The organism is Bradyrhizobium sp. USDA 4504 (assembly GCF_054063995.1).
The window spans coordinates 4,502,909-4,615,108 of record NZ_JBSSGV010000001.1 but is presented as its reverse complement, the minus strand read 5'-3'; the positions used below and the strand labels follow the sequence as shown (position 1 = coordinate 4,615,108).

The window sequence follows — 112,200 nt, the reverse complement described above, 5'->3', positions numbered from 1 at the left end:
GCTTCGTGTTCGAGATCACGGGCAATTCGTCCAAGATCAGTCAGTTCATCGACCTGATGCGTCCGCTGGGCCTGGTCGAAGTGTCACGAACCGGGGTGGCCGCGATCACGCGCGGACCGGAAGGGATGTGAGTCATGTTGGCGCGCGACTGGTACTATACGCAACGGCGGCAGGTCGGTCTCGATACCGCGGTGGCCTCGATCTATGACGTCAGCGAGGACAGCGATGTCCGTGCCCGCCAGGCGCTGACCATGCTCGGCGTCAAGCCGGGCTGGCGGATCGCCGATATCGGCTGCGGCAACGGCGTGCTGGCCACCGAGGCGGCGTTGATGGGCGCCGAGGTCGACGCCATCGACATCTCGCCGGCGATGATCGGGCTTGCCGAAATCTATGCGCGCGACCGCAAGGCGAAGATCCGGACCCAGCCGGCCGGCCTGCTGTCGTTCGCCTACCAACCGAATTCCTACGACCTCATCGTCAGCGAGTTCACGCTGCACCATCTGCCGGACTTCTGGAAGGCGGTGGCGCTGTCGCGAATCTTCAACGCGTTGAAGCCCGGCGCGAACTTCTACCTGCGCGACATGGTGTTCGTCGGCATGCCCGACGGTGTCGATCGCGATGTCGAAGGATGGGCCGACTTCTCGATCAAGAATCACGGCTTCGAGCGCGAAAGCGTGATCACCCATATGCGCGACGAATACTCGACCTTCGGCTGGGTGATGGAGCGCATGCTGACCGAGACCGGTTTCACGCTGGTCTCCGTTGATTACCACGCGCCGCTGCACGGCACCTATCTGCTGCGTAAACCGAAGCCCGACGAACAGATCTAGATCCCGACCGAAACGGAAGCACAAGAAGAACAACAATGAAGCCGGCCGATGTTGGCATCGCCGTCATGGTCGCGGTGATCTGGGGGCTTGCGTTCGTCGCAAGCCGGATCGCGCTCGATGAGTTCTCGCCGGAGCTGATGACGACGCTGCGCTTCGCCATCGCCGCGCTGCCGTGCCTGTTCCTGCGCAAGCCCGGCGTTTCCTGGCCGCTTCTGATCGCGATCAGCTCAACGCTGTTCCTCGGCCAGTTCCTCGCACAGGCCTTTGCGATCGCGCATGGCGTTCCCGTCGGGCTTTCCAGCGTGATCGTGCAGAGCCAGGCGCTTTTCACCATCGCCTTCGCCGCCCTGGCCTTCGGGGAAATCCCGACACGGAGCCAGGCAATCGGCATCGCGATCGCCGCGCTCGGCCTGCTGATGATCTGCGGGACGGTCGGCTACGACTTCAGCGTCGCCGCGTTTGCGATCATCATGATCTGCCCGATCAGCTTCGCGATCGGCAATCTTCTCCTGCGGCAGGCGAACGGCGCGCCGATGTTCGATCTGTTCGCCTGGCTGTGCCTGTCAGCCGCGGTGCCGCTCGCGGTGCTGACCTTGATCACGAACGGCCCGCAGCCGACCTGGCATGCGCTGACCCACATGTCGCTGACCGGGCTCGTCTGCATGCTCTGCCTCGGCGGCATCTCGACCAGCATCGCCTACTGGCTGTGGGGCCGGCTGCTGCGGGATTATCCGGCGGCGCAGGTGGTGCCGTTCGCGCTGCTGGTGCCGTTCGTCGGCTCCGCCGCGTCGAGCATCGTGTTCGGCGAGACATTCGGGCCGCTGCGGCTGGCCGGCATGGTCACCGTGATCGCCGGCATCGCCGTGATGCTGCTGTCGAAGCGGCCAAAAGCTCTGCCGAAAGTCGCGTGAGGGCACCATGTCGAATTCGCTGCTGTTCGCCTTTGTCGTGTTCGCTGTCGTGATGTTCTTCACGCCGGGCCCCAACAACATCATGCTGCTGTCGTCGGGGCTGACCTACGGCTTCCGCCGTACAGTGCCCCACATCGCCGGCATCACGGTCGGCTTCGCCTTCATGGTCGGCGCGGTCGGCGTCGGGCTGGGGACCGTCTTCATCGCCTATCCGGTGCTGCAGACGATCCTGAAATATGGCGGCGTCGCCTACCTGATCTATCTCGCCGCCGTCATCGCCATGGCCGAGCCGCCCTCGGCGGACAAGGACGACAGGGGCGGCCGCGGCCCGATGACGTTCTGGGGCGCCGCCATGTTCCAGTGGATCAATGCCAAGGGCTGGGTGATGGTGATCGGCACCATCACGGCCTATGCGGCAATTGCCGCCTTTCCCTGGAACATCGCGATCCAGGTCGGCCTGAGCCTGATCCTGGGCACGGTGTCCTGCGTCGTCTGGGCGCTGTTCGGGACCGCCCTGCGGCCGATCCTGACCTCGCCCCGGGCGATCCGCGCCTTCAATGTGGTGATGGCCATCCTGCTGCTGGCCTCGCTCTACCCGGTCTTCATGGACGCATGATGCCGCACCGCGCCATGCGAGATGAGGGTTTCCCCTGAGGGGGAAAATGCTCTAGACAACGCCGGAAATTCGCGGGCGCCCGGCGGTTCTGACCTTCCGAATGCCTGATTCATCGGCCGATTTTGGCCCCCTTCAAACGAGGAAACCACGATGCGAGTTTACTACGATCGCGATGCCGACCTGAACCTGATCAAGGGCAAGAAGGTCGCCATCGTCGGCTACGGCAGCCAGGGCCACGCCCACGCGCTGAACCTGAAGGATTCAGGCGTCAAGGAAGTGGCGATTGCGCTGCGCAAGGGTTCGGCCTCGGCCAAGAAGGCCGAGAACGCCGGCTTCAAGGTGATGGAAGTCGCCGAAGCCGCCAAGTGGGCCGACCTCGTCATGATGCTGACCCCGGACGAGCTGCAGGGCGACATCTATCGCGAGCACCTGCACGACAACATGAAGAAGGGCGCGGCGCTCGTGTTCGCCCACGGCCTCAACGTGCACTTCAACCTGCTCGATCCGCGCGCCGACCTCGACGTGCTGATGATCGCGCCGAAGGGCCCCGGCCACACCGTGCGCTCGGAATACCAGCGCGGCGGCGGCGTGCCCTGCCTGATCGCGATCGCCAAGGATTCGTCGGGCAACGCCCATGACCTCGGGCTCAGCTATGCCTCGGCGATCGGCGGCGGCCGCGCCGGCATCATCGAGACCACCTTCAAGGAAGAGTGCGAGACCGACCTGTTCGGCGAGCAGGTGGTGCTCTGCGGCGGCCTGGTCGAGTTGATCAAGGGCGGCTACGAAACCCTGGTCGAGGCCGGCTACGCACCCGAGATGGCCTATTTCGAGTGCCTGCATGAAGTGAAGCTGATCGTCGACCTGATCTATGAAGGCGGCATCGCCAACATGAACTACTCGATCTCCAACACCGCCGAATACGGCGAGTACGTCACCGGTCCGCGCATCGTCACGGCCGAGACCAAGGCCGAAATGAAGCGCGTGCTGGCCGACATCCAGGGCGGCAAGTTCGCCCGCGACTGGATGCTGGAGAACAAGGTCAACCAGACCTCGTTCAAGGCGACCCGTGCCAAGCTCGCCGCACACCCGATCGAGGAAGTCGGTGCCAAGCTGCGCGACATGATGCCCTGGATCAAGAAGGGCGCGCTCGTCGACAAGAGCAAGAACTGACAGGCGAGGCCTGTCATTCCGGGGCGGTCCGCAGGACCGAGCCCGGAATCTCGAGATTCCGGGTCCGCCTCTTCGAGGCGCCCCGGAATGACGCTGTGATGAAAAAGGGTGGGCGCGTTGCCCACCCTTTGTCTTTGTCGCAGAGGCGCAGCGGCCGCTAGCCGGCCGCCATCGGCTGCTTCTCGATCCTGTTGTGCAGCTGCCAGAACCGCACCGTGCGCTGCGCGGTTTCCAGCGAGAGCCGGCGGTAATCGCGCTGCGCGATCTCGAGCGTCGCATTGTCGAGCGGCAGCGGCAGCGGCCGCTTGCGCAGGATGCTTTCGACCGTCGGCCAGTTGAGCCGTGCCGAGCGGCACGGGATCAGGATCAGGTCGGAGCGGAGGCCGAGCATCAGCCGTTCGATCATCGCGATCGGCATGTCGTTGAGCACGGCGAGCGCGACCGTGACCTCGTCGAGCTTGCCCTCTTCGGCGAATTTGTAGACGGCCGCATCGTCGAGTTCGTTCAGCTGCTTCATCAGCTTGACCAGCTCTTCGGCGATGCCGTAGTTGCGGCGCGGCGCCGCGGCCTCTTCCTGGGCGATGTCGTTCAGCACCTGGCTGATCTCCTCGCGCGCCCGGGGCGAGGCGATCGAGAGCAGGCGGGCGCGCACCGTATCCTTGGCGCGCTGCAGCAGGTCGCGCAGCAGCTTGGCCGGAATGTCGATGCGCAGCCCGAGGATCTCGACCAGCTCGTCGTCGCCTTCGGCGCGGGCGACGATGCTGGAATAGCCGTTGTCGGAGAACTGCGCGCCGGCGTTCTTGGCGAGACGCCGGATCACCTTGTCCTCGCCGCGGTCGATGATCACGTCGGTGACGGAAGGCGGCAGGTTTTCCCGCGCGGAGATCGCGAACAGGTGGTCCTGGCCCTTGCTGCTCGCGATCTCGCGCAGGGCGTCGTTCGAAAGGCGGCTGGAGTGGGTCAGCACGTCGCCGGCGACGCTGATGTCGTCGTCCCAGGCGAGGTGCTGGATCACCTCGAACGGCGCATAGTCGAGCGGGGCGAGCCGCTTGCTGAGCTCGGCCCGCGCACGGGTCTCGACGCGCGCGACCAAGAGGCAGAGCACGTCGTCGAACACCTTGACCTGTTCATCGTTGAGGCGGTCGCCGTCGTTCAGGAACAGATCGGTGACCTGCCGCAGCGTCTGCACACGCTTGGCCGATGTCCCGTCCCGGACCGCATCCTCGAGTTCGGCAATAATCGATTGTGACGCCTGTTGCGCCATCGATGGGCAACCTTGTTTTTGTTGAATGACACCTGTCTGCACACCATGCGGGGCGCGGTCTTACACCTGCGTTAAGGTGGAACCCGGTGCAAATACGGTGTGCGTCGCATCCTTAACAGGCTGCGACCGGACTCGATTCAATGCGCGCTTTCGGCTCGGCGGAAGCTGATGCCGGTGCATTTTAAGAGATCGTTTAGGACGATACGCGCCGCGCGACGGAAAAGATGTCGATCGAGGCGGCACGTCCGCGCAATTGCGTCGAGCCGAGCGGCTCGACGACCAAATCCCGGTCCGGCGGCAGCAGGCGCAGCAAGTCGCCCGATACCAGCAGCGGACGGCCGGCCTCCTTGCAATGCGCCTGCAGCCGCGCCGTGACGTTCACGGTGTCGCCGAAATAGGCGATCTGCCGCCGCGAGTCCCCGCATTCCGCGATGACGACCGGACCGGCATGCATCCCGGCTCGAAACGCGGGCACCACGCCGAACTCCTTGCGATATTGATCGGCCCGCTTGGCGAGGCGATCCTCGATCGCGAACACGCAATCGAGATACCGCCGCGATCGCTGTCGGCATTGGCCGGCCAGGTCACGATCACTTCGTCGCCGACATAGGCGTGGACTTCGCCGCCGTGCGACACGATCGGCTCGTCGATGTCGAAGAAGAAGCGCGTCAGCAATTCCTGCACGCGCAGCTCGCCCATCGATTCCGCTAGCGTCGTCGAGCCGACCAGGTCGAGGAACAGCAGCACGCGCTCCTCGCGCACCGGCTGCCGATAGCGTCCGAGCACGATGCTGAGCAGCGTGTGCCCGCCGATCATCCGGACCAGCTCGTAGATCGTCGTGATCGGGATCGACAGCAGCAGGCCGACGCCAATGATCTTCAGGAAGGTTTCGCGCATCCACTTGGCTTCGAGCCCATGCCCGTAAAGCACGATTTCCAGCACGATCGCGGCGGCCGCAACGGTGACGGCGAGGATCACAGAGCGGCCGATCAGCTCGACGATGAGTGATTGCCGTCGCAGCCAGCCACCACGTGCGGCCAGATAGAGATGCGTCGCCCAGACGATCACCGTGAGGGCTGCGCCGTCGAGGGCGCTGCGCACATAATTCGAGACGGAGGCCTCGTCGGACTCATCGAACGCATAGCGAAACAGCCCACCGACGAGCAGGCCGAACACCGCCAAGACGATCACAGGCGTCACGGCGCGCCGCATGGTCCCTCCATGCATATGAAATATCCTGCGCGGACCGGGAAGGCCAGCTGCGGCGCGACCGGCGGTGGACGGGATGCATCGCGGCGGCACTCATGTATGCTGCGACGACAGGATCGATCGAACAGGGAAAGTGGCATGACATCGGCTGTGACCACAGGCGCGTGCAGGCTCATGGCCGTTCTGACGGCCGTCTTCATCGCCTTCACCCCGCCGGTTGCCCGCGCCGGCGATCAGAGCGTTGGCGAGCCATCCTGAGACGGCGGCACCTACCAGATGGTCGAATGCCTCAAGGCCAAGACCGCGCAGTGGGACAAGCGGATGAACGTCGCCTACCAGAAGGCGTTGAAGGATGCCGCCGACGACAAGCAGCGCGAACAGCTGCGCACCGCGCAGCGGCTATGGATCCAGTATCGTGACGCCAACTGCCTGTATTACGACCTCGGCGAGGGCACTATCGCCCGGCTCGATGCCGGTGAATGCATGCGCAGCATGACCGAAGCCCGCGCTAAGGAACTGGAGAATCTTGGCCATCAGTGAGCCATCTTCCGGAGTCAGGACCGAGGTCATGACTGATGGAAAGAGCCAGGACGAATTGACCCGGCTTGCGGATGAGGCGTTGCGCGCCCAGCCCGGCTGTGAGACCGCGCGCGTGCCGGCGATCGCCGGGCTGCCCGATGCGCAGATCGGACGCAACTGGGAGATTCCGAACGTCGTGCTCGGCGACAGCCTGATCAGCGACGTCGACCGCGCGGTGCTATCGGTTCATCGCCAGCTCGGCCGCAAGTTTCACCTGGTGTAAGGTGGCCCGATCTTAGCTCGCCTGCGCCTGACGTGGCGCGGGCCGGCCGGCCATGCTGATCATCCTGAGCGCGAACACCGCAGCGAGCGGCACGAGGAATAGCGCGTAGAGCGGCATCTCGGGAATCCGCTTGCCGAACGAGACCATGAACTGCAGCAGCAGATAATAGCCGCCGATCAGATGCAGCCTGCGCCAGGCGCGCGGGCCGAGCAGTGCAGCCGTGCGATCGAACGAAGTCGCGGTCAGCGCGATGATGGCGAGATAGCCGATACCGCCGAAGACGTAGGAGACGATCGAGGTCGCGGCCGCAAAGCCGGGCGGATCGAGCATCGCGAAGGCGGCGATCGCGACCGCATGGATGGCGTGCGAGGCCGCGAAGGTGAAGCCCAAATAACGGCGGTTGCGGCGCTGCCAGTGCGTCCAGGCGTTCGGCCACAGCCGCGCCAGCGCCGCCGCCGAGAAGGCGAGGCAGAAGAACAAGAGCGAGGTCCGCGCCGTGAAGCGGATCACCATCCGCACGCCCTCGACCTCGAACTGCCGCATGGCGGCGATCCAGATCGAAAGCCCGATCAGGGTGAGCGTGAGCAGGCCAAACAGCCGCCAGCCCTCGAACCAGTTGCGATGCGTCGCCATATCCCGCCTCCCGTTTATGTAATCACCAGTTACATTTCGTGTCCGCGCGCGGTCAATCCGTGTAATCATCGCTTACATTCACAAGCGGGTGATGCTAGAGGATCGCCATGCGCCGCTCCGCCAAAAGCCCGCCCACCGGCCGCCGGCCCGCCAAGCCGCGTCCGGTCGCGACGCGGGCGCAGGCGGCCAGGCCGTATCACCACGGCGATCTCCGCCGGGTCCTGATCGATGCCGCCATGCAACTGGTCGGCGAGGGCGGCCCGGAGGCGGTCAGCGTCCGCGAGGCCGCGCGCCGCGCCGGGGTCTCGCCGGGCGCGCCGTTCCGGCATTTCCCGAGCCGGGACGCGCTGATGAATGCGGTGGCGGAGGAGGCGCAACGCCGCTTTCGCGCCGAGATCGAGGCGGCGTTGGCCGAGGCGCCGCCAGGCGATCCGCTCGGCCGCTTCCACCATCTCGGGATCGCCTATCTGCGCTGGGCGATGAAGAACCCGACCCATTTCGAGATCATCTCCAGCCGCCGCTTCTTCGACCACGACCGCTCGGCCGCCGTCTCCGGCGACAATGCCGAGTTGATCGGCATGACCGAGCGCACGCTGGCGGAGGCATTTTCAGCTGGCCAACTCGGGACGCGCGACCTCAGGCAGGTCCAGATCGCCGGCCGCGCGCTGGTCTATGGCTTCGCGCGGATGCACATCGACGGTCATTTGCCGCGCTGGGGTGTCGGCGATGCGGAGGTCGAGCAGATGGCTGCCGACATCGTCGATCTCTTCATCGCGGGTATCGCGAGCCACGCCGCGCCGGCCGCCAAAGTTTAAGGCACGCGCACTGCCTGCCGCGGCTAGGCTTGGGCAGGCAAATTCATTGCGCGTTCATGACGATTCAATTACGGTTTTGTGACGCGGCCCAGACACCGGCTGTGCCGCATGCCTCCTGGCCGTTGCCAGTCAAGGCGGTGGCATTGCGCCGGGTTGTATTGCGTCCCGCCCATGGCGCCCGCGCCTCAGCAGAACTCCTCCGTTGCCGCACTGGCCGGCGGTCTTGCCGCGCTTGGCATCTGGCGGTTGATGGCGGTCGCGGCACCGCATTTCGGCGCGCTGATTCTGATGCTGCGCACCGAGACCGATTTCGGCTCGCGGCTTTGCTTCCTGCTCACCTGGGGAATCCTGAACTTCCTGTTCATCGCGCTGCTGCGCCGGCCGGCGCTGTCGGGCGCGCTGTCGCTGACACTGGTCGTGGTCTTGGTGCTGCTGTCGCGCTTCAAGCACGACGTGGTGCAGATGACCGCGAACTTCGTCGACCTGATGGTGATCGACCGCGACACCGCGGCGTTCCTGCTGACGATCTTCCCGAGCCTGCGCTGGTCGATCATCGGCGCCGGCCTCGTCACGCTGCCCCTGATGTACGCGCTGTGGTGGCTCGATCCGTTCCGCATTCGCCGGCTGCCGGCTGCGGCGGCCTGCCTCGCCTGCACCGCGGCGCTCTCGGGTTATGCCTTCGCCTGGCCGGATGAAGCCTGGCGCGGCTATTACGACGACGGCTACCTCTCGAAGTTCGCGCGCTCCGGCGTCACGGCCGTGTCCGATTTCGTCGCCTACGGCTTTATGGAGTCGGATCCGACCGCGAGCGATCAGCTCAAGATGCCCCTGGTCGATGCCTGTCATCCCGCCGGGCGGCGGCCGAACATCATCATGATCCATGATGAATCGAGTTTCGACATCCGCGCCGCCTCCGGCGTCAAGGTGCCGCCGGGCTATGGCAGCCAGTTCAAGTCCTACGACGGCGTCGCGCGCAAATTCCTTGCCGAGAGCAATGGCGGGCCGAGCTGGTTCACCGAGTACAACGTGCTTGCGGGATTGTCCTCGCGCTCGTTCGGCCGGTTCTCCTATTTCGTCACCCGCATCGCATCGGGGCGCGTGGAGCGCGGCCTGCCGTTGGCGCTGCGCCGCTGCGGCTACGACACGCTCTCGCTCTATCCCGCATTCGGCGCCTTCATGAGCGCGCGCAACTTCCAGACCACGACCGGCATCCAGCGCTTCTACGACGCGCATGACCTGCATGCGAAGGATGTCGAGCCCGACAGCTTCTTCTACGACAAGGCGCTGAAGCTGATGGCCGAGCAGAAGACGTCAGGCACGCCGCTGTTCGCCTTCGTCTATCTCGCCGCCAATCATTTCCCCTGGGAAACCAAATTCCGTCCCGAGTTGCTGCCGTCGTGGAAGCGGCCGGGCAATACGCCCGCGGTCGACGAATATCTGCGCCGGCAGGCGATGAGCGCTGGCGACTATGCCGGCTTCGTCGCGGCGCTGAAGAAGAAGTTTCCGGCGCAGCCTTTCCTGATCGTGCGTTACGGCGATCATCAGCCGGAATTCTCGCCGCAGCTGCTCGATCCCGATCTCGACGAGGCCGGCATCGGCAAGAAGCTGATGGATTACGATCCGCGCTATTACGCGACCTACTATGCGATCGACGCCGTCAACTTCGAACCCGTGAAGAGCCCGGCGGTGATGGACACGATCGACGCCGCCTATCTGCCGCTGGTGATTCAGGAAGCCGCGGGCATTCCGCTCGACCCGTCGTTCGAGGAGCAGAAGGCGATCATGCTTCGCTGCAACGGCGCATTCTATTCCTGCAAGGACGGCGCAGAAGCACGCCGCTTCAATCGCCTGTTGATCGACGCGGGGATCATCAAGGGATTGTGAGACGTCGTCATTGCGAGGAGCGTAGCGACGAAGCAATCAATCTTTCCTCGCATGCGGAGAGGTGGATTGCTGCGCTTCGCTCGCAATGAAGGCGAGAGGCTATTTTCCGCCGACCTTCCCCCACAGCCAGCGCGCCACGGCGTCGGGCGACGATGATGCGTCGTTGCCCGACGCGCGCAAATTCGCCTCGCGCATCCCGGCGATATCGATCTTGCCGAGCAGCGGCCGCAGCGCCGCCTTGAGCGCCTCGTCGTCGCGCCGCTTTGGCGACAGCAGGACGATGGCGTCATAGGGCGGGATGGCGTGCCTGTTGTCCTCGAGCGTGACAAGATCGTATTTCGCGATCAATCCGTCGCTGGTGTAGCCCGCGATCACGTCGACCTCGCCGGAGGCAACAGCCGCATACATGAAATCCGGCTGCATCTGACGCTGGGCGCGGAACGTCAGCCCATAAGCCTTCTGGATGCCGGTCCATTCCGGCCGCGAGAAGAATTCATAGTCTCCGGCGATCGACATCGTCGCCGCGCGTGACGCGAGGTCGGCGATCGAATGGATGCCGAGCTCTTCGGCGCGCTTCCTCGGCATCACCAGCGTATAGGCATTCTCGAAGCCGAGCTCGCCGAACAGCGTGATGTCTTGCTTCGCCAGCGTTGTCTGCAATTCGCCCAACAGCTCGGCGCGGGGCTTGATGTCGGTGTGGTGGAACTGGTTGGCCCACAGCGTTCCGGAATAGTCGACATAGACATCGATATCGCCGGCCGCGAGCGCGTCGAAGATCACGTTGGAGCCGAGGCCGGCGCGGGTCGTGGCCGGAAGGCCCGCCGCCTGTAGCCGCTGCGCGATCAACGCCGACAGCACATATTGCTCGGTAAAAGTCTTGGCGCCGACCACGATGCCCGCATGCGGGCGCGCGATCGCGGGCACCACCGTCGCCGCGATCAAGGCGGCAATACCGAGCCCGCCGAGTGCCGTCCGGATGCGGCTGCGATTCCGCAGGCCGTTCTCGATCAGCGCCAGCAATTGGTCAACCACAAGCGCGAGCACGGCCGCAGCGAAACAGCCGAACAGCACGAACACCCAGTTCTGGGTCTGCAATCCCGCGAAGATGTAGTTGCCGAGGCTGGTCTGGCCGATCGGCGTCGACAAGGTGGCGGTGCCGATTACCCATACCGCCGCGGTGCGGATTCCGGCCATCATCACCGGCAGCGCCAGCGGCAGCTCGACCATGGTGAGCGATTGCCGCGGCGTCATGCCGACGCCCTGGGCGGCTTCCAGCACCGCCGGATCGACCCCGGACAGGCCGGTGATGGTGTTGCGCAACACCGGCAGCATCGAATAGAGCGCGAGCGCCAGCACGGCGGGCAGGAAGCCGAAGGCGGAGAAGCTGAAGCCGAGCCACGCTGCGGTCAACGCGGCGAGCGCCAGCAGCAGCGGATAGAACAATGCGAGCAGCGCGAGACCGGGCACGGTCTGCACGATGCTGGCAAGCCCGAGCAACGTCGTGCGCAGCACCGGCCGGTTACGAGCGATGATCGCAAGCGGCAGGCTGATCAGGAGCCCGAGCGCCAGCGCGGCGACGCTGACCCGCACATGATTGCCGAGATAGTCGGGCAGATGGGAAAGCGCCTCGCTCCAGCGCGGATCGGCCGATAGAGTCATGCCGTGTCGCCCCGCGGCAGCAAAGCGCCCAGGCGTTCCGCCTGCCGCCGCGGCGTGCGCATCAGTTCGCCGACATAGCCGTCGGTGCTGGCCGAGAGCTCCGCCGGCGTGCCCTGGGCCAGCAGCCTGCCGCCGCGCATCACCGCGACACGATCGGCCAGCAGCAACGCCTCGGTCATGTCGTGGGTGATCATGACCGTGGTCAGGCCGAGCTCGCGGTGCAGCGTTCGATAATCGTCGCCGAGCGCGTCGCGGGTGAGGGGATCAAGCGCGCCGAACGGCTCGTCCATCAGCACGATGCGCGGCTTCGCAGCCAGCGCACGCGCGACGCCTATGCGTTGACGCTGGCCGCCGGAGAGTTCGTGCGGCAAACGCTCGCGATATTGTGAGTTGTCGAGCCGCACAAGGTCGAGCAGTTCATCGACCCGCGCCGAGATCTCCGCCTGCGTCCAGCCGAGCAGATGTGGCGTGATGCCGATGTTGTCGGCGACGGACAGATGCGGAAACAGCCCACCGCTCTGGAAGACATAGCCGATGCGGCGCCGCAGCAGGATCGGGTCGATGCGGCTGACATCCTCACCCTCGACCGCGATCCGGCCGTGGTCGGCTTCGATCAGGCGATTGGCGAGCCTCAGCAGCGTCGTCTTGCCGGAGCCCGAGCCGCCGACGATCGCCAGGAATTCACCCTCGGCCACGTCAAGCGAGACGTCGTCGACCGCCACCACGCGACCACTGTCAAAACTCTTGCCGACATGCGCATAGGCAATCAGCGGCGTTGCGGGCATTCCAGGGCGACCTCATGTCTCACCGTCGTTAACGACAGTGATAGCCCATAAATTGGACTTTGACTCGAGGCGCGGGCGCCTGCGCGGTGGTTTCGCAGGCTGTTCCGGTCGAAGCGGGTCAGCCCCGTCCGAGGCTGTGAGCACACATCACACTTCGTTCTTGGGTACGTACTTGCCCATGATGCATTTATAGCTCTGCAGGTGCCATTCGTGATACGGCCCCTTGGCGAGCCAATCGGCGATGCCGATCTGCGCATTCACTGCGCAGGCGCCCATGGTGATGCCGGATTGGTCACTGGTGGTGACGACCTTTTCCATGCAGAGTTGAGCATTGCAGAGGATGGCGACGAGCGTAACGAGCATGACGGCCTTTATCAGTGGGGTTAACCCGGTCTGACCCGAATCATGCAGGGTTCATGCCACTATCGGCAGCTCTGGCGTCGCAGCCGACAAGACCGGGAAAGTACGGCCGGAGCGAATCGTCACGGCCGTCAGCGCGTAGCCGCACGCCCGTAGATACGCTATAGTCGCTGCCCAACTACGGCGTGAGATCGGGGCGAGCGAGGAACGTTGCGCGGTCGGGGGCTGCATCGATGATGACGTTACCTGAGTTGGCGGCAGGTGCTTTGGAGAAGTTTCTCGCCACGCATGTCAGCCGCACCTTCGGCGCTTCGCAGGCGCGCTTCGGCGAACTCCTGCCGGCCGCCGCGCGCATCGCGCTGGAATGCATCGGCAACAGCGACGCGCTCTACCACAATGTCGAGCACACCATGCTGGTCACGCTCGCCGGGCATGACATCATCCGCGGCCGCGCGCTGCACACCCACGTCACCGCCGAAGATTACACCCACACCATCATCGCCTGCCTGACTCACGACATCGGCTATGTGCGCGGTCTTTTGAAAGGCGATGGACCCGATGGCTACGTCATCGATGCCTCCGGCAACAAGGTGGTGCTGCCGCGTGGCTCGTCGGATGCCGGCCTGATGCCGTATCATGTCGACCGCTCGAAGCTGTATGTGCTCGACAGGCTCGAGGCCGTCCTTCCACTCGATCGCGAGCGCGTCGCGCGCAACATCGAGGGCACGCGGTTTCCGGCGCCCGAAGGCCAGCAATATGACGATGAGGCGTCGATCGTCCGGGCGGCCGATTTCATCGGTCAGCTCGGCGATCCCAACTATATCAGGAAGGCCAACGCGCTCTATCACGAGTTCGAGGAGGTCGGCATCAACCGCCAGCTCGGCTATGAGTCGCCGGCCGATATCGTCGACCGCTATCCGCAATTCTACTGGAACATGGTTGCGCCGCACATTCAGGGCGCCATCAACTGCCTGAACATGACGGCAAGCGGCCGCCAGTGGATCGCGAACCTCTATAGCAACGTGTTCCGCGCCGAGCGCGAGGTGACGCTGTCCGGCCCGCAAATCTGACGCCGCGGCCTTTCAGCACGGATTGTGCTGCGTTCCCCAGCCGTTCGCGTGGTGTCCACATTTAGGCCTGCTTCGTCGTTGCACAGTCCATGGAAATCAGCGACCTTGCGCCATGGATCCCTCCAGCGACCGTGTTTTCGACCGTTTCAGCATGATCTCCCGTTTCGCTCAATTGATTGCGGCTGCCGTCCTCTGCTGGCCGGCGCTCGCCGTTGCCGCCGGTCCGGTCTACGACGTCGATCTGTACGCGTTGATGTCCGGCACTTGCCGCAACGTCACCGTCGCCGGCCGCAGCTACACCTGCAAGGCGGTCGCCTATTTCCACACCCTGCGCGGCCGTTCCGAATTCACCGTGGTGCTCGACGATCCCGCCGACAAGAGCCACATCATCTCGTTCTCCGGCGAGAGCACCGAGCGCACCCAGGACAATCTGTTCGAGCTCGCGGTCGACCGCATGTTGCTGAAGTCGAGCGACCGCCCGCGGGTGGATGGTCTGCCGGTGCCGCTGGTCGAGATGTCGACGGGCTCATGCCGTCAGGTCGGAAGCTTCATCACGCGGCAGGTGTCCACCATCACCTGCGCCGCCACCGACCAGAACGGCAAGAAATACGAGCTGAGCTTCGAGTCGGACGGCTCGCCGATGACGTTGCGGCGGTTGCGGCAATCGACGCTGCCGTCCGAACGGCAGCGGGCGCGCCAGATCGCGCAGCTCGAATGCCGTCTCAAGGCGCGCGCCGCGCAAGTGCTGCCGCGGGACACGACGGCCTTCATGATCCGCTGCCTCGGTGAGGGCGACGGCAAGCCGGCCGACGAGCAACGATAGCCGGGCCCTGCGTTCCGGACGAGGCTTGAGGAGAATTCGATGCGTTTGAAACTCATCATCATCGCCGCCGTCGGCGTTTGCATCGCCGGGCCCGCCGCCGCACAGATGTACGATCCGAACTATCCAGTGTGCCTGGAAGTCTATGGCGGCAGGCTGACGCCCGAGTATATCGATTGCAGCTACACGTCGCTTCCGCAGTGTCAGGCGACGGCCTCGGGGCGCTCCGCGACGTGTTCGGTCAATCCGTTCTACAAAGGTCCGAAAAAGCCGCCAAAGCAACGGGGGCAGCGACAACGCCAGTCCGCCAACTAGCGCGCTCAGGCTTGCCGCCTGCCGTCGCTCAAGACTGTATGGCCGTCGTGTCCCCAGTGCGGTTGACTAACTCCGGCAGTTGTGAGGAAACGGTCCGAGCAATAAGGAGAATCCGATGCGCCTGAAACTTTTCGCGATCGCTGCGTTCGCGGTCGCGCTGGCCCGACCTGCCGCCGGACAGGCCTATGATCCGAACTATCCGGTCTGTTTGCATCTCTATAACGGGCCGATGGCCGGAGACCACATCGATTGCAGCTACACCTCGATCCCGCAGTGTCAGGCGACGGCATCGGGTCTCTCTGCGATGTGCATCGTCAATCCCTTTTTCGCTCCTCCGCCACCACCGCCGGAACGTCCGGTGCGCCGCGGACGCCATCCCGTTCAGTGAGGCGGGCCCGCGAAACTCGTCCCGTCAAAGTGGCACACGCAAGGCATTGTAGGTGAACAGCCAATCATAGCGCTCGCGCACCCGGTCCGGCTGCCATTCGCGCGAGACATATGCGTCGGCGCCTTCGGCGTCGGCAAGCGCGGGATTATGGAAGCGCCTGGCATTCTCGGCCGACTTCATCACGATCGCGTTCGTCCGCGTCAGCCGTGCGGTCTGGTAGCGCTGCAGTGCTTCGTCGGGCGGGAAGCCTTCAAGACAGCGCGCCAGCACCATGCCGTCCTCGATCGCCATGTTGGCGCCCTGGGCCAGGAATGGCAGTGTTGGATGCGCGGCGTCGCCGAGCAGGCAGGCGCGCCTGACGACGAAGCGATCGAGCGGGTCGCGGCCGAGCAGCGCCCATTTGTAGGGAATATCGAGGCTCGCGATAATGGTGTGGATCTGCGGATTCCATCCGGCAAAGGCTCCGCTGCAGGCCTCGCGCGTGCCGCGTTCGGTCCACGATTCGACCGACCAGCTCTCACCCTCGAAGATGCCGACGAAGTTCAACAGCTCGCCGCGGCGAACCGGATAGGTGATGACGTGGCCGCCCGGGCCGATCCAGTTGGTGCCGACGTCCCGTTGCAGGCTCGCCGGTAGCCGTTCCATCGGCACTAGGCCGCGCCAGGCGGCCACGCCCGAGAAGAACGGTTTGGTGTCGCCGCCGATCTGCCGGCGAATTTCGGAGTGCACGCCGTCGGCGCCGACCACGACGTCGCCGCGCCGACGCTCGCCATTGGCAAGGTGCAGCCAGATGCCGTCGTCGTCCTGGTCAAATCCGGTGCAGCGGCTGCCGAGATGCAGGCGCCCCGGCGCCCGAGCCGTGAATGCGTCGACCAGCACGCGGTGAAAGTCGCCGCGATGCACCATCCAGTAGGGCGCGCCATAGATCGCGCGCGAGGAGGCGCCGAGGTCGAATAGTTTCCAGGTCCTCCCGGTGCTGAACAGCCTGATCTCCTTGCCCGAGGGCTCGCAGGCGATCGCCTGCATCTCTTGCTCAAGCCCGAGCGCGATCAGGACGCGTGTGCCGTTGGCGCTGAGCTGGACACCGGCGCCGAGCTCGCGCAGCTCGGACGCCTGCTCGAAGATCTCGACCTCGATGCCACGCTGCAGCAGCGACAATCCGGCGACAAGGCCGCCGATCCCGGCGCCGGCAATCAGGACCTTTGGCCTGCGGTGTGTACTCACGCGAACTCCGCTATCTGCGCGTGATCAGGAAGTCGTCGGTGAATTCGCCGCGCGACAGCTTGACCGGGATCTCGCCGACGCTGCCGATCTCGACGATCTCCGAGCCGGACTTGTTATCCTGAGGGGTTAACAGCTCGATGCGCTCGGCGATCCGCTCCGCCTGCCAATCGGTCAGTTTCCAGGCAAAGCGGCCGCCGAGATCGCGCATGCCGAATTCGTCGTCGGCAGGCGCCAGCACCAGCGCGTCGCGCGAGACGGCGCCGGGAATCCGCTCCGCGACGGCAATGGTCTGCGGGTCCTCGGCAAAGCGCCGCAGCAGCATTGCCAGGGCGGCGAGATCGGCAGATTCGCCGAGGAACAGGAACAGCGGATGAAAATCGCTCGGCATGTATTCAAATCGCAGCATGATCGTCGGTCCGTTGACTGGGACTACTCGCTGAGCACCTTGATGACGTCCTGGGCGTGGCACAGCTCCACCGTGCCAACGTCGGCGGGCCGGGCAGGGCACTCCAGATAGCGCACCTGCAGACACTGGCCATCGTCCATGTTCTCCACCACTTCGGCGACGACGCCGGCCTCCAGTTTCAGCCGCGTCCCCACCTTGATCGCCATCACGTCAATCATCGCTACCCTTGCAATCCTTGGACGCGCTCAAAAGAACGTCGTGAGATTCTTGGCCAGCAGGATACTCTGTTCAAGCAATATCTCGCGCCGCGCGATCTTCCAGCCAGTGTCGGTCAAGCGCAGCGCGTCGTTGCGGCGGCCGACGAAGATGTAGGTCTCGTACTCGACGCGGTTCTGGTAGACGAGGAAGCGGCTGGTGACGTCGAGCTCGCGCGCCGCCTCGATATCCGGCCGCGCGCCCTTGATCTGCACATTGCTGACCATGTGCGTGATGCGCGACAGCGGCTCCTCGGCATAGTGCACCCCGGTCAGGATCTGCTCGACCCGTTTGGTCAATGTCCATTTGTCCTCGTCGAACCAGCTGATGCCTTCGCCGCGTTTGGTATTCTCGCGCGCAGCTTGCTGGCCGAACTTCACGTTGCGGCGGATCGGCATGAAATAGCTGATGTCGTCGGTGAGTAGCTCGAGCCAGTCGCGGAAGCGACGGTCGTCGAGCAAATCGGCCTCGTGGTAGTAGAAATCCTCGACATCGGCCTTCAGCCGGTAGTAGGCCGCCGATCGCTCGATCGCGGCGTTGCCGGCGTGTTGTTGTTGGTCCTGATCCTGAACGGTCGTCGTCATCGCTATCTCCTCATCAGGCATCGCAGGGGTTGTCAGAGCGCCGGCTTGGGCGGGATCGGTCCGCCCTGCTGGGCGAAGCAGCCGACATCGATCACGGTGCCGGACAGCGTTTCGGCTTCCGGCGACAGCAGGAAGGCGACCACATTGGCGATGTCGTCACCGGCGGCGACGCGGCCCGCGGCGGTGCCCGGCGCGCCCTTGCCGAAACGCGCCGCATCGCCGCCGACACGACCGAGGCTCATGCCGCTGACGATGCCGCCGCCGCCGGGAATCACGGTGTTGACGCGAATGCGCTGGTGGAAGAAGTCGTAGGCCATCGCTGCGCTCAGCGCGACAACGCCGCCCTTGCTCGCGCTGTAGACCGCCATGTTCGGCTTGCCCCAGCCGGCGCCGGATCCGATGTTGACGATCGAGCCGCCGCCTTGCGCGATCATGTGCGGGATCGCGGCGCGGCTAGTCAGATAGGGTCCTTTCAGATTGACGGCGATGATCCGGTCGAACAGCGCCTCGTCGGTGTCGAGCACTGTGCCGAGCGGGCCGATCGCGGCGTTGTTGACGACGCCGTCGATGCGCCCGAACCGCGCCATCGTGTGGGCGACCACCTTGGCGACATCGCCGGCCCGCGATACGTCGGCTTCCATCAGTTCGGCGGAGAGGCCTTCGCGATCAAGCTCGTCGCGCAGGGCCGGAATGGCGTTCTGCGCGGTACTCGAGACCTGCGCCGCCTCGAGACCGAAGGCGACCACCGCGTGGCCGCGCCGCGCGAGGCCGAGCGTGATCGCGCGGCCGATGCCGAAGGTGCCCCCGCTGACGAGGACGGTTTTTGCGGGCGCGCTCATTCTGCGGCCTGCCGGTTGCCGGCGGGTGATCCGAGCAGTTCGTGCCAGTCGCCGCCCTGCATGTAGGTGGTCCAGCGGCGATAGAAGCCGCGCGCGATCTGCTCAGTGACTTGCGTGGAGACATCGCCGCCGAGCGGATGATCGGTGACGTAGGCGCCCATCGACTGCTGATAGTTGAAGGGATAGCGCCGCGCCACCGTGCCGGTGCTCGCCGCGGTCGCATAGAGCCAGTTCTCCATGTCGTCCTGTTCGGTCATGCCGGCGGGGCCGGAGTAGCGCATGTAGTAGCGGCGCAGATATTCCTTGGCTTCGTTCGGCGCGTCCTTGTCGACCAGGAAGAAGCGCCAGCCTTCGGTCGAGGTCGGGCTGTGCGGATGCCAGGCGCAAAGTCCGCGCGGCTGGCGGCCGTGATAGGAGGTGTTGGGGAAGATCGTGCCGACGAACGGCAGCAGCCGCGCCCCTTCGCCGAGCCGCCGCTTGCGTTCCTCGAAACAGTGCCGGAAGTATTTTTCGAGGATCGGGTTGTCGAGGAAGGACTCGATGTATTCATTGGCCTCCGGCTGGATCGCGCTGTGCACGCCATGGCCTTCCGGAAAGCTGATCCAGACGTGCTGCGCCTTCTCCAGCTCGTCGTCGCGGCGGCCCTTCTTGCCGGCGGCAGCGCTCGGGCCTATGCCGATCAGGTCAACCGAGCGATGACTCGGGTTGTGATAGGTGTCGCCGAGGAAATTCTCGGCGGCGAATTTCCAATTAGCGGGGAACACCCATTTGTGGACGCCGATCACCTCGGAGCCGCCCTCGCGGCCGTCGCGGCAGTCGAGCGCCTGGTCGAGATGGATCTTGGCATCGCCGAGATAGGTGATGAAGTCGGGCGCGTCCTTGTCCCAGGTCGCCCAGATCGAGCCCTTGTAGTTGCAGAGCTTCGCCACCGAGACCAGCGAGTTGGCCTCGCGGTCGAGCACCCCGTCATACAGCGTCCGGTGCAGCGGAACGCCCTGCAGCTTGCCGTCGGTGGTGTAGGTCCAGCTGTGATAGGGGCAGGTGAACAACGACGTGTTGCCCTGCTCGTAGCGGCACACCTTCATGCCGCGGTGCCGGCACGAATTCAGAAAGACGTGGATATCGCCTTTCTTGTCGCGGCAGAGGATCACGGATTCCTCGCCCATCCGCGAGGTGTAGAAGTCGCCGGGATTGGGCACCAGGCTTTCGTGCCCGACCAGCAGCCAGGCGCGCGTGAAGACCTTGTCGAGCTCCTGCCGATAAATATCGGCGTCCACGAAGATCTCGCGGCTGATGAAGCCACCCTTGACGTCAACAAGCTGATCGAAATCGTTGCGAAGCGGCATCGGCTCCTCCTTGATCTTGCATGCGCGACCGCGCGTCGCGGCGATAATGGTGCGTCCTACTTGTCGAGCTTGCAGCCGCCCGTTCCCTCGGGGCGGAAGGCCTTGTCGCCGGGGATGGCCGCGATCTTCTGGTAGTAGTCCCAGGGATATTTGCTCTCATCCGGCTTCTTCACGCGGTAGAGCGAGAGGTCGTAGACGACGCGGCCGTCTTTGCGGATGTGCGCGGGGCGGCCGAAGAAATCGACCGGCAGCTTGCGCATCTCGCCGTTAACCACCTTCGCCTCGTCGCTGCCGCCGGCCTCGATCGCCTTCAGATAGTGGCGCACGGCGGCGTAGGTCGCGGCCTGCAATTTGGTCGGTTCACGCTTCTCGATCTCGATGAAGCGCTTGGCGAAGGCGCGGGTGCCGTCGTCATCATCCCAGTAGTATTGGGACGCGATGTACATGCCCTGCGCGTCGCGCAGGCCGATCGAATGGACGTCGGAGATGAAGGTCAGCATGCCGACGATGGTCTGCCCGCCCTGTTGCAGGCCGAATTCGTGGGTCTGCTTCACCGCGTTGACGGTGTCGGCGCCGGTGCCGGCCAGCGCCACCACCTTGGCGCCGGAGCTCTGCGCGGCCAGCAAAAAGGATGAGAAGTCGGTGGTGTTGAAGGGATAGCGCACCGCGCCGAGCACCTTGCCGCCCGTATCGGTCACCGCGCGCGAGGCGTCCTTCACCATCGCGGTGCCGAACGAGTAATCGACCGCGACGAAGAACCATTCCTTGCCGACGCGGCGGCTCAGCTCGCCGACCAGGCCGGCCGACAGTGCGTAGGTGTCGTCGGCCCAATGCGTGACGACGGGCGAGCATTTGTCGCCGGTCAAATCGGACGTCGCGGCGCCCGAGACCAGCGCGGTGCGGTTGCTCTGCGTTGCAAGGCCGGCGACGGCGAGTCCGACCGAGCTCACGGCGAGATCGGTCACCGCGTCGACATGCTCGACGTCGAACCATTGCCGCGCGATTCCGACCGCGACGTCCGGCTTGTTCTGGTGATCCGCCGAGATGATCTCGATCGGCTTGCCCAGCACCTTGTTGTGAAAATCCTCAGCGGCAAGCTTGGCGGCGGTCACCGAGCCCGGCCCGCCGAGATCGCGGCCGCTGCCGTAGTCACCCAGCACCGCAATCCGCACTACGCCGTCCGAGATGCCTGAGCCGTCGGGTGCGGCGTACGCCAGCGGCGCTGTGAGCATCAGCGTGGCGATCGCGGCCGCGGCCCATCTGCGCGAGGTGTTTGTCTCCAGCAATTCCAATCCTCCCGTCGATTTTTCGCATGTCCATCTAGTGGACATTATTCTCATAATTTGCGATACTATCCGCGCGGGCCGCTTGGTCAAGCGCGCTGGATGCAGCGCGCCCCTGCCGATTTTGCGGATGTGGACGGATGGCAAAGAAACCGAAGGCAGAGGTTCTGGACGCGGAGCAGGGGGCGTCAGGCGTGCGGGCCGTCGACCGCGCCATCGCGATCCTGCAATGCTTCACGCCGGATCAGCCGGCGATGAGCGTGATCGAGATCCAGAAGCGGGTCGGGCTGAGCCGGCCGACGCTCTATCGCCTGCTGCAGACGCTGGCGCAGCGCGACCTGATCCAGGCCGAAGGCGACCCGCAGCGTTTCCGGTTGTCGCACGGCGTGATGAAGCTGGCCCATGTCTGGCTGAAGGGTCTCGAGGTGGTCGCGATCGCGCGCCCGGTCGTCGAAGGCCTGCGCGAGGCGACCGGCGAGACCGCAGCGTTGTTCCGCGAGCAGGACGATCGCGGCATCTGCATCCTCGAATGCGAGAGCCGTCACGTGCTCTCGATCAGCCGCGGCGTCGGCCACAGTCTGAGCCTGATCCAGGGATCGACCGGCAAGGCGATGCTGGCCTTCATGGACCCGAAGCGGCAAGCCGCGCTTCTTGCCAGCATTGCAAAGAGCGCGGACCGTGCGCGGCTCGAGGACGCGCTGACCTTTGCGCGGCGCAACGGCTATGCGACCAGCCATGGCGAGATCTTCGCCGGCGCGGTTGCCGTCTCCGCGCCTTGTTTCGATCACCGCGGCGAGGTGGTCGGTTCGGTCGGCCTCTACGGACCGAGCGCGCGCATCGACGAGCGGAAGCTATTGGAATATTCAAAGCTGGTGCGCGAGGCCGGCCGGCAGATTTCGGTTCTGCTGGGCTATCAGGACGGCGCGCCCATCGCATAGGGCTTCAACACCGCATAGAGCATGTCGTGCGTCGGCGTCGGGACGCCGAGCTTGCGGCCGAACTCGACCACCTTGCCGTTCAGCCACGGCAGTTCGAGCCGGTTGCCACGCTCGAGATCGAGCGCCATCGAGGCCTTCATCGCCGGCGGCGCGTGTCCGATGAAGTCGAGCACTTTCGTCAGCGCATCCGGCGGCAGCCTGATGCCGTTGGCGTGCGCGATGGCGATGATCTCCTCGCAAGCCGATACGAAGAGCGGGCGCAAATCGGGATCGTCGCGCAGCTTGCCGATCGGCAGCCTTGTGACCGCGGTCATGCCGGCATTGGTGGCGAGGCCGACGAACTTCATCCAGAGCTCGGTGTTGATCTGCTCGCTCAAGGTCGCGTCGAAGCCGGCCTTCAGGCAGAGATCGAGCAGCGCCTTGCCGCGCGGCGTGATGCGGCCGTCGAGCTCACCGAAGATCATGCGCATGAAGGTGCCGACCTGGTTGATGACGCCAGGCTTGATGATCGAGGCCGAGATCTGTGCCACGCCGCCCATCACCGCGTTGCGTCCCAGAATCGGGACCAGCCTGTCGGGCGCGTCGATGCCGTTCTGCAGCGGGATCACCGCGGTGTCGGGGCCGACCATCGGCCTGATGTGTTGGCCGGCGCTCTCGACGTCCCACAGCTTGACGCAGAACAGCACGATATCGACCGGGCCGACGCTTGCCGGATCGTCGGTCGCCTGGGTCGGGACCAGATGGGTTTCGCCGCGGCCACCCTGAACCTTCAGCCCCTCGCTGCGCATGGCGGCCAAATGAGCGCCGCGCGCGATAAAGGTGACGTCGGCGCCGGCATGCGCGAGCGCCGCACCAAAGCCGCCCCCGACGCCTCCGGCGCCCACCACTGCGATCCGCATGATTGTCTCCTTGTTCGTCGCTTTGGGCTGCAGCCTCGACGATGTCGGCGCAATGCGCAACCCGGTTGCGCAATTGCGCAACCCCGGCCTGTCTGAAAATCGCGTGACCACAGCCTTGTTTGCTACGCCATCTTCCTGCGTTGAACTTGCCTGCCCGAACCGCTAAGCCATCTCGGAAAGTTCGGGAGGGATGCGTGGCGATGACGGAGCCGACGGCGGTCGCGCTTGACAGTGCGACGGTGGCGTTTCGGTTGGCGGATGGACGCGTCTATACCGCGGTCGAACGGGCCAATCTTTCGGTTGATCATGGCGAGTTCGTCGCCATTGTCGGTCCGACCGGATGCGGGAAGTCGACGCTGCTGAACGTCACGGCTGGGCTGCTCAAGCCCGCGGCCGGAACAGCAAGGATCTTCGACAAGCCGCTGAGCGGCCTCAACCGTGATGCCGGCTACCTGTTCCAGGCCGATGCGCTGTTCCCCTGGAAGACCGCGATCGACAATGTCGCGATCGGGCTCGAGATATCAGGCACGCCGCGCGCCGAGGCGCTCGCGCGCGCGCAGAAATGGCTGACCTCGGTCGGGCTCGACGCCTTCGCCAATCGCTATCCGCACATGCTGTCGGGCGGCCAGCGCAAGCGTGTTGCGCTGGCGCAGGTCCTGATCCGCGATCCGAAGATCCTCCTGATGGACGAGCCGTTCGGTCCGCTGGACGCCCAGACCCGGCAGATCATGGGCAATCTGCTCTTGGAATTGTGGAGCGCCGACCGCAAGGCGGTGCTGTTCGTCACCCACGATCTCGAGGAGGCGATCGCGCTGGCCGATCGCGTCGTGATCATGTCGGCCGGTCCTTCCGCGCGCATCATCGGCGACTGGCGCATCACGCTGCCGCGGCCGCGCGACATCGCCGAGATCCGGATGGAGAAGGATTTCCATGCCCTGCACCGCGAGATCTGGGGCGTGCTGAAGGACGAGGTTATGAAGGGTTATGTCCAGTCGACGCAGGCGGGAGCTGCCTGATGTCGCGCGTCACACTGTTGTCCCTGCAGGTTCTGGTCGCCGTCGTCACGCTGGCGCTGTGGCAGGTCTTCTCCACCGTGTCGGTGTTCGGCAAGGTGCTGTTGCCGCCGTTCTTCTTCTCCAATCCGCTCGACGTCTTCAGCCAAATCGTGAAATGGTTCTCGACCGGGGTGATCTGGAAGCATCTCGCGATTACGCTGTGGGAATCCATCCTCGCCTTCGTGATCGGCTCGGCCGGCGGCATTCTGGTCGGCTTCTGGTTCGCGCGGCAGCCGCGCGTCGCCGCGGTGTTCGATCCCTATGTGAAGATGGTCAACGCGCTGCCGCGCGTGGTGCTGGCGCCGATCTTCGCGCTGTGGTTCGGGCTCGGCGTCTGGTCCAAGGTCGCGCTCGGCGTGACCTTGGTGTTCTTCATCGTGTTCTTCAACGTCTACCAGGGCGTCAAGGAAGTGCCGACCACGGTGCTCGACAATGGCCGCATGCTCGGCATGAACGAGCGGCAGCTGATGCGCCACGTCTACTGGCCGTCGGCGCTGTCCTGGATGTTCTCCTCGCTGCACACCTCGGTCGGCTTTGCCGTGGTCGGCGCGGTGGTCGGCGAATATCTCGGCTCCGCCGCCGGCCTCGGCTACCTGATCCAGCAGGCCGAGGGCGTCTTCGACGTCGCCGGCGTGTTCGCGGGCATGTTCGTGCTGTCCGCCTTCGTCATCCTGATCGACATGGGCGTGACGATGGTCGAGAATCGGCTGCTGGTGTGGCGGCCGACGCCGGTGACGCATGATTAGGGTACTGCCTCGATCAACCCGCGGATATTCTCCGTCACCTCCGGGTCAATCGGATTGTAGACGATCATGCTGAGGTCGGGCCGGCCATCGACCGCGAACGCCGAATATTCGAACTTGACCTGACCCAGGATCGGGTGCCGCAGCTGCTTGACGCCCTCGCCATGGGCTCGCACGTCATTGTCGCGCCACAGCGCCGCGAATTCCGGGCTGAGCCGGCACAACTCGTCGACGAAGGGTTGCACCTCGGCAGCTGCGCCGGCGCGCGCAGCGTCCACCCTGAAGGCGCCGACCACGAAGCGCGCCACGCTGGCCCAGTCATGTTGTGCCGCGCGGACGCGCGGATCGAGGAACATGAAGCGCAGCACGTTGCGCTCGCGCGCCGGCAGCGATCCGTAGTCCGTCAGCATGACGGTCGCGGCCCGGTTCCAGGCGACGATATCCCAGGTTGCGGTGCGTATCACGGCGGGGCGCGGCTCCAGCGCGTCGAGCACGCGCTGCAGCCGGGGGGTGACGCCTTCGCTCTTCTGGTAGCGCACCTCGGGCGTGCGGCCGAGGGCGAGCAGGAACAGATGCTCGCGCTCGACATCGGTCAGCATCAGCGCACGCGCGATGCGGTCGAGCACATCGGCCGAGGGCGCGCCGCCGCGGCCCTGTTCGAGCCAGGTGTACCAGGTCGCGCTGATGTTGGCGCGCTGCGCCACCTCTTCGCGGCGCAGGCCCGGCGTGCGCCGCCGCTCCGGCGGAAAGCCGAACACGGCCGGATCGAGCTTGCTGCGGCGGTCCTTCAGGTAGGCGCCGAGCAGGTTCTCTTGCGCGAGCGGTTCGCTCATCCTGTTAGCTATTATACCATGATAAGGTCACTACTTTAACAGGATAGCGCGCAGGGCCAGATTTGTCTCCAACGAAACCTGGAGACTTCCTCATGCGTGTGTTCGTCACTGGTGCCACCGGATTCATCGGCACGCCCGTCGTCAAGGACCTGATCGCCGCCGGACATCAGGTTCTTGGTTGTGGCCCGTTCGGACGAGGGGGCGAACGCGATCTCTGCCATTGGCGCGGAGGTTCTTCGCGGCTCGCTCGAGGACCTTGATAGCTTACGCAAGGGGGCGAGCGCTTCGGATGCTGTCATTCACCTGGGCTTCGTTCACGACTGGTCTAATTTCGCGAAGAGTTGCGAGATCGACCGCCGCGCCATCGAAGCGCTGGGTTCTGTTCTGGCCGGATCGGACAGGCCGCTGATCGTGACCGGGGGCTTGGCGGGATTGGCCGCGCCCGGCCAGATCGCGACTGAGGACCAAACGATATCGCCGGATTTCCCATTTCCCCGTGTGTCGGAACAGACGGCCCTGTCGCTAAAGGGCGTCCGCGCGTCGGCCATGCGTCTTCCCCAGGTCCACGATCCCGTCAGGCAGGGTCTCATCACCCCCTTGATCGCGGTGTACCGCGAAAAGGGCGCGTGCGCCTATCTCGGCGATGGGCAAAATCGCTGGCCGGCGGCGCATGTTCTCGACGTGGCGCGTCTCTACCGGCTGGCCATCGAAAAGGCTGAGCCGAACGCAAGGTATCACGCCGTCGCGGAAGAGGGGGTCTCGATGCGCGATATTGCCGAAACGATCGGACGGCGGCTGAAGCTGCCGGTCAAATCCATCGCCCCGCAAGAGGCGCAGGCCTTCTTTGGCTGGCTCGGCACGTTCGCGGCATACGACATGGCGGCTTCCAGCGAGCAGACGCGCAGGAAACTTGGATGGCAGCCGACCGGGCCGGGGTTGATTGCCGATCTCGAACAGCTGATCGATTCCGCGCAGTAAGAAGCAGCGCAGTAGGATGCGTAGGGTGGGATAGCTGAAGGCGTAAGCCACCCTACGCATCTACGCTGCGGCTCAGAGCGGGAAGCACCGCATGTAGGCGGCGAACAATGCTTCGTCGCTGTAGCTCACCAGCTTCGCGGCAATCGCGTCGGCCAGTTCGAGGTCGCGGTTCTGCACGCGCAGCCAGGCCTGGGTATCGGCGGTGATGGTCAGAGCCGCCTCTCCGACATGCCGTCCCGGCACGACCTGGAGATCCTTGCCCTTGATCGCAACGGTCATGTCCAGCGCGCTCGTGCCGGTGAAGCGCAGATGCGTCACGAAATCCAGACCTCGGGCCCTGCCGCGCTGGAATCCGAGCGAGAGCGAAAAGATATAGGCCTGCAGGCTGCCGGTATGGCGGCCAGACGTGACATGCTGAAGTTTTTTGTGCGGAAAGCGCCGCGTCACCGTGTCCTCGGCGTCGGTATCCGGGATCACGTAGACGAACTCGTCCTTGTCGATCAGCGGCTGCACCACATCGGAGAAGTGGGCGTCGCGATCGTGGAGGAAGGGGCCGATCACGTCTTCGCCGGCCGGGCAAGCCGAAATGCAATAGGCCGCCTTGTAGCCAGGCTTGAACGACAGCGATTGCCAGATGTTTAGCGTCTCGGTGCGGGGAACGCGGGCGCGATAATCCCTTGCGTCCTTTGCATCCGCGACCTTCTCCACCCACTGCGAGAAGTTGCCGAGAAAGTCGTGATAGTTGTGGGTGTGGCAGGACAGGAAATCGAAGCCGCCGTCCGGCTTGATGGCGCCGACCGGGCAGGCCGCGACGCACAGTTTGCACTCCAGGCAGGGATTGTAGTCGATCGGGTGGTCATGCGCGTCGACCTCGCATCCGAGCAGGATGGTGCCGAGCAGGACGAAGCTGCCGAATTTCGGGTGGATGACGCTGCGATGGATTCCCATGCGGCCGAGACCGGCTTCCACCGCTATCGGCTTGTGCTGGACCATCATGATCCTGGGCAGGTCCATCTCCATCGGGAACGCGGCAACCGAGTTGCAGGCCGGGATGCCGTGCTCGTCGAGCGCGCGAACGATGGCACGCGCGGTTTCGTTGACGTGATCGTAGGTGCTGTGGAATTCCTCGTTGGCGACCGAGCGCGAGGGCGAGCGCACCGGCTCGCGGTTCATGTGGCAGACGATCGCGAGCAGGGAGCGCGTCCGGCCATAGACCTTGCGAATGAAGTCCCGCTGCGGCGCGATGGCGGCCCGTTCGAACTCGATGATGCCGACATCATCGGCTCCGCATCTGCGCGCGATGTCCTTGATCAGTTCCGATGAAACCGGGACGTCGCGGACCGGTTCGCTGCTGCGAGCGCGCACAGCCCTGACCGTGGGGTGATCGTCCAGGCTCATGGGTCTAGCTTTCTATTAAATGACGATCGTCATACTATGGAGCGAACGAACTTGGGGCAAGTGAATTATCTGTCAAGTGTCATGTCATGGAACCGGCGCCGGCGCGCGCGCGACTTTCGTCATTGCGAGGAACGAAGCGACGAAGCAATCCATGGGTCCGCCTATCCGGAGAGATGGATTGCCTTCGCTTCGCTCGCAATGACGTTGAGGATGGCCGTAATCAATCCAGCAGCTTGGTATCATCCGGCGCCTGCGGCGGCGTCTTGATCGCGATGGCCTTGATGGCGCGGCCGTTCGGCTTGGTGCCGCCATGCGGCGTGCCCTTCGGGATCACGATCAGGTCGCCCGGCTTCACCGTCACTTCCTTGTCGCCGAGCCAGACTGTGCCGGTGCCTTCGAGGACGAACTGCATCTCGTTGGTGTTGGGATGCATGTGCTTCGGCCCATTGCCGTCCTGGATAGAGACGGTGGCGCCGTCGGCGGAGACGAACATCTTGGAACGGAAGCCGACCTTGTTGGCGTCGCCGAGCTTGTCGCCCTCCATCTCGCCGGTGTGGATGACCCGCGCCGTGATGTTTTCGGCGGCGAGCGCCGGCCGCAGCAAATGGGTGATGCCACAGCCCGCGGCAAAGGCGGTAGCGATCGACAGCGCGGTTGCAATACGATTCATGAAGACCTCCCTTGATGTTTCCCTTGAAGTATTCTTGGTGCTTATGGTTTTGGCGCTTCTTCTGCGTTTTCTTGTATCCGCGATGCTATGCCGCCCCCCAGGCTTGACCAGCTGTCGGAAAGTCGCCTTCTCAAGGCCTGCCGGCTCCTCTATCTTGCCGGCCAGTCGAACGGAGGACGTCATGAACAAACTGCTTGGCAAGCTTGCCGGAATGCTGCTGGCGCTGACCCTGTCCACGGGCCTTGCCGCGGCGCAAAGCAAGATCACCATCGCGGTCGGGGGCGGCGCTTGCCTGTGCTATCTGCCCACCGTGCTGGCCAAGCAACTCGGCGAATACGACAAGGCCGGGCTCGCGGTCGAACTGGTCGACCTCAAGGGCGGCTCGGATGCGCTCAAGGCCGTGCTCGGCGGCAGCGCCGACGTCGTCTCCGGCTATTTCGACCACTGCGTCAATCTTGCGGCCAAGAAGCAGGAGCTGCAGGCCTTCGTGGTCTATGACCGCTATCCCGGCCTCGTGCTGGTGGTGTCGCCGAAGCACACCGGCGAGATCAACTCGATCAAGGATCTCGCCGGCAAGAAGGTCGGCGTCAGCGCGCCGGGCTCCTCGACCGATTTCTTCCTGAAATATCTCTTGAAGAAGAACGGCCTCGATCCTACGGGCACCGCCGTAATCGGCGTCGGCCTCGGCGCCACTGCGGTGGCCGCGATGGAGCAGGGCCAGATCGACGCCGCCGTGATGCTCGATCCTGCCGTCACCGTGCTGCAGGGCAGCTACAAGGACCTCAAGATCCTCAGCGACACCCGCACCCAGCACGACACGCTTGCGGTGTTCGGCGGCGAATATCCCGGCGGCGCGCTGTATTCGACCGCGGCCTGGGTCAACGGCCACGAGAAGGAGGTGCAGGCGCTGACCAATGCGATCATGGCGACGCTGGCCTGGATCCATTCGCACAGCGCCGAAGACATCATGGCCAAGATGCCCGACGAGCTCGTCGGCAAGGACAGGGCGCAGTATCTCGCGGCCCTGAAGAACACGATCCCGATGTATTCCGAGACCGGCAAGATGGACCCCAAGGGCGCGGAAGCCGTGCTCGCGGTGTTCAGCGAAGGGTCACCCGATGTCGCGAAGGCCGGCATCGACGTCACCAAGACCTACACCAACAAGTTCGTCGACCAGGTCAAGAAGACGACCGGAAACGCGAAGTAAACACGTTCGGATATGCAGTCTCCGCTCATTTGTCGTGTCACCGCGCTCGACCTTGCCTTGCAGCGGCGTCCCTGGCCGTTTGCGGACGAGCGGCGCGTCGAGATCGACGCGCATTTCGCCGAGCAGCAGCGGCTGAACCCGAACCTGTGGAACGGCCGTGTGCTGCTCGGGCGCGATCCGGTCTTCGCCGGCGAGCGGCTCAGCGCGAGCTATTTCGAGACCGATTTCGCGAGCTTCCTCGCTTGGCGCGACTGGGGCTTTCCGGACCACGAGGTGTTCAACGGTTTCGGCATGGGGGCGCTGCTCGCCAGCGACGGCGCCTTCGTGTGCGGGGTGATGGGCGAGCAGACCGCGAATGCCGGCCGCATCTATTTCCCGTCAGGGACGCCCGATCTCGACGATATCAGGGGCGACACGGTCGATATCGCCGGAAGCGTGATGCGCGAACTCGAGGAGGAGACGGGATTGTTGCCATCGGATTGCCGCGGCGACGCCGATTGGCACTGCATCTACACCGGGCCTGCGCTTGCGATGATGCGGATCCTGCGCGTCGATATGCCCGGTGACGCGCTGCGGGCGCGGATCGAGGCCAATCTCGCGCGCCAGGCAAATCCCGAGCTTGCGGGCATCCATCTGGTGCGCAGCCGCGCCGATCTCACTCCCGCAATGCCGCGCTTCGTCACCGCATTCATCGAGACGCAGCTGCCGGCCTAGGCAAAGGAATGCGCAATGACCGAGCAAGGCACCGCTGCCGCTGCGTCGACACCGGCAATCGCCGATGGCCCCAACACGATCAAGGTCATCATTTCGGGTGGTTTCGCCACGGTCTACCGCGACGTGCTGCCTGAATTCGAGCGAAGCACGGGCATCGGGGTGGAGACCGGATCGGGCGCGTCGGAGGGCACCGGTCCGAAGACGATCAGGCACCAGCTTGCGAACGGCACCAAAGCGGATGTGGTGATCCTTTCGCGCGAGGGGCTTCGAAGTCTGACCGAAGACGGCCGAATTCGTGCGGGATCGGAAGCCGGACTGGCGACGGCACCTTTGGCCGCGGCGGTTCGAGCAGGCTCTCGCAAGCCGGACATCGGCAATGATGTCGCGCTCAGGAAAGCCTTGATCGATGCCGGCGAGGTGGTGGCGCCGAGCAGCACGAGCGGACAGTACGTCCGCGACAAGGTTTTCCCCAGGCTGAACTTGCCGGACACGGTCAGGCTCACCCTCGAGGCGCGCGGAACCGAAGCGGCCGAAGCGCTGAGAGCAGGCAAGGCAAATCTCTCGATCGGCCCGACCAGCGAACTGGTTCAGGAGGGTGGCATCGAAGTTGTCGGTTTGTTGCCGCCAGATTTCCAGCTGGTCCAGACCTTCACGGCCGCGATCGTCAGCGACGCGCAAGCGCCGGAAGCCGCCAAGCGCCTGATCGATTTTCTTGTCTCGGACAGCGATATCTTGCTCGCGGCCATCAAACGGGCCGGCATGGAACGGCCCCGCGGATAAATTGCCGCTGCCACGCGCGCGCCCGAGCACCGTGCGTCGGCACCGTTCCGCCGAAACTTTGCGCAAGCCTGCGCGGTGCGGACGCAGCCATCGCGCTTGACATCATCGGCCGCTCCCCCTGTGATAGGGCGGCACGACAACAAAAAATGCAGTGCACAATCTCTGGGGAGGGATTCATGCCGGTCAGGAGGGCTGCCCGCTGGCTTGCGGGTCTATCTGTCGCGCTTGCGGCGCTTGGTGTGGCCAATGCAGCGCATGCGCAGGACAAGAAGATCAAGATCGGCGTGATCTTCGATTTGACCGGCCCGCTGGCCGGCGGCGGCTCCGAGCTGCAATACACCGGCGTCAAGATCATGCTCGACCATTACGCCAAGACCGGCGTCGAGGGTTACAAGGTCGAGGCCGTCTATGCCGACGCGCAGAGCAAGCCCGACATCGCGATCAACGAGGCCGTCCGGCTGCTCGAGCAGGAAAAGGTCGACATGGTGATGGGCTTCTTCTCCTCGGCGCAATGCGTGCCGGTGTCGGCGCGGGTCGAGCAGATGAAGAAGTTCATGTGGATCACGACCTGCATTTCCTCCGGCGTGTTCGACGGCAAGAATTACAAATACGTGTTCCGTCCGCAGGCCGCCGGCAACCAGTACGGCATGATGACGACCGACTTCATCGCGCAATACTCCATGTCCAAGTTCGGCAAGGAGCCGAAGGACCTCCGCGTCGCCATCATCCATGAGGACGGCGCCTATGGCGTCGACGTCTCCAAGGGCAATGAGGCCGGCGCCAAGAAGGCCGGCTTCAACATCGTGCTCAAGGAGGGTTATTCGGCGACCGCGCCCGATCTGTCGGCGCTGGTGACCAAGCTGAAGCGCGCCAAGCCCGACGTGATCTTCCACACCGGCTACAATCCGGACATTACCCTGCTGTTCCGCCAGGCCCGCGAGCAGGGATTGAAGTTCGGCGCCATCGTCGGCCATGGCGCGGGCTACGGCGTCTACGAAAAGCTGAAGGAAGGGCTCGGCACCGACGCCAACTATCTCTTCAACACCGACCCGATCTCGATCTGGCTTGCCAACCAGAAGAACATGGATCCCAAGCTGCCGCCGGTCATCAAGATGGTCGGCGAGGAGTTTGACCGGCTGAAGCCCGGCGTGCCGATCCGATCCGCCCATGTCGGCATCGGCGCGGCCAACGCCTATGTCTTCCTCGACGACGTATTGCCGCGCGCGATCAAGAAGTATGGCGGCGTCGATCCGGATGCGCTGCGCAAGGCCGCGCTCGACACCGACATACCCGAGGGCGGCACCATGCTCGGCTACGGCGTGAAGTTCTACGGCGAGGGAGAGCAGTATGCCGGGCAGAACGCGCGCTCGTTCCCGGTGGTGCTGCAATATATCGACGACAAATCCTATGTGGTGTGGCCGAAGAGCCAGATGCAGCGCGAGACCGAGCTGCCGCTGCCGGCCGGCACCACCTACAGCTACAAATAGCTCGCTCGCGAAGGGAACTGCCGTGCTCGCCGTCGAAGGCCTGGTCAAGCGGTTTGGCGGCTTTCGTGCCGTCAACAACGTGTCGTTCCGCGTCGAGCAGGGCGAGATCCTCGGCCTGATCGGCCCGAACGGCTCCGGCAAGAGCACGATCTTCAACATGCTGTCGGGCACCTTGCCGCCGACCTCCGGCTCGATCCTGTTCGACGGCCACGAGATCGCGGGGCTCGCCCCGCACCGGATCATCAACCGTGGCATCGGCCGAACCTTCCAGATCCCGCGGCCGTTCCATCGCCTCAGCATCTTCGAGAACGTCGTGCTCGCCGGCTTCTACGGCCAGGGCCGCCACAGCCGCGGCAAGGCCGAGGAGGCGGCCGAGCGGGCGCTCGCGATGGTCGGGCTGCCGACCGATCGTCACGCCAGCGTCGAGGGCCTGGGCGCCGCCGGGTTGAAGAAGCTCGAGCTCGCCAAGGCGCTCGCCACCGGCCCGAAGCTGTTGCTCGCGGATGAGAGCCTTGGCGGCCTTGACGAGGCCGAGATGGACCAGGCCGCCGACATGCTGCGCCGGATCCGCGACGAGCTCGGCATCACCATCATCTGGGTCGAGCACATCATGGGCGTATTGATGCGCGTGGTCGATCGCGTGATGGTGCTCGATCACGGCGAGAAGATCGCCGAGGGCCTGCCGGCCGATGTCGCCGGCGACGCAAGAGTGATCGAGGTCTATCTCGGCACCGATGCGGATGCGAGCCTCGCAGCGGCGGCCGCAGCCCAGGCGCGGCGCCGGATCGGGGCGTGAGCGCATGCTGGAATTGAGATCGATCGACGCGGGCTATGGCAGCTTCCAGGCGCTGTTCGACGTCAGCCTCGACGTCAAGGCGGGCGAGGCGGTCGGCGTGATCGGCCCGAACGGCGCCGGCAAGACCACCCTGATGCGGGTGATCTCAGGGTTGATCCGCCCGATCAGGGGCACGATCGCGATGGAAGGCGTGAACGTCATCGCGACACCTCCGCATCGCATCGTCAGCCTCGGGATCGCGCATGTGCCGGAAAATCGCCGGTTGTTTCCCCGGCTCACCGTCGCCGACAACCTGAAGATGGGCGCCTACATGCCCGGTGCCCGCGCGCATTACGCCGAGCGGCTGGAGTTCGTGTTCGAGCTGTTTCCGCGCATGAAGGAGCGCCAGCACCAGATGGCCGGCACGATGTCGGGCGGCGAGCAGCAGATGTGCGCGATCGGCCGTGCGCTGATGTCGAACCCGAAACTGCTGCTGCTCGACGAGCCGTCGGCCGGCCTCGCGCCGGTCGTGGTGCAGCAGGTGTTCGAGCTCGTCAAGCGCATCCGCTCAAGCGGGCTGACGGTCCTGATCGTCGAGCAGAACGTGCAGCAGGTGCTGCGCGTGGTCGACCGCGCCTATCTGCTGGAAGCCGGCAGCATCCGCGCCGCCGGGTCAGCGGCGGAGCTCGCGGCGAGCGACACCATCAAGCAGGCATATCTCGGGGTGTGAGGGGGTAATGATCGTGAATCGAGCAAGCGCACTCACATATTTCCCCGCCATCCCCGGACGAACGCGTTTGCGTTCGCTCGGGAGGTGCGCGCTCTTGCGCGCCTCGAAGGATGAATCGGCCACAGACGGGCCGTGCATCCTTCGAGGCTCGCTCCGCTCGCACCTCAGGATGACGGTTGCGCTAGTTCGAGTTCGGCCAGATGACGACGCCTCGGTCTAAGGCAGAGCCACCATGCAATCCTTCCTCGACATCTTCGACATCTACCTGCTGGAGGCCGTCATCAACGGCATCCTGCTCGGCGGCGTGCTGGCGCTGCTTGCGCTCGGGCTCAACCTGATCTTCGGCGTCATCGACGTCACCTGGATCTGCTACGCCGAACTCGTCATGATCGGCATGTACGGCATGTACTATCTCGTGCAGTACTACGGCCTGCCATACTGGGCCGCCGCGCCGCTGGTGATCCTGCTGGTGGCGCTACTCGGCGCCGCGCTGCATTTCTTCGTGATCGCCCCGCTCCTGACCGCGCCGCCGATCAACCAGCTGCTCGCCACCGGCGGCGTGCTGTTCATCCTGCAGAGCTTTGCCACCGTCGCCTTCGGCATCGACTTCCGCAATCTCGGCATCCGCCTGCCGGTGCTCGCGCTCGGCGAGATGAATTTCAGCTACGCGCGATTGCTGTCGTTCGCTGCCGCGCTGCTCGGCATGATCGGCGTCTATCTGTTCCTGACCCGCACCTTCACCGGCACCGCGATCCGTGCCATCGCGCAGGACCGCCAGATCATGCCGCTGATGGGCGTCGACCCCAAGCGCATCTATCTCGTCACTTCGGCGATCGGCGGCGGGCTTGCCGGCCTCGCCGCCTGCCTCCTGGTGCTGCAATATGACGTGCATCCGTTCGTCGGCCTGTCGTTCGGGCCGATCACCTTCCTGATCTGCGTGCTCGGCGGGCTCGGCAATTTCATCGGCGGCTTCATCGCGGCCTTCGTGTTCGCCGAGATCATCTCGCTCGGCGGCCTGTTCTCCGATCTCGAATGGGGTTACGTGCTGGCCTTTGCCTTCTTCATCGTCATGATGTTCATCCGGCCCGCGGGCCTCCTGGCGAGGCGCTCGTGAACAGGCAAGCCGCCGGCTGGATCATCGCGCTGATCGCGCTCGTCGCGGTGCCCTTTGTGCATCGCGATCCCTATCATCTGCACGTGCTGGTGCTGATCCTGATCTGGTCGTTCGCCTACACCTCGTGGTCGATCATGGGGCGCTTCGGCCTGGTCTCGCTCGGCCATGGCGGCTTCATGGGCATCGGCGCCTATGTCACCGCGCTGCTGTGGAACCATCTCGGCGTGTCCCCCTGGATCGGCATTCCCGTCAGCATGGCGACCGCCGGCGTGCTCGCGCTCGTCGTCGCCTATCCCTGCTTCCGCTTCCGCATCACCGGGCATTATTTCGTACTGGTGACGCTGGCGCTGTCGGGCATCGTGCTGCAGGTCATCACCGCGACCCGCGACTATACCGGCGGCTCGCTCGGCTACACCCCGCAGCGCGCCCCGAGCGGCAAGGGGCTGCTCGCGCTGCAATTCGACGACAAGACCACCTGGTATCTGATCGCGCTCGCGGTCTGGATCACAGGCCTCGTGATCTGGCGCGCGATCGATCGCAGCATGATCCGCCATGCCATGGAGGCGATCTCGGAAGACGAGGATGCCGCCGCCGCCGCGGGCGTCAACGTCACCGCCGAGAAGCTCAAGATCACCCTGATCAGCGCGCTGATGACCGCGCTGTCGGGCGCGCTCTACTGCCAGTACCAGATGTTCATCTCGCCCGACACGGTGAGCGGCATCGCGGTCTCCCTGCAGATGGTGTTCGCGGCGATCGTGGGCGGCGTCTATGTCGCGCTGGGACCGACGGTCGGCGCCGTCATCACCATCGTGCTGGCCGAGGTGTTGCGCATCTCTTTCGGCACCAAGGCGGTCGGCTGGGACAATCTGGTCTATGGCGTACTGCTGGTGTTGTTCATCATCTTCCTGCCCAAGGGCATTCTTGGTAGCGTGATCGACCGGATCAAATCGCCGCGCAAGCCGTCGAGAAGCCATGAGCAACAAACCGTCCCCATCGCTCGCCGATGAACTGAAGCCCTTCGTCGCGCCGTTCCGCTTCGACGGGTCGGGCGAATTTCACCTCAAATCGTATCCGACCGCCGAGAAGGGCGGCATCGACAAGGACGCCGGCGGCAAGATCATCGAGGCCAACCGCAAGCGGCTCAACGACTTCCAGGAGAAGCTCTACGCCCAGGACCGCTGGTCGCTGCTGCTGATCTTCCAGGGCATGGATGCCGCCGGCAAGGATTCCGCGATCAAGAGCGTGTTCGAGGGCGTCAATCCGCAGGGCTGCGAGGTTTCCTCCTTCAAGCAGCCTTCGACCAGGGAGCTCGACCACGACTTCATGTGGCGCGCCATGATCGCGCTGCCGGAGCGCGGCCGCATCGGCATCTTCAACCGCTCCTATTACGAGGAGTGCCTGGTGGTGCGGGTGCATCCGGAAGTGCTCGACAAGCAGAAGATCCCGAAGAAGCTGGTGACCAAGAACATCTGGCGCGAACGCTTCGAGGACATTGCGTCGATCGAGCGCTATCTGTCGCGCAACGGCACCGTGATCCTGAAATTCTTCCTCAACGTCTCCAAGGAGGAGCAGCGCCAGCGTTTCCTCGACCGGCTCGAGGAGCCGGCCAAGAACTGGAAGTTCTCGATGGCCGACGTCGCCGAGCGCAAGCTGTGGGCCAAATATCAGGCCGCTTATCAGGACATGATCCATCACACCGCAACCAAAGAGGCGCCCTGGCACATCGTGCCGGCCGACCACAAATGGTTCGCCCGCGTCGTGATCGGCTCGACCATCGTCAACGCCCTCGACGGGCTCGACCTGAAATTCCCCGAAGTCGACAAGGCCGACTTGAGCGAATTCAAGCGCGTCCGCGCGGCGCTGGAGGCGGAAGGCAAGGGCGGGGCGGGCGAGAAGACGTCTGCAAAGAAGTAGGCGCCGCGTCCCATGTTTGTCGCATGCGGATATTCCCAGCGCGTACCGGCCGCTCGCAAGGCAATCTTAATGAATTGACGCAACATGGGGGTATGGCAACCACAGATTTAGCGACAGGCAGTCACAACCCGAACGATGACGCACTGACGGGCGTGCTATGGGCGCCTGTCCTGCTGTTCCTGGCTGGTTGCTTTGCTGCCTTCCATTGGTCCGGATTCCGGCACGTCGATGTCAATTGGGCCGGCTATGGCGGGATGGCAGCGATCTTGCTCAGCGCCTACCTCGTGACAAAGGGACTGCGAATCCAATTCGTCCAATTGTTCATAAACTGCTGGTCGCAGAATCTGGTGGTTGCGATCGCCGCGACGATGTTGACCTATGCCGCCGCGACAGTCGGCCGTCCCCTGATCGACGACCAATTGCTGCGTGCTGATCAGCTGATCGGATATGATTGGAGAGCTTATGCGGGGTTCTTCGCGGGCTCGGACACGATGGTCCGCTTCGTGAGCGAATTCTATAACTCGATTTTTTATCTGCCCAATGTTGTGATCCTGGCGCTGGCCATCAAGAAGGATGTCAAGACGCTTGAGAAATTCATCCTGGCGGCGATCATATCACTGCTGCTGACGATTGGGATTTTTGCCCTGGTTCCGGCCACCACCGCGTGGACCCATCTGCATCTCAGCGATACCGAGATATCCTCGTTCCGGAATTTGCCGCTGTCGTCCGACGGCTGGATCGATGAGCTGATCCGGATTCGCGAAGGAAGCCTCAGAAGCCTGCGCAATTTCCAGGGCAAGGGACTGATCGCGTTTCCTAGCTTCCATTGCGCGGCAGCCCTGATCCTGATCTGGGCAAGCTGGAACATCCGCTGGCTGCGCATCCCGATGACGCTCGTCAATCTGGGCATGATCCTGGCAACGCCGATCGTCGGCGGTCACTACGTCGCGGACCTGATCGGCGGTCTGGTGATCACGATCGTGTCCGTGATCCTCGCTGGTTGGCTTCACACCTGGATGCTGCGGCACGTGGCTGTGGTCCGGCGAGGAGCATGGGCGATGATACCCGCGGTGCAACGAGCTGAGCCCCGGGCGGAAGTCAGGTGAGGGCGATCGCGCCCCAGCCATGCGATGACGATAGGTCAATCCACCTGACCATCTTTACCCATTGCGGCAGCTTGCCATAATCGTCTAGAACGACGGCGCACAGCGCGTCCCGGCAACCAACCGTCAATGGTTTTGCCCGAGGATTTTGGCGCTCAACAGGGTCTGGCAATGCTGATTCGCGGCCAAATTGATGGGATTTCAGGGGAGGTGGCCCAGGCTACCGCCGCGATCCCTGCCGCAGCGCCCACCCTGCTTATTGGCGGCCTTCTTCTTACCTGCCCCTGAGGGCCGGCTGGGCGTTTGCGCCTGGGCACTCAGGGGTTTGTACGAGATCACCGAACCCTGATATCGCCCAAGTAATTGCTCAAGGAGCAACATGACGGGCGCAAAGCTTAAAGGAATTTCTGACATGGCCACCGCGAACAAGTCCGAGAAGGACCGCGTCATCATTTTCGACACCACCTTGCGCGACGGCGAGCAGTGCCCCGGCGCCACCATGACCTTCGAGGAGAAGCTCGAGGTCGCCGAACTCCTGGACGACATGGGCGTCGATGTCATCGAGGCCGGCTTCCCGATCACCTCGGAAGGCGATTTCCAGGCGGTCAGCGAGATCGCCCGCCGCTCCAAGAACTCGGTCATCGCGGGCCTGTCCCGTGCCCATCCGGCCGACATCGACCGCTGCGCCGAAGCCGTGAAGTTCGCCCGCCGCGGCCGCGTCCACACCGTGATCGCGACCTCGCCGCTGCATATGCGGGTGAAGTTGAACAAGACCCCCGAGGAGGTCATCGAGACCTCGGTCGCGATGGTCGCCCGCGCCCGCAACCAGATCGACGACGTCGAATGGTCGGCCGAGGACGGCACCCGCAGCGAGATGGACTATCTGTGCCGGATCGTCGAAGCGGTGATCAAGGCCGGCGCCACCACGGTGAACATCCCCGACACCGTCGGCTACACGGTGCCGGAGGAATACACCCACTTCATGCGCACGCTGATCGAGCGCGTGCCGAATTCCGACAAGGCGATCTTCTCGGTGCATTGCCACAACGACCTCGGCATGGCGGTCGCGAACTCGCTGGCCGGCGTCGTCGGCGGCGCGCGGCAGGTCGAGTGCACCGTCAACGGTATCGGCGAGCGCGCCGGCAATGCCGCGCTGGAAGAGATCGTGATGGCGATCAATGTGCGGAACGACAAGTTTCCGTTCTGGAACAAGATCGACACCACGCAGCTCACCCGCGCCTCGAAGGTGGTGTCCGCGGCCACCTCGTTCCCGGTGCAGTACAACAAGGCAATCGTTGGCCGTAACGCGTTCGCGCATGAGAGCGGCATCCATCAGGACGGCGTGCTGAAGGACGCCTCGACCTACGAGATCATGCGGCCCGAGATGGTCGGCCTGAAGCAGTCCTCGCTGGTGCTCGGCAAGCATTCCGGCCGCCACGCCTTCATCCACAAGCTGGAGGAGATGGGCTACAAGCTCGGCGCCAACCAGCTGGAGGATGCCTTTACGCGGATGAAGGCGCTGGCCGACCGCAAGAAGGACATCTACGACGAGGACATCGAGGCGCTGGTCGACCAGGAGATGGCGGCCGCGCACGACCGCATCAAGCTGACCTCGCTGACCGTGATCGCCGGCACCCATGGCCCGCAGCGCGCGACCATGAAGCTCGACGTCGACGGCCAGATCAAGATCGAGGAGGCCGAGGGCAACGGCCCGGTCGACGCCGTCTTCAACTGCATCAAGCGCCTAGTGCCGCACGAGGCCAAGCTGGAGCTCTATCAGGTGCACGCGGTGACCGAAGGCACCGACGCGCAGGCCGAAGTCTCGGTGCGTCTGGCCCATGAAGGTCGCTCGATGACGGCCCGCGCCGCCGATCCGGACACGCTGGTCGCCTCCGCAAAGGCCTATCTCGGCGCGCTGAACAAGATCGTGATGAAGCGCCAGCGCGACGTCCCGGCCAAGGCTGCGGGCTGACGAGCGCGGTCGACCGACAGGTTGAAACGCGGCGCCCTGGCGCCGCGTTTTTCGTTTGGGCGTGCAGATCTAGAGCGAGAGTCCTCCGTCATTGCGAGCGTAGCGAAGCAATCCATCTCTCCGATTCCTGATACATGGATTGCTTCGTCGCTTCGCGCCTCGCAATGACGGCGGTAGTTGGCCAGATTGGAATAAAATTAGACCATTTCGGTTACCGTTGGAATCATTTACCAATATTCCGCTCCATCCCGCATTGCTTTGGAATCTTCCGCGCCATCTCCAGCGCTACGCTGCGTTCTTTCCCGGGGAACGCCGTCCATGCCGATCTCCTCCATCGTGACAGACCTTCCGCGCGCCGCCACGCCGGCGGAGACCGCGCTGACGCGCCGGGTCGACCTGACAACGCTTCGCCTGTTCGTCGCGGTCTGCGACGAACAGAACCTCACCCGCGCCGCGCAGCGCGAGGGGATCGCGGCGTCGGCGGTGTCGAAGCGGATGAACGATTTCGAGCTGGCGTTCGGCGTTACGCTGTTCAAGCGGCTCGCCAAGGGCATGGCGCTGACGCCGGCGGGCGAGGCGCTGCTGCACCACGCCCGGGTGACGCTGCTCAATGTCGAGAAGATCGCGGTCGAGCTGTCGGAATATTCGCAAGGCGTGCGCGGCCATGTCCGCATGCTCGCCAATCTCTCGGCGATCGTGCAATACCTGCCCGAGGATCTCTCCGCCTTCTTCGCCGCGCATGAATTGCTCCGCGTCGATCTGCAGGAGCGGCCGAGCGGGCAGGTGGTGCGCGGCATCGAGGAGGGCGCGGCCGAGATCGGCATCTGCTCGGCCGAGGCCGACAGCCGCGCGCTCGAGGCCTTCCATTATCGCTACGACAATCTGGTGGTGGTGATGCGCGCCGACCATCGGCTGGCCGGCCGCGAGACATTGCTGTTCACCGAGACGCTCGATTTCGACCATATCGGCTTGCACACCGCGAGCTCGATCTATCTGCGCTCGCAATATGCGGCGACGCAAGCCGGCAAGGCGATGCGGCTGCGCATCAATGTGCCCGGCTTCGATGCGGTCTGCCGCATGGTGCAGGCCAATATGGGGCTCGGGCTGATCCCCGGCCGCGCCTTCGAGGTGGTCGGCGCCGGCATGGGCCTTCGCGCGATCCCGCTGCGCGACGATTGGGGACGGCGCGAGCTGAAGATCGTGGTCCGCGACACCGCGCATCTGTCGGCAACCAGCCGTCTGATGCTGGACTATCTGCGGGCGGCGGAGGCGGGGAGCGTGGCGCGGATAGGCGTGGCGCAGGTGCGCTGAGCCGGATATTGCACCAGCCTCACGATCTCCCTGCAGAATCTTCATGCAGCCGGGGCCTTCCGGTTGCCGCTTCGCGGGTTAGGTAGTGGTACGATTCACTGCAGCGGAGTGCCGGCGCGCATGAATCGTGACGCCATTGGCCGTCCAGTGCATGCATCCGGGACGCTACACAGGGCAGGAGTGCGATGATGGCGGACACGATTTCCGGCATTCGAATCCCGGACAGCAAGATCGCGCGGGAGGCCGCCGAGTTGGTGCGGCAATATGAGACCGAGATGTTGTTCAATCACTCGGTCCGAGTGTTTGTGTTCGGCGCGCTCAAGGGTGCCAGGCAAGGTCTGAAGTTCGACGCTGAACTGCTTTATGTTGCCGCGCTGTTTCATGATCTCGGCCTTGTCGAACATTTTCATACCGAGACCAAACGGTTTGAGGTCGACGGCGCCGATGCGGCGCGCAAATTTCTCAGGAGCCACGGCATCGCCGAGCCCAAAGCGGACCTGGTGTGGGAGGCGATCGCCTTGCACACCACGCCCGGCATTCCGCAATACATGCGGCCTGAAATCGCGCTCACCAATGCAGGCGTATTGGTCGATGCCGTCGGCGTCGGATACGATGACTATACCGCCGAGCAGCGCGACGGCGTCCTTGCCGCGTTTCCCCGCGGCGATTTCAAGAACGAGTTCATCGAGGTTCAGACCTGCTCGGCCCTGAAGAAGCCGCAGACCACGTTCGGCACCGTCAATTTCGACTTCGTCGCGGAGCGCGATCCCACATTTCACAGGCCGAACGCCTGCACCCGGATCCGCAACACGCCGTGGCCGAGCTGAGTGGGGCGGCGGACGTTAGAGCGTTTTCGAGCGAAGTGGACGCCGGTTCGCGTGAAGAAAACGCGTCAAAACAAGAATCTAGAGCTTCGGTTCTGATTCAATCAGAACCGATGCTCTATCCGCCGTCGAGCGCGGCGAGGCGGTCGGCTTCCGCGATGTCCTCGACGGTGTTGGCATTGAAGAACGGATCCAGCGGCTCGGTCGGCCACTCGACCGTTGCGAGCGGATAGCGCGCGGTCCAGCGGTCGATCTTGCGCACGTCCTCGACGACAAGCGCCTTGCGCAACTCGTTCCGCAAGCGGACGCTCCAGAGACCGATGACGGGATGCGTCTGCCCGCCGGATGAAGCGACCGCGAGCTCGGCATTCACGGCCGCGCGCGCTTGCTCCAGGCGCGTGACGAGGTCGCACGGCAGAAACGGACAGTCGCCCGCGGCGCTCAGCACCCATTGCGCATCCGGCCGGTTGGCGGCGGTCCAGTCGAGCGCGGCCAGGATGCCGGCGAGCGGACCGGGATAGTCGGCGACATCGTCGGCGACGACCGGAAGGCCGAACGCGGCGAAGCGCGCCGGGTCGCCATTGGCGTTGATGATCAGCCCACTGCATTGCGGAGCGAGACGGTCGATCACCCGTTGCAGAATGGTGCGGCCCGCGATCTTGCGCATCGGCTTGTCGCCGCCGCCCATCCGGCGCGCGAGGCCGCCGGCGAGCAGCACGCCCGGGATGCTAGTCCCCGGAATGTCAGTCATTGTCGGTCTCGCCCTTGCGCTTGTGACGCATCGATTCCTCTTCGACATAGTCGAGGTTCTGGTCGTAGACGATCCGCTCCTCACCGGACAGCGCGATGAAGCGCTTGCCGCGGGCGCGACCGACCAGCGTCAATCCGACCTGCCGCGCCAGATCGACGCCCCACGCCGTGAATCCGGAGCGCGAGACCAGGATCGGGATCCCCATCCGCACCGTCTTGATCACCATCTCCGAGGTCAGCCGGCCGGTGGTGTAGAGAATCTTGTCGGCCGGATCGACATTGTGCCGGTAGATCCAGCCCGCGATCTTGTCGACGGCATTATGCCGGCCGACATCCTCGGTGTAGCACACCGGCGTCGCCTCCTTGCACAGCACGCAGCCGTGAATAGCGCCGGCTTCCAGATAGAGCGAGGGCATCGTGTTGATGGTGTGCGTCATCCGGTAGAGCCAGGAGGTTCGCAGTTCGGCCTTCGGCAGCGCGACCTTCTCGACGGCTTCGAGCAGGTCGCCGAACGCCGTGCCCTGGGCGCAGCCCGAGGTCTGGGTGCGCTTCTTCAGCTTGGCCTCGAAATTGGTGTGGTGCGCGGTACGCACCACGACGACCTCGAGATCGTCGTCATATTCGACCTCGGTGACGACGTCGTCGTATTTGAGCATGTTCTGGTTCAGCAGGTAGCCGAGCGCGAGGTATTCGGGGTAGTCGTTGATCGTCATCATCGTGACGATCTCCTGCGCGTTGAGGTACAGCGTCAGCGGCCGCTCGACCGGCACCTTGATCTCGGTCCGCGCGCCGGTCTGATCGACGCCGACCACGCGCTCCGTCAGGCGCGGATCGTCCGGATCAGGAACAATGATGGGAGCGGTGGTTTTCTCGGGCACTGCTTGACGTCCAGATGGGTTCACATGGCAACGCAGCTAGGGATATAAGCACGTTCGGAGACTGACTGGCGACTCTCCGCCGCGTCGGCGGAACTGCCATCGATCGGTCCGGCTTTAAGGATAACGCCGCAGTTCGCGATCCGGGTCGAACAAATCTTGTCGATGGCGAGGACTGAGGGAGATCATGGCGCAGCTTTCGGACGACTGCTTCGCATTCGGCGGACCGATGATGTCGGTCGATGAGGCCGTCGCGATCATCGCCGCGCGGGTCAAGCCTGTCGGCGAGACCGAAGCCGTTGCCCTGGTGGATGCGGACGGACGCATCCTGGCCGGCGACATTGTCGCGCCGCTTGCGCTGCCGCCGTTCAAGAATTCCGCCGTCGACGGCTACGCGGTATCCGGCGCGGACCTGCCGGCGAGCGGCGAGCGCGCGTTTCCCGTTGCCGGACGGGTGCAGGCGGGCGCGTCGGCGCAGCCGGCGCAGGCGGGCCAAGCGGTGCGGATCTTCACCGGCGCGCCGATGCCCGATGGCACCGACACCGTGTTCATGCAGGAAGACGTGCGGATCGACGAGTCCGGGCGTGTGATCCTGCCGTCCGGCCTCAAGGTCGGCGCCAATGTGCGCCCCAGCGGCGAAGACATTCCGCGCGGCCACGTCGCGCTGGCGGCGGGCCGGCGGCTGCGGCCGCAGGATATCGCGGTCGCCGCCGCCTTCGGACTCACCACGCTCGATGTGGTGCGGCGGCTTCGCGTCGGGGTGTTCTCGACCGGCGATGAACTGGCTGCGCCCGGCAGCGCGCGCACCGAAGCGCAACTGTTCGATTCCAACCGCTTCATGCTGATGGCGATGTTGCGGCGGCTCGGTTGCGAGGTCGGCGATCTCGGCATCCTGCGCGACGAGCGGGCCGAGCTCGCCGCGGCGCTCAAGCAGGTCGCGCGGCGCTACGACCTGATCCTGACCACCGGCGGGGTCTCGACCGGCGAAGAGGACCACGTCAGGGCCGGCATCGAGCAGGCGGGCTCGCTGGTGCTGTGGCGGATGGCGATCAAGCCCGGCCGCCCGGTGGCGATGGGAATCATCGACGGCACCCCGCTGATCGGCCTGCCCGGCAATCCGGTGGCGAGCTTCGTCACCTTCGTTCATGTCGTGCGGCCGACCGTGCTGGCGCTATCGGGCGCTGTGCCGTCCCCCTTGCTGTCGATGCCGGTGCGGGCGGCCTTCAGCTACAAGAAGAAGAGTGGGCGGCGCGAATATGTCCGCGTCTCGCTGCGACGGGCGACGGACGGTACGCTGGAAGCGAACAAGTTTCCTCGCGAGGGAGCCGGTCTGCTGTCGTCGCTGATCGAGACCGATGGACTGGTCGAACTCGGCGAGTCGGTGGTGCGGGTTGAACCTGGCGATGCCGTCGGCTTTCTCGGCTACGCCGACCTGCTGTGAGAGCTGAAACGCGGTCGGGACCGCGCAGCGCGACGGGTGCGCGATAGCAAAATCAGATCGCCCGATAGGCAAACATAAACAATGGCCTACGCGGCAACCCGACGCTGCTAGAGACGTTCTAAAACTGCTTGCCTCTGGCATACCAGAGAATAGAGTTCGTCGAAGCAGTGCAATTCGCGCAAAGCGTGGTTCCCAAGGCGAGGCTTCATGAGTCGAGACGACGTTCACAAGGTTCGTGCGTTCGAGCATCCCGGACAGGGCAGGAAGCGAGCGAAGGCTACGCCCAAGGGACGCCAGGTCGACCCCGTGGCCGCCCATGAGATCGAGACGCTGCTCGGCGATCGTCCGAGGCGGCGCGACCTCCTGATCGAGTATCTGCATCTGATCCAGGACAAATACCATCAGATCTCGGCGGCGCATCTTGCCGCGCTCGCCGACGAGATGAAGCTGTCGTTCGCCGAAGTGTTCGAGACCGCCACCTTCTACGCGCATTTCGACATCGTGAAGGAAGGCGAGGCTGACATCGCGCCGCTCACCGTACGTGTCTGCGATTCGCTGACCTGCGCGATGCTCGGCGGCGAACAGCTGTTGAAGGATCTGCAGAACCGCGCCGGCCCCGGCATCCGCGTCGTGCGCGCACCGTGCGTCGGCCGCTGCGACACCGCGCCCGCTGCCGAGGTCGGCCACAACTTCGTCGATCATGCGACCGTCACCAATGTGCTGGCGGCGGCGAAGAGCGGCGACACCCATGTGCACCTTCCGCCATATGTCGACTACGACGCCTATGTGGCGGGCGGCGGATACCGGCTGCTGGCGCGCCTGCGCTCAGGCGAGCTGCCGCGCGAAGACCTGCTGAAGGCGCTCGACGATGCGTCGCTGCGCGGCCTCGGCGGCGCCGGTTTTCCGACCGGCCGCAAGTGGCGCGCGGTGCTCGGCGAGCCCGGTCCGCGATTGATGGCGGTGAACGGCGACGAAGGCGAGCCCGGTACGTTCAAGGACCGCTATTATCTCGAGACCGATCCGCATCGTTTCCTCGAGGGCATGCTGATCGGCGCCCACGTGGTGGAGGCGCCGGAAGTCTACATCTATATCCGCGACGAGTACCCGGCCTGCCGCGACATCCTCGCGCGCGAGATCGCGAAGCTCCCACCGGGTGGTCCGACGCTGCATCTGCGGCGCGGCGCCGGCGCCTATATCTGCGGCGAGGAATCCTCGCTGTTGGAATCGATCGAGGGCAAGCGCGGCCTGCCGCGGCACAAGCCACCATATCCGTTCCAGGTCGGGCTGTTCGGCCTGCCGACGCTGATCAACAACATCGAGACGTTGTGGTGGGTGCGCGACATCGTCGAGAAGGGCGCCGATTGGTGGAAGAGCCACGGCCGCAACGAACGCCACGGCCTGCGCAGCTTCTCGGTGTCGGGACGCGTCAAGAATCCCGGCGTCAAGCTCGCTCCCGCCGGCATCACGCTGCGCGAGTTGATCGACGAGTTCTGCGGTGGCATGGCCGATGGCCATACCTTGCAGGCCTATCTGCCGGGCGGTGCATCCGGCGGCATCCTGCCGGCGTCGATGGACGACATCCCGCTCGATTTCGGCACGCTGGAGAAATATGGCTGCTTCATCGGCTCCGCCGCCGTGGTCGTGCTCTCGCAGGCCGATGACGTCAGGGATGCCGCGCTGAACCTGATGAAGTTCTTCGAGGACGAGAGCTGCGGGCAATGCACGCCGTGCCGCGCCGGAACCGAGAAGGCGGCGCTGTTGATGCAGCAGCCGGTCTGGAACAAGGAACTGCTCGACCAATTGAGCCAGGCGATGCGCGATGCGTCCATCTGTGGCCTCGGTCAGGCGGCCTCCAATCCGCTGACCTCCGTGATCAAATATTTTCCGGACGGCTTTCGTCCGCAGCAAGCCGCCGAGTAGGCGTGGCCGAGCAGACGAATTTCGACGAGGATTTGAATGAGCAACAATCAGAACTCAGGCCTGACGATTCAGTTCGAGCTCGACGGCCAGCAGGTCGAGGCGCGGGCCGGCGAGACGATCTGGCAGGTCGCCAAGCGCCAGGGCACCGAGATCCCGCATCTGTGCTATTCGCCCGCGCCGGACTACAGGCCGGACGGCAACTGCCGCGCCTGCATGGTCGAAATCGAAGGCGAGCGCGTGCTGGCGGCGTCCTGCAAGCGGACGCCGACGGTCGGCATGAAGGTGAAGTCGGCCAGCCAGCGTGCCGTCGCGGCGCAGAAGATGGTGATGGAGCTGCTGGTGGCGGACCAGCCGGCGCGCGAGACTTCGCACGATCCGGACTCGAAATTCTGGCACTGGGCCGAGAAGACCGGCGTGACCGAAAGCCGCTTTCCCGCGACTGAACGCTGGCACGCCGACACCAGCCATCCGGCGATGAGGGTCAATCTCGACGCCTGCATCCAGTGCGGCCTCTGCGTGCGGGCGTGCCGCGAGGTGCAGGTCAACGACGTGATCGGCATGGCCTACCGCAACCACGACGCCAAGATCGTGTTCGACTTCGACGATCCGATGGGCGAATCGACCTGCGTCGCCTGCGGCGAGTGCGTGCAGGCCTGTCCGACCGGCGCGCTGATGCCGGCGGTCATGCTCGACGACAAGCAGACCCGCGTCACCTATCCGGACAAGAAAGTGGATTCGCTGTGCCCGTATTGCGGCGTCGGATGCCAGGTCACCTATCAGGTCAAGGACGAGAAGGTGATCTACGCGGAAGGCCGTGATGGTCCCGCCAATCATAACCGGCTCTGCGTCAAGGGCCGCTTCGGCTTCGACTACATCCATCACCCCAATCGCCTGACCAAGCCGCTGGTGCGACTGCCCGGCGTCAAGAAGGATGCCAACGACCAGGTCGATCCGGCCAATCCTTACACCCATTTCCGCGAGGCATCCTGGGAAGAGGCGCTCGATCTGGCCGCCGCGGGCCTGCGCAAGATCCGCGACGAGAAGGGCGCCAAGGCGCTGGCCGGCTTCGGCTCGGCCAAGGGCTCGAACGAGGAAGCCTATCTGTTCCAGAAGCTGGTGCGCACCGGCTTCGGCTCCAACAATGTCGATCACTGCACGCGGCTGTGTCACGCCTCGTCGGTGGCGGCGCTGTTCGAGGGATTGAGCTCAGGCGCGGTGTCGGCGCCGTTCGCGGCCGCGGCCGACGCCGAGGTGATCTGGGTGATCGGCGCCAATCCGACCGTGAACCATCCGGTCGCCGCCACCTACATCAAGAACGCCGCCAAGCTCGGCGCCAAGCTCTACGTGATGGACCCGCGCCGGCAGACGCTGTCGCGCCACGCCACGCAGCACCTGCAGTTCAAGCCGGGCAGCGACGTCGCGATGCTGAACGCGATGATCCACACGATCATCACGGAAGGCCTGACCGACGAGCAGTACATCGCCGGCTATACCGAGGGCTATGACGAGCTGAAGGCGAAGATCCAGGAGTTCACGCCGGAGCGCATGTCCCAGATCTGCGGCATTCCGGCGGAGACGCTGCGCGAGGTCGCGCGCGCCTATGCCCGCGCCAAATCGTCGATCATCTTCTGGGGCATGGGCATCAGCCAGCACGTCCACGGCACCGACAATGCGCGCTGCCTGATCGCGCTCGCGCTGATCACCGGCCAGGTCGGCCGCCCCGGCACCGGGCTGCATCCGCTGCGCGGGCAGAACAACGTGCAGGGCGCCTCCGACGCCGGCCTGATCCCGATGTTCCTTCCGGACTACCAGCCGGTCGGCCGCGACGACATGCGCGGCGCCTTCGAGAAACTCTGGGGGCAGGAGCTCGATCCGGTGCGCGGCCTGACCGTGGTCGAGATCATGAATGCGATCCACGCCGGCGAAATCCACGGCATGTATGTCGAGGGCGAGAATCCCGCGATGTCCGATCCCGACCTGCAGCACGCGCGCGAGGCGCTGGCCAAGCTCGATCATCTCGTCGTGCAGGATCTGTTCGTCACAGAGACCGCGTTCCACGCCGACGTCATCCTGCCGGCCTCGGCGTTCGCCGAAAAGTCCGGCTCCTTCACCAATACCGACCGCCGCGTGCAGCTGGCGCGCGAGGTGATCAAGCCGCCGGGCGATGCAAGGCAGGATCTCTGGATCATCCAGGAGATCGGCAAGCGGATGGGACTGCCCTGGAACTATGCGGGGCCGGGCGAGGTCTTCACCGAGATGGCCGAGTTGATGCCGTCACTGAAGAACATCAGCTGGGACCGCCTGGTGCGCGAGGGCGCGGTGACCTATCCGGTCGACGATCCCGACAAGCCCGGCAACGAGATCATCTTCACCACCGGCTTCCCGACCGAAAGCGGCCGCGGCAGGATCGTGCCGGCCAAGGTGATCCCGCCGGACGAACTGCCCGACGACGAGTACCCGATGGTGCTGTCGACCGGCCGCGTGCTCGAACATTGGCACACCGGCTCGATGACGCGCCGTGCCCAGGTGCTGGACCAGATCGAGCCCGAAGCGGTCGCGTTCATGACCCCGAAGGACATGCGCAAGAAGGGACTCGCGCCCGGCGACTTCATCCGTCTCGAGACGCGCCGCGGCGCGGTCGAGGTCAAGGTGCGTGCCGACCGCGACGTGCCCGAGAACATGGTCTTCATGCCGTTCTGCTACGCGGAAGCGGCGGCCAACCTGTTGACCAACCCGGCGCTCGACCCGTTCGGCAAGATTCCGGAGTTCAAGTTCTGCGCGGTCCGCGCCGAGAAGATCGATATCCGGACCGCGGCGGAATAGCGGTCCGGGGACGAAGCGCGGAAAGCCGCCCGCCGGCTACTCGCTCGCCCGACACAGCACCGCAAGCACCGTCGATCGACGTCCGCTCAGAGCGTAAGAGCGGGGCGTCGCTGCGGCGTGGACCCATGTCGCCCTTTGCCCCAAAGCGGACCCGTTTGAGAGCCCGGAAGTTGCCATTTCCACGAGAACTCGCGTATGCATGACGTGCAGGATCGCAGTGTGAGAAATTCAGATGACGATGGAGCTGAGGGGCGCGAGAGGCGAGGGATTTGCGACGATTGCCGCTGATGGGCGCGTGCTGGATTCCTGGTTTCTTCAGCTGCGCCTGGTCGCGGAGGCCGACAAGACGGCAACGGTCCCTCTCACGAAGGACGAGGTCAGCAGATCGTTGGGCGAGTCGGCGGACGGATATGCGCGACACGACGACATTCGCAATGTCGACATCGTTCCAATCCGTGCAGAAATTGGCTCCCTTGCATCTGCGCCGACGGACGTGCACGACGCGTATCTTCGACTCCATCTGCTGAGCCACCGGCTCGTCCAGCCGAATTGTCTGAACCTCGAGGGAGTTTTCGGTCTCTTACCTAACGTTGCCTGGACGACCCTCGGTCCCTGTGAGTGCTCCCGTGTACCGGACGCGCGAATGGAGGCACGAAAGCGTGCCCTCGCATTCGAGGTGACAGGCGTGGATAAGTTTCCGCGCATGACCGATTATGTGACGCCAGCGGACGTGAGAATTGCAGATGCGGATCGCGTAAGGCTCGGCGCCCACTTGGCCCCGGGCACAACCGTCATGCATGAAGGCTTTTGCAATTTTAACGCGGGCACGCTCGGTCCCTGCATGGTCGAAGGCCGGATCAGCGCCGGCGTGGTTGTGGGAAGCGGCAGCGACGTTGGTGGCGGAGCGTCGATCATGGGCACTCTGTCCGGAGGAGGGAAAGAGAGGATTACAGTCGGTGAGCGCTGCCTGATCGGAGCCAACGCCGGTATCGGCATTTCATTGGGTGACGATTGTATCGTCGAAGCGGGCTGTTATGTCACGGCAGGCGCGCGCATCCTTTTGGAAGATGGCCGAGTCCTGAAAGCCAAAGAACTCTCGGGCCAGAAGGGCCTGCTTTTTCGTCGGAATTCCCAGAGCGGCGCTCTTGAGGCAACCAAGCGTACGCCAAATTGGGACGGCCTCAACGCGCAACTTCACAGCTAGTGTCCCGAATCCGAAGTTCGCATCATTTGCCGCACCTTCGGAGCGAACTTCGGATTCGATAAGGACACTAGCAAACTTATGATTCTAGTGTGCTTTATGAATGCGAAGTTCGTGAAAGTGGCTGCCGCGAAATCGCACGAACTTCGCATTCAGCACACTAGTCCCCGTCCGTCAGGGGACGATCACCACTCGGATTGCGATCTGTTTGGCGCGATCGCTGTTCACCACCAGTATGGCCACCGCCACGCCTCATAGAGGCGCCACGACGACACCAGGGGCGGGGCGTATGGATCGACCCGGTCGTCTTCAGGGCGATATTGATATCGTGGAACAATATAATAGTCCCACGGAGTTGGCCTTATCACGGGCGTCGGGATAATGACCCTCCTTGGTTCATGAACGACTTGTGCCTTCCGCGCCCGGGCTTCAGCACCAGACGTCCCGAGGTTGCACAGCACGAGGGCCGCTCCGAGAGCGCACGCGACGGTCATTATCTTCATGCATCGGCCTCCTTTGCCTGAGAGTGCAAAAGGACTCAAAGCAAGGCAAGCTAATTCGCTCTCGGCCGGCTTGAATGACTGCTTGTGGACCGTAGCCGACCTTTGCTCAGAAGGGCCGCGCGGAAGCCGGAGCCCGCCCCCATGATCGATATGAGTACGCGCCCCGGTTCGGCTCTAACTCGACAGGTCTCAGTAGTCCCAGAACACCGGCACCCAACGGAAGGCGTCACCCTCGACCGCGACATGTCCAACGGACGGGAACGGCATATGCGTGGCAACCAGCAACTCGCGGTTCGCCGCCAGTTCCCGCAACAGACTGATCCGGGCGCGGGCCGCCTCTTCGGGATCGTGTTCGAAGCCATTGTGCCATTCGGGGTGCTCGAACCCGACCGCGAACACGAGGTCACTGGCGAATGTCAGCCGGTCGCCGCCGGACGCCAGACGAACGACGCTGTGGCCGGGAGTGTGGCCGCCGCTGCGACGGACGACCACTCCGGGCGCCACCTCGTGCTCCTCGTCGAACAGCCGCAGCTGGCTCTGGTATTCCTTCCTGAACCGCTTGGCCGTCGCACGAAGCGCGTCGGGGAAACCCGGCGGCATCGAGACGCGGGAGAAATCGGGCGCCTCCCAGAACTTGACCTCGGCAGCCGCCACATGGATCCGCAGGTCCGGACGCAGCCGCTCCTTCACGCCCTCGACGAGCAGCCCGCCAACGTGGTCCATGTGCATGTGGGTCAGCACCACGTCGGTCACGGACCCAAGATCGATGCCGGCCGCCTCCAGTCGCTTGACCGTCTGCCCGGCCTTCGGCAGGTGCACGTCCGGGTCCGACCCCAGCCCGGCGTCGACGAGGATGGTTTTCCGGCCGCTTCGCACCACGACCACGTTCAGCGCCCAGTCGAACGCGTCCGGCGGCAGGAACATGTCGTCCAGCCAGGCCGCGCGGACGGCCGGCTCGGCATTGTGCGCCAGCATCTTGGTCGGCAGCGGCAGCACCCCGTCGCTGACGACCAGCACGTCGATCTCGCCGATCTTCAGCGCGTAGCGCGATGGCACCAACTCGTTTGGCCCCGGCTGACCGGCGTGCGAGACATTGTCGAGGTTCATGCTTGCTGAGTATTGCGGATCATCTGGTTCATCGTTGAAAACTCCTGCGTTCGATCCTGATGTTCGATCCCGGCGGGCCGCATTGTTTCCGCCCGTGGATTGGACATGGTGGTGATCTAACGGATCGGGTGGGGCGCCGCCCCAGAGTGGTTGCCGTCGCTGTAGAGCGATTGCTGCCAACGCATGCGGGCCGCCGCACGCGAGCGCTGGGGACGAAACGGGAGGCAGCAAGCCATCGCCATGCCCCTAGCCACGTGCGACACTTCGGATTGGCGAAGCCGGTTCAACTCAGGACTAATATCTCCTCGTCGAGACCCCGGAATACGAACGTTCGGAGCAATTCATGGCCAAGCATCGGATCTATACAACGAGCTTCGCAAGCGTTTACCCGCTCTATGTCGCGAAAGCGGAGAAGAAGGGACGCACCAAAGCGGAGGTTGATCAGGTGATCTCCTGGTTGACCGGCTACGGTTCGAAGGAGCTGGAAGCTCAGTTGGAAAAACAAACCGACTTCGAAACGTTCTTCGCAAAGGCGCCTGAAATGAATCCTTCGCGGGCCTTGATCAAGGGCATGGTGTGCGGTGTCAGGGTTGAGGAAATCAAAGAGCCGACCATGCGGGAAATTCGTTACCTGGATAAACTGATCGATGAGCTGGCGCGTGGAAAGGCCATGGATAAAATCCTGCGGAGGGAATGACGCCTGATCGACCGGATTCCGTTCGCCGGCGAGGCGACACCGGACGCTGGTGCGTCGCCCGCAATGACGAAAGGACCGGGGAGGGCCGCTACCACTGAGTTGCCCGACGGCGCAAGCCTTCGCAGCAAAAATATTTCGCTTTATCCGAAGTGTGGCTCGGTGTATGGTCTGCCCGTCTCACCCGACACGAGGGGCGCTTCGCCGTCGTCACGAACGTGGGTCGAGATGCGGTGGACGCCGATTGCGCAGTTGACGAACGTGCATGAGGCGGACGGTGAAGTCGTGTGGTCCTGACGCCCTAGCGGCAGGTGTCTTTTCCGATTGCGCAGTGCGCGTTGCGAAGACGGTGACAACCAAGCCCAGTCTCGCCGGGGAGAGCACGAAGTAAGCCGTAGCCCATCGCGCAGGGAAAGCCGGGTTGTTTCCGGTTACACCTGTGGTCCTACCCCCGAGCTTTCTACCCATTGCTCGGGGCCCATGGGTGCGATCGGCACCCGGCTTTCCCTGCGCCCTCTGCTTGAGGTGAGGGCGGAACAAGATGCAAAGCTCGGACGCAATGCGCCGCGAGACTGCGGAAGCATGAGCCACACGTGGTCCAACACATTCAGTGTCGTCTTGGCGTCAGTGTCGTCATGGCGAAAGCCAGGACCCATTACCCCAAATGAGACTTGTTGTGCGATGCTGGGGCCACGACCTCGTTCACAATCAAATGCGGTGGTAATGGGTCCTGGCTTTCGCCAGGACGACAACGAAGAGTCATATCTGCAAGATTTGCAGCGGCGTATGGATCTCTGCTTTCGTGTTTGGTCCCTGCAGATTGGTTGGATGGAATCGGTGTAGAACGAGGCGTGGCCTTTGTTAGGGAGCGCCTCGTGTCATGGAACTGAGCTTGCACGCGAACGCCACGACGACGCCGAAGACACGTGCCTACATCCAGCGCAGCCGGAAGTCGGTCGCTCAGTTGGCGGCCGAGCTGGGGGTCAGCGAGACCACGATTTATCGCTGGCGCAGCCGCACGACGGTCGAAGACCGCTCGCACCGGCCGAAGAACCTCACGACCAGCCTCTCCGCGGTTGAAGAAAGGGCCGTTTGTGAACTACGGACATCGCTCCAATTGCCGCTGGACGACATCGTTGAGGTGATGCGGCGATGCATCAACGCCAAGCTGTCCCGTAGTGCTATTCACCGCTGCCTGCAGCGCAACGGCATCAGCCGGCTTGCCAAGCCTGACAAGCCCAAAGCCGGCGTCTTCGAGAATGCCAGTATCGGCTTCATCCATATCGACGTGAAGTATCTGCCGGCACTGCAGCGCCGCACCAGCTATGCCTTTGTCGCCATCGACCGAGCCACCCGCTACGTCTTTGTCGAGGTCCATTCCAGGCGGGACGGAGCGACCGCGACCGGTTTCCTTAAGCGCTTCCTGGCTGATTTTCCGCACCAGGTTCACACTATCCTCACCGAAAACGGTGCCGAGTTCACCGACCGCTTCGCCGTCGACAAGAAGAACAAGCCGCCCGGGAAGCCTTCCGGCGACCACCCCTTTGATCAACTCTGCCGACAGTGCGCCATCCAGCATCGCCTGACCAAGCCCTACCATCCGCAGACCAACGGACTCGTCGAACGTTTCAACCGGCGCATCGCCGAAGCCATTGGCCGCGAACACAAACGGGGCAGCGCGCGCCGTACCTTTGTCAACCACGCCGACCGCGACACCTTCATCGCCAAGTTCGTCCACGACTACAATCGGACCCGCCTCAAATGCCTCGGCTACCTGGCGCCAATCCAGGCCCTCGCCAATCACACGGGACCGAACACTTTCGCAGGGGCGACAGCCGGCAAGAAACACGCGCAGCATTCGCGCCCGGCGAACCCGCCATTGCCAAACCTCGCATTGACCTCATTGCCGTGGCCGGGCACAGCGTGCGGGCGGTGTCATTGAACGGTCGCAAGAGCCGAAGGGGATACCGCCGCATCGAATTTTGCGGTGCAGCAATGGTGCAATTGGCCCCTGCTAAAGGGGCAATGGCAATCGTCTTTGCTTGTCTGTAATGGTGCGACCGGATGTCTCGGGGCCGGTATTCGCGCTCCGCAATTACGCGGGAGGAAACATGCGTAAACTCATATTGGCTGCGGCGTCGATCGCGGCTTTGACCTTTGTCGGGCCTGCGGCGGCGCAGTCGCCGATCGTTCTCAAATTCAGCCACGTGGTGGCCTCGGATACGCCGAAGGGCAAGGCGGCCGACAAGTTCAAGGAACTCGCCGAGAAGTACACCGGCGGCAAGGTGAAGGTCGAGGTCTACCCGAACTCGACGCTTTACAAGGACAAGGAAGAGCTCGAGGCGCTGCAGCTCGGCGCGGTGCAGATGCTGGCGCCGTCGAACTCGAAGTTCGGCCCGATCGGCATCAAGGAATTCGAAGTCTTCGATCTGCCCTACATTCTGCCCGACCTGAAGTCGCTGCGGAAGGTCACCGACGGGCCGCTCGGCGCCCAGCTGCTCAAGAAGCTGGATTCCAAGGGCATGACCGGTCTCGCCTATTGGGACAACGGCTTCAAGCAGATGAGCGCGAACAAGAAGCTGGTCGCGCCCGCCGACTACAAGGGGCTCAAGTTCCGCATCCAGTCGTCGAAGGTGCTGGAAGCCCAGTTCCGCGCGCTCGGCGCGATCCCGCAGGTGATGGCATTCTCCGACGTCTACCAGGCGCTGCAGACCGGCGTGGTCGACGGCCAGGAGAACACCTGGTCGAACATCTACACCCAGAAAATGCATGAGGTGCAGAAGTACGCCACCGTCACCAATCACGGCTACATCGGCTACGTTGTGGTCGTGAACAAGAAGTTCTGGGACGGCCTGCCGGCCGATATCCGCGAGCAGCTCTCCAAGGCAATGAAGGAAGCCACCGAGTTCGGCAACAGCCAGTCGGCCAAGGAAAACGACGACGCGCTCGCCGAGATCAAGAAGGCCGGCAAGACCGAGATCGTCGCGTTGACGCCGGAGCAGGACGAGGCAATGCGCAAGGCAATGATGCCGGTCTACAAGGACGTTGCCTCGCGCGTCGGCCAGCCGCTGATCGACGAATTCCTCAAGGAAACCGGCCGCAGCCCGATGAACTAGCTGCGATGCTTCGCCGCTGAGGCGATGCCAGACGAGCTCCCTCTCCCCGTTCTTGCGGGGAGAGGGTTGGGGTGAGGGGCCTTCTCCGCGAACGCGGCTCCAGATGTGCTCGCGGAAGCTCCCCCTCACCGGAAATTCAAGCTGCGCTTGAATTTCGACCTCTCCCCGCACGCGGGGCGAGGTAGATCGGAGGCAGCTCCGATCGACGGCAACAGTCACGCGGGACTTGAACCGCAAACATAGTGAACGCCGCGGCCGCGTGAGGTCGCGGCCAGGGTGCCGTGGCCGGTTGCCGCATCAGGCCATGACAGGGGAGATCAATGCTGCTTAAAATTCTGGACCGGCTCGAGGAAATCATCATCGCGAGCCTGATGGGGGCCGCGACGCTGCTGACCTTCGTCACGGTCGTGCACCGTTTTCTGGTCGACGTTCCCGTGCTCTATCCGTACCTGTTCGGCATCAATCTCGCATGGTCGCAGGAACTCTGCATCTACATGTTCATCTGGATGGCGAAGTTCGGCGCCGCCTATGGCGTGCGCGCCGGCGTCCATGTCGGCGTCGACGTCCTGATCAACCGGCTCAACGATTTCTGGCGCAAGCGCACCATCACCTTCGGCCTGCTCGGCGGCGCGCTATTCACCGGGATCGTCGGGACCATGGGCGCGAAATTCGTGTTCGAATTGATGCATACCGACCAGGTCTCGCCGGATCTCGAGATCCCGAGCTGGATCGTCTACGCCTGCATTCCGCTCGGCTCCTATCTGATGTGCTTCCGCTTCCTGCAGGTGTGCTGGAATTACTGGTGGACCGACGACCTGCCGCACCATGACGCCTCCCATGTCGATGGCGTCGAGACCAGCAAGACCGCGCCCGTCGCGCTTGGAGAAGCGTGATGAGCGCCGCACTTATTTTCGGACTGCTGTTTGCCCTGATGCTGACGGGCATGCCGATCTCGATTTCGCTCGGCCTGACCGTGCTCACCTTCCTGTTCACCATGACCGAGGTGCCGATCGAGAGCGTCGGCCTGAAGCTGTTTTCGGGCCTCGACAATTTCGGCATCATGGCGATCCCGTTCTTCATCCTGGCGGGCACCTTCCTGACCCGCGGCGGCGTCGCGCGGCGCATGATCGCGTTCACCACCTCGCTGGTCGGGCATCTGCCCGGCGGCCTTGGGCTGGCCGGCGTCGCGGCCTGCGCGATGTTCGCGGCGATCTCGGGCTCGAGCGTCGCCACCGTGGTTGCTATCGGCTCGATCATGATGCCGGCGATGGTCGATCACGGCTATCCGAAGCGGTTCGGCGTCGGCGTGATCTCGACCTCGGGCGCGCTCGGCATCCTGGTGCCGCCCTCGATCATCCTGGTGCTCTACGGCGTCTCCACCAACACCTCGATCGGCGCGCTGTTCATGGCCGGCATCGTGCCGGGCGTCGTGCTCGCGCTGATGCTGGCGGCGGTGACTTTCTTCGTCGCACAGCGCAACGGCTATCCGAAGATGCCACGCGCGACCATCGGCCAGCAGTTCACGGCGTTCCGCGAAAGCATCTGGGGCCTGCTGCTGATCGCGATCGTGCTCGGCGGCATCTATGGCGGCATCTTCACGCCGACCGAAGCGGCCGCGGTCGCCGCGACCTATGCCTTCTTCATCACCGTATTCGTCTACAAGGAGCTGAAGCTCTCAGAGGTGCCGAAGGTGCTGCTGCAGGCGGCGAGCATGAGCTCGATGCTGCTCTACATCATCACCAACGCGGTGCTGTTCTCGTTCCTGATGACGCACGAGCAGATCCCGCAGGAGATGGCGGCCTGGATCATCGACAAGAACTTCTCGGTCTGGATGTTCCTGCTCGTCGTCAACATCATCCTGCTGCTCGCCGGCAACGTGATGGATCCGTCGTCGATCCTCCTGATCATGGCGCCGATCCTGTTTCCGCTGGCGACCAAGCTTGGCGTGCACCCGGTGCATCTCGGCATCCTGATGATCGTCAACACCGAGGTCGGGCTGTGCCACCCGCCGGTCGGGCTCAACCTCTACATTGCGAGCAGTATCGCCAAGATGGGCATCAGCGAGATCACCATCTCGGTGTTGCCATGGCTGTGCGCGATGCTGGTGTTCCTCGGCCTGATCACCTACGTGCCGGAGATCTCGCTGTGGCTGCCGCGCTTGCTCGGCATGATCTAGCGCAAACAACAGACATCCAAAGCGCGACCTCGCGCCTTGGATGTTTCTGCGGTGCAATGAAAGCGGATTACATCTTGGTAACAGAGCTCTCTCTGTCCAATCCGTAAGTTGAAGGCGCGGGCGGGCGGCATCATGTTCGAGCAACCTTCAAAGGAGGTTCGTATGAAGAAAGTTCTGCTCGCCGGCATCGCGGCGCTCACGATTGCCGGTTCGACCGCGGTCTATGCCCAGCATCGTCCCTGGTTCCACGGCCATATGCGGATGAGCCCCGAGGATCGGGCCGCCTTCCTCGACGCGCGGATCGCCGCCGTCCACGCCGGGCTGAAGCTCAACGCCGATCAGGAGAAGCTGTGGCCGCCGGTTGAGGCCGCGGTGCGCGACTTCGCGAAGATGCGGCTCGATCGTGCCAATGCGCGGATGGCCGCCGAGAAGACCGATGCGGACAAGTCGCAGAAGCCGGATGATCCGGTCGCCCGCCTGCGCGAGCGCGCCGGCAACATGGCGGCGACCGCGACGTCGCTGACGAAGATCGCCGATGCCGCCGACCCGCTCTACAAGACGCTCGACGACAACCAGAAGCGGCGGCTGAGCATGCTGACCCATATGGAAGGGCGCGGCTTCGGCGCCGAAGGCTGGCGCCGCCACCGCCTAGAGCGCGGCATGGACCGCTGGGAGCGCGGCGGCCGCGGCTTCGATCACGACCGTTTCGACCGCGACGATGGCCCTGATCAGGAGCGCTCCGGCCGGCTCTGAGCGCCGTCCGCCGGCACCCTCGCCAAGCCTATGAAAGGCCGCCGGATTCCGGCGGCCTTTCGGTTGTCAGAAAGTCGGGAAAACTTGCTTGAGCTTGCTGGACATCGGGGAATCGCTTTGCTAAACGACCGCTCTCTTGCGAGGGTCATTTCCGGACAAGTTCCGGGCGCATAGCTCAGTTGGTAGAGCAGCTGACTCTTAATCAGCGGGTCCCAGGTTCGAGCCCTGGTGCGCCCACCAAGCTTTTCAATAGCTTAGGTTAGCCCTCGTAGTTGTCATTCCGACAAACGGCCGCGTCTATTCCGACAAACCGGCTGCTTTTGTTCGCTTCTCGCGGCGCTTCCGGGTCCCCGAGATCAGCTGTTTACGGGTCCGCTTTGCATAGATCGGCAATTGCCGTGCAGACCTGTGGCGGCCGGCTGCGGCGACAATGTCCTTCACGACGCTGCGCAGGTAGCGGAGGTCCTTGCGCTCAGTATCCACGGTGGCGGAGTACGCGACTTGCGGTGCGCGCGATCGCGCCTGAAGACCAGACCCGAAACCGTGACCTGCTTGATGGCATCGAGCTCGGCCATCAGTTCGGGGAAAAGTGATTCGCCCCGATCATCGAAAAGCGGCCACCAGGCTTCCTCGCCGTTCTTCGGATGCACGATCTTCACGCTATTGGGCCGCTCCTTGGGGCGGTAGTGCGAAATCTCAAAAGCTCCGACGACATGCTCCTCGCGCTGCAACCACTCCGTCAGCCCGTGAGACCGCCAGCTGTCGAAGGCCGGCAGAAGAACGTACTCGGCGCGCTTAACGGCCGCATTGCAGTTCTCACCGAGTGCCTTCGCCTTGACGTGACACCCTTGCGCACGTGCCGACGTTGGAAGCTCGAAGAAGTAGGTCCATCGGCCGTTGCGCAACGGCTTTCGCCTGCAATACCGAGGCAATCTCAGAGCGGTCTTGGGAGGTTTCGTGCTAGCGCCCGAAGAAAGCTTGCGCGAGCGCGACGACTTACAGGCCGACGTTCCGCTGGCTGAGGCAGTATCCCGCCTGCGGCGAGGGCCCGGCCGGGCACCCTTGCGGCCGAAGCATGCGACGGTCGGGGCTTCGGTGGGTGTTGCCCCAAGTAAGCGTTTCGAGCATCTGCGCGATGAGCACCATGCCCAACCTCTCATGACCCAATTCCCTGGCATTCTCCCGCGAGCAAAATCAATCGCATCTGACGGAGCGAATGTTTTGCGCGAAATGCGCAATAAGTCTTGAATACTGCGCGATATGAGCATATACGGCCGGCGTTTGCTCGTTTTTATAGCAAAACGCGCAAAATGATCGGAAGTGCGCGGTGTGCGGGAGGACAACAGAAATGCAGGTTCCAATTAAGCGGGCGATCGAGAGCGTGCCGGGCGGGATGATGGTGGTCCCTCTGTTGGTCGGGGCGCTTATTGCCACCTTCTTTCCCGATACCCCGAAGCTTTTTGGCTCCTTCACCGGCGCACTGTTCTCTGGCGCGCTGACAATTCTCGCCGTGTTCTACGTTTGCATGGGCGCGAGCATCGACTTCCGCGCGACCCCCTACATTGTGAAGAAGGGCGGCACCCTGCTGATCGTGAAGGTTGGCGTGGCCGTTGTCCTCGGCCTGATCTTCGGCCGCATTTTGGGAGAGACGCCGGTCGCAGCTGGCATGTTCGCGGGTGTCTCGACGCTCGCGATCGTCGCCGCCATGAACGACACCAATGGCGGTCTCTATATGGCGTTGATGGGCCAATATGGACGTCCGCGTGACGTCGGCGCCTATACCGTCATGTCGCTGGAGAGCGGTCCTTTCCTCACCATGATCACTTTGGGCGTCGCCGGCCTCTCGGCATTTCCATGGCAGACCCTCGTGGGCGCTATCCTGCCTCTGGTGGTGGGTATGATCATCGGCAATCTCGACAGAGAGATGCGCGACTTCCTGAGCCGCGCGGTGCCTGTGATGATCCCGTTCTTCGCCTTCGCGCTCGGCGCCGGCCTCGATCTGTCGAAGGTTTGGCAGGCCGGCCTGCTCGGCCTCGGCATGGGAGTGGCCGTGGTGGTTGTGACCGGCATCCCGCTGTTCCTCGCCGATCGCATCACTGGCGGGAATGGTGTCGCGGGTGTTGCGGCGGCCTCAACGGCCGGTAATGCGGCGGCCGTCCCGGCGATTGTCGCCGCGGCGAATCCAGCCTATGCGGACGCGGCGCGGCCGGCGACTATCCTCGTCGCGGCGTGCGTCGTGGTTACCGCAATCCTCGTGCCGATCGTCACCGCCTGGACAGCCCGCGTTGTTGGTCGCGACGTCGAGGAGCCTGCAGAAGAGAACAACGTGGCTTCTGCCGGCAAGATGACCCCCGCGGCGCGCTCGGTTGTCACTGAGGCAAGTCACTGAGGCAAAGTCACTGAAGCAGGTCGCTGAAGATGGCCCCTAAAGCGTTTTCGAGCGAAGTGGATACCGGTTCGCGTCAAGAAAACGCGTCAAGCCAAAGCTGGCTGATCGTCGCTGACGATCTCACCGGTGCCGCGGACTGTGCGATCGCCTTCGGCAGAAGGGGGCGTGCGGCTGCGGTGACGTGGGGTGAGGTGACCGACGCGTCGGGCTACCAGCTGCCTGTCCTGGCCTACGATGCCGCGAGTCGAGGCCTTTCGGCCGAGGCCGCTGCAGCCCGCCATGCCGATGTGCTGGCGCGCCTTTGCGAAGACGGACGTATTCTTTTCAAGAAGATTGACTCGACGCTGCGGGGGCAACCTGCAGCGGAGACTGCCGCCGCGCTTGCGCATCTCAAGTCACGGTCGGGTCCGGCCCTTGGCGTGTTCGCGCCGGCCTTTCCGGCCACCGGCCGGACCACCATCGACGGGCGTATCCTGGTCAGAGGCCGCCCCCTCGAGGAGGCCGAGGTCTGGCACCGCGACCACACCTACCCGAATGCCGATCTTGTCGACGTTCTCGCGACCGCGGGCGTTCGCGGTGAGAAGGTCAAGCTCGCTGCCGTGCGCGGTGGCGATCTCAAAGCCACGTTCGCGAGGCTCGCCTGGGAGGGCGACGTGGTCGCGGCCTGTGACGCCGAGACTGAACACGATCTGCGTTTGATCGCGGAGGCGAGCCTGCATGCATCGCCCGCAACCTTCTTCATCGGCAGCGCCGGCCTCGCGCATGCGCTGGCCGGCCTCGAAGTCAGCCATGCCGTCGAGCCGCTGCGCATTCCCACGAGCGCATCCGGCACCCTGATCGTGGTGGGCTCGCTCGCCGGCGCATCTCGCGCCGCCGCGCGCGAGCTGGAGGCGACCGGCACCGTGGCGCATTTCCCGGTCGCGCCGGAAACGCTGCTCAACGATGGTGCCGGCCGCGGCGGCGGTCGCCGCGGACGTGATGAAACGACTTGCCGGCGGCGGCGATACACTGGTTGAGATCATGATGGATGATCACCCCGACATGTCGCTCGGCCCGCAGCTCGCCAAGGGGCTCGCCGACGCTCTTGAGGCCGTCGCACCCGCGATCGGCGCCTTCGCTGCGACCGGCGGCGAAACCGCCGCGGCGATGCTGTCGCGCTTCGGTGTCAACGGTATCCGTCTTGCCGACGAAATCGAGCCGGGCGTGTCGCTCGGCCTTACTCTTGGCCGATTGTCTGTTCCGATCGCCACCAAAGCGGGCGCGTTCGGTGACGAGAACAGCCTCATCCGCATCAGCGAGCGGCTTCGCGCCGTCCGAACCAGAGGAAGTTTCATATGACTCGTCCGACCATTGCGATCACCATGGGAGATCCGGCCGGTATCGGGCCCGAGGTGATCATGAAGGCGCTGGCGCAGCCGCAGGTGCGGGCGATCTGCAATGCGCTGGTGATCGGCGACTCCAACCGTCTGCGCAAGGCCGGTCAGATCGTCGGCGTGCCGCTTGAAGTCGATGCGTTGAGCGACGCGAAGCAGGCGAATTTTGCGTCGAAGGCCGTGCAGTGCGTTGACCTGAAGCTGGTGCCGGACGATCTGCCGTTCGGCAAGGTGTCGGCGACGGCAGGTGAGGCGGCATATCGCTACATCGAGAAAGCCGTGCAGGTGGTGCAGGCAGGGCTCGCGCAGGGCATCTGCACCGCGCCGCTTTCCAAGGAAGCGCTGCATGCGGCCGGCCACAAATATCCCGGCCATACCGAGCTCCTGGCGCATCTGACCGGCACGCCGGAAGTATCGATGATGCTGGTGTCGCCGAAACTCCGCGTCATTCACGTGACCACGCATATCGGCCTGCTCGATGCGATCGAGAAGATCGAGCCCGGCCTCGTCGAGCGTGTCATCGCACGCGGGCATGACGTGCTGGTGCGCGCCGGCGTCGCCAATCCGAAGATCGGCGTCTGCGCCATCAATCCGCATGCCGGCGAGAACGGGTTGTTCGGTCGCGGCGAGGAAGCCGCGAAGATCGCGCCGGCCGTGGAAGCCTGTCAGCGCAAGGGCTGGGACGTGCACGGCCCCCTGCCTGCCGACACGCTGTTCTTCCTGGCCGGCCGCGGCGACTACGACATGGTGGTCGCGATGTATCACGATCAGGGCCATGGACCCATCAAGGTGCTGGGGCTGGAAGCCGGTGTGAACATCACTGTTGGTCTGCCGGTGATCCGCACCTCGGTCGATCACGGGACCGCCTTCGACATCGCGGGCAAGGGCATCGCCGACGAGCGCAGCCTGATCGAAGCGCTGCGGCAGGCGGTCGATCTCGCGCCGAAGAAGGCGGCTTGAGAGGGCTGCGCGGGCTCCTCAGGATGAGGAGCGAGATGCGCGTTAAGCGCAGACATTGCGCGGCCGATGCATCGTGGTATCCATCGGCCGTGCCGCGAAGCCGATACGGTCGAGCTCGGCTGACGGCAATGAATCCGCGGGCTGAGGTTCGATGTCGATGCGCAGCAAGGAGCGTCACGCTCGTCTGTTGGAAGCACTGAACGCGGGAGAGATCGATGTCGACGATCTCGCGCGGCGCTTCGACGTTTCCGCTTCCACCGTGCGGCGCGACTTGCAGCATCTTTCCAAGAACAATGCCGTGCGCCGCACCTATGGCGGCGCCATTCTCACCGCCCACGCGAACGAGACAACGCTCGAGCAGCGCCTCGCGGTTCAGGGCAAACAGAAGCAGGCGATCGCGCGCGCGGCGATCGATCTGATCGAGGATGGCGACACGCTGATTCTCGATGCCGGCTCGACGGTCGCAGCCTTCGGCCGACTGCTGCAGCATCGGCGGCTGCGCATCATCACCAACAATCTTGCGCTGCTGCCCTTCTTCGCCAAGGCTCCGAGCATAGAGCTTGTGGTGTTGGGCGGCGCGCTGCGCACCACCAGCATGAGCACCATGGGGCCGCTCGCCAATGAGGCGTTGCGGCGCATGACCGCGGACCGCGCCGTCGTGAGCGCCGACGGCGTGGTGAATGGCCGTGGCCTGTGCGAAGCGGATCTCGAACAGGTCGCACTGAAGTCGCTGATGATGCAGCAGTCGAAGGAAGTCATCGTTCTCGCCGACGCCAGCAAGCTCGGCCGCGCCGAACAGATGGCCTGGGCGCCGCTGCCGCCGCGCTGGACTCTGGTGACTGATGTCGGCGCATCTGAGGAGCAGTGCAAGCGTCTCGCCGACGCGGGAGCGCGCGTGATCGTTGCCGGCGTTCGCTGAGCCGGCATCGCAATTTTTCGCGTGATCGGAGAAAAATATCGACCGAGGCGGGGTTGCGGTAAGGAATCGCTGAATCGGGGCGCAATGCCGTCAACTTGAATCGCCATATGCTAGGTGGCGATCACCAAACGAGGTTCGCCATGGCGTGCAAGTCTTGGAGTGGTTCTTGGAACGGCACTTGGATCGGCTCTTGGATCAGCCGGCTTGGCGCGCCGCTCGTCGCTTTTGTTTTGACCGTCGCGCCGTTGGCTTCGCCGGTGCACGCCGTTGAGGACGCTCGCAAGGTGAGCGTGGTGTCGTTCGGCCTTTTCGGCGATCAGGGCGTGTTTAGAAGCGAGGCGACCGGCGCAGCACAGGTCGTAGCGGGTCGTTTCGGGAGCGGCCCAGTCAACGTGCAATTCAATTCGAAGAAAGGCGGAGGTGCAACGATTGAAGGCCTGGCTAAGTCCTTGCAGGCGGCGGCCAATGGGATGGACGCCGAGAATGATGTTCTGTTCTTGATTCTCACCTCGCACGGCTCCCCCGACGGGCTTGCAATCAAAGCCGGGCGGCTTACGCAAACGCTCACGCCGTCCCATCTCGCCGCCATGTTGGCGCGGACCGGCATGCGATACAAGGTGGTGGTCATCTCTGCCTGTTATTCCGGGGTCTTTATCCCTCGTCTCGCGAACCCCGATACGTTGGTCATCACCGCGGCCGATGCCGACCATTCATCGTTCGGCTGTCGGGACAAAGCCAAGTGGACCTACTTCGGCAACGCCTTTTTCAATGTCGCACTCCGGCAAGCCAGAAGCCTGAAGAACGCCTTTGTCGTTGCACGCTCGCTCGTCCAGCAGCGAGAACTGCGCGCTCGCTTCGAGCCGTCGAATCCCCTGATGGCAGGCGGCGCAAACGTGCAGCCGTTGCTCATTGCGCGTCCTTGAGAACCGGCCGCGTTTGCGGCCGGCGCCGGTGGGTGCCGTCAACCTCGTCCATGTTGATCTGGTCACCGCATCGCGCCGCATGTCTGCTACTGGCCCAACACAGCCTGGGCCCCTTAGCGGACTTGATTGGCGTTATGGCTGACTTCCGCTTTGCCGGAGATAGCCGACTTCACCGCCAAAGGGAGAGACTGCTTCTGTCGGTGCCTCTCCGTCGGCCGAAGGCGAGGATCGTGGATGGCACTGTCGCGTCCACTCATTTAGCAGGTGAGCTTGCCTGACGCCGTTGCGAACTTTGGTGTGAACGAAAACAGCACGTATCTGGTGCGGTTTCTGGTGCGGTCGTCGCGCTGCGGGCAACGGGAACGAAGTAAGCTATTGATCTCATTGGCGGGCCCGGCAGGACTCGAACCTGCAACCAGACCGTTATGAGCGGTGGGACAATCGTCGCCGCTGTTAAGTTTCCTGCCTTTTCGTCGAATTCGACCACGTTCGCCGCCCTTCGTGCGAGTTGTTATTGGCGCGAAACTGGTGCGGATTGTCTGTAGTCGAATCTTGGACCAGGACGTTGCGTTCTGTAGGTGATAACGTGAGAACGCACTCAAGCCCAGCGATCGACGGCAAGCGACCTCCATACGGCAGCGTGCCGGCAGATCGCCGCGGCCGGCCAAGGTCAGCCTCATAATGCAGGCTATGGGAAGTAATCAAAGCGGTTCATGACAAGCCAGGCGAAACATAACGTGAGTTTCTGGGAGCGTCTAAAGACAGAGGCATCTGCTGAGTGGCGCGCCTACACCGAGCATCCCTTCACGAACGGATTGGCAGACGGCTCGCTCGCCGAACCGGCATTTCGTTATTATCTTGCTCAGGATTACTTGTTCCTCATCGAGTTCGCGCGCGCCTACGCGCTCTCGGTCTACAAATCGCCCAAGCTTGCCGACATGCGTGAAGCAGCGGCCGGTCTTTCGGCCATCCTTGATGTCGAGATGAACCTTCATGTGACACTCTGTGCCGGTTGGGGTCTGTCCCCAAGCGACCTTGAACAGACCCCTCCGGCGGCCGAGATGCTAGCCTATACTCGCTACGTGCTGGATGCTGGAATGCGCGGCGATCTGCTGGCACTCAAGGTGGCGCTGGCCCCATGCGTGATCGGGTACGCGGAGATCGCGAAGCGGCTGGCTGCACAACCCGATGCGAACGCTGCGACGAACCCCTATCGCGTGTGGATTGCCGAGTACGCTGGTGCGCCATACCAAGAGGTCGCGGCGAAAGCGGGAGCACACTTGGAACGTCTCGCTGATCTCTACGCCACCCCGGCCCGCGAGGCAGAGCTGATTGCGATCTTCAAGGAAGCTACTCGTCTCGAGGCAGACTTCTGGGAGATGGGCTGGCGCGCGGGCCAGCGTGTCGAATAGCGCTTCGGAAACTGTCATGCTTATAACCTGAAGGTCATCGGTTCGAATTTGTTGGCAAAGCTATCCGCAGATTTGGTCTCAATTGGGCTCTCTTTGATGATTTTGGTGGGTCCGGCAGGACTCGAACCTGCAACCAGACCGTTATGAGCGGCAGAATAGCGATCAGCTTCGTCGCCTTTGCCGCGCATTCGGTCGCTTCTGCTCGCGTTTGTTACGTTTTGATGATGTCGCTCCCGCTTTGGTCGCCAGCCAGCGATCAGTCAAAACGTCTCGGTAACCTTGCTCAGGCGAGGGGGACGATCCGGGTCAAATCCGCGCGCGCATGCCGCCTGCTCGATCATCCGGTAGGCCGGAACGAGCATGGTGATCGGGTCGGTGGCGGGGTCATCCTCGACCAACCAAGGCAGCGAGCCATGCGGTCCGCCGCAGAGATGCAGCGCGATCTTTTGCTCGCGCAATTCCTCTGCCAGTGCGTCCACCGTGGCCGCCGTTTCATCCATGAGGCGCATCATGACAACTGGCGTGCGCGACGATAACGCGGCACGTGGCCCATGCTGCAGCTCGGCGGCGCTCAGTCCGATGGAGGGCAGGCGCATGATTTCCGAAAGCTTGAGCGCGATCTCCCTCGCCGAGCCCAGGCCCAGGCCCCGAGCCGCCACAAACACGGCTGATGCCTTGACGAGATCATCGGCAATCTCCGACCAGTCGAGCGCCAGCGCGCGGTGCAGGCGCTCGGGCAGCCGGTCGAGGGCTGACCGCAGCGCACGATCTTGCGCCAGCTCGGCAACCAGTCCGGCACTGGCGGCCATCGAGCCGATCACGGTCTTCGTGGCCGCTACGGAGTGTTCTTGGCCGGCTTCGATCGGAACGACAAATTCCGCTTCGTCAGCCACCGGCGACGACGGCGCATTGACGATGGCAATCGTGCGTGCGCCCGAGGCTCGTGCCGACCTGGTCGCTGCGACGAGATCCGGGCTGCGCCCCGATTGCGAGATTACGATGAACAGCGCATCGCGGAGCATCAAAGGTGTGCGAAATGCCGTGATCACCGAGGGAGCACTTGCTGAAACGGGAAGGCGAAGCCGCGTCTCGACAAGATATCTCAAGAAAACCCCGGCATGCCCGGAGCTTCCCCGACCACACACGACGCACAAAGGGGCGGAGTCAATCCCAATCCGCTGTGCGATGTCGCGCAAGGCGGGTCGGCCGCGAACAATGTTAGCGACAACATCCGCGCTTTCCCCGATTTCGCTCGCCATCGCGGATGTCGTCACGGCTCAACCACTCCGCCTCGGCCGCGTCCCGCCGCTCCCTTTGGGAGTCGGTCACGATGCGAGTCACGATTCTTGGCAAGCTCGACAAACACTTGCCGAAGGTTGCCGTCACAGTTCTCCAGAACGGTCTCCGCATCAACCCTGTCGACACCGAGCGCCAGAAGGACTGCAATCTTGATGTCTCCCTCGGCCTGCTCGAGCGAGCGTGCCGCGTGCGACGGATTACAGCGCGCGATTTGCGCCACCATGGCCTCGGCGCGCCGCTTCAGCTTGGCATTGGTCGGCGGCATGTTCACCATCATGCCGCGATATACCCGGCCAAGGCGCAGCATGATCCCCGAGGAGATCAGGTTGAGCACGACCTTCTGCGCGGTGCCCGCCTTCATCCGCGTGGAGCCGGCGATCAGCTCTCGGCCGGTCTCGACCAGGATCGGAAACTTTGCCAATGCCAGCAGTGCGGTGCCGGGATTGTTGGCGACACCAATCGTTACTGCATCGAAAGACCCTGCCTGCTGCAGCGCCGCGACCGTGAACGGCGTTGTGCCGCTGGCGGCTACCGCAATCACCACGTCGTGCGGCGTGAGCCGTGCGGCGCTGATCTGCGTGACTGCATCATCGACATCGTCCTCCGCGCCCTCGATGCTGGTGACGAACGCGCTGTCACCGCCGGCAACGACGAAGCGGACGCGCTCGCGGGGCCAAGCGAAGGTCGGCGTCAGCTCGGCGCCGTCCTGGACCGCCACGCGGCCTGACGTGCCCGCGCCGACATATACAATGCGTCCGCGGTCGCCCAGCACCGTCTTGGCCGCTTCGGCTGCCGCAGTGATCGCGGGAAGGGCATGGCCGATCGCGGCGACCGCCGCAAGCTGGCCCTCCCACATCGCTTCCATCGCTGACGTCAGCGACCATGCATCAAGGTCGGTAAATCTGGGATCGACTTCTTCGGTGGCCATATCGGTGATCCAAGCACCATCAAACGCGGAACTTCGAAGTCTGTTCATGGTCAGTTTCTCTCTTGGGCGGGTCCAGCTTGCGCAGGTCGAGCCGCCCTCGGACCACAAGCAGCGCGCCCGCCGCTGCGTCGGCGTCAGGACGCCTCAGGCGAGCGCGCAGGTCAGGCGTTAGCCAGGGCGTAATCGCATCCGCGAGCCCGCCCACCAGCGCGAGCCGGTCAATTCCTTTAGCCAGGAACAGATCAAGCAGATCGCCAATGGCATCGGCCGCGCGTTCGACAATGCGGCGGCCGACCGGATCGCCCTGATTGGCATGCCGCATCACGGTCGGCGCGAACGCGGCGTAGTCGGTGGCCCGGGCTTCTTCAGACCACGCCACGGCCTGATAAGGATCTTGATCGAATGCGCCCAGCACCTCTGCAAGCAATGGTGTCAGCTCGCCGCGGCGATCCGCGGCCCGCAGCGCCAGTCGAACGACCTGCAGGCCAATGTCGGCGCCGCTGCCTTCGTCCGAGACTGGGAAGCCGTAACCGGCGATGCGGATCTCGCTGCCGCCAATCAGGCCGACACCCACCGAGCCCGTGCCGGCCACCACGATGGCCCCGTCCGCGCCGCTATGGGCGCCGACACAGGCAGCTAGGCCATCGCTGATGAAGATAACGGACGCAAAGGGATGCGGGATCTCTTTGAGCGCCGCTTCCGCGCCCCGGCGACCAATGCCGGCGAGGCCAATTCCGGCGTGCATCCGCGCGAAATCCTCGCGCGTCAGTTCGGACTGTGCGGCCGCCGCTTCGGTGGCCTCCATGATGGACCGCCAGGCCCTGTCGAAGCCAATCCGGGTCGTGGCAGGCCCCGAGCTCGCTTCACCGAGTACCCTGCCGTTTTCGTCCTCGATCCGGGCGCGGCAGCGGGTTCCGCCCCCATCGATGCCGAGATAGGTGGTACCTTTTGTTTCCATGAGAAGTTAACGCAAGGATTTAGCTCCGGGTCCCTGAAGCCCGTTGTGTACATATTGGGACCTGTACAACACGGGACTCGCCTCACGAGTCCGTGATTGCCATTCTCGGATCAGCACTTATGGGCCAAGCTGGGTCTTCCGTGGTTTTCTCGATTGCTGCGCAGCACATCTTTGACGGTGCCGACATGCGCGGGCCGGGGTTGGTCAGAATATCGCAGGGGCGGATCGAAGGCATTACCGAGGAAGCGCGCGCCTCGATCCACCTTCCCCGAGATGCGATACTTGCACCCGGATTCGTCGATGTTCAGGTGAACGGAGGCGGCGGCGTTCTTCTCAACGACCAGCCAACGGAGGCCGGCGTTCGCCGCATCGTCGAGGCGCACCGCAAGGCCGGCACCACGGGCTGTTTGCCAACCCTCATCACCGATCGAAGCGAGGTCATCGAACGATTGGCTGTAGCAGCTCAGGCGTGCCTCGAAATTCCTGGCGTGCTCGGCTTTCATCTGGAAGGTCCGGCCCTCAACAGGTCTCGCAAGGGCATTCATCCGGAAGCCGAGATACGCGTGCCCGATCGGCGCGATCTCGCCGCCATCAAAAGCTTCGGGGACCGCGGTCGCTCCATGGTGACCTTGGCCCCGGAATGCGTGCCCGCGTCCATGATCGATGAATTGATCGGCGCCGGATTGCGTATCGCGGCCGGCCACAGCGACGCCACCGCAGCCGAAATCGGGCAGGCGGTCGATCGCGGTGTCTCGGGGGTGACCCATCTGTTCAATGCCATGTCGCAGTTGAACGCCCGAGAGCCGGGCTTGGTGGGCGCCGCGCTGGGAGATGACCGGTTGTTTGCAGGGATCATCTGCGACGGCATCCACGTTGACCGCGTCGGCTTGCGTGTTGCCTTGCGCTGCAAGGGACGCGATCGATTGATGCTGGTTACCGATGCCATGCCATTGGCGGGCACGAGCGACCGGCAATTCCTGCTACAGGGAAGGGAGATCACGTTGCACGACAATCGCCTGACTGACCGGGATGGCACGCTCGCGGGCGCTCACCTCACCATGATCGAGGCGGTGCGCAACGCTGTTGCGCTTATCGGAATCTCCCTTGTCGATGCTCTTATCATGGCTTCCCGGACGCCCGCGGCATTTCTAGGCCTTGGGTCCGAGCTTGGACGGATCGCGCCCGGATACCGCGCGGATCTTGTCGCCTTTAATCCGAACTTTGAGGTCATTGGTACATGGATAGGCGGTGTTGGTTCGATGGGCGAGGCGAACAAGGCTTCCGAGCGAGGTTAGATGCGCAACCAGCCCATCGTCGTGCAGAAATACGGTGGTGCCTGCCTTGAAACACCGGCGAAGATTCGCGCGGTTGCGCGCAGTCTCGCCGACCTGCACGGCAGTGGGAAAGGCACCTCTGACCGGGAAAAATGCGCCTTGTCCCTTCATCCTTCCAAGTAAGCTGTTGCAATCGCAGCAAATGCGAACGCCCTCCGAGCGCACCATAATTCCAGAGCGGGGATGCGACGTCGCTATTGGCTTCACACTGGCCGAGCATCCGGCTTGAGAATTGGTGAGAAATTGCGCGAAGTCACTTGCTACCATAAGGCGCGCGTTGCGCTGGTTAGTCAATGTTGCTGACGGTAATTCCCCGGAATTGCTGGCGCGCCAAACCCGGTCTGGGATACCTCATTCAACGCACCCGGTTCTTGTCAAGTCAACGTCCGCCCTGCATTCGCATCGAACATATTTGGAGATGATCATGCGTAGCATAGCCTTGATGATTGCATTCGTGATCTCGTTTACCGCCCCGGCGTTAGCTCAAAAAGCCGAGATCGAGGCCATCAATGCGAAATGGATTGAATTGTTCAACAAGGGCGACTTCTCGGGAGTTGCGTCACTCTACAGCACGGATGCGACCGCATTCCCGCCAGGTACCGCGATGGTTCACGGCCGATCAGCCATCGAGGCAATGTGGAAAAGCATGGCGGAACAAGTTAGCGATCCGAAGCTCGCAACCCTTGACGTTAAGCCCCTTGGTCCAACCGCGGCGCGCGAGATTGGGACGTTCGCCCTCAAGACCAAGGGACCGACACCGAAGGATGTGACTGGAAAGTATGTCGTGGTTTGGGAGAAGGTCGGCGATGATTGGAAGCTGACCACCGACATCTGGAACGACGGCAACTAGGCATCTCTGTTCATAGCTGTGCTTCGCGCTTACGTTGAGTTGGCTATTGCACGGTCGAAGGCGCGCGCGATCGGGGCCCCATGGCATCGCTTGGCAGCGCCCAGCTTTCGCCGGAGCCAATGTGTTAAACTGGCTGAGATGTCTCGCGATCGGTGCTTCCATTTGCAGATGTGCCTTCGCAGGTCTCTGCAATGTGCTACCCTTATCCCTATTGGCCATAGGTATACCATGACAGGTATTGCAGAGTGGCTGGCATCGATCGGTTTGGGAGAGTACGCCGATCGTTTCGCAGAGAACGCTATCGACCTCTCGGTCGTCGGCGATCTCACGGAGCAGGACCTCAAGGACCTCGGCGTCCTGCTTGGGCACCGGCGCAAGATGCTGCGCGCGATTGCGGCACTTGAGGATGATGTCGCTGCATCGGACCAAGCGGCTGCCAAACCAGCGCCGCGAGACGGCGCCGAGCGGCGCCAAATCACGGTCATGTTTTGCGATCTGGTGGGCTCGTCCGCACTTTCGGCCCGGCTGGACCCGGAGGACTTGCGCTCGATAATCGGCGACTATCACGCCTGCATCGCTGAGGTTATCGCCCGGAGTGAGGGCGTTATCGCGCGCTACATGGGGGATGGCGTGCTTGCCTATTTCGGCTACCCCCTGGCGCACGAGGACGATGCCGAGCAGGCGACACGTGCGGGGCTGTCACTGGTCGATGCCGTGGCCAACCTTCAGACAGATATCGGCACCAAGCTGCAGGTTCGCGTTGGCATCGCTACCGGTATGGTCGTCGTGGGCGATCTGATCGGCGAAGGCGCCGCCAAGGAGCAGGCGGTGATCGGTGAGACACCGAATCTGGCTGCTCGTCTGCAGCAGTTCGCCGAGCCCGGTACGGTGCTGATCTCCGAGAGTACGCGCCAGCTCACCGAAGGATATTTCGAATACTGCGATCTTGGCTCGATCGCGCTGAAAGGATGGGCGGAGCCAATACCTGCCTGGCAGGTGCTCGGGACGACTGGAGTCGAAAGCCGCTTTGAGGCTCAGCACAGGACTCGATTGACGCCCTTGATCGGGCGAGACGAGGAGATCGAGCTGCTGTTGCGGCGCTGGCAGCACGCCTCTTCGGGCGAAGGTTGCGTAGTGGTTCTAACTGGAGAGCCAGGTATCGGTAAGTCGCACATCGCGCTGGCGCTTCAAGAACGGCTCCAAGCCGAACCACACATTACGGTCCGCCATTTCTGCTCGGCGCACCATACCAACAGTGCGTTGTATCCGTTCATCGACAATCTCGAACGTGCTGCCCGTTTCGAAAGAGGTGAAGCGCCGACGGAGAAGTTTGCCAAGCTTGAAGCTCTGCTGTTGCGGTCTGGCGCCGACGCAGATCGTGTGGTGCCGGCTCTAGCAAACCTTCTGTCGCTACCGGTCAGTGACCGCTACCAGCTGCCCGAGCTCAGTCCGCAGAAACGCAAGGAGATGACGTTGGCGGCATTCTCGGCTCAGCTCGAAGCGTTGGCGGCGCGGCAGCCAGTGTTCATCATCTTTGAGGATGCCCATTGGTCGGACCCGACTTCGATGGAGCTGCTCACGATTACACTGGAAAAGGTACCACGACTCCGAGTGCTGCTGCTCATCACCGCGAGACCAGAGTTCACGCCGCCCTGGCCTGGTCATGCACATGTGACGACCGTCTCGCTTACACGGCTGAACCGGCGCAACGGGGCGGCCTTGATCGAGCGCGTCACGGCAGGCAAGACGCTCCCGGAGGAGGTCTTGGACCAAATCCTCGCTCGCACCGACGGCGTGCCCCTGTTCGTCGAGGAACTGACCAAGGCGGTGCTCGAAACCGGCTTGCTGCAGGAGCGAGACGACCATTACGTGGTCAGCGGTCCGCTACCCTCGTTGGCGATTCCAACGACATTGAACGCATCGCTGATGGCTAGGCTCGACCGATTGGCCCCCGTGAAGGAAGTTGCTCAGATCGGCGCCGTTGTGGGGCGCGAGTTCTCGTACGAACTGCTGAGCGTGGTCGCCAAGCTGCCAAGGCAACGGCTTGAGGAGGCGCTTGCCCAGTTGGTTCAGGCGGAGTTGATATTCTGCCGAGGCGAGATACCCCGGGCGGTCTACACCTTCAAGCATGCGCTCGTGCGGGACGCTGCCGAAGCGGGACTTCTGAAGAGCCGACGCGCAGCGCTGCATGCCGCCGTCGCCAACGCTTTCGAGCAACGATTCCCGGAAATTGTGGAGTCTCAACCCGAGACTCTCGCACTCCACCTTACCGAGGCGGGATTGTTCGAAAAGGCGGGAGAATATTGGCTCCAGGCAGGCAAGAAAGCGGCCATGCGCTCCGCCAACCTCGAAGCGATCGCACACTTGCGCAAAGGCATTGAGGTCTCGGCCCATTTGGCCGACGGTGCGCTTAAAGACCGGCTGGAGCTTGATTTCCAGTACGCGCTCGGGCCCTGCCTCATTGCCACCCAGGGGCCGGCCTCGCCCCAGGCGGTGGCGACCTTTGCGCGAGCGCGCGAGCTGTGCCAGCGGCTCGGAGATCCCCCCGAGCGACTACAAATCATGTTTTGGTTGACCACCGCGAGCGTCATTCGCGGCGAGTTGCCGGTCGCCGAGGAAATGATCTCGGTGTTGCTCGATCTTGCGGAGGGTCGGGGTGATCGACCAACGTTGCTCAACGCGATGCGTGGGCAAGGGATGATACGCCTTTTCATGGGAAATCTCGTAGGTGCCCAGGAGGTGATCGAACGGGCCTTCGAAGCGTTCGAAGCGAGCAGCGAGCATGATAGATTTGCGGCGCGTGCTGCCGGCCAGGATGCGGGTGTGGCCGACCTGGCTCTGATGTCATGGGCGCTCTGGCTGCAGGGCCGTGCTGATACGGCACTCGCGCGTGTAAATGCCGCCCTTCAGCGTGCCGACGTCATCAGTCATCCGCATTCGCAGGCCTATGGATGCTATTATGCATCCATTCTCCACGCTCTTCGGGGTGACTTCCGAAAGGCACACCGTTATGCGGATCGTTGTCTCGCCTTGTCGGAAGAACTCGGATTCCGGCAGTGGCGAGGATTGGCTCGCGCCATCCGGGGGATAAGCGCCACCTTCCTTGATCCTTCGTTCGCCGCGCTTGAGGAAATCCGTACGGCGATGAACGAATATCGCGGCGCGGGCTATCAGCTTGGCATCACAGCACTGTATGTGCTCCTGAGTGCCGCTCTGTTGTCGAGCCATCAAAGCGAAGCCGCGCTCGAACTGATTGAGCAGGGTCTCGCTACAACCGGCCGCAATAGCGAACGGATATTTGAGGCCGAGCTGTATCGATTGAAGGCACGCGTATTGCTCGTCCGCGATGCACCGGAGGCCAGCACCGACGCACGATCACTGCTCGATCACGCATTGACAACTGCGAAAAGTCAGAGCGCCAAGGCCCTTGAACTTCGAGTAGCAGTTGACCTCGCCAACTTGTGGATCGATCAGGGCAGAACCAGCGAAGCGCTCGACCAGCTCGTGCCCATCTACGGCTGGTTCGTCGAGGGTCTTGAAACGCAGGATCTGAAGCAGGCAAAGGCATTACTCGACCGACTGCAGTAATTGCGCCTCGACTGCGGATATTGGAGCTTGGCTCAGCAGGTCGGCCTCAAGGCTGCTTTACCTTGCCGTTACGCAGCCCGCCTTCGACATTCGTGATATGCCTCCTTAACCTCTCGCCATCCCGCCTCATCGCTTTCCGCAGGATTCTCATTTATGAAATGTGGCCCGTCATGCGGCGGACGTTTTTCGTGTTCGTAGTATGCCTTGATTGCTTGTTCAGCAGCGATCCTTCCCAACTGTCTCCCGCTGTCCAGGTTGCTGTGGTTCCATTTGAAACTGATGTGCCCCGGCACATGAATCTCGACGATTGTGCCCTTCCACGGATGCTCTCCGGATTTTGGCTTGTCGTACCGCACGTGGTATTTGAAGAGCTTGACGTCATCTTCGCCAACGGTCGCTGCGAACAATTGGCAGAGATTGGCCAGGGCATCGTGAAGGTTTTCCGGTTTGCGGACTTGCTTTGAATCGACGATCCTGCTCACCCATATCTCGTCCAGCTCATCGCCCGGCTTATGATGCTCCTGGAGCAAGCTCTCGAAGTTGACCGTATCGACCAGTGCTCCTTCGCAGTAGGTAACTCCGTCGATCTCTACGGTTTCTTCCACGAAGGGAAGGGCTGAACACGCACATAAGCTGGATGCGCTGATAGGCACTTTGTACTCTTTCCCGTCGACCTTCTTGTTCTCATCGACCTTCTTGGGCATCGGCCGGTTGGAAAACAACGCGAGTTTATGCTCATCGAGATTCCAGGCGTTGTGGAATATGAATGGCTTTTCGGGTCTTCCCAGCGCGTCGAAATTTATGCTCTTCATAAACTGGCTGTGTGGATAGTTGATCCTGGAGAGGCCGGTGACTTGGGACAGATACATCATTGACGTGAGATAACGAACGAAAGGATTTGGGGCCAGCACCTGATTAAGAACCCATCTGTTTACGTCTCCCTCATCCGGGCTCGTGAACTTCTTCCCGCCGTCCGTGTCGGGCTGTTGAGCGAACCAGAGCGACATGGATTCCCTGAAGGCATTCGCGACCCTGTTTGGGTCCCACAAATCCTTATAGGTATTGGGATCTGCGACGAAGTTGGTCAGAGCCTTGCCGATGCTTTCCCAATCCGGGCCGAACACCGTGTTTATGGGAAAGCGCCTATAGCTTTCGTCGTCTCGAAACACGCCATTCTTGAAGAATTGATGGGTCTGTTTCGCCCTGTCTTTATTGTCAACGTTGTCAAACTGATTGTAGACGATCCCAACCCAGGCGCCGATGCAGGACAATGCCCACACGTCAAAGGTTATACCTGCGTTGGCAAGAGCTTCCAGAACTCCAATGTGCAGCCCTGCCGCCGGACCACCACCGCCGAGCGTAATCGCCCTCTTCACCATTGGTTCCTCCATCAAATTTTTTGCATGGCTTATTCTCTGATCAAGTTTCTGAACCGCGTAAAACTAAAAGACTGGTCGTTTGCTGGGTCCGCGGGCTTTCGGCCGCACCGAATGCCGTTGAATCCAACTCGACAACTCATTGATCGCAGCGTTGCGAAACACGATACGTGCGACGGAACGGTGGACGTCGAGGTTCGGCGCCTTCTCGAGCCTGCTGATCGCGCTGGGCGCACGCCGGCCGAGAGCTCGAGCAAGCATATCGCGGTCTGGCCCGCCCATTTGTGAACCAATTCACGGAAGATATTTATCGCCGATGTTAGTAGGGGAGATGTTGTCCAATTGTGGCTTCCGCTTCTGGCCCATCGCGACATATTGCGCTGCCGCACGAACCTGGTCGCTATAGGAGCAAAGCGGACGTAGTCACCAGTCACATGAGGCCGTCGGATTTATAGGCCACTCTATACGATGGGCAGGCCGAATGCGCCGCATGGCAAGCTCCATCTCTTCAGACAGACGGGTCGTGTTCGGCGTAGCAAGCAGTGGTCGGTTGGTTCGACGCCAGGGGAAAAAGAGATACCTCCCTTATCTGCCGTGTTTGGGATCCTGTCCCGCCGAGGTGAAAGCTCAAGTATGACGACCGGCTTCCGGCTTACTTCTTTGGCCGAGGGGCCGCGCGGAAGATAAAGCACGTCCAGCCTGTCGCAGACGTTGGCCAGACTGTTCCCGGTGACTCCGAATTCCTCGGCCGGCCGGATCATTCACCTAGCCATTGATGTAGAAGCAATAAAACATCAGCGCCAAGGCGTGGCGAGATCCCCCCTAACCTTCGCGGATCAGCCGCCTTCGCTTCTGGCAGATGCCCAGCTCGATACGTGTATAGGCCTGACGAACAAAATAAGCCGGGATTTCGAGAGGAAATCCCTGCCTAGACTAGAGCAACGTGACACCTGAAGTGCGTAGCCAAGGCAAATGGCGATCCAAGCGCCGTCGGCGAGCTCGCAGCGATGCTGATTTGACAATAGCAGAGCAAGATCTTGCCGATGGAGAAACGTCAATTCTGTGTCCTGGTTTCGGACAGCAGCCAGTCGCGGAATGCAGCAATCTCCGGCCTGCCAACGTCGGTTTCGCGGCCGACGAGGTGGTAACTGTCGGCGGTTCGTACCACCAGCGGATGGATCGCCAATAGTCGTCCCGCTTTGAGATCGTCCTGGACCAGTTCCAGATGCGCCACCGCGATGCCGAGCCCGTCGATCGCCGCTTGATAGGCTAGCGAGGAATTGCCGAACGACAGTCCTTCGCGAAAGCTCCCGGGTGTGACGTCCGCCGCCTCAAACCAGATCCGCCAATCGTGCGGGCGCTTCATTGAATGAAGTAACGTGCGGTCGAGCAGCTCTCGTGAATCGTGCACGGGTGGATGCTTGTTGAATTCGGCGGGGCTACAAACCGGCAGCAGCTCGATCGGAAACAGCGTGTCGTAACGCACGCCGGGCTTTGGAATGGCGGGAGTCTGAATGGTGAAGTCCACCTCGCCAGCGCTCACATCGACGAGATCGTTGGCGATCGTGACCTGCACATTGATGCTTGGGTAAATGGTATGGAAGCGCGCGAGCCGCTTGACCAGCCATTTCATCGCCACCGTGGGAAACAGCCGTATCCGCACCACGCGATTCTGCTTGTCCCGGCGGCTGACCTGGGTCGCGAGTTCGATGCGATCAAAGGCTTCGGCAATGGCCTGCGCGTACTGTTCGCCCTGCGTCGTCAGCTTGACGTCGCGTTGATTACGGACGAACAGGCGCAGGCCAAGGAAGGCTTCGAGTTGGGCGATATGCCGGCTGACGGCGCCCTGCGAGACGTTGAGTATTTTGGCGGCGTGGGTGAAGTTCTCGGAGCGGGAGGCGACCTCGAAGACGCGAAGTGCATTCAGCGGGGGCAATTTTCGGGCCATCAGCGCCTCCCACTGAGGGCTGATCGCGTCCGCGCCGCATTCTCTGTGTTGCTCTGAAGATAAGTCATCGTCGTGATGAGTAAATTAGCATACTCGGCCCAAAGCATTCCGCTTATTTTGCCCGCATAAGCGGCGCTGAACGCCGCTACTTGCGGGAGAAACGCTTTCTATGACCACCCCCGTTAACGCCGCGGGCCGGCTTGACCGGCTCCCGATGGGCGCATTCCAGCGGCGGATTCTCAGCCTGATCGGCCTCGGGATGTTCTTCGACGGTTTCGACAACCAGATGGCCGCCGGCGTGTTGGGCGCCCTCGTTAAGGAGGGCTGGTCGAACATGGAGACCAATGCCCACTACATTTCCATCACCTTTGCCGGCCTCGCCATTGGCGCGCTGATGACGGGGTTGGTCGGTGACCGGTTCGGCCGGCGTTTTGCCTATCAGTTCAATCTTCTGATTTTCGGCAGCATGTGCCTGCTCTCGATGCTCGCGCCCTCGATGACCTGGCTGATGGCGATGCGTTTCTTCATGGGAGTAGGGATCGGCGCAGAATATGTCTGCGGTTACGGCATGGTCAGCGAGTTTGTGCCGCCGCAACGGCGCGGATGGGCGCTTGGCCTGATCAGCGTGGTGTCGATGGCATCGACATTCGCTGTGAATTTTACCGGACTATTCGTCATTCCAGCACTTGGATGGCGGCCGATGTATCTGATCGGCGGTTGCGGCGCATTATGGGTCTGGTTCCTGCGCCGCAAGCTTCCGGAGTCGCCGCGCTGGCTCGAAGCGCGCGGCCGTTATGAAGAAGCCGAAAAGATCATGCAGGATATCGAAGCTGAGGCCTCGAAGGCGGGGCCTCTCCCGCCGGTGATATCAGTGGCCGCGCCTGCGCCGGCCTGGGTACCGATCTCCATCCTGTTCTCGCGCGGCGTCGTCACCCGCACCTTGCTCGCGATGGCGGTTTGCATCACCTGCCTGGTCGGTTCCTACAGCTTCTCCTATTGGGTGCCGACCTTCTTCGTCAAACAGGGACTGAGTGTCACGAAGTCGCTCAGCTTTGCGACCGTCATGGCGCTGGGCAGTTCGCTCGGGCCGCTGGTCGGCATGCTGACCTCCGACTGGATTGGACGCCGTCGCGGCACCATGTTTGCGGCCTTATGGTGTGGCGTGTTCGCGCTGGCGTATTCGCAGCAGACCGATCCCGCCTGGGTGCTGATCTTTGGCTTCCTGTTGCAGGGCGGCATGAGCCTGATGATCGGCTTCGGTCTCGGCGGCTACACGCCGGAGTTGTTTGCAACCGAATATCGCTTCCGCGGCTCTGGCATCGCCCAAATGACGGGGCGGATTGCTGTCATCGCATCGCCCTACATGGTTGTGTCGCTCTATGACAATTATGGTCTCCCATCAGTGCTCTACGCCATTGCGTCGCTTTATCTGCTGTTAGCGCTTGGTATTCTCTTGTTCGGTATCGAAACCAACCAGCGCTCCCTGGAATCGATCGCGCCAGCGCGCGATGGCGAAGCGGCGGTGACAACATCGCGCTCCGCTGAAAGCGCGGCCTGATCTGGTCGCAATCCCGACACCCACACCAGAGCTCACGAAAAAGGAACTGCACATGGATCAAACGCTGCTCATCTTGGGCGATACCAACATCCAGAACCGCGAAGATCCTTTCAGCGCATTCGTCAATGTGCGTGACATGCTGACATCGGCCGATGTCTTGTTCGGACAGCTGGAAGGCCCGCTTGCCGAGCCCTCGATCGATCCCGCGCGGCCCGATATCCCGCACAAAAAGGGTTGGCGCCATTCGGGCGCCAAGGTAGGTCCGGCGCTCAAGAAGGCGGGCTATGTCGGCGTGAGCTGCGCCAGCAACGTCGCCTATCCCGCGCGCGCCGCCGTCGCCAGCGTCAAGGCGCTGGATTCGGCGGGGATCCTCCACTGTGGCGTTGGCGAAACGCTGGCCGAGGCCAGGAAGCCGGTAATCATCGAGAAGAACGGGGTTCGTTTCGGCTTCTTGAGCTACACATCGGTGTTCTGGCCGAGCAATCACGCCGCGTCAGCCAACAGCCCCGGATGCGCCACCATCAAGGCCCACGCCGCCTATGAGCCGGGCCCGCGCGCGCTGGAGATGCCGGGTGCTGAGCCGATCACGCATACATTCGCAGACGCCGACGAACTCGAGGCCATGCGGGACGATGTCCGCGCTCTGCGGACCAAGGTCGACCTTGTGATCCTTTCATGCCATTGGGGCGTGTCGTCCAAAGAGGAGCCAGTCGCATATCAGCGCGAAATAGCCCGAGCCGCCATCGACGTGGGGGCAGACATGGTGTTCGGCCACCATCCGCATGTGGTCCAGGCCGGCGAAATCTATCAGGGTAAGCCGATCTTCTACAGCCTTGGCAATTTTGCGTTCGACTGGGACGTTATGCGCGGCCGTCATCTCGATGGTCTGGCGCTGCGGTGCTTGATCGCGGGGAAGAAGATCACCGAAATTGAATTACTACCGGTCCGTCGCAACGAGCACAACGATATCTGCGTACATAGTGCAGACACCGGCGCGGGCAAGGACATTCTCGGCCGTTTCGAGCAGCTGAGCAGGAAACTCGGAGACTCAATCGTCTTGTCGAGGGCCACTCACCTGCGGCTTGAGGGTATGTAAGGTTAACGCGGCTGCTGACTCCCCCGAGCCGTTGTTTTGCCGAGCGATATCCAATCAGGGGAGCAAGAGGCCTCGCTCCTGACTGCGAGGAAAGCGCCTGCCGCCTGTCAGACATTCTCCTTGGGCGGAAAAGCCCTGGATCTTCCATGTACCACCGTATCGCACTCACCATGCGATGCTAGTCGCCTTTGTGAACTTGCGCGCGAACGAAAAAGAAGCACGTATCTGTGCGGTCGCCGCGCTGGGGGACAACGAGTATCCAGTAAGATGTTGATCTTCTTGCACTCAATCCTGCAACCAGAACGTATGAGTGGCCGAACGAGGATCGTTGACCTTTCGTTTCAGGGGCGAAGTCGCACTGACGGTCTCATGCTCCGAGCACCGGCTCCTTGCCGGTGAAGGCCCTGAGTATATTCGCCGTCAGGCGCGAAAGACCGTTGTCGCAGCCGTTCCAGGCCAGGGCGCCGGCATAGGCGATGGAGCCGACCGAAAATACCCAGCCGCCTCCATCGATCGGAAACAGGACCATGTCCGATCTCACCACGTCAGGCCGCTGTGCGCCTCCCTGATCCGGGAGCGAAAGAGTGAGATCCTCGATGACGAGCTGATACTCGTTGCCAAGCCCGGTCGAAGTCCCGAGCACATAGGCATGCTCGGGACTTCCGAGCGTAACGTCGTACCTGTCGACCTCGTCTCCCACCGCTCCACCCAGCACATAGCCGTAATCGCCGACGATTTCCTCAGTGATGCCGTCGAACAATTTCGCGGCAGGCGAATTGTAGCTCGCCTCCAGACGCCGATAGCCGCAGCCCTTCGACCATCCCTCCGATGCGAAGCCCACGCCCAGCATCTTGTTCGGGGCGCGGCCGCGCGTGCGCCAGATGCCGCCGGCTTCAGTCGTCGCAACATGGGTCCGTTCGCCATAGGGGGCATCCCAGCAGCGCGTGCCGCTGTTGTCGCGGCGCACCTCGATGACCCAGGGCTTTGCACTGAGCCGGCTCGTTACCCAGTAGAAGCCGTTGCCGCCAAGATACATGACCCGTCCGCCGTCATGCAGGTATCCGTCGAGGATATCGAGGCCGGTTCGTGTCCAGTATTCCGGGTGCGAGCCCGTGACGATCGCCGCGTACCGGTCGGCCAGGTTGCGGCCGCCACGTTCGAAATCCTCGTCGGTTGCGACATGATATTCGATGCCGAGGTGCTCTAGCCATTCGACGATGTACATGTCGACGGGAAAGTGACGGTATGAGCCCGTTAGCCAGTTCGGAAAACCAGGGCGGACGTTGAACAGCGGTCGTCGGCGGCCCGAATAGCGAACCGGCGTTCCGTCGGCATGGGTATCGTAGCAGGAGCGGCCCGGCTCGGGATGTGAGAACAGGTACTGTTCGTCCTCGGGCACCACCTTGTCATGAGGCATCACCGATGAGAAATCGAGCGAAGCCAGGTGGTCGTTCGCATAGGCCAGAAAGGTGTTGGTCGGCACCAGGAACAGCACGGGTGCCGAGGTGCCCAGGACCGGTCTGACAAACAGCGGAAAATGATTGCGGCGTCCGCCGGCCTCGAGCCGAACTGCGTAGACTCCGCTTTGAAGGTCCTCCGGCAGGCGGAATTCGAGATTATACCTCCAGCCGGCATCCACCATGTCGTCGTCGTGGAATTGCAGCGCACAGTACTGCTCGGGAACTTCGACGAAGGAGTCGCTTCGCCCGTCCCAGTTGCGTCCGGTCACACCGCGCTCGACGCCGTTGACAAGGTGCCCCTGTTCGCCTCCAGCGTCCGGCTCAATCGTCTCCGACGCGAAGTCCCTGCCGAGTTTCCATGCTGCCCATGCCGGCTGCGTGGAAGTCTTCCCCGCGTGCCATGCGGCGATCATCTCGGCGGATGGCTTCGCGAGGTACAGCGTTGGCGAGTCGATCTTGCCATTATATGGCTCCAGCGGCGACCCGGACCGGCCGATGCCGGCCGCCGCGAGCAGGAGCGTTGCCGCGTTTGCCGTCGCGCCGGTTGCCGCGCGGAGCGTGCGTTGTGCCCCAACCTTGGCATCAAGACGCCTGAGGTCGATGCAGACCTCGCCGTCGCCGATGGTAGTCAGGATCGAATACCAGTGTTTGGCGATGATCGCATCCGGCAAGACTGCGAGCGTTGCGCTGCCCATTCGAAGCGCAAGACCGCCTGAGATGATGACGAGCGCGACGTCGCCAATCGACCAGATGGCCTGGGGCGCGCTCCGCTCGGGGACGGTCGGCCATGCCCAGCAATGGACGCTGATCGCCGCATCGTTGATCGGTGAGGGAAGCGGAAATTCGGCGTGCGAGCCGACCACCGTGGATTGCACGCCGCCGGAAACGGTGCGGTCGAGCACCGACGAGAAATCGACCACCTTGCCCTCGATCGCTTCGTCGCGCCCGGGACCCGAGACCAGTCGCACGAGGCTTGCGCGGACGGTGGCGTGCGGCGTGCTGATCGCGAGCCGGACGACATCGCCGGGCTCGCAGGACCACTCCTCGAAATAAGCCTGGATATCCATCTGACGCTGCCCACGCTCGCTGGTTAAGTCCGCTTCGGACGCGCAATGTCCGAGCGCGCCCATCATTCGCGGATCAAAGCCGGCGGGGAAACATCTGTTGCGGCATTCTGGAGTCCGGGAGCAACAACACTGGAGAAACGGACAGGCGCGCCGCGGCTGGTCCCGAAAGTCCGCGTCACGATCCGCGCAGGAACCGGTCGCCGAGCGCGACCGTTCCGTCGGTGTAGCCCGTACCCAGGCGTCGCGCGGTTTCGGTGTCCGAATGCGAAGCGAGCCAGGCCGTCAGCAGCATGCGCCTGAGCATCACGAACGCAGGCAGCATGGCCTCGTCGTCGTGCGAGACCGGTGCGACGGTCCGGTATCCCGCAAGCCACGACTGCTGGAGCAGGTCCATCACCGGCTCGTGCTCGATGAAGCTGACGGCCGCGGCGAAGTCATAGAAGAACCACGAGAAGCCGCAATCGTCGAAGTCGATGACGCCGAGCCGGTCGCCTTCGACGAGCAGGTTGGCGAGGCGGAGGTCGGCGTGAACGAGGCCAAACCGCTGCTCGCCCAGTCCGTAAGCCTCGACGCGCCGTTCAAGTTCGTCGGCGACCCTCTGCAGCAGCCTGCGGCCATCGTCGCGCAGGCCAAGACCGGCGCGCCAGTCACCCCATAGTGGCCGGCGGCCCAGCATGGCATCGAAATCCCAGACCTTGCGCTGGAACGTTGATGGCAATGTCCATCGGCGGCTGTGCGCGTGAAGCCGCGCGCTGGTCGCGCCGAGCTTGCCGAACCAGGTGGCCAGATCGTCCGAGGCGTCCGGCTCCCTGCCGCTGAGGAATTCGAATGCAACGACGTGTCGTGTCGCACCACTCAGGGGAATGGGGCATAACAGGTGTCCCTCCCGATCGGCGACCGGGCGCGGCGTGAGCACCACGTTGTCTGCGATCACGGCGTCGATCCAGGCGAGCTCGGACGCAATCTCGTCAGGTGAGTGATAGCCGGGCCGCTGCACGCGCAACACGAGTTTTTGCCGAGCGGCCGGATCTTGCGCGAGAAAGGTGGTGTTCTCGGAATGGCTGAGAAAGGCGAGCGTCGATTGCGATGATAGTCCCCAGCGCGGCAGGCTCGCGGCAAGAGAGGTCTGCATGCTCTCGATGAGGCCGGGAGTCATCATCGCGGCCAACCGACCGTCTCGGGCTCCGCGAGGTCAAGAAGGCTCGCGATGATGCGATCGGGAACGACGTCCGCCACCGCATTGAAAGGGACGTCGCTGGCGAGCAGGATCGACCGCATGCCGGCGGCCTTTCCTGCTGCGATATCGGTACCGATCTGGTCGCCGACCATGACGGTCTCATGCCGGGCGGTGCCGAGATGCGCCAGCGCCTGTTCGATCAGGAACGGTTGCGGCTTGCCTAGCACGATCGGCTTCGTATTGGGAACGGCCGCTGCAACCGCGGCCGTGATCACGCCGACGCAGGGATCGTAGCCGTCATGAACCGGCGTCAGGACATCGGGATTGGTGGCGATGACGGTTGCGCCGGCGAGTGCGGCCCTGACCGCGGTGCGCAGCTTGGCGTAGTCGAGCGTGGCATCGAAGCCGAGCACGACGATCTTGGGCTTGACGTCGGTCAGGTGATAGCCAATGTCCTCGATCGCCTCGAGCAGTGGTCGTTCGCCGATCGCAAACACGGGCGTGGTGCGCGGCCAGCGCCGTTCGAGCAGGGACGTGACCGCCGAAATCGTCGTGAAGACCTGTGACGGTTCGGCCGGAATGCCGATGCGGCTCAGCTTGGCGGCAAATTGCGCGGCGGATTTCGTCGAATTGTTGGTGACGAACGCATAGGGCAGGCCCCGCTCGCTCCATCCGCGAAACGCCTTGACGGAGTCGTCGATCGGAGTGTCACCGCGATAGGCGACGCCGTCGAGATCCGAGATGACGCCGCGAATGGGATGGTTGGCCGGAGCAACGCGCTGTTCCAATGCTGGGATTCCGTTCAGTTCCGCGAGCGTGATCATATGGTTGTCTGCATGGCGTTGCTGCTCTGTGCATCCATGATTTGTGTGCTGCACATTGGAAAGGCGTCCTTGCCTTGCCGGTGTGCGCCATGCTTCCGGGAGCGGAAAATCTCCGTGCGCGACTGCGGCGCCCCGGGAGTGTCAGCAACGGAATCGTGGAGCAGCAGGAATCGGGCGATTGCGGCCTTTGGTCTAGGCTTTGCAGGCGTGAAAGCCACGATTTGTGCAAGACGATCGAAACGGCTGAGTGCCTTGCGGCCTCGAGAGCAGTTTCAGCGTTGCCGAAATCATCGAGGGATTACCATATGATCAACCGCAGAGACTTGATGTTAGGGGGATTGGCCGGGGCCGCGGCGTTCGGCTTCGGGCGGGTCAATCCCGACTTTCTTGTGAATTCCGCCTTTGCCGCCGAAGGCAAGACACTGCGCTTTCTCGGCGCGGAAGCGCTGACCGGCAACTGGGACCCAACCACCCATACCAATCTAGGCCAGCTCATCGTCGAGGGCTTCGTGTTCGGCTACCTGACGCGGGCGCCGATGCGGCCGGAGAAGCCGGACGAACTGATCTTCGAGCTGGCTGAATCGATGAAGCCCATCGACACCTATACGATGGAGGTGAAACTCAGGAAGGGCGTCAAATTTCATGACGGAACCCCGTTCACAGCGGCCGACGTCAAGGCGACCTATGAATATGGCTGCCAACCCGATCGTCCGGCGCAGTGGTACCCCGGTCTCGTCACCGTCGACGTCGTCGACGACTACACCTGCCACATCAACACGAAGGTGCAGGGCTATCCGGCGACGCTCTACTACTACCTGTCGTCCTTCCTGCCGATCATGTCGGCCAAGGACGTTGCCAATAAGGCGCAGCTCTCGGCGCGCATGAACGGCACGGGCCCCTACAAATATGTCGAGCAGAAAGGCGACACCACCGTTCTCGCCGCCAATCCCGACTTCTTCCTCGGCGCAGCGAAGATCCCGGGTGTCGAGTATCACTTCGTCGGTGACACCACGACGCGCACGCTGTCGCTGTTGAACGGCGAGGCCGACATCATCGAGCGGCTCGAGCAGGAGCAGGTCGAGACCATCTCGAAGGATGCCCGCTTCAGCATCCACAAGGCGGTTTCGGTCGAGAACAAATACCTGTTCTTCCGCTGCTCGAAGAAGCCGTTCGACGATCCGCGCATTCGCCTCGCCGCATGCTACTCGATCGACCGCAAGCAGGTGCTCGACGTGCTCGGCGTCTCCGGCATCTATTCCAAGGCGCACATCTCGCCGGTCAAGTTCGGCTATGCCGAGGTGGCCGACTATCCTGAATTCGATCCGGACAAGGCGCAGAAGCTGCTCGCGGAGGCCGGCTTCCCCAAAGGCCAGGGCCTGCCCGAGCTCACCTATTACACGTCGGTCGGTTTCTATCCGAAGACGAAGGAATATGCCGAGTTGATTACCGGCATGCTCCAGGAGCAGGGATTTAAGGTCAATCTGCAGACGCTCGAAGTCGCGGCGTGGGGTAATTTGCTTTACGACAAGCCCGGCGGCGGTGAGGGCAACATGATCGACTGCGGCTGGTGCACCGGCTCGCCCGAGCCGGATCTCGTCCTGCGCACCCACTTCCACTCCTCCTCCAAGCGCATCACCGGCATCGTCGACAAGGACATCGACGCGGTGCTGGACAAGGAGCGCAACGCCACGACAATCGAGGAGCGCAAGAAGATCCTGCAGACCGAGACGCTGCCGACCATCGCCAAGAAGGCCCCGGCGCTCGCATTGTTCACCTCGGTCTTCATCCATGCCTACAGCAAGAAGCTGGATGGTCTGTACATCTATCCGAACGGCATGCAGGACATGACCAAGGCAACATTGGCATGATGATTGCTCGGCAGGCCGGGTACGCCCGGCCTGCCGGTTCGCGAACGCAGGCCGGACTGGTCGGGTCTGGTCCTCATGAATTGCAAGGGTAGCTCTTCTCGATGTTGATCCTGGAATTCCTGGTCAAGCGGATCGCGCAGGGCATCCTGATCGTCTTCATCACGTCGTTGATCATCTTCACGCTGCTGCGCGTGGTGCCGGGCGATCCCGTGCGCCTGATCGTCGGCGGCATGGCGCCGGCCGATGTGGTCGAGAAGGTCGCGACCAAGATGGGGCTGCGCGACCCCATCATCGTGCAATATGGTCGGTACATGCGCGGGCTGGTACAGGGCGATCTCGGGCAATCCTATTTGCGGCCGCGCAGCGGCATGATCGCGACCGGCGGCCAGTATGTTGACCCGACCAAGTCGGATATGGCGCCGGTGATCGATCTCATCCTCGAACGCCTGCCGTTCACGCTGCAACTGGGCGGAATGGCGCTCGTGTTCGCGCTGCTGCTGTCGTTTCCGATCGGCATCGCGGGCGGGCTGCACCAGCATCGTTGGCAGAATGCGTTGGCGTTCGGAATGCAGTCGCTGTTCGTCTCGATTCCGAATTTCTGGCTCGCGATCGTTCTGATCCTGTTTCTGTCGGTGAAGCTGAAGCTGCTGCCGGCGCTCGGTTACCAGGGGTTTTCCTATGTCATCCTGCCGGCCTTCGTGCTCTCGGTGGAGATCGCCCCCTTCATCATCCGCACGCTGACGACCTCGCTCGGCGAGGTCATGCAAGCGCCGTTCATCGATGAGGCGCGGGTGCGCGGCCTGTCTCGCCGCCGCATCGTCTATTCGCACGCCCTGCGCAACGCGGCAGTGCCGCTAGTCAACCTGCTCGGGATCCAGCTTTCGACGCTGATCGGCGGCGTTCTCGTAATTGAATACATTTTCGACTATCCTGGCCTCGGCAATCTGACCGTGGTCTCTGTCGTCGGGCGCGACTTTCCGGTCATCCAGGGCATCGCCATCACGACCAGCGCCGTCTTTGTCTTCATCAATATCATCGTGGATTTGGTCGCCTATCTGGTCGATCCCCGCGTGGAGATCTGAGCATGACGGCCACCACGATCATCGCCGAGGAGCCCGCCTTGCCGGCGGCCCCAATCCGTTCCGTCAACCGCCGCATCATGGCCGCCGCCTGGCGCATGCCGAGCTTCAAGATCGGTTTCTTCATCTTCATGGCGCTGGTGCTGGCCTCGGCCATCTATCCCGAGGTGTCCTCGATCAGTGCGACCAAGATGGTGGTGAAGGACAAGTTCATGTCGCCGGTCTTTCTCGGCGACAAATGGACCTGGGATCATCCGCTGGGTACGGATCAGCTCGGCCGCGACATGCTGATGCGCAGCCTGATCGGCCTGCGCTATTCGCTGCTGGTCGGCGTCGTCACGGTCCTGCTCATCTTTGTCATCGGCTGCGGCCTTGGCCTGTTCGCCGGCTTCAAGGGCAAATGGTGGGACACAGTCATCATGCGGATCACCGATGCCCAATTGTCGATTCCGATGATCATCCTGGCGATCACCATTCTCGGCGTGTCGCGGCCGACGGTGCCGACCATCATAATCGTGCTGGCGCTGTCCGGCTGGCCGCTCTACGCGCGCGTGGCGCGCAGCGCCGCGGTCACCGAGCGCGGCAAGGAATATGTCCGCGGCCTGCGCGTGCTCGGCGCCGGGGACTGGCGGATCCTGTTTCTGTTCGCCGCGCCGAACATCCTGCCGCCGATCGCATTCGTCGCCGTGCTCGACGTCGCACGCATGATGATCTTCGAAGCGATCCTCGGCTTCCTGGGGCTTGGCATCCAGCCGCCGACGCCGAGCTTCGGCAGCATCATCGCCGACTCCCGCAAATACCTGATCAATGCCTGGTGGATCGCGACCACGCCGGGCGTGTTCCTGGCTATCGCGCTTACCTCGATCAACCTGATGGGGTCGGCGCTCGAGAAGGCGCGCAACCGCATCTATGGGGGTCTCTGAGATGGATCTCTCGCTCATTCTGGAGGTTGACGACCTCACGGTCGGCGCTTCGGCGTCGGGCGCCGCGCCGATCCTCGATCACATCTCCTTCCGCCTCAACACCTCGGAGATCTTCGGCATCTATGGCGAAAGCGGCGCCGGCAAAACCGTGCTCAGCCGCGCATTGGCGAACTGGCTGCCGGAAAGTCTGGCGTATCGCTCCGGACGGGTCACGTTCGCCGGCCACGACATTCTCGGCGCCGGGGCGCGCGAGGTGCGGATCGGCCGCGACATCGCCTATATCGGCTCCAAGCCGCAAAGCTCGCTCGATCCGACGATACCGGTCGGGACCCAGATCGCGGAAAAGCTGCACAGCGTCAGGCCCGAATGGAATCCGCGCGAATGCCGCGAGCGGGTCGTGCAGCTCCTCGGCGAGGTCCGGATTCCATCGCCGAAGGAGCGCTATTGGGACTACCCGGCAAAATTTTCCGGCGGCATGATGCAGCGCGCGATGATCGTGGACGCGATTTGCGCCGAGCCCGCCGTCCTGATCGCCGACAACATTACCCAGCCGCTCGATGTCACCATCGCGGCACAGATCGTGGCGCTGCTCCACGACCTGTGCCTCCGCCACAGGATGGCGACAATCTATCTGTCGTCTTCCTTGCCCACGCTCGGCCAGTTCGGCGACCGCACGGCCGTGCTCCATCAGGGCCGGTTCGTCGAGCAGCAAGCGTTTGCCGGCCTGCTCGCCTCGCCACAGACCGACTACACGCGCAAGGCCATTGCCAGTGTGCCGCGCATGTGGGCGACCACCGAGGGCCCGCTGGCCCGCCGCAAGGCGCAAGACGAAGTGCCGCTGATGAAGGTGGAGCACGTTGTTCGGACCTATCGCGCGCGCAAGCGGGGGACGTTCAATACCTACAGCAACGTGCAGGCGGTGCGCGGCGTAACGCTCGACATCATGCCGCGCGAGAATTTCGGCATCGTCGGGGAATCCGGCTGCGGCAAGTCGACCCTCACGCGCCTGCTGGCCTGGCTGGAGGTTCCCGACAACGGCAGCATCGTCCTCAACGGCACGTCGCTCGGGGCGTTGTCGCCGCGCGAGCTGATCCGCACCCGCAGCGAATTCCAGCTGCTGCTGCAGGATCCGTACAACGCGCTGCCGCCGCGCACCACCGTCGGCCGCATGATCGAGGAGAGCCTGCTGATCCGCGGCAATGTCGCCCGCGCGGACCTGCGCAGCCGGGTCATCGCAGCGATGGCCGAGGTCGGTCTTGCCGCCGAGCTCTATGACCAGCTCCCGAACACGCTCTCCACCGGCGAGCGCCAGCGCATCTCGATCGCGCGTGCCCTGATCCTCGATCCCAAGCTGCTGATCCTCGACGAAACCTTGTCCGCGCTGGATCAACGCGAGCAGTCAAGGCTGATGGACCTGTTCTCGAAGCTGCAGGAGAAGAACGACCTCACCTATGTCTTCATCTCCCATGATCTCGCAATGGTGCGCAGGGTCTGCACGCGCATTGCCGTGATGTATCTCGGTGAGATGGTCGAGATCGCCGACAACCGCGAGCTGTTCTTCGATCCCCAGCATCCCTACACCAAGGCATTGCTCTCGGCCGCCCCGACGCTGGAGGAGAAGCCGTTCAACCCGGCGGACTTCTTGCTGGAGGGCGAGCCGCCGAGCCCGATCGATATCCCGGCGGGATGCAGCTTTGCCTCGCGCTGTCCGAAGGCGTTCGGCCGCTGCCGGCTGGAGACGCCGAAGCTGGTCGAACACGCGCCGGGGCGCTTCGCCGCCTGCCACCTTCTCGACGGCGACCCGGCGCAGGCCGCGGCCTGAGCGCTCAGGGCCGTGGCTTGAAGGGCCAGTCCATCGCGAACGAGCGCATGTCCTCCAGCGCCTTGGTCACCTGCAGCACGCCGAGATCGTCGAAGCGGTGCCCGGTCACTTGGACGCCGATCGGTAGATGGCGGGAATCGAATGCCATGCAGACGGTGGAGGCGGGCTGGCAGGTCTGGTTGAACATGGCGGTGAACAGCGTGTGCGCGAGCGGCGTCTCACGCGACACGCCGGGCTCCTCGGCCGGGAAATTCACCACCGGCAGCGTCGGGGCGATGACATAGTCCCAGCCCTCGAAGGCCGCGAGCAGCGCCGCCTTCATCTTGGCGATCCGGCCCAGCGCCCGGTAGAGGTCGGCGCCCGAATGTTTCGCCCCGCCAAGGCACCATGCGCGAACGTAGGGATTGATGTCGCGTGCGGTGTCGCCATGCGGCGGCAGCGATGCATATTCGAGATAGCCGCGCACCTGGAGGAACAGGTCGATCGGCGCATAGGCGTCGTCGGTGAGCGGAGAGGTGAACGGCTCGACGATCGCGCCGGCGCCGGCGAGCAGCTTGCCGGCCGCATCGACCGCGCTGCGAACCGTAGCTTCGGCCTTCATGCCGAAGCCCATGTCGGTGAGGACGCCGATCTTCAGTCCCTTCACGTCGCGCTTCAGATGCTCGTGATAGCGCACGCCATCGGCGGGCAGGCTCCAGGTGTCGCGCTCGTCCTGCCGCGTCAGCACGGTCAGCAGGCGCGCGATATCATCCACGCTGCGACCCATCGGGCCTGCCATGCGCATGGTGTCGGCCGGCAAATGCGGCACACGGCCATGGGTCGGCTTCAGTCCGGCCAGTCCGCAATGGGCGGCCGGAAGGCGGACCGAGCCTGCGATATCCGTGCCGACGGAAACATAGCCGGCGCCAGCGGCGACGGAGGCGCCTGCGCCGGCCGACGAGCCGCCGGTATTCCAGGCGAGCCCCCAGGGGTTGCGGGTAACGCCGTGCAGCGAGCTGATGCCCGACGCCATCAGGCCGCAATCCGGCATCGTGGTCTTGGCAAAGATCACCGCGCCGGCCTCGCGGAGCGCGATCGCCGGCGGCGAATCGTAGTTGGACGGCGGCAGGGCACGGTTGGCGCCGATGCCGTGAAAATAGGGCCAGCCGATCATGGCGACGCTGTCCTTGACCGTCATGGGGACGCCGTCGAGCGGACCCAGCGCGGTTCCCGCCTTCCATCGCGCTTCCGAGCCTTGCGCGCTTGCGATGGCTTGCTCCGGACGGAAGCAGAACAGCGCATTGATCGCGGGATTGACCGCCTCGGCATGGCCGAGCACGGTTCGCAACACCTCCACCGGCGACAATGCGCGCGATGCGTAGGCCTCCGTCAGCCCCGCAAGGCTCATCCCGATCAGTTCCGCAGCAGACATCTTGGCCTCGACAAATGGCGTTCTGGATCAGTGTCCGGATAGCGAAAGTCGCCCCTGTCGGGGTAGTGCCGCTGCCGTAAGGGCATGATTTGGTGGAGTGCGAGGCATCCCTTTTGCATCTGTCTTGATCGAATTTGTCATCAAACCGGGAGGCCCGCGACAGGCGGGCCGAACGACACCCGCGAGAGATCAGAAGTCGTCATGAGCCAATCTGGAACGCAAATCGCCACGGTCCGGAACTACATTGCCGGGCTCCCGGGCTGGGGGACGGGCGATATCGTGATCGAGCCCGCCATTCCGGTCCTCGCCTCGCCAAGCTGGCGCGGGGTCGACGGCGCTCCCTGGCGCGCCACCAGGAACGGAAGCGGCGAGAGCATCTTCATCAAGAACATGGATGTGGATGCCAAGCTCTACATCGACGTTGCCTGCGCGTTCGAAGCGGCCCGGCGCGCATCCGATCTCGGTATCGGTCCCAAGGTGCTTGCGGCGGATCCGGACGCGGGACTTCTGGTCATGGAAGATCTCAACCGTGGCTGGCGGGTCGGCACGCTGGAGCGGATGCTGGAGCCGAAGATCGTCGACGCGGTCATCGCGGCGCGGCGCCTGTTCCAGGCAGGGGCGCCTCTGCCGCGGCGCATGGGAGTCTTCGACGAGATCGAGCACTTCTACGAGGCGGCAAAGGCCGCGAAGGCGCAACTGCCGTCTGATGCGGAATGGCTGGTCAAGGAGCTGCGTTTTGCGGCCGATGCCTTGAGGAAACTCGACATCAAACCGGTGCCAATCCATGGCGATGGCAATGTCTCGAACATCCTGATCAGCGACACCGGCGAGGTTCGCCTGATCGATTGGGATCGCGCCACGACGGCCGACCCGCTGGAGGACCTCGGCAGCTTCCTCGTCGAAGCCTTCGCGCAGGAGCCGGAGGCGCGCGACGCCTTCAGCCGCAACGCCGGCGGATTCGACGAGCGCGCATTCAGCCGCGCCCGCATCTACGGCATGGCGGATGATCTGCGCTGGGGCCTGATCGGCGCCGTGCTCGCCGCGCGGTCGGCGCGCAACACCTTTGAGTTTTACAAGTTCGCCAGCTGGCGCTTCGTACGTTGCCGCATGACGGTCCGGGAGCCGCGCTTTGGCGAGATGCTTCGGAGGATCGCATGACTGTCCGCAGGAAGCTTGGCGAGGGAGCGACAGTCCACGAGCGCAATATCGAGGCAGCGATCGCCCGCGTGCCGCAATGGCACGGCAAGGGGGCGGCCTATACCCCGCTGGTCGGCGGCCTCATGAATCAGAACTGGCTGGTCGAGATATCCGGCGATGGACGGCGCTACTTCATCAAGGTGCCCGGCGAGGGCTCGGAGATGTTCATCGATCGCGTGACCGCCAACGAGGCTGCGCGCAATGCCCACGCCATGGGCGTTGCGCCCGAGGTGATCTTTTTCGACGCCACGGACGGGCTCGAGATCAGCGAGTTCCTCGAAGGCTATCGCGCCTGCACCAATGCCGATTTCGGCGATGCCGCCATCCAGGCCGACGTTCTCGACCTTTACCGCCGCCTGCATGCCGGCCCGAAGCTCGGCCAGACCAAGACCATCTTCGACATGATCGAGGAGCATATCGAGCAGGGCAGGGAGCTCGGCGCGCATTTCCCGCAGGACATGCCCTGGCTGATGCATCGCTACAATCAGGCCAAGTCGGCGTTCCTGGCGTCGGGTCTCGATCTCGTGCCGTGCTTCAACGATCCGATGCCGGGCAATTTCCTGATCTCGGCGGAATCAGGCGGCCCAAGGCCGATGAAGCTGATCGACTACGAGTTCGCATCCAACAACGAGCGTAGCTATGAGCTCGGCGTCCTGTTCGCCGAGATGTTCTTCGACGAGCATCTGACGGAGGCCCTGATCGAGCAATATCTGGGCGAGGTGCGGCCGCAGATGGTCGCGCGCGTGATACTCAACCGGGCGCTCGCCGACCTGAAATGGGCGTCATGGGCGGTTGTGAACAGGAAGCTCAAGGACTGGGATTTCGACTATCAGAAGTACGGCGTCTGGAAATACATGCGTGCCCGCGACGTAATGTACGATCCCCGCTGGGATGGCTGGTTGCGGCTCGTCTGAGCCGCGCGACGGGAGGGCTTCCGCAGTTATTGATTGAGGATCGCGAGCGCCTGCTCGAGCAGGCTGTCGTTCGCGGCCGCGATGATCCGGCCATCGGATTCCGGCGACAGCGGCCGCCCCTGCCAGTCGCGGACGATGCCGCCAGCGCCCTCGACCACCGGAATCAGCGGCATGAAGTCGAACGACTTGAGGGAGGTTTCGACCACGAGATCGCAGTGGCCGGATGCGAGCAGGCCATATTGGTAGCAGTCGCCGCCAAATCGCCGGAACATGGCCTTCTGGCTGAGCGCATCGTAGCGGGCCCAGTCGCTCGGCGTGAAGAAGTCCGGCGATGACGTGTAGATCTGCGCGTCTTCCAGTCGCGTGGTGCGGCTCACCCTTGCCAGCTCGCCGTTGAAGGTGGTGCCTTGCCGGGTGCCGTACCACCGCTCGGCCAGCGCGGGCATATCGATCATGCCGGCGGTGATCGATCCATCTCTCTCGTCGGCGAGCGCGACGAGCGTGCCGAACAGCGGCATGCCGGAGATAAAGCTCTTCGTTCCGTCGATCGGATCGAGATACCACGTGTAGCGGTCCCCGGCCGTCGATCCCATCTCCTCGCCGAGGATGCCGTGATCGGGGAAGCGCGAACCGATCAGCTGCCGTAGCTCCATTTCGATCGCACGATCGGCGATCGTGACCGGCGTCAGGTCCTGCTTGCGCTCGAAATCGACGCGGGAACGGAAGTGCGTCACGGCGATCCGTCCGGCCACGTCGGCAAGCTCATTGAAGAACGAAGCGAGCTCGCTTGCCGATAATCTGTCTTGAATGTCGTCCAATGGTCGCTCCGGGCGGGAGGCGCGCCGACGTCGCGGGACGCACGACGCCTTGCCTTGGGATGGGGCGTTACGCGGTCTCGTGGACCGACTGCTTGTCGATCTCCCAATAGGGGGAGTCGAATCCGTTGCGCCGCGCCACTCGGGCGGCAGGGCTCCTCGGCTGCGGCGAGCGCACGCCAGCGGCCGGCTGCGGCGCCGACACGGGCGCCTGGCGAACGTCGCGCGGCGCCACCTTGAAGTGCCGGCTGAAGCAGCGGGAGAAATGCGACACGTTCTTGAAGCCGACTTCGTAGGCGACCTCCGAGACGGTCCGCCGGCCCTTCGGATCGGCGACTAGGATTTCATACGCCCGCTGCAGCCGCTTGGTCTGGACGAACTGGCTGACCGTGGTCTCGTTGTCGTTGAACAGGCTGTACAAATAACTGAGCGAGATGCGGCTCGACGCCGCGATCTTCTTCGGCGACAACGACTGGTCACCGAGATGGCTCTCGATGAAGTCGACGATCCGGCGGCGCAGGTGATAGCGCGCGTTGCGCACATCGGTTGCGGCGCCGCGATCCTCCGATCCGATGGTCAGCGCGACGAAGCTGATCATTTCGGTCGCGAGCGCCTGGGGGTTCGGCGGCGGCGAGGCGACGAACAGTTCGGCCACGCTGCGGATCATGCCCGCCAGCAGGTGCGTCATCTGTTCGTTTGGCTTGAAGCGGCGACTGATGTGATCTTCAACCGAGACGAGCCGGCCGCGCAGCTCGGCGGCCGGAATCCGCAACATCAGGAAGCGCGCGGTCTTGTCAGACGACAATTCGTAGAAGGCGAGCTCGCTGAGCAGGACATATTCGCCGGGACGTGCGATCCCGATGCGGCTGTCCTGGCTGAATGCGACGCATCCAGTCTGCGGAAACACCAGCACATAGGCGGCATCGTGGATGCAGGCAACGCGTTCCCAGTTGCGGGCAAAGGCGTGGTCCGGCCCGACGAGTTCGAGATCGAGGCGTCCGATCCGGGTCCGCCAATCCTGCGTGGGACCGGGGCCCTTGTCGTTGCCAGCATGAAGGCCGGTGTGTTCCTCGCGGGAAGCAACAGATGTCAGGCGTGCCATGGCTGGGCCTTTCTCAGGGTTGCGCAACGATGATCTCCGTTCCGGCTTCACGGAGAGCGGTTGCCAGAGCTCCCTCTGGCTGCCGATCGGTAACCAGGCGATCGATATCGGTCCAATGTGCGAAGACGGTGAGCGCACGCTGGTCGAATTTGCCGTGATCGGCTACCAGGATGGCTTCTGCGGCGCGCTTGGCCATCGCGCCATAGATGGCACCGGCCTCATCGTCGGCATCATTCGCGCCGCGCGCGCTGATGCCGGTCGCGCTCACGATGGCGCGGTTGGCCTCATAGCTGTTGATGTTCGCGATCGTCTGCGTGCCGAACACATAACCTTCGGTGGGGTGATAGCGGCCGGGACAGCAGAGCACGCGGATCGACGGATTGACGGCTAGCGCGGCCGCAATGGCGTAATCATGGGTGATCACGGTGATGTCTTGCGCGCGTGAGGCCAGCCGTCGCGCGATGTGAAACGTGGTCGCGCCCGCGCCAAGCATCAACACCTCGTTCGGCAGGATCAGGTCGGCGATCACCGCGGCCATCGCCTCGCGCTCGGCGATCATGATCGCCTTGCGATCGGTCAGCGCCGGCTCGAGCGCGAAGGGACGGGACGCCCCGCCATAGGTGCGGTTGATGAGCTTCTGCTCCTGAAGCTCCATCAGATCGCGCCGGATGGTCTCGCCGGAGACGCCGAGCACGGCGGCGAGCTCGGAAGCCCGCAGCGTCGGCGCGGCGGTGAGTTGCGAGATGATGTGCTTGTGGCGCGCGAGCTTCGAGAGGCGGTCGCCGTCGGCCTTTCGTGGCCGCTTGTCGGCCGCAGCAGGGGCGTCACTCGTCATTCGCTGTCTCTCCGGCTGCAAACCTCTCCAGCGTCCGTGCCATGATCGTTCCCCAAGTGATGTTGTGAGTCCACATCAATTGTGTGGCATATTCCTCATTTTTTGGGCGCCGTGCTGCCTATGGAATTCGCAAAGGAATCATGGCGATCACATAAGGCACTGAAACATATGAAGTATGGCTTTGGAATGCGGAGCGCATGTCTGACGTTCTGGTGTCTCTTGCCTGCAATCTGCTTTTCAGTTGTGGGGATTCGCACATAGATCCAAGGTCGCAGTGGAACGGCTGGGGAATGATCGCCGCAGGGGACGGCTTTGGTCCGCGCAGGCCGCGGGCCAAAGGAAAGGCAGGCGATGCAGCAGGAAAAAGGGATTCTGGCGTTGAACGCCTTCGATCAGAGTCGGGTGTCGTCAATCGACCCAGCGCTCGGCGAGGCGGTGCAACGACGCCTGCGTTCGTTCGGAAAAGCCTCGGTGCTGTTCTATCAGGAGCCGATCAGGATGGCGCGCGCCGAAGGCGTCTATATGTTCGACGTCGATGGTCGGCGCTATCTCGATCTCTACAACAACGTGCCGTCGGTCGGGCATTCGCATCCGCGCGTTGTCGAGGCGATAAGCCGTCAGGCCGGCCTGCTCAGCACGCACACACGCTATCTCAACGACGTCGTCGATGGCTATGCGGAGCGTCTCCTGGCGACGTTTCCGCGCGGGATCGATCATCTGGTCCTGACTTGCACCGGCAGCGAGGCGAATGACCTTGCGCTACGGGTCGCGAAAGTGACAACCGGGCGGATGGGCTTCATTGTCACGGAGACCGCCTATCACGGCAATAGCGCCGCAGTGACCGATGTCTCGCCGTCCTCGCGTCCCGGTCAGCCGCTGCCGCCCCACGTGCGGGCAGTTCCCGCACCCGAGATGTATCGCAATCCGGTCGGCGATCCCGGCCAGCGCTTTGCCGACAGCGTTGCCGCAGCGATCACCGATCTCGAGCGAAGCGGCTTCGGCTTTGCTGCGCTGCTGGTGGACACGATCTTTTCGAGCGATGGCATCCATGCCGACCCTGCCGGCTTCCTGGCCCCCACCGTGAAGCTCGTGCACGAACGTCAGGGACTGTTCATCGCCGACGAGGTGCAGCCAGGCTTCGGACGAACCGGGGCGGCGATGTGGGGCTTCGCGCGCCATGGCGTCGTCCCCGACATCGTCACGATGGGCAAGCCCATGGGCAACGGCTTTCCGATGGGAGGCGTCGCCATGCGCGCCGCGCTGCTCGATCGCTTTGCCGCGGAAGTGAAGTACTTCAACACCTTCGGCGGCAACCCGGTGGCCGCGGCCGCAGGCCTTGCCGTGCTCGACGTCATCGAGGACGAGGGCTTGATGCAGAATGCGCGCGAGGTCAGCCGTCACCTGATGGATGGATTGCGCGAGATCGGCAATCGCCACATGACCATCGGAGACGTTCGTGGTGCCGGCCTGTTCATCGGGCTCGAGCTGGTGCGCGACCGCGACAGCAAGGAGCCCGCACCGGAGCTCGCTAGCCTGCTGATCAATCGCCTGCGCCGGCGCGGCATCCTGATCGGTGCTGCCGGTCCGTTCGGCAGCACGCTCAAGATTCGTCCGCCGCTGTGCTTCGGCAAGGACCACGCCGACATGTTCATCACCGCGTGCGACGAGGAGTTGCGCGAGGTGGCCGCGTCGTGACGCGATCGCCGATAGCCCGCGATGCCACAGAAGCCGAAGATTTGAAGATCATGGATGCAAGAAGCGTACGAACTATCGCCGAGGCGAAGGCCCTTGTCGAGGAGCGGGGCCTCTCCCACGTCAAGCTCGGCATCGTCGATCTCGACGGCGTCATTCGCGGAAAATATCTCGCGCGCGACAAGTTCGTCGGCGCGCTGGAGGCCGGCTTCAGCTTCTGTGACATCGTGTTCGGCTGGGACTCCAACGACCAGATGTACGACAATTGTGCATTCACCGGCTGGCATACGGCCTTTCCCGACGCGACCGCGCGCATCGATCCTTCGACCTGCCGCAATGTGCCGACGGAAGAGAACATGCTGTTCTTCCTCGGTGAATTCGAGGGCGCCGCGGCGGGGGTGTGTCCGCGCCGGCTGCTGCGGCGCGTCATTGACCGCGCCGAGGGCATGGGATTCTCGCCGTCCGTGGCCGCGGAGTTCGAGTTCTTCGTGTTCGACGAGACGCCGCACAGCGTGCGCGAGAAGGGCTTTCGCGGCTTGAAGAATCTCACGCCGGGCTGGTTCGGCTATTCTATGCTGCGCGCCTCCGTCGAGTCCGAATTTCATCGCTCGCTGCTCAAGCTCTGCAACGAGATGGACATGCCGGTCGAAGGCCTGCACACCGAGACCGGACCCGGCGTGCTGGAGGCCGCGATCCAATACACCGATGCGCTCGCGGCCGCCGACCGCGCCGTGCTGTTCAAGACCTTCTCCAAGGTCTGGGCCGAGCGTCAGGGCAAGATGCTCACCTTCATGGCCAAATGGTCGAACGCCTATCCCGGACAATCCGGGCATCTGCATCTGTCGCTGCGCGACCGGGACGGCAATCCGGTGTTTCACCAGGGCGGCAGGCCCGGCGACATGTCCGACATCATGCGCTGGTTCGTCGGCGGCCAGCAGGCGCTGCTTCCGGAGCTGCTCGCGATGGTGGCCTCGACCGTGAACAGCTACTCGCGCCTGATCCCCGGCTTCTGGGCACCGACCGACGCGACCTGGGGAATCGAGAACCGGACCTGCGCGTTGCGCGTCATTCCCGGCAAGCCGGCCAGCCAGCGCGTCGAGTACCGCGTCGCTGCCGCCGACATCAATCCGTATCTGGCGATCGCGGCCGCGCTCGGATCGGGCCTCTGGGGAATCGAGCACAGGATCGAACCGGACGAGCCGATCATCGGCAACGCCTATGAGCGCAGGCATCCGCCCGAGCGCGCGTTTCCGCGCACGTTGTCGGAGGCGGCCGACCGGCTGGTCGCCTCGCAGGCGGCGCGCAACCTGTTTGGCGACGTCTTCGTCGATCACTACGCGATGACGCGGCAGTGGGAGGAGCGCGAGTTCCGCAAGGCCATCACCGACTGGGAGCTCGCTCGCTACTTCGAGATCATTTGAGACGGATCCTCCCTTCCAAAACGAGTGACATCACGTGAACGATATCGTCTGCATTTCGCCGGTCGACGGCAGCGAGGTTGCCCGGCGGCCCGTCGCAACGGGTGCCGAGGTCGCCGCGGCTCTCGCGCAAGCACGGAAAGCGCAGCAGGAATGGTCGAGCATATCGCTCGCCGAGCGCAAGGCCATGATGCTCGCCTTCCTGCACGAGATGCGGGCGCAGAACGACGAGGTCGTTCCGGAGCTCGCGATGCAGATGGGCCGGCCGGTGCGCTATGGCGGCGAACTGCGCAGCCTGGAGGAGCGCGTCCGCGTGCTGGTCGAGCTCAGCGATGAAGCGCTGGCGCCGATCGTGCCGACCGGGCAGCCCGGATTCCGCCGCATGATCAAGCGCGTTCCTGCCGGCATCGTGCTGGTGATCGCGCCCTGGAACTATCCCTATCTCACCGCGGCCAACACCATCGTGCCGGCGCTGCTGGCCGGCAACGCCGTGATCTTGAAGCATGCCGCGCAGACCCTGCTGGTCGGTGAGCGCTTCCAGGCGGCACTGGACCGGGTCGGCCTGCCCAAGGGGGTGTTCAGGACGCTCACGCTCGACCATGTCATGACCAGTGAGCTGATCTCATCGCGCTCGGTCGACCATGTGAACTTCACCGGTTCGGTCGCCGGCGGCCGGGCCGTCGAGCGAGCGGCGGCCGGGACATTCATCAGCCTCGGGCTAGAGCTCGGCGGCAAGGATCCGGCCTATGTGCGGCCGGATGCCGATTTCGATTTCGCGGTCGAGCAGCTCGTGGACGGCGCCTTCTACAATTCCGGCCAATGCTGCTGCGGCATCGAGCGGATTTACGTGCATGAGCGGATCTATGACTCCTTTGTAGACGCCTTTGCCGGCCTGACCGCGCGCTACCGGCTCGGCAACCCGCTGTCGCGGGACACGACGCTCGGCCCGATGGCGGCGACACGCTTTGCCGATACCGTCCGCGCCCACATCGGCGAGGCCGTCGCAAAAGGCGCGCAGCCTCTGATCGATCCGGCCCGGTTCCCGGCGGACAAGATCGGTACGGCCTATCTGATGCCTCAGGTCCTGGTCGGCGTCGATCACTCCATGCAGGTGATGATGGAGGAGAGCTTCGGGCCTGCGGTCGGCCTCATGAAGGTCTCCTCCGATCAGGAGGCGGTTGGCCTAATGAACGACAGCCCCTATGGCCTGACTGCATCGGTCTGGACCGAGGACGCCGCCGCAGCCGAACGTATCGGTGACGGCATCGCAACGGGCACCGTATTCATGAACCGCTGCGATTATGTCGATCCCGCCCTGGCGTGGACCGGCCTCAAGGACACCGGACGTGGTGTCGGCATGTCGCGCCTCGGCTTCGAGGCGTTGACCCGCCCAAGATCATTCCACCTTCGCATCGAGCATTGAGAGCAGCACATGGACGTTCAGATCACCGGCGCCTGGAATTTTCCGACGCGCGTCGTTACCGGCGCGGGCCGCATTGCCGAGCTTCCCGAGGCGTGCCAGACCAACGGCCTCACCAGGCCATTGCTGGTCACCGATCACGGGCTTGCCAAGACCGATCTCATCGCCAGCATCGTCGACCGTGTGCGCGAGGCGGGCATTCCGCTCGCCGTGTTTTCCGACGTGAAGACCAATCCGACCGAAACCAACCTGACGGCCGGCGTCGAAGCCTTCAAGGCCGGCGGTCATGACGGCGTGATTGCGGTGGGCGGAGGTTCGGCGCTGGACGTCGGCAAATGCGTGGCGTTCATGGTGGCGCAGTCGCGCCCGGTCTGGGATTTCGAGGACGTCGGCGATTGGTGGACGCGCGCCAACACCAAGGGCATCGCGCCGATCATTGCGGTGCCGACGACGGCAGGCACGGGGTCCGAGGTCGGCCGCGCCGGTGTGATCACTCGTGAGGATACCCATGAGAAGAAGATCATCTTCCATCCCATGATGATGCCCAGGATCGCAATCGAGGATCCCGAGCTCGCGGTCGGTCTCTCGCCGTTTCTCACCATGGCAACCGGCATGGATGCGCTGTCGCACTGCTTCGAGGCCTACTGCGTCAAGGCATTTCACCCGCTTGCCGACGGCATCGCACTGGAGGGGATGAAGATCGTCGATAACTATCTGTCGCGCGCGGTCGAGAACGGTCGCGACCTCGAAGCGCGCGCCTACATGTTCGCCGCGGCCTCGATGGGAGCCACCGCGTTCCAGAAGGGGTTGGGCGCGATCCACTCGATATCCCATCCGGTCGGCGCCCGATACGATACCCATCACGGGCTGACCAATGGTGTGGTCTTCCCTTATGTCCTGGTCTGCAACAAGGCTGCGATCGCCGACAAGATTCCGCACATTGCCCGCGCGCTCAACCTGCCGAGCCAAGACTTCGATGCCGTGCTGTCCTGGCTGCTGGCCTTCCGCAAGAAGCTCGGCGTGCCGCATACGCTCGCCGAGCTCGGGGTGAAGGAGACCGACGCCGGAACGATCGCGGCCGATGCCGTCAAGGATCCGACTGCGGGTGCCAATCCGCGGCCGTTGACCGAGCCGGAGTTCAAGCAGCTGACGCTGGCCGCCATTCGAGGCGATCTTGGAAGCTGAGCCGTGCTGAGGCTGCTCGTTCTCGAGGGCAACACGCTGGCCGGACGGCGACGGATCGCCGAGACGGCGGGCGCAATGCCTGCGGAGAGCTATGCGGCGGTCCTGCGGTCGCTTGCACCTCGCGTCGTCGTCGACATCGCGACACCGGCGGATGCGAGCTTCGCGCTGCCGCAACCGCTCGAAGCTTACCACGGCATCGCGATCACCGGGTCGGCCCTCAATATCTACCAGCGAGAGGTCGAAGCGCTGCGGCAGATCGACCTCGTGCGCGAGATCTTCGTTCGCGGAGTGCCAATGTTCGGCTCGTGCTGGGGCTTGCAGCTCGCCACGGTCGCAGCGGGCGGCGAGGTCGGTCTCAACCCGGCGGGGCGCGAGGTCGGGTTCGCGCGAAGGATCATGCTGACGGCTGAAGGCCGCGCTCATCCCATGCATGCTGGCCGTGCGGCGGTGTTCGACGCGCCGGCCATCCACAGCGATATTGTCACCCGCCTTCCGCAGTCCGCAACCGTCACCGCCTGGAATACCATGTGCGAGGTTCAGGCGGCGGAGATCCGTTTCGGTCGCGGGCTATTCTGGGGCGTGCAGTATCATCCCGAATATCGCTTGCACGACGTCGTCGCCGTCATCCGGCGCTACGGACAGCTCCTGGTTGACGAGGGTTTCTTTGCCGATCTGGACGCGCTCGCGCGTTATGCCGCCGACCTCTCGGCGCTCGAGGCGGACGAACGGCGTGGCGATCTCGCCTGGAAACTGGCACTTCACCGCGACATTCTGAGCCATGATTGCCGGCAGACCGAGCTGAGGAACTGGATCGCATCGCTGGAGCAGACATGACCGCATTGCATGACCTCATCGCGCGCTTTGCCAGGATCGGTGCGACCGACGACGGTGGCGTGTGTCGGCTGGCTGGAACGGCGCGCGACAAGCAGGCGAGGGACCTCTTCTTGCACGAGATCGCCGATCGCGGCCTTGTTCCGAGGATCGACGCGATCGGCAATCTATTTGGCGTGGCGATGCTGGCGCCGGCGTCCACGGACGTCGTCATGACCGGCTCGCACCTCGATTCCCAGCCGACCGGAGGACGATATGACGGGGTCTTCGGCGTGCTCGCCGGAATCCTCGCGGTCGAGGCCGTCAGGGAGCGTTGCCGTGCCAATCCCGGCGCCGCGCGACGCAACCTCGCCGTCGTGAACTGGACCAATGAGGAGGGGGCCCGCTTCCAGCCCAGCCTGACCGGCAGCTCGGTTTTCGCCGGCGCCCTGAGCCTGAAGGATGCATATGCGTGCAGCGACGCAGAGGGCGTCACCCTGGGCGAGGCGCTGGCCGCGATCGGCTATTGCGGGACGACGCCCCTCGAACACAATCCGGTGCGCTATGTCGAGTTGCATGTGGAGCAGGGCGATCGCCTGGAGCAGGCGGCTGGCGACATTGCCGCAGTGTCCGGCGCGTGGATGACGCGCAAGATATCGGTGATGTTCGAAGGCGACTACTCGCACACCGGACCGATGCCGATGGCGCTCCGCCGCGACGCACTGCGCGCAGCGGCCCGGGCTATCGAGGCGCTGTACCAGGAGGTCGCGAGGGAGACTGCGGGCGCCCATGCCTCCGCGGGGCGCATCAGCGTTTATCCCAACTCGCCGAATGTCGTGGCGGGCCGTGTTCGGGTCTGGTTCGAGATCCGGCATGAGGCCGAAGCCGTGGTCTCGGCGATCAGCGATCGCTTTCTGAAGCGAATCGCGCGTGAGTCGGGCGAGATCGGCGTTGGTATCTCGATCGCTGCCGACGAGAGGCGAGCGGGGACCGTGCTTGATCCCGGCGGCGTGGCACTGGTTCTTTCTGTCGCCGCGGATCTCGGTTTCAAGGCCATGACGTTCAAGACCATCACCGGCCACGACGCGCTGGCCATCCAGAAATCTGTTCCGTCCTCGCTGATCTTCGTCCCGAGCGAGGGCGGGCTCAGCCACAATCCGCGCGAGTTCACGGCGCCCGCGGCCCTCGACAAGGGCTACGCGGTGCTGACCGAGGTGCTGTGGAGAATGGTTACCGCGAAGGCGTGAGGCATTTCGGGTGGATGATCCTAAATGGGCGATGAAGGGACACCACCCGACAAGTAATTGATTTGCTGGTGGGTCCGGCGGGACTCGAATCTGCAACCAGACCGTATGAGCGACGATCGCGTTTCTTCGCGAGGAAAGCCGACCAAGGCGAAGCGGACCGCCGAGATCGGTTTGGACCCATATGACGGACCTCGTGCGCATTGAGCCCAGTTACGGAACCAGTATCGCAATCGATAAACTTCGATTTGCTCTGCAAGCCTTTCTTTTGAACGAGCCGATAAACGCTTCGGGCACGAAGGATTATTTCGGGATGATGTTGAGCAGGAATTCGGCGATGGTCTGCTCTTTGGCTTTGCCGGCGTAGACTGCAACGGCCGGCCACGGCGATGCCGCAGAAGAAGCCATAGCCGCGGCGGGCGGATAACGGTAGTCATCCCTTAATGATGAGGCGCCCCAGGAACGCATTGCAGGCCCGCTCGGCTTCAGCGAACGAACTGAAGGGAGACCCGGATACGTGAGCCGCTGGCATATTCAGAAAGTCGGGGCGATATGATGCAACAAAGCCCGGCTCTCCATGCAATCCAGGTCCACTCCGGCTCTCGTTGCTGATGACGAATGAATAGTCGTCGCTGCTTGCGATCCAAATCTCCAGTTCAGTATCGACTCGGCGGAAGTGCAGGGCCATTTCACCCTCACAAACTTTGGTCCTCCGTGATCATCCACATGGGACGCTTAGTCTGCTTTTGTGCGGTTGGCCGCTTCTGCCTCCCGCGCCAGCCGTTCGGCCTTTAGGCGCTCTCGATTATCATGGACCGCTTTTTGCGCTTTGGCGTAATCCGTCATAGCATCCTTCGGCCTGACAGTTTTGAATGCCTTGTTTGCTTCGCGTTCCGCAGCCGTCGGCGCCCGTCGGTCTCGCTCTTTAATCATTGTTGACCTCCCATTTGGGCTGACTCATTCAACGCGCGAAGCAAGCTTTCGATCCTATTATGGGGCAATGATCTTGAGGCTGTGATCATTTTAGATTTCTGTCGCGGCGTACCCTTGTGAAACCGCTCCGGCCTTTTGATGAGCTTGCGCTTGCGGCTGGCCTGATCGTCTTGGCTGGCTGTACTGTCGGTCACCTTGTGGATTGCGTCGCCTGCCAATTCGCGGGCGCGCTCCCTGGGGCTGTGCCGTTCAGCGCGCAGCGCCGTGGGCGATACAGTTAGCTCGAACTCGATGAGCCGGCGGACGTCCTCAGAGCGGCCGGGAGTATCGTCCTGCTTTGCCGCCCAGGCATCGACGACAGCCCGTAGGTCGGCTGACAGGCGAATTACGACTGTCCGGCTTGTGCATCGTCCCGGGATGTCGAGACAGGCGATGGCGCGACAATCGCGGCGCACCCAGCATGGCATGAAATCACCCGGAGTTTGGCAGGATATCACCTTGCCGGATGTGGTCCGGATTCTAATGCTCAGAGCCTCGGAACAGAGACGTCCTGAGCCCCGAATCCCTGCGGCGCAACGCACGCGGAAGGACGCGACGGTCGGAAAATGTCTCTGAGGGAGGAATCGGATGCCACAACTGTCGCCCGAGCGCACGCGAAAAATCCTTGCCGATAGCGCGTTCAGAGAGCTCGTCTCAGGCCGCGCGAGGTTGCGATGGTGGCTCTCCATCCTGACGCTGGTCATGTTCTTCGGCTTCATCGCGCTGATCTCGACCGCGAAAGCCGCGCTCGGCGCGAGTTTCGCCGGCAGCGCGATGCCGCTCGGCTTCGCGCTCGCCCTTCTCATGGTTGCGGCGATCATCGCTTTCACCGCCTTCTATGTTCAGCGCTCGAACACGCGCTTCGACGAACTCGCGCGCAGAGTCAATCGGGAGCTCGGCCGATGATCGCCAGATGGCTGCTGATCGCACTTTGCGTGGTGTTTCCATTCGCGGCGATGGCCCAGGGCGCGTCCGCCGCGGCGGCGCGTGGGCCCGACTGGATCGCGATCGGAATGTTCCTGATTATCGTCGCCGTCACGCTCGTCATCACCTGGCGCTCGGCCGGCAGCACCGGATCGAAGGCGGGCTTCTACACCGCCGGACACGCGATCACGCCGGTGCAGAACGGTCTGGCGACCGCTGGCGATTTCCTGTCGGCGGCCGCATTTCTCGGCATATCCGCGCTGGTCTACGCCAACGGCTTCGACGGCTTCATTTACGCGCTCGGCTTTCTCACGGGATGGCCGATAGTGCTGTTCCTGATGTCGGAGCGTATGCGCAATCTGGGCAGCTACACCTTCGCGGATGCCGCCGCGTTTCGCCTGCAGCGGACGCCGGTCCGGCTCGTCGCCGCGACCGGAAGTCTCGTCGTTGTGCTGTTCTACCTGATCGCGCAGCTGATCGGCGCGGGCAAGGTGATCCAGCTGCTTTTCGGCATCAACTACATCTTCGCCGTGCTCGGCGTCGGCGTGCTGATGATCCTTTATGTGATCGTGGGCGGCATGCAGGCGACCACTTGGGTTCAGATCACCAAGGCAGTGCTGCTGCTGTGCGGCGGAACGCTGCTCGCGCTGGCTGCCCTGTGGCATTTCGAGTTCAGCCTTGGACGGCTGCTGGAGGCCGCAAGCCACGTCCATCCCAAGGGAGCCGCTATTCTGGTCCCCGGCGGACTGTTCGCCGAACCGGTGTCCGCCATCTCGCTCGGCCTCGCGCTAGTGTTCGGCACTGCCGGCCTGCCGCATATCCTTATGCGGTTCTTCACGGTGAAGGACGCCGCCGCGGCCCGCAAATCGGTGTTCTATGCGACGGCCTGCGTCGCGTATTTCTGCTGGATCATTCCGGTGCTGGGCTTTGCCGCCGCAGCGATCCTTATGACGGATCCGAGCTATTTCAATGTCGCGGCATCCGGGCAGTTCAACAAGATCGCCGATCTGGTTGGCGGGCCGAACATGGCGTCGATCCATCTCGCCCACGCGATGGGCGGTCCGCTGCTGCTCGGATTCATCTCCGCGGTGGCATTCGCGACCATCCTTGCCGTCGTCGCCGGCCTGACGCTCGCCGGCGCCTCCGCCGTCAGTCATGACATCTACGGCCAGGTGCTGGCCGGCGGCAAGGCATCCGAAGCGCGCGAACTGCTGGTCTCGAAGGTCTCGGCTGTGGCCATCGGCGTCGTTGCGGTTCTGCTGGCCTACGCCTTCGAGAACCAGAACGTGGCGTTCATGGCCGGACTTGCGTTGTCGGTGGCCGCGAGCTGCAATTTTCCGGTGCTGGCGATGGCGATGTTCTGGCGTGGCACCACGACGCGCGGCGCCGTCGCCGGCGGTCTCGCGGGCCTCGTCGCGTCGGTCGTGCTGGTCGTGCTGAGCAAGACGGTCTGGATCGCCGTCCTCGGCTTTCCGACGGCGCTGTTCCCCTACGACAATCCGGCTCTGGTCTCGATGCCGCTCGCCTTCCTGTTCGTCTGGCTGTTCTCGGTAACGGATCGCAGCGAGCGCGCTGCGCGCGAACGCGAGGCGTTTGCGGCGCAGTTCATCCAATCCGAGATCGGAGCGGCTTTGGCCAGCGAGCGGCCGGCTCTCGCAGCCGCAGCCTCGTGACAATGGACGGCACGGATCGAGGAACCTGGAAGGCAGCATGACCAACGCAGTTCAACTCGACGAGACCCACGACCCGGCACGGCGGAGTTTTGTCGAGACGGCAAACGGCAGCGCGACCGACTTCCCGATCCAGAATCTGCCGCTTGGCATCTTCAGCACCGCGGCCGATCCGCAGCCCCGGATCGGCACCGCGATCGGAGATTTCGTCTTCGACTTGAAGCGAGCGCTCGGTTCCGATGAGCACCTCGCGGCGCCGATCCGCCAGGCGCTCCAGCAAGGCACGCTCAATGCGCTGTTCGCGCTCGGACCTATGGCGATGCGGGAGCTGCGCCGCCGCGCCGCCGATCTGCTGGGGCAGGGCAGCGCGGCCAATGACACCAGGCGCCGCGCCTCCGAATTGCTGACGTCGATCGCGGATGCGACGCTGCATCTGCCCACACGCATCTCGAACTACACGGACTTCTACGCCGGCATCTATCATGCGCGGGCGGCGGGCGCGCTGCTGACGCCGGAAAATCCGCTTCCCGCGAACTACAAATGGGTGCCCATCGCCTATCACGGCCGTGCCTCGTCGGTGCAAGTGGGGCGCGGGATGGTGCGACGGCCACTCGGGCAACGCCCGCCCACGGTGGCGGGCGCAGCGCCGGGCTTTGGCCCGTGCGAACGGCTGGATTTCGAGCTCGAGATGGGCTTCTACCTCGCTGCCGGCAACCGGCTCGGCAATCCCGTCCCGATCGCCGAAGCATCGCAGCAGATCGTCGGCTATTCGCTGCTGAACGACTGGTCGGCGCGCGACATCCAGCGCTGGGAGATGTTTCCGCTCGGACCGTTCCTCAGCAAGAGTTTTGCTACCTCGGTGTCACCGTGGGTCGTCACGTCGGATGCGCTGGCGCCGTTCCGCGTCGCGGCGCTGGCGCGGCCGGACGGCGATCCGCGTCCACTCGACTATCTGTTCGACGCGGCCGATCAATCGCACGGCGGACTCGATGTCCACCTCGAGGTCCTGCTCTCGACCGCGCAGATGCGCGCCGCGAACCAGCCCGCCGCGGCGATTCTCACATCCAATGCCAAATACCTGTACTGGACCCCGGCGCAGATGATCGCGCATCACAGCATCAATGGCTGCAATCTGCTGCCGGGCGACCTGATCGGCACTGGCACCATTTCGGGGCCTAGCCCGGCGCA

At 63.6% G+C, this 112,200-nt stretch carries 105 protein-coding genes, 1 tRNA gene and 1 pseudogene (2 of these 107 only partly in view); 70 read left to right on the top strand and 37 right to left on the bottom strand.

The genetic code is table 11. The features are described from left to right. From ilvN to ilvC, 5 genes are all read left to right on the top strand, one after another. Positions 1-131, top strand: partial view of an acetolactate synthase small subunit gene (gene ilvN / locus ACVMB1_RS21770; RefSeq protein WP_016841057.1) — the 3' portion only. Its footprint begins 412 nt before the window's first position; the window shows 131 of its 543 coding nt (coding positions 413-543); the start codon falls outside the window, past its left edge; it ends in the stop codon at positions 129-131. A gap of 3 nt (positions 132-134) precedes the next feature. Continuing rightward, positions 135-830, top strand: a complete 696-nt coding sequence (locus tag ACVMB1_RS21765; protein ID WP_028332477.1) for a class I SAM-dependent methyltransferase — start codon at positions 135-137, stop codon at positions 828-830. A gap of 35 nt (positions 831-865) precedes the next feature. Beyond that, positions 866-1,741 (top strand): EamA family transporter, encoded by an 876-nt coding sequence (locus tag ACVMB1_RS21760; protein ID WP_057015046.1) that lies wholly within the window; start codon positions 866-868, stop codon positions 1,739-1,741. Positions 1,742-1,748: 7 nt separating this feature from the next. Continuing rightward, on the top strand, positions 1,749-2,357 hold the full coding sequence (locus ACVMB1_RS21755; protein ID WP_057015047.1) for a LysE family translocator: 609 nt from the start codon (positions 1,749-1,751) through the stop codon (positions 2,355-2,357). A 150-nt stretch (positions 2,358-2,507) separates the two neighbouring features. Continuing rightward, positions 2,508-3,527 carry a ketol-acid reductoisomerase gene (gene ilvC / locus ACVMB1_RS21750; protein ID WP_018272993.1) on the top strand — a complete coding sequence of 340 codons (1,020 nt, stop codon included), beginning with the start codon at positions 2,508-2,510 and terminating at the stop codon, positions 3,525-3,527. Between the two features lie 157 nt (positions 3,528-3,684). On the opposite strand, the gene ACVMB1_RS21745 is transcribed toward ilvC, so the two are convergent. The 3 genes from ACVMB1_RS21745 to ACVMB1_RS21735 form a co-directional block, all read right to left on the bottom strand. Next, positions 3,685-4,791: a DUF2336 domain-containing protein gene (locus ACVMB1_RS21745; protein ID WP_076824268.1), complete on the bottom strand. Its 1,107-nt coding sequence runs from the start codon at positions 4,789-4,791 to the stop codon at positions 3,685-3,687. Positions 4,792-4,984: 193 nt separating this feature from the next. Continuing rightward, the gene (locus ACVMB1_RS21740) at positions 4,985-5,245 is read right to left on the bottom strand and encodes an adenylate/guanylate cyclase domain-containing protein (RefSeq protein ID WP_456849253.1); all 261 of its coding nucleotides are present in this window, start codon (positions 5,243-5,245) and stop codon (positions 4,985-4,987) included. Beyond that, positions 5,170-6,003 carry a hypothetical protein gene (locus tag ACVMB1_RS21735; protein WP_456849251.1) on the bottom strand — a complete coding sequence of 278 codons (834 nt, stop codon included), beginning with the start codon at positions 6,001-6,003 and terminating at the stop codon, positions 5,170-5,172. The genes ACVMB1_RS21740 and ACVMB1_RS21735 overlap by 76 nt, the downstream gene beginning before the upstream one ends. Before the next feature lie 273 nt (positions 6,004-6,276). Between ACVMB1_RS21735 and ACVMB1_RS21730 the strand changes: the two genes are divergently transcribed. Together ACVMB1_RS21730 and ACVMB1_RS21725 are read left to right on the top strand one after the other, a co-directional pair. After that, the gene (locus ACVMB1_RS21730) at positions 6,277-6,540 is read left to right on the top strand and encodes a lysozyme inhibitor LprI family protein (RefSeq protein WP_076824272.1); all 264 of its coding nucleotides are present in this window, start codon (positions 6,277-6,279) and stop codon (positions 6,538-6,540) included. Positions 6,541-6,568: 28 nt separating this feature from the next. Continuing rightward, a complete protein-coding gene (locus ACVMB1_RS21725; RefSeq protein WP_076824274.1) occupies positions 6,569-6,802 on the top strand; it encodes a hypothetical protein in 234 nt (77 codons plus the stop codon). A 12-nt stretch (positions 6,803-6,814) separates the two neighbouring features. Here ACVMB1_RS21725 and ACVMB1_RS21720 read toward each other — a convergent pair whose 3' ends face one another. Continuing rightward, positions 6,815-7,435 (bottom strand): hypothetical protein, encoded by a 621-nt coding sequence (locus tag ACVMB1_RS21720; protein WP_076824276.1) that lies wholly within the window; start codon positions 7,433-7,435, stop codon positions 6,815-6,817. A gap of 107 nt (positions 7,436-7,542) precedes the next feature. On the opposite strand from ACVMB1_RS21720, the gene ACVMB1_RS21715 reads away from it, so the two are divergent. After that, positions 7,543-8,250, top strand: a complete 708-nt coding sequence (locus ACVMB1_RS21715) for a TetR/AcrR family transcriptional regulator (RefSeq protein WP_076824278.1) — start codon at positions 7,543-7,545, stop codon at positions 8,248-8,250. Between the two features lie 171 nt (positions 8,251-8,421). After that, the gene (locus ACVMB1_RS21710) at positions 8,422-10,134 is read left to right on the top strand and encodes a sulfatase-like hydrolase/transferase (protein WP_057015052.1); all 1,713 of its coding nucleotides are present in this window, start codon (positions 8,422-8,424) and stop codon (positions 10,132-10,134) included. A gap of 99 nt (positions 10,135-10,233) precedes the next feature. On the opposite strand, the gene ACVMB1_RS21705 is transcribed toward ACVMB1_RS21710, so the two are convergent. From ACVMB1_RS21705 to ACVMB1_RS21695, 3 genes are all read right to left on the bottom strand, one after another. Then, complete coding sequence (locus ACVMB1_RS21705; RefSeq protein WP_076824280.1) at positions 10,234-11,793, bottom strand: glycine betaine ABC transporter substrate-binding protein; 1,560 nt, start codon at positions 11,791-11,793, stop codon at positions 10,234-10,236. Beyond that, positions 11,790-12,578, bottom strand: a complete 789-nt coding sequence (locus tag ACVMB1_RS21700; RefSeq protein ID WP_076824282.1) for an ATP-binding cassette domain-containing protein — start codon at positions 12,576-12,578, stop codon at positions 11,790-11,792. The genes ACVMB1_RS21705 and ACVMB1_RS21700 overlap by 4 nt, the downstream gene beginning before the upstream one ends. Before the next feature lie 147 nt (positions 12,579-12,725). Then, positions 12,726-12,941 (bottom strand): hypothetical protein, encoded by a 216-nt coding sequence (locus tag ACVMB1_RS21695; protein WP_016844293.1) that lies wholly within the window; start codon positions 12,939-12,941, stop codon positions 12,726-12,728. 230 nt (positions 12,942-13,171) lie between these two features. Between ACVMB1_RS21695 and ACVMB1_RS21690 the strand changes: the two genes are divergently transcribed. The 4 genes from ACVMB1_RS21690 (at position 13,172) to ACVMB1_RS21675 (ending at position 15,531) form a co-directional block, all read left to right on the top strand. Next, on the top strand, positions 13,172-14,008 hold the full coding sequence (locus ACVMB1_RS21690) for a hypothetical protein (protein WP_026193124.1): 837 nt from the start codon (positions 13,172-13,174) through the stop codon (positions 14,006-14,008). A gap of 151 nt (positions 14,009-14,159) precedes the next feature. After that, complete coding sequence (locus ACVMB1_RS21685) at positions 14,160-14,831, top strand: hypothetical protein (RefSeq protein WP_229190056.1); 672 nt, start codon at positions 14,160-14,162, stop codon at positions 14,829-14,831. Between the two features lie 39 nt (positions 14,832-14,870). Then, complete coding sequence (locus ACVMB1_RS21680) at positions 14,871-15,143, top strand: DUF3551 domain-containing protein (protein ID WP_076824284.1); 273 nt, start codon at positions 14,871-14,873, stop codon at positions 15,141-15,143. Positions 15,144-15,258: 115 nt separating this feature from the next. Then, positions 15,259-15,531 carry a DUF3551 domain-containing protein gene (locus ACVMB1_RS21675; protein WP_016844297.1) on the top strand — a complete coding sequence of 91 codons (273 nt, stop codon included), beginning with the start codon at positions 15,259-15,261 and terminating at the stop codon, positions 15,529-15,531. Positions 15,532-15,555: 24 nt separating this feature from the next. On the opposite strand, the gene ACVMB1_RS21670 is transcribed toward ACVMB1_RS21675, so the two are convergent. The 7 genes from ACVMB1_RS21670 to ACVMB1_RS21640 are packed head-to-tail and all read right to left on the bottom strand — an operon-like array spanning position 15,556 to position 21,477. After that, positions 15,556-16,755 carry an FAD-dependent monooxygenase gene (locus tag ACVMB1_RS21670; protein ID WP_141341378.1) on the bottom strand — a complete coding sequence of 400 codons (1,200 nt, stop codon included), beginning with the start codon at positions 16,753-16,755 and terminating at the stop codon, positions 15,556-15,558. Positions 16,756-16,765: 10 nt separating this feature from the next. Beyond that, the gene (locus ACVMB1_RS21665) at positions 16,766-17,161 is read right to left on the bottom strand and encodes a hypothetical protein (RefSeq protein ID WP_076824287.1); all 396 of its coding nucleotides are present in this window, start codon (positions 17,159-17,161) and stop codon (positions 16,766-16,768) included. 23 nt (positions 17,162-17,184) lie between these two features. After that, complete coding sequence (locus tag ACVMB1_RS21660; RefSeq protein WP_076824309.1) at positions 17,185-17,367, bottom strand: hypothetical protein; 183 nt, start codon at positions 17,365-17,367, stop codon at positions 17,185-17,187. A gap of 39 nt (positions 17,368-17,406) precedes the next feature. After that, entirely contained in the window at positions 17,407-18,000 is a 594-nt protein-coding gene (locus ACVMB1_RS21655) for a 3-phenylpropionate/cinnamic acid dioxygenase subunit beta (protein ID WP_141341381.1), read from the bottom strand. A gap of 32 nt (positions 18,001-18,032) precedes the next feature. Then, positions 18,033-18,839 carry an SDR family NAD(P)-dependent oxidoreductase gene (locus tag ACVMB1_RS21650; protein WP_076824289.1) on the bottom strand — a complete coding sequence of 269 codons (807 nt, stop codon included), beginning with the start codon at positions 18,837-18,839 and terminating at the stop codon, positions 18,033-18,035. Further along, positions 18,836-20,185: an aromatic ring-hydroxylating oxygenase subunit alpha gene (locus tag ACVMB1_RS21645; RefSeq protein ID WP_076824291.1), complete on the bottom strand. Its 1,350-nt coding sequence runs from the start codon at positions 20,183-20,185 to the stop codon at positions 18,836-18,838. The genes ACVMB1_RS21650 and ACVMB1_RS21645 overlap by 4 nt, the downstream gene beginning before the upstream one ends. 56 nt (positions 20,186-20,241) lie before the next feature. Further along, a complete protein-coding gene (locus ACVMB1_RS21640) occupies positions 20,242-21,477 on the bottom strand; it encodes an ABC transporter substrate-binding protein (RefSeq protein WP_076824293.1) in 1,236 nt (411 codons plus the stop codon). 131 nt (positions 21,478-21,608) lie between these two features. On the opposite strand from ACVMB1_RS21640, the gene ACVMB1_RS21635 reads away from it, so the two are divergent. Beyond that, the gene (locus ACVMB1_RS21635) at positions 21,609-22,406 is read left to right on the top strand and encodes an IclR family transcriptional regulator (protein WP_057015063.1); all 798 of its coding nucleotides are present in this window, start codon (positions 21,609-21,611) and stop codon (positions 22,404-22,406) included. Here ACVMB1_RS21635 and ACVMB1_RS21630 read toward each other — a convergent pair. After that, on the bottom strand, positions 22,382-23,305 hold the full coding sequence (locus ACVMB1_RS21630) for a ketopantoate reductase family protein (protein WP_057015111.1): 924 nt from the start codon (positions 23,303-23,305) through the stop codon (positions 22,382-22,384). The genes ACVMB1_RS21635 and ACVMB1_RS21630 overlap by 25 nt on opposite strands. Between ACVMB1_RS21630 and ACVMB1_RS21625 the strand changes: the two genes are divergently transcribed. Genes ACVMB1_RS21625 through ACVMB1_RS21615 form a run of 3 tightly spaced genes read left to right on the top strand, consistent with a single transcriptional unit; the run spans position 23,304 to position 25,106 of the window. Next, complete coding sequence (locus ACVMB1_RS21625; protein ID WP_168857129.1) at positions 23,304-23,471, top strand: hypothetical protein; 168 nt, start codon at positions 23,304-23,306, stop codon at positions 23,469-23,471. The two genes, ACVMB1_RS21630 and ACVMB1_RS21625, sit on opposite strands and share 2 nt — an antisense overlap. 34 nt (positions 23,472-23,505) lie before the next feature. Further along, positions 23,506-24,321 (top strand): ABC transporter ATP-binding protein, encoded by an 816-nt coding sequence (locus tag ACVMB1_RS21620; RefSeq protein WP_076824296.1) that lies wholly within the window; start codon positions 23,506-23,508, stop codon positions 24,319-24,321. Next, complete coding sequence (locus ACVMB1_RS21615) at positions 24,321-25,106, top strand: ABC transporter permease (RefSeq protein ID WP_057015065.1); 786 nt, start codon at positions 24,321-24,323, stop codon at positions 25,104-25,106. Before ACVMB1_RS21620 ends, ACVMB1_RS21615 begins: the two co-directional genes overlap by 1 nt. Here the strand turns inward: ACVMB1_RS21615 and ACVMB1_RS21610 are convergent. Continuing rightward, the gene (locus tag ACVMB1_RS21610) at positions 25,103-25,936 is read right to left on the bottom strand and encodes a helix-turn-helix transcriptional regulator (RefSeq protein WP_057015066.1); all 834 of its coding nucleotides are present in this window, start codon (positions 25,934-25,936) and stop codon (positions 25,103-25,105) included. The genes ACVMB1_RS21615 and ACVMB1_RS21610 overlap by 4 nt on opposite strands. Positions 25,937-26,028: 92 nt before the next feature. Here ACVMB1_RS21610 and ACVMB1_RS21605 point away from each other — a divergent pair. Beyond that, positions 26,029-26,914: pseudogene (locus ACVMB1_RS21605) on the top strand (SDR family oxidoreductase). A gap of 72 nt (positions 26,915-26,986) precedes the next feature. On the opposite strand, the gene ACVMB1_RS21600 reads toward ACVMB1_RS21605, so the two are convergent. Then, positions 26,987-28,312, bottom strand: a complete 1,326-nt coding sequence (locus ACVMB1_RS21600; RefSeq protein ID WP_057015068.1) for a 4Fe-4S binding protein — start codon at positions 28,310-28,312, stop codon at positions 26,987-26,989. A 220-nt stretch (positions 28,313-28,532) separates the two neighbouring features. Continuing rightward, on the bottom strand, positions 28,533-28,982 hold the full coding sequence (locus ACVMB1_RS21595; protein ID WP_057015069.1) for a cupin domain-containing protein: 450 nt from the start codon (positions 28,980-28,982) through the stop codon (positions 28,533-28,535). Positions 28,983-29,163: 181 nt separating this feature from the next. On the opposite strand from ACVMB1_RS21595, the gene ACVMB1_RS21590 reads away from it, so the two are divergent. The 13 genes from ACVMB1_RS21590 (at position 29,164) to ACVMB1_RS21530 (ending at position 42,916) form a co-directional block, all read left to right on the top strand. After that, positions 29,164-30,189 carry an ABC transporter substrate-binding protein gene (locus tag ACVMB1_RS21590; protein WP_057015070.1) on the top strand — a complete coding sequence of 342 codons (1,026 nt, stop codon included), beginning with the start codon at positions 29,164-29,166 and terminating at the stop codon, positions 30,187-30,189. 12 nt (positions 30,190-30,201) lie between these two features. Beyond that, a complete protein-coding gene (locus ACVMB1_RS21585) occupies positions 30,202-30,903 on the top strand; it encodes a hypothetical protein (protein ID WP_076824298.1) in 702 nt (233 codons plus the stop codon). Positions 30,904-30,918: 15 nt separating this feature from the next. Then, positions 30,919-31,683, top strand: coding sequence for a substrate-binding domain-containing protein (locus ACVMB1_RS21580; protein WP_076824300.1), 765 nt, complete (start codon positions 30,919-30,921; stop codon positions 31,681-31,683). 176 nt (positions 31,684-31,859) lie between these two features. Then, positions 31,860-33,170 (top strand): ABC transporter substrate-binding protein, encoded by a 1,311-nt coding sequence (locus ACVMB1_RS21575; RefSeq protein WP_076824302.1) that lies wholly within the window; start codon positions 31,860-31,862, stop codon positions 33,168-33,170. Positions 33,171-33,192: 22 nt separating this feature from the next. Beyond that, the gene (locus ACVMB1_RS21570; RefSeq protein ID WP_050385458.1) at positions 33,193-33,966 is read left to right on the top strand and encodes an ABC transporter ATP-binding protein; all 774 of its coding nucleotides are present in this window, start codon (positions 33,193-33,195) and stop codon (positions 33,964-33,966) included. 4 nt (positions 33,967-33,970) lie between these two features. Continuing rightward, positions 33,971-34,675, top strand: a complete 705-nt coding sequence (locus tag ACVMB1_RS21565) for an ABC transporter ATP-binding protein (RefSeq protein WP_057015112.1) — start codon at positions 33,971-33,973, stop codon at positions 34,673-34,675. Positions 34,676-34,907: 232 nt separating this feature from the next. Beyond that, positions 34,908-35,789, top strand: coding sequence for a branched-chain amino acid ABC transporter permease (locus ACVMB1_RS21560; protein ID WP_057015074.1), 882 nt, complete (start codon positions 34,908-34,910; stop codon positions 35,787-35,789). Then, on the top strand, positions 35,786-36,796 hold the full coding sequence (locus ACVMB1_RS21555; protein ID WP_057015075.1) for a branched-chain amino acid ABC transporter permease: 1,011 nt from the start codon (positions 35,786-35,788) through the stop codon (positions 36,794-36,796). The genes ACVMB1_RS21560 and ACVMB1_RS21555 overlap by 4 nt, the downstream gene beginning before the upstream one ends. Continuing rightward, positions 36,762-37,703, top strand: a complete 942-nt coding sequence (locus tag ACVMB1_RS21550) for a polyphosphate kinase 2 family protein (protein ID WP_057015076.1) — start codon at positions 36,762-36,764, stop codon at positions 37,701-37,703. Before ACVMB1_RS21555 ends, ACVMB1_RS21550 begins: the two co-directional genes overlap by 35 nt. Positions 37,704-37,795: 92 nt before the next feature. Beyond that, the gene (locus ACVMB1_RS21545) at positions 37,796-38,809 is read left to right on the top strand and encodes a phosphatase PAP2 family protein (protein WP_158074158.1); all 1,014 of its coding nucleotides are present in this window, start codon (positions 37,796-37,798) and stop codon (positions 38,807-38,809) included. Positions 38,810-39,218: 409 nt separating this feature from the next. Further along, on the top strand, positions 39,219-40,778 hold the full coding sequence (locus ACVMB1_RS21540) for a 2-isopropylmalate synthase (protein ID WP_038383406.1): 1,560 nt from the start codon (positions 39,219-39,221) through the stop codon (positions 40,776-40,778). Between the two features lie 318 nt (positions 40,779-41,096). Further along, on the top strand, positions 41,097-42,089 hold the full coding sequence (locus tag ACVMB1_RS21535; protein WP_057015078.1) for a LysR family transcriptional regulator: 993 nt from the start codon (positions 41,097-41,099) through the stop codon (positions 42,087-42,089). Positions 42,090-42,277: 188 nt separating this feature from the next. After that, a complete protein-coding gene (locus ACVMB1_RS21530) occupies positions 42,278-42,916 on the top strand; it encodes an HD domain-containing protein (protein ID WP_057015113.1) in 639 nt (212 codons plus the stop codon). 115 nt (positions 42,917-43,031) lie between these two features. On the opposite strand, the gene mobA is transcribed toward ACVMB1_RS21530, so the two are convergent. Together mobA and ACVMB1_RS21520 are read right to left on the bottom strand one after the other, a co-directional pair. Then, entirely contained in the window at positions 43,032-43,664 is a 633-nt protein-coding gene (mobA, locus tag ACVMB1_RS21525) for a molybdenum cofactor guanylyltransferase MobA (protein WP_057015079.1), read from the bottom strand. After that, complete coding sequence (locus tag ACVMB1_RS21520) at positions 43,657-44,541, bottom strand: formate dehydrogenase accessory sulfurtransferase FdhD (RefSeq protein ID WP_082653657.1); 885 nt, start codon at positions 44,539-44,541, stop codon at positions 43,657-43,659. The genes mobA and ACVMB1_RS21520 overlap by 8 nt, the downstream gene beginning before the upstream one ends. A 184-nt stretch (positions 44,542-44,725) precedes the next feature. Between ACVMB1_RS21520 and ACVMB1_RS21515 the strand changes: the two genes are divergently transcribed. From ACVMB1_RS21515 to dapD, 4 genes are all read left to right on the top strand, one after another. Then, a complete protein-coding gene (locus ACVMB1_RS21515; RefSeq protein ID WP_057015081.1) occupies positions 44,726-45,979 on the top strand; it encodes a molybdopterin molybdotransferase MoeA in 1,254 nt (417 codons plus the stop codon). 207 nt (positions 45,980-46,186) lie between these two features. After that, positions 46,187-47,899: an NADH-ubiquinone oxidoreductase-F iron-sulfur binding region domain-containing protein gene (locus tag ACVMB1_RS21510; RefSeq protein WP_057015082.1), complete on the top strand. Its 1,713-nt coding sequence runs from the start codon at positions 46,187-46,189 to the stop codon at positions 47,897-47,899. A gap of 36 nt (positions 47,900-47,935) precedes the next feature. After that, positions 47,936-50,722: a formate dehydrogenase subunit alpha gene (gene fdhF / locus ACVMB1_RS21505; protein ID WP_371852079.1), complete on the top strand. Its 2,787-nt coding sequence runs from the start codon at positions 47,936-47,938 to the stop codon at positions 50,720-50,722. Positions 50,723-50,954: 232 nt separating this feature from the next. Beyond that, positions 50,955-51,926, top strand: a complete 972-nt coding sequence (gene dapD / locus ACVMB1_RS21500) for a 2,3,4,5-tetrahydropyridine-2,6-dicarboxylate N-succinyltransferase (RefSeq protein WP_057015083.1) — start codon at positions 50,955-50,957, stop codon at positions 51,924-51,926. Between the two features lie 689 nt (positions 51,927-52,615). Here dapD and ACVMB1_RS21495 read toward each other — a convergent pair. Continuing rightward, positions 52,616-53,533, bottom strand: coding sequence for an MBL fold metallo-hydrolase (locus ACVMB1_RS21495; protein WP_141342411.1), 918 nt, complete (start codon positions 53,531-53,533; stop codon positions 52,616-52,618). 343 nt (positions 53,534-53,876) lie between these two features. On the opposite strand from ACVMB1_RS21495, the gene ACVMB1_RS21490 reads away from it, so the two are divergent. From ACVMB1_RS21490 to ACVMB1_RS21460, 7 genes are all read left to right on the top strand, one after another. Further along, positions 53,877-54,230 (top strand): DUF2200 domain-containing protein, encoded by a 354-nt coding sequence (locus tag ACVMB1_RS21490; RefSeq protein WP_057020632.1) that lies wholly within the window; start codon positions 53,877-53,879, stop codon positions 54,228-54,230. Between the two features lie 877 nt (positions 54,231-55,107). Then, positions 55,108-56,169, top strand: a complete 1,062-nt coding sequence (locus ACVMB1_RS21485; protein WP_141342409.1) for an IS481 family transposase — start codon at positions 55,108-55,110, stop codon at positions 56,167-56,169. A 169-nt stretch (positions 56,170-56,338) separates the two neighbouring features. Continuing rightward, a complete protein-coding gene (locus ACVMB1_RS21480; protein ID WP_028342401.1) occupies positions 56,339-57,343 on the top strand; it encodes a TRAP transporter substrate-binding protein in 1,005 nt (334 codons plus the stop codon). A gap of 320 nt (positions 57,344-57,663) precedes the next feature. Further along, entirely contained in the window at positions 57,664-58,236 is a 573-nt protein-coding gene (locus tag ACVMB1_RS21475; protein WP_057020631.1) for a TRAP transporter small permease, read from the top strand. Next, positions 58,236-59,519, top strand: coding sequence for a TRAP transporter large permease (locus ACVMB1_RS21470; RefSeq protein ID WP_076834271.1), 1,284 nt, complete (start codon positions 58,236-58,238; stop codon positions 59,517-59,519). Before ACVMB1_RS21475 ends, ACVMB1_RS21470 begins: the two co-directional genes overlap by 1 nt. A 162-nt stretch (positions 59,520-59,681) precedes the next feature. Continuing rightward, positions 59,682-60,272, top strand: a complete 591-nt coding sequence (locus ACVMB1_RS21465) for a Spy/CpxP family protein refolding chaperone (RefSeq protein ID WP_028332421.1) — start codon at positions 59,682-59,684, stop codon at positions 60,270-60,272. A gap of 164 nt (positions 60,273-60,436) precedes the next feature. Then, positions 60,437-60,512 (top strand) — tRNA-Lys (locus ACVMB1_RS21460). Between the two features lie 197 nt (positions 60,513-60,709). Here ACVMB1_RS21460 and ACVMB1_RS21455 read toward each other — a convergent pair. Beyond that, a complete protein-coding gene (locus ACVMB1_RS21455) occupies positions 60,710-61,177 on the bottom strand; it encodes a hypothetical protein (RefSeq protein WP_456849249.1) in 468 nt (155 codons plus the stop codon). Positions 61,178-61,620: 443 nt separating this feature from the next. Between ACVMB1_RS21455 and ACVMB1_RS21450 the strand changes: the two genes are divergently transcribed. From ACVMB1_RS21450 to tenA, 7 genes are all read left to right on the top strand, one after another. Continuing rightward, positions 61,621-62,661, top strand: a complete 1,041-nt coding sequence (locus ACVMB1_RS21450; protein WP_141342408.1) for a 2-keto-3-deoxygluconate permease — start codon at positions 61,621-61,623, stop codon at positions 62,659-62,661. Between the two features lie 29 nt (positions 62,662-62,690). After that, on the top strand, positions 62,691-63,677 hold the full coding sequence (locus tag ACVMB1_RS21445) for a four-carbon acid sugar kinase family protein (RefSeq protein WP_456849247.1): 987 nt from the start codon (positions 62,691-62,693) through the stop codon (positions 63,675-63,677). Continuing rightward, positions 63,604-63,999, top strand: a complete 396-nt coding sequence (locus ACVMB1_RS21440; RefSeq protein ID WP_456849245.1) for a nucleotide-binding domain containing protein — start codon at positions 63,604-63,606, stop codon at positions 63,997-63,999. The genes ACVMB1_RS21445 and ACVMB1_RS21440 overlap by 74 nt, the downstream gene beginning before the upstream one ends. Continuing rightward, entirely contained in the window at positions 63,996-64,994 is a 999-nt protein-coding gene (gene pdxA, locus ACVMB1_RS21435; RefSeq protein WP_057020626.1) for a 4-hydroxythreonine-4-phosphate dehydrogenase PdxA, read from the top strand. The genes ACVMB1_RS21440 and pdxA overlap by 4 nt, the downstream gene beginning before the upstream one ends. 151 nt (positions 64,995-65,145) lie before the next feature. Continuing rightward, the gene (locus ACVMB1_RS21430) at positions 65,146-65,913 is read left to right on the top strand and encodes a DeoR/GlpR family DNA-binding transcription regulator (protein WP_057020625.1); all 768 of its coding nucleotides are present in this window, start codon (positions 65,146-65,148) and stop codon (positions 65,911-65,913) included. A 140-nt stretch (positions 65,914-66,053) separates the two neighbouring features. Further along, the gene (locus ACVMB1_RS21425) at positions 66,054-66,836 is read left to right on the top strand and encodes a C13 family peptidase (RefSeq protein ID WP_245311791.1); all 783 of its coding nucleotides are present in this window, start codon (positions 66,054-66,056) and stop codon (positions 66,834-66,836) included. Between the two features lie 737 nt (positions 66,837-67,573). Continuing rightward, a complete protein-coding gene (tenA, locus tag ACVMB1_RS21420) occupies positions 67,574-68,248 on the top strand; it encodes a thiaminase II (protein ID WP_092083090.1) in 675 nt (224 codons plus the stop codon). Between the two features lie 20 nt (positions 68,249-68,268). Here the strand turns inward: tenA and ACVMB1_RS21415 are convergent, their stop codons facing one another. The 4 genes from ACVMB1_RS21415 to ACVMB1_RS21400 form a co-directional block, all read right to left on the bottom strand. Further along, positions 68,269-68,436, bottom strand: coding sequence for a hypothetical protein (locus ACVMB1_RS21415; RefSeq protein WP_156436544.1), 168 nt, complete (start codon positions 68,434-68,436; stop codon positions 68,269-68,271). A 72-nt stretch (positions 68,437-68,508) separates the two neighbouring features. After that, positions 68,509-69,522 (bottom strand): SIS domain-containing protein, encoded by a 1,014-nt coding sequence (locus ACVMB1_RS21410; protein ID WP_456849243.1) that lies wholly within the window; start codon positions 69,520-69,522, stop codon positions 68,509-68,511. After that, complete coding sequence (locus tag ACVMB1_RS21405; protein ID WP_229159522.1) at positions 69,519-70,475, bottom strand: N-acetylmuramic acid 6-phosphate etherase; 957 nt, start codon at positions 70,473-70,475, stop codon at positions 69,519-69,521. Before ACVMB1_RS21405 ends, ACVMB1_RS21410 begins: the two co-directional genes overlap by 4 nt. A gap of 19 nt (positions 70,476-70,494) precedes the next feature. Beyond that, complete coding sequence (locus ACVMB1_RS21400) at positions 70,495-71,433, bottom strand: BadF/BadG/BcrA/BcrD ATPase family protein (protein WP_141343127.1); 939 nt, start codon at positions 71,431-71,433, stop codon at positions 70,495-70,497. Between the two features lie 119 nt (positions 71,434-71,552). Here ACVMB1_RS21400 and nagA point away from each other — a divergent pair, with 119 nt between their 5' ends. The 4 genes from nagA (at position 71,553) to ACVMB1_RS21380 (ending at position 77,205) form a co-directional block, all read left to right on the top strand. Continuing rightward, positions 71,553-72,728 (top strand): N-acetylglucosamine-6-phosphate deacetylase, encoded by a 1,176-nt coding sequence (gene nagA, locus ACVMB1_RS21395; protein ID WP_076834254.1) that lies wholly within the window; start codon positions 71,553-71,555, stop codon positions 72,726-72,728. After that, complete coding sequence (locus ACVMB1_RS21390) at positions 72,729-72,890, top strand: hypothetical protein (RefSeq protein ID WP_156436543.1); 162 nt, start codon at positions 72,729-72,731, stop codon at positions 72,888-72,890. Positions 72,891-73,191: 301 nt separating this feature from the next. Then, positions 73,192-73,617, top strand: a complete 426-nt coding sequence (locus ACVMB1_RS21385; RefSeq protein ID WP_057020648.1) for a YybH family protein — start codon at positions 73,192-73,194, stop codon at positions 73,615-73,617. A 228-nt stretch (positions 73,618-73,845) separates the two neighbouring features. Next, positions 73,846-77,205 (top strand): AAA family ATPase, encoded by a 3,360-nt coding sequence (locus ACVMB1_RS21380; RefSeq protein WP_057020620.1) that lies wholly within the window; start codon positions 73,846-73,848, stop codon positions 77,203-77,205. Positions 77,206-77,273: 68 nt separating this feature from the next. Here ACVMB1_RS21380 and ACVMB1_RS21375 read toward each other — a convergent pair whose 3' ends face one another. Then, positions 77,274-78,584: a patatin-like phospholipase family protein gene (locus tag ACVMB1_RS21375; protein ID WP_245311789.1), complete on the bottom strand. Its 1,311-nt coding sequence runs from the start codon at positions 78,582-78,584 to the stop codon at positions 77,274-77,276. Positions 78,585-79,635: 1,051 nt separating this feature from the next. Continuing rightward, positions 79,636-80,529, bottom strand: a complete 894-nt coding sequence (locus ACVMB1_RS21370) for a LysR substrate-binding domain-containing protein (RefSeq protein ID WP_057020618.1) — start codon at positions 80,527-80,529, stop codon at positions 79,636-79,638. 169 nt (positions 80,530-80,698) lie between these two features. Here ACVMB1_RS21370 and ACVMB1_RS21365 point away from each other — a divergent pair, with 169 nt between their 5' ends. Further along, positions 80,699-82,087, top strand: coding sequence for an MFS transporter (locus tag ACVMB1_RS21365; protein ID WP_141339854.1), 1,389 nt, complete (start codon positions 80,699-80,701; stop codon positions 82,085-82,087). Between the two features lie 52 nt (positions 82,088-82,139). Continuing rightward, positions 82,140-83,183: a CapA family protein gene (locus ACVMB1_RS21360; protein ID WP_141339853.1), complete on the top strand. Its 1,044-nt coding sequence runs from the start codon at positions 82,140-82,142 to the stop codon at positions 83,181-83,183. 367 nt (positions 83,184-83,550) lie between these two features. Here ACVMB1_RS21360 and ACVMB1_RS21355 read toward each other — a convergent pair whose 3' ends face one another. The 3 genes from ACVMB1_RS21355 to ACVMB1_RS21345 all read right to left on the bottom strand — a co-directional run bounded on the left by ACVMB1_RS21355 (position 83,551) and on the right by ACVMB1_RS21345 (position 87,675). Further along, positions 83,551-85,776, bottom strand: coding sequence for a N,N-dimethylformamidase beta subunit family domain-containing protein (locus ACVMB1_RS21355; protein ID WP_456849241.1), 2,226 nt, complete (start codon positions 85,774-85,776; stop codon positions 83,551-83,553). 109 nt (positions 85,777-85,885) lie between these two features. Beyond that, complete coding sequence (locus ACVMB1_RS21350; RefSeq protein WP_076834296.1) at positions 85,886-86,869, bottom strand: phosphotransferase enzyme family protein; 984 nt, start codon at positions 86,867-86,869, stop codon at positions 85,886-85,888. After that, the gene (locus ACVMB1_RS21345; RefSeq protein WP_233475840.1) at positions 86,866-87,675 is read right to left on the bottom strand and encodes an HAD-IIA family hydrolase; all 810 of its coding nucleotides are present in this window, start codon (positions 87,673-87,675) and stop codon (positions 86,866-86,868) included. Before ACVMB1_RS21345 ends, ACVMB1_RS21350 begins: the two co-directional genes overlap by 4 nt. Before the next feature lie 341 nt (positions 87,676-88,016). Here ACVMB1_RS21345 and ACVMB1_RS21340 point away from each other — a divergent pair, with 341 nt between their 5' ends. The 4 genes from ACVMB1_RS21340 to ACVMB1_RS21325 all read left to right on the top strand — a co-directional run bounded on the left by ACVMB1_RS21340 (position 88,017) and on the right by ACVMB1_RS21325 (position 93,403). Further along, positions 88,017-89,579, top strand: a complete 1,563-nt coding sequence (locus ACVMB1_RS21340) for an ABC transporter substrate-binding protein (RefSeq protein ID WP_057020614.1) — start codon at positions 88,017-88,019, stop codon at positions 89,577-89,579. Positions 89,580-89,680: 101 nt separating this feature from the next. Then, the gene (locus ACVMB1_RS21335; RefSeq protein ID WP_076834245.1) at positions 89,681-90,661 is read left to right on the top strand and encodes an ABC transporter permease; all 981 of its coding nucleotides are present in this window, start codon (positions 89,681-89,683) and stop codon (positions 90,659-90,661) included. 2 nt (positions 90,662-90,663) lie between these two features. Next, positions 90,664-91,581 carry an ABC transporter permease gene (locus ACVMB1_RS21330; RefSeq protein WP_057020612.1) on the top strand — a complete coding sequence of 306 codons (918 nt, stop codon included), beginning with the start codon at positions 90,664-90,666 and terminating at the stop codon, positions 91,579-91,581. 1 nt (position 91,582) lies between these two features. Beyond that, positions 91,583-93,403, top strand: coding sequence for an ABC transporter ATP-binding protein (locus tag ACVMB1_RS21325; protein WP_057020611.1), 1,821 nt, complete (start codon positions 91,583-91,585; stop codon positions 93,401-93,403). A 4-nt stretch (positions 93,404-93,407) separates the two neighbouring features. Here ACVMB1_RS21325 and ACVMB1_RS21320 read toward each other — a convergent pair whose 3' ends face one another. Continuing rightward, positions 93,408-94,814, bottom strand: coding sequence for an amidase (locus tag ACVMB1_RS21320; RefSeq protein ID WP_057020610.1), 1,407 nt, complete (start codon positions 94,812-94,814; stop codon positions 93,408-93,410). Positions 94,815-95,015: 201 nt separating this feature from the next. Between ACVMB1_RS21320 and ACVMB1_RS21315 the strand changes: the two genes are divergently transcribed. Both ACVMB1_RS21315 and ACVMB1_RS21310 read left to right on the top strand, forming a co-directional pair. Further along, the gene (locus tag ACVMB1_RS21315) at positions 95,016-95,972 is read left to right on the top strand and encodes a phosphotransferase family protein (protein WP_063790183.1); all 957 of its coding nucleotides are present in this window, start codon (positions 95,016-95,018) and stop codon (positions 95,970-95,972) included. Beyond that, positions 95,969-96,925, top strand: a complete 957-nt coding sequence (locus ACVMB1_RS21310; protein ID WP_057020608.1) for a choline/ethanolamine kinase family protein — start codon at positions 95,969-95,971, stop codon at positions 96,923-96,925. Before ACVMB1_RS21315 ends, ACVMB1_RS21310 begins: the two co-directional genes overlap by 4 nt. A gap of 26 nt (positions 96,926-96,951) precedes the next feature. Here the strand turns inward: ACVMB1_RS21310 and ACVMB1_RS21305 are convergent, their stop codons facing one another. From ACVMB1_RS21305 to ACVMB1_RS21295, 3 genes are all read right to left on the bottom strand, one after another. After that, positions 96,952-97,743: an inositol monophosphatase family protein gene (locus ACVMB1_RS21305; protein ID WP_057020607.1), complete on the bottom strand. Its 792-nt coding sequence runs from the start codon at positions 97,741-97,743 to the stop codon at positions 96,952-96,954. A gap of 67 nt (positions 97,744-97,810) precedes the next feature. Continuing rightward, entirely contained in the window at positions 97,811-98,842 is a 1,032-nt protein-coding gene (locus ACVMB1_RS21300; protein WP_057020606.1) for a helix-turn-helix domain-containing protein, read from the bottom strand. 13 nt (positions 98,843-98,855) lie between these two features. Further along, positions 98,856-99,677, bottom strand: a complete 822-nt coding sequence (locus tag ACVMB1_RS21295; RefSeq protein ID WP_253589681.1) for a DeoR/GlpR family DNA-binding transcription regulator — start codon at positions 99,675-99,677, stop codon at positions 98,856-98,858. A gap of 351 nt (positions 99,678-100,028) precedes the next feature. On the opposite strand from ACVMB1_RS21295, the gene ACVMB1_RS21290 reads away from it, so the two are divergent. Genes ACVMB1_RS21290 through ACVMB1_RS21265 form a run of 6 tightly spaced genes read left to right on the top strand, consistent with a single transcriptional unit; the run spans position 100,029 to position 107,449 of the window. Continuing rightward, complete coding sequence (locus tag ACVMB1_RS21290) at positions 100,029-101,372, top strand: aspartate aminotransferase family protein (protein WP_253589682.1); 1,344 nt, start codon at positions 100,029-100,031, stop codon at positions 101,370-101,372. Between the two features lie 50 nt (positions 101,373-101,422). Then, positions 101,423-102,790 carry a glutamine synthetase family protein gene (locus ACVMB1_RS21285; protein ID WP_253639287.1) on the top strand — a complete coding sequence of 456 codons (1,368 nt, stop codon included), beginning with the start codon at positions 101,423-101,425 and terminating at the stop codon, positions 102,788-102,790. A 34-nt stretch (positions 102,791-102,824) separates the two neighbouring features. Beyond that, positions 102,825-104,210 carry an aldehyde dehydrogenase family protein gene (locus ACVMB1_RS21280; RefSeq protein WP_057020604.1) on the top strand — a complete coding sequence of 462 codons (1,386 nt, stop codon included), beginning with the start codon at positions 102,825-102,827 and terminating at the stop codon, positions 104,208-104,210. Between the two features lie 9 nt (positions 104,211-104,219). Continuing rightward, complete coding sequence (locus ACVMB1_RS21275; protein WP_057020603.1) at positions 104,220-105,392, top strand: iron-containing alcohol dehydrogenase; 1,173 nt, start codon at positions 104,220-104,222, stop codon at positions 105,390-105,392. Positions 105,393-105,395: 3 nt separating this feature from the next. After that, the gene (locus tag ACVMB1_RS21270) at positions 105,396-106,226 is read left to right on the top strand and encodes a type 1 glutamine amidotransferase (protein WP_141339851.1); all 831 of its coding nucleotides are present in this window, start codon (positions 105,396-105,398) and stop codon (positions 106,224-106,226) included. Then, positions 106,223-107,449 (top strand): Zn-dependent hydrolase, encoded by a 1,227-nt coding sequence (locus ACVMB1_RS21265; protein WP_057020601.1) that lies wholly within the window; start codon positions 106,223-106,225, stop codon positions 107,447-107,449. Before ACVMB1_RS21270 ends, ACVMB1_RS21265 begins: the two co-directional genes overlap by 4 nt. 300 nt (positions 107,450-107,749) lie before the next feature. On the opposite strand, the gene ACVMB1_RS21260 is transcribed toward ACVMB1_RS21265, so the two are convergent. Next, positions 107,750-107,914, bottom strand: coding sequence for a hypothetical protein (locus ACVMB1_RS21260; RefSeq protein WP_158074243.1), 165 nt, complete (start codon positions 107,912-107,914; stop codon positions 107,750-107,752). A 267-nt stretch (positions 107,915-108,181) separates the two neighbouring features. Beyond that, complete coding sequence (locus ACVMB1_RS21255; protein WP_076834229.1) at positions 108,182-108,379, bottom strand: hypothetical protein; 198 nt, start codon at positions 108,377-108,379, stop codon at positions 108,182-108,184. A 627-nt stretch (positions 108,380-109,006) separates the two neighbouring features. Between ACVMB1_RS21255 and ACVMB1_RS21250 the strand changes: the two genes are divergently transcribed. The 3 genes in view from ACVMB1_RS21250 to fahA are tightly spaced (at most 37 nt apart) and all read left to right on the top strand, a layout consistent with a single transcriptional unit that may run on beyond the window. Continuing rightward, entirely contained in the window at positions 109,007-109,324 is a 318-nt protein-coding gene (locus ACVMB1_RS21250) for a DUF485 domain-containing protein (protein WP_083715219.1), read from the top strand. Further along, positions 109,321-111,015: a cation/acetate symporter ActP gene (gene actP, locus ACVMB1_RS21245; RefSeq protein ID WP_076834226.1), complete on the top strand. Its 1,695-nt coding sequence runs from the start codon at positions 109,321-109,323 to the stop codon at positions 111,013-111,015. Before ACVMB1_RS21250 ends, actP begins: the two co-directional genes overlap by 4 nt. A 37-nt stretch (positions 111,016-111,052) precedes the next feature. Further along, positions 111,053-112,200: the 5' portion of a fumarylacetoacetase gene (gene fahA / locus ACVMB1_RS21240; RefSeq protein ID WP_456849239.1), read on the top strand. The gene runs 208 nt beyond the window's last position; 1,148 of the gene's 1,356 nt are visible here — the first part of the coding sequence; its start codon is at positions 111,053-111,055; its stop codon lies beyond the right edge, outside the window.

What these genes read in the sequence shown, in the direction of transcription:
- ACVMB1_RS21600 (WP_057015068.1), bottom strand. Translation starts at nt 28,312, where the DNA reads ATGAGCCTGGACGATCACCCCACGGTCAGGGCTGTGCGCGCTCGCAGC.
- ACVMB1_RS21310 (WP_057020608.1), top strand. Translation starts at nt 95,969, where the DNA reads ATGACTGTCCGCAGGAAGCTTGGCGAGGGAGCGACAGTCCACGAGCGC.
- ACVMB1_RS21290 (WP_253589682.1), top strand. Translation starts at nt 100,029, where the DNA reads ATGCAGCAGGAAAAAGGGATTCTGGCGTTGAACGCCTTCGATCAGAGT.
- ACVMB1_RS21400 (WP_141343127.1), bottom strand. Translation starts at nt 71,433, where the DNA reads ATGGAAACAAAAGGTACCACCTATCTCGGCATCGATGGGGGCGGAACC.
- ACVMB1_RS21755 (WP_057015047.1), top strand. Translation starts at nt 1,749, where the DNA reads ATGTCGAATTCGCTGCTGTTCGCCTTTGTCGTGTTCGCTGTCGTGATG.
- ACVMB1_RS21705 (WP_076824280.1), bottom strand. Translation starts at nt 11,793, where the DNA reads ATGACTCTATCGGCCGATCCGCGCTGGAGCGAGGCGCTTTCCCATCTG.
- ACVMB1_RS21325 (WP_057020611.1), top strand. Translation starts at nt 91,583, where the DNA reads ATGGATCTCTCGCTCATTCTGGAGGTTGACGACCTCACGGTCGGCGCT.
- ACVMB1_RS21330 (WP_057020612.1), top strand. Translation starts at nt 90,664, where the DNA reads ATGACGGCCACCACGATCATCGCCGAGGAGCCCGCCTTGCCGGCGGCC.
- ACVMB1_RS21485 (WP_141342409.1), top strand. Translation starts at nt 55,108, where the DNA reads ATGGAACTGAGCTTGCACGCGAACGCCACGACGACGCCGAAGACACGT.
- ACVMB1_RS21625 (WP_168857129.1), top strand. Translation starts at nt 23,304, where the DNA reads ATGATTGTCTCCTTGTTCGTCGCTTTGGGCTGCAGCCTCGACGATGTC.
- ACVMB1_RS21390 (WP_156436543.1), top strand. Translation starts at nt 72,729, where the DNA reads ATGCGCAACCAGCCCATCGTCGTGCAGAAATACGGTGGTGCCTGCCTT.
- ACVMB1_RS21250 (WP_083715219.1), top strand. Translation starts at nt 109,007, where the DNA reads ATGCCACAACTGTCGCCCGAGCGCACGCGAAAAATCCTTGCCGATAGC.
- ACVMB1_RS21560 (WP_057015074.1), top strand. Translation starts at nt 34,908, where the DNA reads ATGCAATCCTTCCTCGACATCTTCGACATCTACCTGCTGGAGGCCGTC.
- ACVMB1_RS21550 (WP_057015076.1), top strand. Translation starts at nt 36,762, where the DNA reads ATGAGCAACAAACCGTCCCCATCGCTCGCCGATGAACTGAAGCCCTTC.
- ACVMB1_RS21590 (WP_057015070.1), top strand. Translation starts at nt 29,164, where the DNA reads ATGAACAAACTGCTTGGCAAGCTTGCCGGAATGCTGCTGGCGCTGACC.
- ACVMB1_RS21720 (WP_076824276.1), bottom strand. Translation starts at nt 7,435, where the DNA reads ATGGCGACGCATCGCAACTGGTTCGAGGGCTGGCGGCTGTTTGGCCTG.
- ACVMB1_RS21660 (WP_076824309.1), bottom strand. Translation starts at nt 17,367, where the DNA reads ATGGCGATCAAGGTGGGGACGCGGCTGAAACTGGAGGCCGGCGTCGTC.
- ACVMB1_RS21465 (WP_028332421.1), top strand. Translation starts at nt 59,682, where the DNA reads ATGAAGAAAGTTCTGCTCGCCGGCATCGCGGCGCTCACGATTGCCGGT.
- ACVMB1_RS21710 (WP_057015052.1), top strand. Translation starts at nt 8,422, where the DNA reads ATGGCGCCCGCGCCTCAGCAGAACTCCTCCGTTGCCGCACTGGCCGGC.
- ACVMB1_RS21510 (WP_057015082.1), top strand. Translation starts at nt 46,187, where the DNA reads ATGAGTCGAGACGACGTTCACAAGGTTCGTGCGTTCGAGCATCCCGGA.
- ACVMB1_RS21365 (WP_141339854.1), top strand. Translation starts at nt 80,699, where the DNA reads ATGACCACCCCCGTTAACGCCGCGGGCCGGCTTGACCGGCTCCCGATG.
- ACVMB1_RS21685 (WP_229190056.1), top strand. Translation starts at nt 14,160, where the DNA reads ATGATCTCCCGTTTCGCTCAATTGATTGCGGCTGCCGTCCTCTGCTGG.
- ACVMB1_RS21360 (WP_141339853.1), top strand. Translation starts at nt 82,140, where the DNA reads ATGGATCAAACGCTGCTCATCTTGGGCGATACCAACATCCAGAACCGC.
- ACVMB1_RS21665 (WP_076824287.1), bottom strand. Translation starts at nt 17,161, where the DNA reads ATGCTGCGATTTGAATACATGCCGAGCGATTTTCATCCGCTGTTCCTG.
- ACVMB1_RS21495 (WP_141342411.1), bottom strand. Translation starts at nt 53,533, where the DNA reads ATGAACCTCGACAATGTCTCGCACGCCGGTCAGCCGGGGCCAAACGAG.
- ACVMB1_RS21320 (WP_057020610.1), bottom strand. Translation starts at nt 94,814, where the DNA reads ATGTCTGCTGCGGAACTGATCGGGATGAGCCTTGCGGGGCTGACGGAG.
- ACVMB1_RS21255 (WP_076834229.1), bottom strand. Translation starts at nt 108,379, where the DNA reads ATGATTAAAGAGCGAGACCGACGGGCGCCGACGGCTGCGGAACGCGAA.
- ACVMB1_RS21620 (WP_076824296.1), top strand. Translation starts at nt 23,506, where the DNA reads ATGACGGAGCCGACGGCGGTCGCGCTTGACAGTGCGACGGTGGCGTTT.
- ACVMB1_RS21630 (WP_057015111.1), bottom strand. Translation starts at nt 23,305, where the DNA reads ATGCGGATCGCAGTGGTGGGCGCCGGAGGCGTCGGGGGCGGCTTTGGT.
- ACVMB1_RS21315 (WP_063790183.1), top strand. Translation starts at nt 95,016, where the DNA reads ATGAGCCAATCTGGAACGCAAATCGCCACGGTCCGGAACTACATTGCC.
- dapD (WP_057015083.1), top strand. Translation starts at nt 50,955, where the DNA reads ATGACGATGGAGCTGAGGGGCGCGAGAGGCGAGGGATTTGCGACGATT.
- mobA (WP_057015079.1), bottom strand. Translation starts at nt 43,664, where the DNA reads ATGACTGACATTCCGGGGACTAGCATCCCGGGCGTGCTGCTCGCCGGC.
- ACVMB1_RS21300 (WP_057020606.1), bottom strand. Translation starts at nt 98,842, where the DNA reads ATGGCACGCCTGACATCTGTTGCTTCCCGCGAGGAACACACCGGCCTT.
- ACVMB1_RS21765 (WP_028332477.1), top strand. Translation starts at nt 135, where the DNA reads ATGTTGGCGCGCGACTGGTACTATACGCAACGGCGGCAGGTCGGTCTC.
- ACVMB1_RS21565 (WP_057015112.1), top strand. Translation starts at nt 33,971, where the DNA reads ATGCTGGAATTGAGATCGATCGACGCGGGCTATGGCAGCTTCCAGGCG.
- ACVMB1_RS21725 (WP_076824274.1), top strand. Translation starts at nt 6,569, where the DNA reads ATGACTGATGGAAAGAGCCAGGACGAATTGACCCGGCTTGCGGATGAG.
- ACVMB1_RS21675 (WP_016844297.1), top strand. Translation starts at nt 15,259, where the DNA reads ATGCGCCTGAAACTTTTCGCGATCGCTGCGTTCGCGGTCGCGCTGGCC.
- ACVMB1_RS21690 (WP_026193124.1), top strand. Translation starts at nt 13,172, where the DNA reads ATGATGACGTTACCTGAGTTGGCGGCAGGTGCTTTGGAGAAGTTTCTC.
- ACVMB1_RS21575 (WP_076824302.1), top strand. Translation starts at nt 31,860, where the DNA reads ATGCCGGTCAGGAGGGCTGCCCGCTGGCTTGCGGGTCTATCTGTCGCG.
- ACVMB1_RS21585 (WP_076824298.1), top strand. Translation starts at nt 30,202, where the DNA reads ATGCAGTCTCCGCTCATTTGTCGTGTCACCGCGCTCGACCTTGCCTTG.
- ACVMB1_RS21265 (WP_057020601.1), top strand. Translation starts at nt 106,223, where the DNA reads ATGACCGCATTGCATGACCTCATCGCGCGCTTTGCCAGGATCGGTGCG.
- pdxA (WP_057020626.1), top strand. Translation starts at nt 63,996, where the DNA reads ATGACTCGTCCGACCATTGCGATCACCATGGGAGATCCGGCCGGTATC.
- ACVMB1_RS21695 (WP_016844293.1), bottom strand. Translation starts at nt 12,941, where the DNA reads ATGCTCGTTACGCTCGTCGCCATCCTCTGCAATGCTCAACTCTGCATG.
- ACVMB1_RS21355 (WP_456849241.1), bottom strand. Translation starts at nt 85,776, where the DNA reads ATGATGGGCGCGCTCGGACATTGCGCGTCCGAAGCGGACTTAACCAGC.
- ACVMB1_RS21645 (WP_076824291.1), bottom strand. Translation starts at nt 20,185, where the DNA reads ATGCCGCTTCGCAACGATTTCGATCAGCTTGTTGACGTCAAGGGTGGC.
- ACVMB1_RS21490 (WP_057020632.1), top strand. Translation starts at nt 53,877, where the DNA reads ATGGCCAAGCATCGGATCTATACAACGAGCTTCGCAAGCGTTTACCCG.
- ACVMB1_RS21515 (WP_057015081.1), top strand. Translation starts at nt 44,726, where the DNA reads ATGGCGCAGCTTTCGGACGACTGCTTCGCATTCGGCGGACCGATGATG.
- ACVMB1_RS21425 (WP_245311791.1), top strand. Translation starts at nt 66,054, where the DNA reads ATGGCGTGCAAGTCTTGGAGTGGTTCTTGGAACGGCACTTGGATCGGC.
- ACVMB1_RS21580 (WP_076824300.1), top strand. Translation starts at nt 30,919, where the DNA reads ATGACCGAGCAAGGCACCGCTGCCGCTGCGTCGACACCGGCAATCGCC.
- ACVMB1_RS21715 (WP_076824278.1), top strand. Translation starts at nt 7,543, where the DNA reads ATGCGCCGCTCCGCCAAAAGCCCGCCCACCGGCCGCCGGCCCGCCAAG.
- ACVMB1_RS21370 (WP_057020618.1), bottom strand. Translation starts at nt 80,529, where the DNA reads ATGGCCCGAAAATTGCCCCCGCTGAATGCACTTCGCGTCTTCGAGGTC.
- fdhF (WP_371852079.1), top strand. Translation starts at nt 47,936, where the DNA reads ATGAGCAACAATCAGAACTCAGGCCTGACGATTCAGTTCGAGCTCGAC.
- ACVMB1_RS21615 (WP_057015065.1), top strand. Translation starts at nt 24,321, where the DNA reads ATGTCGCGCGTCACACTGTTGTCCCTGCAGGTTCTGGTCGCCGTCGTC.
- ACVMB1_RS21655 (WP_141341381.1), bottom strand. Translation starts at nt 18,000, where the DNA reads ATGACGACGACCGTTCAGGATCAGGACCAACAACAACACGCCGGCAAC.
- ACVMB1_RS21535 (WP_057015078.1), top strand. Translation starts at nt 41,097, where the DNA reads ATGCCGATCTCCTCCATCGTGACAGACCTTCCGCGCGCCGCCACGCCG.
- ACVMB1_RS21680 (WP_076824284.1), top strand. Translation starts at nt 14,871, where the DNA reads ATGCGTTTGAAACTCATCATCATCGCCGCCGTCGGCGTTTGCATCGCC.
- ACVMB1_RS21545 (WP_158074158.1), top strand. Translation starts at nt 37,796, where the DNA reads ATGGCAACCACAGATTTAGCGACAGGCAGTCACAACCCGAACGATGAC.
- ACVMB1_RS21540 (WP_038383406.1), top strand. Translation starts at nt 39,219, where the DNA reads ATGGCCACCGCGAACAAGTCCGAGAAGGACCGCGTCATCATTTTCGAC.
- ACVMB1_RS21375 (WP_245311789.1), bottom strand. Translation starts at nt 78,584, where the DNA reads ATGGTGAAGAGGGCGATTACGCTCGGCGGTGGTGGTCCGGCGGCAGGG.
- ACVMB1_RS21530 (WP_057015113.1), top strand. Translation starts at nt 42,278, where the DNA reads ATGGCGGACACGATTTCCGGCATTCGAATCCCGGACAGCAAGATCGCG.
- ACVMB1_RS21285 (WP_253639287.1), top strand. Translation starts at nt 101,423, where the DNA reads ATGGATGCAAGAAGCGTACGAACTATCGCCGAGGCGAAGGCCCTTGTC.
- ACVMB1_RS21445 (WP_456849247.1), top strand. Translation starts at nt 62,691, where the DNA reads ATGGCCCCTAAAGCGTTTTCGAGCGAAGTGGATACCGGTTCGCGTCAA.
- ACVMB1_RS21700 (WP_076824282.1), bottom strand. Translation starts at nt 12,578, where the DNA reads ATGCCCGCAACGCCGCTGATTGCCTATGCGCATGTCGGCAAGAGTTTT.
- ACVMB1_RS21415 (WP_156436544.1), bottom strand. Translation starts at nt 68,436, where the DNA reads ATGCGCGGCAAAGGCGACGAAGCTGATCGCTATTCTGCCGCTCATAAC.
- ACVMB1_RS21260 (WP_158074243.1), bottom strand. Translation starts at nt 107,914, where the DNA reads ATGCGTTCCTGGGGCGCCTCATCATTAAGGGATGACTACCGTTATCCG.
- ACVMB1_RS21595 (WP_057015069.1), bottom strand. Translation starts at nt 28,982, where the DNA reads ATGAATCGTATTGCAACCGCGCTGTCGATCGCTACCGCCTTTGCCGCG.
- ACVMB1_RS21275 (WP_057020603.1), top strand. Translation starts at nt 104,220, where the DNA reads ATGGACGTTCAGATCACCGGCGCCTGGAATTTTCCGACGCGCGTCGTT.
- ACVMB1_RS21340 (WP_057020614.1), top strand. Translation starts at nt 88,017, where the DNA reads ATGATCAACCGCAGAGACTTGATGTTAGGGGGATTGGCCGGGGCCGCG.
- ACVMB1_RS21385 (WP_057020648.1), top strand. Translation starts at nt 73,192, where the DNA reads ATGCGTAGCATAGCCTTGATGATTGCATTCGTGATCTCGTTTACCGCC.
- ACVMB1_RS21745 (WP_076824268.1), bottom strand. Translation starts at nt 4,791, where the DNA reads ATGGCGCAACAGGCGTCACAATCGATTATTGCCGAACTCGAGGATGCG.
- ACVMB1_RS21735 (WP_456849251.1), bottom strand. Translation starts at nt 6,003, where the DNA reads ATGCGGCGCGCCGTGACGCCTGTGATCGTCTTGGCGGTGTTCGGCCTG.
- ACVMB1_RS21430 (WP_057020625.1), top strand. Translation starts at nt 65,146, where the DNA reads ATGTCGATGCGCAGCAAGGAGCGTCACGCTCGTCTGTTGGAAGCACTG.
- ACVMB1_RS21470 (WP_076834271.1), top strand. Translation starts at nt 58,236, where the DNA reads ATGAGCGCCGCACTTATTTTCGGACTGCTGTTTGCCCTGATGCTGACG.
- ACVMB1_RS21295 (WP_253589681.1), bottom strand. Translation starts at nt 99,677, where the DNA reads ATGACGAGTGACGCCCCTGCTGCGGCCGACAAGCGGCCACGAAAGGCC.
- ACVMB1_RS21480 (WP_028342401.1), top strand. Translation starts at nt 56,339, where the DNA reads ATGCGTAAACTCATATTGGCTGCGGCGTCGATCGCGGCTTTGACCTTT.
- ACVMB1_RS21440 (WP_456849245.1), top strand. Translation starts at nt 63,604, where the DNA reads ATGGTGCCGGCCGCGGCGGCGGTCGCCGCGGACGTGATGAAACGACTT.
- ACVMB1_RS21475 (WP_057020631.1), top strand. Translation starts at nt 57,664, where the DNA reads ATGCTGCTTAAAATTCTGGACCGGCTCGAGGAAATCATCATCGCGAGC.
- ACVMB1_RS21650 (WP_076824289.1), bottom strand. Translation starts at nt 18,839, where the DNA reads ATGAGCGCGCCCGCAAAAACCGTCCTCGTCAGCGGGGGCACCTTCGGC.
- ACVMB1_RS21610 (WP_057015066.1), bottom strand. Translation starts at nt 25,936, where the DNA reads ATGAGCGAACCGCTCGCGCAAGAGAACCTGCTCGGCGCCTACCTGAAG.
- nagA (WP_076834254.1), top strand. Translation starts at nt 71,553, where the DNA reads ATGGGCCAAGCTGGGTCTTCCGTGGTTTTCTCGATTGCTGCGCAGCAC.
- ACVMB1_RS21635 (WP_057015063.1), top strand. Translation starts at nt 21,609, where the DNA reads ATGGCAAAGAAACCGAAGGCAGAGGTTCTGGACGCGGAGCAGGGGGCG.
- ACVMB1_RS21335 (WP_076834245.1), top strand. Translation starts at nt 89,681, where the DNA reads ATGTTGATCCTGGAATTCCTGGTCAAGCGGATCGCGCAGGGCATCCTG.
- ACVMB1_RS21350 (WP_076834296.1), bottom strand. Translation starts at nt 86,869, where the DNA reads ATGATGACTCCCGGCCTCATCGAGAGCATGCAGACCTCTCTTGCCGCG.
- ACVMB1_RS21730 (WP_076824272.1), top strand. Translation starts at nt 6,277, where the DNA reads ATGGTCGAATGCCTCAAGGCCAAGACCGCGCAGTGGGACAAGCGGATG.
- actP (WP_076834226.1), top strand. Translation starts at nt 109,321, where the DNA reads ATGATCGCCAGATGGCTGCTGATCGCACTTTGCGTGGTGTTTCCATTC.
- ACVMB1_RS21760 (WP_057015046.1), top strand. Translation starts at nt 866, where the DNA reads ATGAAGCCGGCCGATGTTGGCATCGCCGTCATGGTCGCGGTGATCTGG.
- ilvC (WP_018272993.1), top strand. Translation starts at nt 2,508, where the DNA reads ATGCGAGTTTACTACGATCGCGATGCCGACCTGAACCTGATCAAGGGC.
- ACVMB1_RS21380 (WP_057020620.1), top strand. Translation starts at nt 73,846, where the DNA reads ATGACAGGTATTGCAGAGTGGCTGGCATCGATCGGTTTGGGAGAGTAC.
- ACVMB1_RS21740 (WP_456849253.1), bottom strand. Translation starts at nt 5,245, where the DNA reads ATGCATGCCGGTCCGGTCGTCATCGCGGAATGCGGGGACTCGCGGCGG.
- ACVMB1_RS21405 (WP_229159522.1), bottom strand. Translation starts at nt 70,475, where the DNA reads ATGGCCACCGAAGAAGTCGATCCCAGATTTACCGACCTTGATGCATGG.
- ACVMB1_RS21450 (WP_141342408.1), top strand. Translation starts at nt 61,621, where the DNA reads ATGCAGGTTCCAATTAAGCGGGCGATCGAGAGCGTGCCGGGCGGGATG.